The sequence below is a fragment of the Clostridium collagenovorans DSM 3089 genome, from assembly GCF_900130005.1.
In the GTDB taxonomy this organism is placed as follows: domain Bacteria; phylum Bacillota; class Clostridia; order Clostridiales; family Clostridiaceae; genus Clostridium_D; species Clostridium_D collagenovorans.
Window position 1 is genome coordinate 1 of record NZ_FQXP01000010.1, and the last position, 115343, is coordinate 115343.

Below are 115343 nucleotides of genomic sequence, written 5' to 3' on the forward strand. Positions count from 1 at the left end.
AAGGTAACACCCCTTCCCATTCCGAACAGGCAGGTTAAGCTTTACAGCGCTGATGGTACTGCAGGGGAAGCCCTGTGGGAGAGTAAGACATCGCCGGGTAAGCTTGCGGGAATAGCTCAGCTGATAGAGCGCCACCTTGCCAAGGTGGAAGTCGCGGGTTTGAGTCCCGTTTCCCGCTCCAAAGATTATCTAGTCTTAGATAATCTTTTTTATTTTTTTGCAAAGCTTATGATTTATAAGTCTTATTTATGAGTTTTATTCGTAAGTTTAAAGATAGTATAAAAGATACATATTGTAATTAATATAGAAGTTCTTATAGTACTATAAATCACTACTTATTTATAGCTTTCAATAATATCCTTTCAAGAAGATTGTTTTCATTAATATTACATTTTATAGTTCTATAATTTAACTTATAGGGATATTATAGATTACATAATTTTATAAAAACCTTAATTGTATTATAAATTCTGATAATAAACTATTTAAGTATTGAAAAAATCTATTAGAAATACAGTGAATATTGTGATAATCTTGTATAGGCATTATAAAATAATGTCGTAAATTACTAAATATGCTTAATATTTAAATCACGGTTAAAAGTTGAGATTCAATATTGGGGGAGAAATTAATGAAAAAAATATTATCAATGGTAACAGCAGCTATATTATCTACTGCACTTTTAGCAGGATGTGGTACAAGCTCAGCTGAAAGCCTAAAAGAAACTATAACTTTTGCAGGAGCATCTACAATAGCTCCTATTATAGATACAACTTCAGCTAAATTCAAAGAACAATATCCAACTTGGAAAGATGTGGACAAGTCTTTTGAAAATAAAGAAGTATCTGTAGTAGTTAATGCTGGTGGTTCTGGAGAAGGTATAAAAGGAATTGTAGATGGAGTAGCTGACTTTGGATTAGTTTCAAGAGAAGTAACTTCAGATGAAAAAACTAAAATAAAAGATTATAAAGAATATAATTTAGGTGTTGATGCGTTAACTATTTCAGTTAATCCTAAAAACCCTATCTTATCAATAAAGAATGACTTAACAACTGAAGAAATTAAAAAGATTTTCTCAGGAGAATATAAGTTTTGGGATGAAGTAGATAAGAGTTTACCACACAATGAGATAATAGTTGTAACTAGAGACTTAGCTGGTGGTGCACATAAAGTATTCCAAGAAAAAGTAATGGGAAAAGATGAAGTTAAAGCAGACGTTATTCAAGCACCTTCTATGGGAGCTTTAGTTGAAAAAATTATTCAAAATGAGAATGCTATTGGTTACGCGTCTTTTGGTGTTGTAAATCAAAATGAAGGTAAAATAAAACCTTTAAAAGTTGATGGAGTAGAACCTACTAAAGATAATATTTTATCTGGTTCTTATAAAATCGCTCGTCCATTATTAGTTATTAATGATGGTGAACCAACTAAGCAAGAAAAGTACTTTATAGATTATTTAACTTCTGATAAAGGAAAAGCTATAGTTGAAGAATTAGGATTTTTGCCAGCAAAATAATTCTCATTAAATTAAATAGTAACATAAAGTAAAAATAAATTGTTATTTATATAGTTTTCAATAAAAGGTTTTTAAAGAATTTAGCATTAACTTTTATTATTAAATATATTGTTAGATAAATTCTAAATGTAAAAATTAATTGAAACTTATATAGTTAAATTAATAAGTATATTATTAGGCTATTAATCTACTATTTTTAAAATAGTAAGAGAGATAGCCTTTTTTGAAGTTAAATTATTAGTATATATGTTAACTTATATTAGTAGGAATTTAACTATTATTATGATAGTGGTCATATAAGAATTATAATAATAGATTGTTTTATAAATTAAATAAGGAGGGATTTAGGTGAAAAAGAGAAAACAAAGAAAGAATGAAGAATTATTTAAGGCTATCATTTCATTTAATACATTTTTAGCTACTATAACTTTATGTTTTGTAATATTTTTTATATTAAAAGAAAGTATTCCTATTTTTAAAGCTGTATCGGTAAAGGATTTTATTACGGGAACTAAATGGAATCCCCTTAGTAATAGAGCAGATTTTTCTATATTACCAGCGATTTTAGGATCACTATACACTTCATTTATTGCAATTTTGATTTCTGTTCCTTTAGGAATTGGTGCAGCGATTTTCATATGTTTTTATACAAGTGAAAGATTTAGAGAAGCTATTAAATCCATAGTTCAGATAATAATGGGAGTACCTTCAGTAATTTTTGGGTTTATAGGTCTTATGGTTTTGGTTAGCTTCTTTGAAAAGAATTTAAATATGGCTGCAGGAGAATGTGTGCTAGCAGGAGGAATAGTACTTGGAATAATGACTATACCTTGTGTTATTTCTACAGTGGTAGAAACAATGGACAAGGTGCGAGAGGGGTACTCTATATCTTCAACTGTATTAGGCGTATCAAAATCCTATATGATTAAGAATTTAGTTTTACCTGTAAGTAAACATGGTATTTTTTCAGGAATAATTCTTGCATTTAGTAGAGCTATAGGTGAGACTATGGCTGTTATGCTTGTTATAGGTAATTCGGCTATACTTCCGAAATTATTTGGACGTGCTCAAACAATACCCGCTTTAATAGCTTTAGAAATGGGTTCTGCTGAGATTGGAAGTATGCATTATCATGCATTATTTGCATCAGGATTGGTGTTACTAGTTATTTTATTAATAATTAATTTAATTTTTTATTATTTTAAAAGTAAATGGGATTATTAATTTGGAGGTGACTTAAATATTGAGTAAAAAGAAAAAAAATAGTTTTATAACTTTATGGAGTTTTATCTCTTTAGTAATAGTTATTTCTATAATTTTATTTGTTTTTTCATTTATCTTTATAAAGGGTTTTAGGGTTATAAACTTGAACTTTTTAACTAAGAGACCTTCTGGATTTCCTCCAGGAAGTGAGGGGGGGATATATCCTGCTATAATGGGTACTTTGTATCTTGTATTAATATCAGGAGTAGTTGCATCCATATTAGCAATATCTACATCTATATATTGTAGATTTTACTGTACTAGTAAGAGATATAAAGCAATTATATCATTATGTATTCAATGTATTGCAGGAATACCTTCTATTGTATTAGGACTCTTTGGATATTCATTTTTAGTATTAAACTTGAATTTAGGAAAGAGCTTGTTATCGGCTGGGATAACCTTAGGGATTATGATATTTCCTTACATAGAGATACGAATTGAAAAGTTGTTTAATGAAATTCCTAAGGATATGATTGAGGCATCTTATTCTTTAGGTGTAAGTAAATCCTATACAATTTTGAAGATAGTCATTCCTCATAGCTTCAGAGATATAGTATCATCAATTACTATGGCTTGTGGATTCGCAATGGGAGCAACTTCACCAATAATATTAACGGGAGCAGTATTATCAGCACCAATGCCTAAGAGTATTTTATCACCTTTCATGGCGCTTCCATCCCATTTGTATATGCTACTTGGTGAAGGTATATCTGTAGAAAATGCTTATGGGACAACTCTTGTATTATTGGCTATGGTTTTAGTACTTAATATTATATCCTTGGTATTAACTATAGGGAAAAGGTCTGAAGATATAAATATAGAGGAGAGGTAAGAGAGAAGATAAGACTATAGGGATAGAGAAGCAAGGGCAAGGGAGAAGGTAAGCCTATAAGTGTAGAGAAAAGCAAGGGCAAGAGAGAAGATAAGCTTATAAGGGTAGAGAAGCAAGAGCAAGAGAGAAGGTAAGACTATAGGGATAGAGAAGCAAGGGCAAGAGAGAAGATAGGCTTATAAGGGTAGAGAAGCAAGGGCAAGAGAGAAGATAAGACTATAGGGATAGAGAAGCAAGGGCAAGAGAGAAGATAAGCTTATAAGGATAGATAAGCAAGAGAAAGAGGGAAGATAAGCTTATAGATAAGGAAAGAGAAGTAAGAGAGTAGATAGATTTATAAATGTAGAGAAAGAAAAGTAAGGAAATAGAGAAATTTATAAATAGAAGTAATTCATAAGAGATAATTAAAATATTGATGAAAATATATATAGAAAAGTAAGAATACAGCGATTTAAAAGGTGAAAAATAAAAAAGCTTAAGTGAAAGAGTAAAGATAAAATTAAAATGTAAATTATAATTTTGGAGTAGGTTTTAAGGGTAAGTAATTGATGCTATAAACTATATATAAATTTAAATATTAAAAAATGGAGGGTTTAATGAAGGGTATATTTTAGGATGTACTAATTCATTAAAAATGATAGATGGATAATATATTGAATGTGGAAAATTTAAGGGTTAAGTTGGGGAAAAAAGAGGTATTAAAGGGTATTTCTTTGAATATAAAGCCTAATAGTATAGTTGCTATTATTGGACCTTCTGGCTGTGGAAAGTCTACGTTTTTAAAGTGTATTAATGGAATTTTGAATGATAATGTAGAAGCAAAAATAGAGGGGAAAATAGAGTTTCAAGGTAAGGATATAAAGGATTATGATTCTATAGATGACGTAAGAAAAAATATAGGTATGGTATTTCAAAATCCTACGCCTTTTCCAATGAGTATTTATAAGAATATAACTTATGCTATGAAATATTATGGAGAGAATAAAAAAGAAATTTTAGATAAAGTAGTAGAGGAAAAATTAAGAGTTGTAGGTTTATATGAAGAGGTTAGTAAGGAGTTGAATAAGTCAGCTTTAAAGCTTTCAGGTGGACAACAGCAAAGATTATGCATAGCTAGAGCCTTAGCAATAGAGCCTAAAATACTATTGCTTGATGAGCCTTGTTCAGCTTTAGATATAAAGAGTACTATGATAATAGAGGACATGTTAAAAGAGTTATCTAAAGAGTACACCATAATTATAGTTACTCATAACTTAAATCAAGCTAAAAGAATATCAGATAATACAGTGTTTATGCTAGATGGAAATATAGTAGAAGATGATAAAACAGAAAAGATATTTACAGAGCCAAAGGATGATAGAACAAGGGATTATATTAGTGGAATATATGGATAAAACGAAGAATATATATATTTATATTTAAACTTAATATATAATAGTTATAAAAGAAAATTTAGACTAAAGGTATATATATGTTAAGGAGTGGGGAGATGAAGGACGTAGCTAAGTTTAAAAAGGTTACTTTGTCTTATTCTGTTAAGAAAAAGGAAGTAGCTAAGGAGGCTCTTAAAGAGTTTTACGGAAGCGTATTACAAATTGTTTTTGGGCCAGCTTTATTAATTTTAGGGGTAGTATTAAATTTATTTGTAGATTCAGTTAGTAGGTCATTTGGAAATTTTATAGTGTTATTAGGGGTTATTTACATAGTATTACCTATAATTATATTATTATTTAATCTTAGAAAAGTTAAAGACTCAGAAGTAAAAATGGTTTTACATGAGGATAAAATAGTGAGCTTTGATGACAATAATAAGTATGAATTATATTACGGGTTATTGCAGGATGTTAAGTTAGATGATAAGTATATAACCATAGTACCTATAGCAGTGCCTAAAGGAAAACTAAAGGATATATTAATTCCAAGATATAAGATTATAACAAATAATGAAGAGGAATTTGTATCAGTATTAAAGGAAAAGATTGATGAAAAGTTAAGTGAAAGAGCAAAGATAGTTTGTGATTACGATATTTCTAGTGATACTAGAATGAGAACTATTTTAAAATATTCAGCTAGTAAAGATGAAATATTTAATGTTATGAAAAGTGAATATTACGGAAATAAAAAGAATGTGTATTATGCAATTTCATTAATTGTATTATCTTTTATAGTATTTATTCAGATGCAACTTTTAGCGGTTATATTCTTTGCTTTAGCAGCTTTTTATATAGCGCAACCTTATATAGTTTTCAAGAGAAAGCTTAGAGGGGTGGAAAATGTAAATCTTCAATTTGATTTATGTAAAGAGAAGAGAATAGGTGTTTATGGAGAAAATATAAATAAAGAAATGCCATTAAGTTTTATAAAAGTAATAAGTGATGAAGCTGATTTCTTGAAGATTCTAATTGATATCAAGGATGGTGGAATATATTATATTCCAAAAGCTAATATTACTGAGGGGAATGTTGAAGAATTTACAAGTAAGGTAACTAAGATAAAAAAAGAAGGTAAAAGAAAACATAGATTATAAGATGAGTTTTAAATTTATGTTTAATTTATGAAAAGTTTTGAGTTCACATAAAAAAATATGTGTTTAGTAATTTGTATAAATGTATATTTGTGTGAAAATATATTTGTAATATAAGTATGTGAAAATATATTTATATTATAAGGTAGAAATATTTAATATAGAAATAATATAAAATAAGTAGAGCTGTGATAATAAAAAATATTTATTATCACAGCTCTTTTATAATGTATCATGTATTTTATAAATAAATATATATTTAGCTATCTTTATAATTAGCCTTACTTAATAATAAAAATCAGATCTAAATATTAAGAAGACATTTATTGAAATATACATTTTCTTATAAAGTAAGGTCATTAAAGTCCTTTATTAGCTTTAATTTCTTCATCTAAATTACTTAGATATTCGAAACGCTCCATTTTTTCTAAAAGTTCAAGTTCTATTTCGTCCTTTTTCTCAAGAAGCTCTTGTAGCAGCTGGAAATTTGTTGAGGCTGCTGCAATATCTGAATCTATTTTTTCAAGATCATTTTCTAGGGCTTCTATTACACCTTCTATTTGTTCAAACTCTAATTTTTCCTTATAAGAGAATTTTAATTGCTTAGAGTTTTCTTTTTTAGCTGGAGCTTTATTTTCCTTTGGTGCAGATTTAGAGGCAGTTTTAGAATCAGTTGCTTCTTCAGAACTTTGAGATTTTTTAAATTCACAGAAGTCTGAATAATTTCCTGTATGCTCTAGAACCTTTCCATTACCTTCAAAGGAGAATATTCTTTCAGCTATTTTATCAAGGAAGTATCTATCGTGTGATACTGCAATTACTATACCATTAAAGTCTTCGATATAGTCTTCTAAAATAGTAAGAGTTTCTATATCTAAATCATTAGTAGGCTCATCTAGAAGTAATACATTTGGGGAAGCCATTAGGACCTTTAATAAAAATAGTCTTCTTTTTTCTCCACCAGATAATTTATTTATAGGAGTCCACTGAGCTTGTGGTGGAAATAAAAATCTTTCTAGCATTTGAGAAGCAGAAATTTTACTTCCATCAGCAGTTTCTATGAATTCAGCAACCTCACGAATATATTCAATAACTCGTAATTCTTCATTCATTTCACAACTATCCTGTGAGAAATATCCTACTTTAACGGTTTCACCTATTATAATTTCTCCAGAGTCTAGGGTAAGTTTACCAGTTATTAAATTCATTAAAGTAGATTTACCCATTCCGTTAGCACCGATTATACCAATTCTATCATCCTTAGAAAGTGTATAAGAAAAGTTTTCAATTAAGTTTCTATTTCCTAAGGATTTACTGATATTATTAATTTCTATTATTTTGCTACCTAATCGACTATGTGCAGTAGAGATTTCAACTTTCCCAATAGAATCTAAAGGGTTATCATTATTTAGTTGTTCAAATCTGTCTATTCTAGCTTTTTGTTTAGTAGTTCTAGCCTTAGCACCACGTTTTATCCAAGCTAATTCACGGCGAAGAAGGTTTTGTCTTTTTTCTTCACTAGCAGCTTCTATTTGTTCTCTTTCGATTTTTTTATCTAAGAATATACTATAGTTACCAGTGTAGCTAAATAATCTTCCTCTATCTAATTCAATGATTCTATTTGTAACTCTATCTAAGAAATATCTATCGTGAGTTATCATTAATAAAGCACCTTTTCTAGAGTTAAGATAAGTTTCTAGCCAAGTTATACTTTCATTATCCATATGGTTAGTAGGCTCATCTAAAATCAATAAATCACAGGGAGCAATAAGAGCTGTAGCAAGAGCAACTCTCTTCTTTTGACCTCCTGAAAGATTTTTAATTTTTTCATTAAAATTCATAATTCCTAATTTAGTTAAGATGGTTTTAGCAGCGCTTTCTAGACTCCAAGCATCTAATTTATCCATGGAATCACTTAATTTAATGAGTTCTTCATTATATTCAAGATTAGTAGGATATTTCTCTAAGTTATTCATAATAGTTTCATATTTTCTTAGAGTCTTCATTATAGGATTATCACCTTTGAAAATTTGCTCTATAACTGTAATTTCATCATGGAAAATAGGATTTTGAGGTAAATACTCTATTGTAACTCCATTCCCCTTTATGATACTTCCTTGATCTAAGGATTCTATTCCAGCAAGAACTTTTAAAAGTGTAGATTTACCAGTTCCATTAACTCCAATAACACCTATTTTATCCCCTTCATTAATACCAAGCGAGATTTTATCAAAAAGAATTTTTTCGCTGTAGCTTTTACTTATATTTTCAGCAGATAGTAAATTCATTTTTATGTTCCTTTCTATAATTAAATTAATCATAATTTCTTTTATTAAAACTAAAAATATTTTTTAATTTTCTTTGATAATAAAATATGAGTTTATTCTCAAAGAAGCTTTATTAATAATTATAGCTTAAAAATGTTAGAAATGTATATAAAACTCTATATTAATAAGTTTAAAAGTAATATGAGATTTTAAAAAAATATAAAAATGGATATAAAATCGCTAAACTTTGAGTAAATCTTAAAATATAGTATAATAAAATATAGAAAAGATATTTTTATGAAGTACTTATAAAAAGTAAGAACGCCTATGAATTTAAATTTATAATTTCATAGACGTTCTATGGGTTAAGGTGTTTCTAAAATTCTCGTTTTCAAAATTAGTAGTGTTTGCTTATGGTTATCTAAGCTTAACCATTTGGAGGTAAGTCAACGTCTTCCTTTTCATATGGTCTTTCCAAGATGTAATTTTCAAAAATTGTACCCATAACAACCTCACCTCTTTCTTAAAGAGAATTTAGTTACACTATTATTATGGGAAAAATGAAAAATAATATTCTAGGTAATTTGTAGACTATATGGTTTATTTTTCATAACATTTAGGGATACTTACAAATGTAATATATTTTAATAAAAATATTTATAATATTTAAGGTCGCCCTTTATTAGTAAATAAGCATATATAAACTTATAAAGGGAGGAAATTAATTAAAACTTATAAATAACATTAATTAAATTTTATTTATCTTTGGAGTCTTATAGTTAAATAATAATATTTAGTTGAATTATAAGATTAAACTAAGATATTATAGTAAAGCTTTAATATTGCAAAGCATATATGAGATTTTATATTGTTACTTTGAAAATTAATGATAAAATATATGAAGAGAAAGATTTATGACCATAGATAAAAGATAAGAGAGAAAAAAGGTTAAAAGGATTTAAAGGATAGATAAGAAGTAAGAAAGAAAATATGCAAAAGGTTTAAAAGCATAGAAAAGAACTAATAAGGAAAAGAAAATTAGAAAATTTAAAGCATAGAGAAAAAGTAAGATAAAAAGTTAAGATTTATATAAGGATTATAAATGTTAAGTGAGATAGAGACTAAGTAAGTAAGTAAGTAAGTAAGTAAGTAAGTAAGTAGAAAAAATAATAAAATATAGGATGTTTAAAAAGATAAAAATTTTAAAATAGATAGTTAGAATGTGGAGGATTTAAGGTTTATGAAGAGTGTATTTTTAGATACGGAAACTACAGGATTAAGACCTGGTAATATAGTTCAGCTTACATATATTGTAGAGGAAGATAAGCAATTAGTTGGATTTAAGAATTACTTCTTTAAGGTAGAGCATGTAGAACCAGAGGCAGAAAGAGTACATGGATTTAGTAAGGAAAAACTAGAACTTTTATCTGAAGGCTTTGAGTTTGCAGATCTTGCAGAGGAAATACAAGAGGATTTTGAAGGTGCTACATTAATTGCACATAATATTAATTTTGATAAAAAATTTATAGAAGCTGAGTTTAGTAGAATTTTTCAATTAGATGGATCAGAAAAAGAATTTTGTACTATGAAATATTTTTCTAAAATCTTAAAAATTCCTGCAAGAAATGGTGTAGGATATAAAAATCCTAAATTAGAAGAAGTTGTAGATTTTTATGGAATAGATAGAAATAAAATATTAGAGAAGGCTAAACTTCTATTTGGATGCAGTGAAATAAGTTTTCATGATGCAAGATATGATACTGTAGCAATGTATATGTGTTGTTTAAAATCAAAGAACAGAACTCAGATAGACACTATATTTACAGATGAGCCTTTAGATATGTTTAACTAAACTTTTAGGAGAATTAATTAATCTCATACTGGAGTAGAGTTTAGTTATTTAATAAACTGCATTATGATTATATGCAGAAATTTAATTTTAATATATAAACAATAAACTTATTTTATATATGTAGGAGTGTTTCAAAAGTTGAGACATTCCTTTATGTTATTTTATAGAAAAGGATGATTAAATGGGAAAATCGTTATTTATAACAGAAAAACCTTCTGTAGCCAAGGACTTTGCAAAATTACTTAAGGTAAAAGGAAGAAATGGTGATGGATTTATAGAATCTGATAAAGCAATTTTTACTTGGTGTGTAGGTCACCTTGTTTCTATGAGTTATCCAGAGGCTTATGATGAGTCTTTAAAGAAATGGACATTAGATACTCTACCATTTTTACCAAAGGAGTATAAGTACGAGGTAATACCTTCTGTAGCTAAACAATTTAATATAGTAAAATCTTTACTTTTAAGAGAAGACATAGATTCTATATATGTATGTACGGACTCAGGGAGAGAAGGAGAATATATCTATAGACTTGTTGATCAAATGGTTGGAGTACAAGGAAAAAGTAAAAAGAGGGTTTGGATTGACTCGCAAACAGAAGAGGAAATTAAAAGAGGTATAAAGGAAGCTAAGGATTTAGAGTGTTATGATTCTTTATCAGAATCTGCATACCTTAGAGCAAAGGAAGATTATTTAGTTGGTATAAACTTTTCAAGGGTTTTAACTTTACTACATGGTCGTATAGTAAGTAATATATTAAATGAAAAATCTGTTGTAATAGCAGTTGGACGAGTAATGTCCTGTGTTCTAGGTATGATAGTTGAGAGAGAAAGAGAAATACAAAACTTTAATAAGACAGTGTTTTTTAAGGTTTTAGGAGATTTTAAGTTAGATGAGGATAAGGTTTTTCAAGGGCAATGGAAGGCTGTAGAAAGCTCTAAATACTTTGAATCACCTAAATTATATAATGAAACTGGATTTAATAAAAGAGAATACGCAGAGGAGCTAATAAGGTTTTTAATAGAAAATCAAGAGGAACCTAAGGCTGTAGTAGAAGATGTAAGTAGAAAAACAGAAAAAAAATCTGCCCCACTTTTATTTAACTTAGCAGAGCTTCAAAATGAATGTTCTAAAAGATTTAAAATAAATCCAGATCAGACCTTAGCTAATATACAAGGATTATACGAGAAGAAAATGCTGACTTATCCAAGAACAGATGCTAGGGTATTATCAACTGCAGTTGCTAAGGAGATTAATAAAAATTTATTTAAGTTATCTAAATTTAGTAGTGATGAAGAATTGCAAGGATATGCTAAAAATATTTTAGATAATAAGTGGTACAGTGGCTTAGTTAAGAGTAAATATGTTAATGATAGCAAAATCACAGACCACTATGCCATCATTCCAACAGGGGAAGGCTTAGATAATTTTAATGGCTTAAAATCCTTAGAAAAGGAAATTTACCTTTTAGTTCTTAGAAGGTTTTTAGCAATATTCTATCCTCAGGCTAAATATAATACACTATCAATTACAGTTAATATAAAGGATGAAAAATTCTTTACTACAGAAAAGGTATGTGTAGAAAAGGGATATTTAGAAATTCTAAAACCAGATAAAAAGGATAAAGAAGAAAAGGAAAGTACATTCCTTAATAGTATAAAAAAAGGACAAATTTTAAATGTAAGTGACTTAACAATCAAGGAAGGTGAAACATCTCCACCTAAAAGATATACAACAGGTACTATTATATTAGCAATGGAGAATGCAGGTAAACTTATTGAGGACGAAGAGCTTAGAGAACATATAAAGGGTTCAGGTATTGGAACAAGTGCTACAAGAGCTGAAATATTAAAGAAATTAGATAATATAGAATATATACAAGTTAATAATAAAACTCAAATTATAACTCCAAGTTTAAAGGGAGAAATAATTTATGAAGTTTTAAATAACTCAATATCAGGACTTTTAAATCCAAAGCTTACTGCAAGTTGGGAAAAAGGCTTAAAACTTGTAGTAGATAAGGAAATAGAAGGAATTGAGTTTATGAATAAACTTGAAAAATACATAAGCCAAAATGTTGCTAAAGCAGAAGAAAAAAATAATTTTTCTATACCAGATATAGTGAGTAATATTACTGAAAGTAGCAGAGTTGAATTAAATAAAATAAATAATAAGATTCAGAAAAAAATTAAAGGTAATAAAGAAAAAGAAAACTTAGAAAGCATAGGGGTATGTCCTATATGCAAATCTGGAGAAATTATTTGCTATGAAAAGGGCTATGGATGTACTAATTGGAGAGTAGGGTGCAAATTCTTCGTAGGAAAGGTAGCTGGTAAAGTTATAGAAAGACAGCAAGTAGAAAAATTAATTAAAGAAGGATGCACTGATAAGATAAGTGGATTTAAATCTAAAAAAGGCAATGAATTTGAGGCTAAAATAATAATAAAAGATAAAGAGATAAAATTAGATTTTAATTAAAAGTTTGAATATATATCTTATATACTTTGCAATATTAAATCTACATCATCGTAATTTATTGCATATTAATTTTTTTATCCTATAAAATTATGAATGAAGTTTATTTAATGCAATATATATGGTAATAGTATGAATATAAGTATTTAGCTAAAAAATATAATTACTAAAATAAACATAATATATGGTGAAATTTTAAAAATAAATAAGAGAGGTCTTGGTAATTTAAGAGTTGCCAAGACCTCTCTTATTTATGAAAAATTATGAGAAATTATGCATAATTGAATAATTATGATAAAATCCTAAAATTTTTAGTGAAAAAAAGTAACTTTTACTTTATAATTATTTATAAAGTATCAAAATTCAGAAAATTTGGGGGTATCACAATGAAAATTAATCTTATGGATGATGCATTTAAAGGTAGCAATGCATTATTAGTTGGGGTATTTGAAGAGTGTAACTGTGTAGGTTGTTGCGATAAAGCTCAAGGGCTTTTAACACAATTAAAAGAAAGTGGTAGATTCAATGGAAACTACGGGGAAATATACACAGTTAATGGTGTTGGAGAACAACCAAGAGAAGTAATTTTATTAGGCTTAGGTAAAGAAAAAGATTTAAACATTACTAAAGTTCAAAATCTTTTTGGAAAAGCATTTAAGAAGGCACAAGAATTAAAACTTAAGGCTTTAGATATAGCTTCATTTAAGGTTGAAGGATTATGTACATTTAGAATTTTAAAAGCTATGGTTGAAGGTGTTATGTTAGCTAATTATAGCTTTGATACTTACAAAGCTGAAAAAAGCAAATGTACTGTAGAAGAAATAAATATAGATCCAAGTGGATTAGAACTTGATAATGAAAAAGCAGAAAAGGCTTTAAAAGAAGGAATGACTTTAGCAATAAACACAATGTTAGCTAGAGACCTTGTAAATGAGCCATCTAACGTTTTAACTCCTACTGAATTATCAGAAAGAGCTAAAGCTCAAGGGGAAAAATGTGGCTTTGAAGTTGAAGTTTTCGATAAAGAAAAAATAACTGAATTAGGCATGAGAGCATTTTTAGCTGTAGGACAGGCTTCGTATAATGAACCTAAATTTATAGTTATGAGATATGTAGGTGACCCAGGAAACAGAGATGAGATAGTTGGATTTGTAGGTAAAGGATTAACTTTTGATAGTGGTGGATATTCATTAAAACCATCTGCTGGAATGCAAGATATGAAATCTGACATGGCAGGTGCAGCAGCAGTTATAGGTGCAATGTCTTCTATAGCTGAAATGAAATTACAAGTTAACGTTACTGCAGTTGTAGCATCTTGTGAAAATTTAATTTCTGGTGGTGGTTACAAGCCAGGAGATATTATAAAATCTATGGCTGGAAAGACAATAGAAGTTGCAAATACAGACTGTGAAGGAAGATTAACATTAGTAGATGCAATTCACTATATTATAAGCAAAGAAAAGGTAACAAAGGTTCTTGATATAGCTACATTAACAGGAGCTGTTTTAAGTGCTTTAGGAAAAATAACTACTGGAGTATTAGCTAATGACGATGAATTTTATGGTGTTTTAGAATCAGCAGCTAAAAAATCAGGAGAAAAAATTTGGAGATTACCAATCTTTGAAGAATATAAAGAATGTAATCATTCAGATGTTGCAGATTTACACAACCAAGGTGTTGGTGGTGCAGGAACAATTACAGCAGGATTATTCCTAGGTGAATTTGTAGGAAATACACCATGGCTTCACTTAGATATAGCAGGAACAGGATGGGCTAATTCTACAGCTGAATGTCAAAGCAAAGGTGGAACAGGAGTAGGTGTTAGAACACTTTACTATATAGCAAGAAACTTATCACAAAAAAGCTGTGAGACATGTAAATAATTAATTAGGAAACCAACCCATTGCTAGAATTGAGTTTTTAGTAATGGGTTTTATTTCGACAGCTTATATTTATTGATTTTTAATTCCAAAAACAGTATACTCAAGTTATAAAATGAAAAAATAGGAAGGGGAGAGCTAAATGGATATGAATAATATTATCGATTCTCTAAGAGAGGATATCATAAAATCAACTTGTGAAATAGTTAAAATAAAGAGTCTTCTTGATACACCAAAGGAAGGAATGCCTTTTGGTGAAGGAGTAGCTAAGTCACTTGACTATGCAATTAAATTATCAGAGGAATTAGGCTTTAAAGCTGTAAATCTAGATGGATATGTAGCTTATGCAGAGTATGGAGAAGGGGAAGACTATGTTGCTGCCTTAGGACATTTAGATATAGTACCAGAAGGTGATGGATGGAAATACCCACCATATGCAGCAGAAATACACGACGGTAAGATATGGGGTAGAGGAACTACAGATGATAAGGGACCTACTATTGCGGCTTTATATGGCTTAAAAGCTATGAAAGAAGCTGGCCTTAAACCTTCAAAGAAAATAAGAATAATTTTTGGAGCTAGTGAAGAAACTGGCGGACCAGATTTAGAATATTACTTATCAAAGGAAAAACCACCAGTAGCAGCATTTACACCAGATGCTAACTATCCAATAATAAATGGAGAAAAGGGATTAACATCTTTCCATTTAGTAAAAGACTTTAGTAAAAAGTGCTGCTGTGATTATAGAATAAAATCTATTAAAGGTGGTAGTGCAGGAAACATGGTTCCAGATTATTGTGAAGCAATAATTGAAACTAATAAAGCAGAAGTAATAAAAGAAAAATTAAATAAATTTATAGAAGATACAAAATTTGAAATGTCTATGGAAGAAGCAGATAATAAAGTAACAATAAAATCTGTTGGTTTCTCAGCACATGGAAGTACTCCACAGTTAGGAAAGAATGCAATTATGCAATTAATGGCTTTCTTAGGAGAATTAGATTTAGGTTGCTGTGAAATAAAATCATACATTGACTTTATGAATGAGCATATAGGATTTGATTGTTATGGAGAAAAATTCGGTATTTTCTTAGAAGATGAAGTTTCAGGAAAACTTTCTTTTAACTTTGGTAAAATAGATTTAAATGAAGAAAAAGCAGTAGCTACTTTAAATTTAAGATACCCAGTAACATTTAAGTTAGAAGATATGATGACTCCATTTAATAAAACAATAGAAGGAACTGGATTCAGAGTTGAAAACTTTGGTGGACAAGAGCCATTATACTTTGCTCCAGAGCATCCATTAATTAAAACATTACAAAAGGTTTATACTGAACAAACAGGAGAAGAAGCAACTTTAGTTTCAATAGGTGGAGGAACTTATGCTAAGGAAATGCCTAATACAGTTGCTTTTGGACCAATGTTCCCAGGAGATCCTGATGTTGTTCACCAACCAAATGAGTACATTGAAGTAGAAAAACTTATAAAAAATGCTAAGATCTATGGTCATGCATTATATGAGTTAGCAAAATAATAATTAATTTCTTAAGCTTAGGTATTTAAGATTATTTCTATAGAATATATAGAATACTTTAGCGAGTTTAGAGTAATAAATTCTCTAAAGATAGAATTAAAAATAAGTTTAGCATATTAAAATAAAATTTAATATAGCTAGGCTTATTTTTATTGTTTTAAGAATAAAAATAAATTAACTTGAAATGTAAATCTACTTATATATAATAGTATCTATACATATATTTAATAGTTAGCATTTTAAATGAGATTTTTGCTATTTTTATCTGTAATATATTTATAAAAAATATAAAGTTATATACTTTGGGAGATAATAGAAATGGAGATAGTAGATATTAAAATAGGGGAAATAGACTTACCTTTGAGCAAATCATACACTAGGGGTTGTATAGTGGTTAAGGAATCAGAGGAGATTGTAGTAAAGGTTTTTACAGAGTGTGGAGAGGTTGGAGTAGGAAGTGCTGTTGCAACACCTAATATAACAGGTGAGACAAAGGAAAGCATAATTGGAGCTATAAGATATTTAAGACCTTTAATAATAGGACAAAAGGTTGAAAATATAGAAGGAATCATGAAAATAGTAAATAAGGCTCTTATGTTTAATAATAGTGCAAAGGCAGCAATAGATATGGCACTTTATGATTTAATGGGAAAAAGTTTTGGAGTACCATTATACAAGCTATTAGGTGGACATCAAAATAGTATATCAACGAGTATAACTATTAATTTTGCTAGCACAGAAGAAATGGTAAGCAATGCATTAGAAGCAATTATGAAGGGCTATAGTAGTTTGAAATTAAAGGTTGGATACGATGCTGCTACAGATATTGCTAGAATAACTGCTATAAGAAAAGCAATTAGAAAGGGCATAAATTTAAGAATTGATGCTAATCAAGGTTGGAGACCAAAGGAAGCTGTAAAGATTATTAGAACTTTAGAGGATCTTGGTCTTGATATTGAGTTTATAGAGCAACCAGTAAAGGCTTGGGATGTAGAAGGACTTCAATATGTAACTGATCATGTAGCTACAGAGATACTTGCAGATGAATCAGTTTTAGGTCCACCAAGTGCTTTTAAGGTAATCAAAAGTAATGTAGCAGACTTAATAAGTATAAAACTTATGAAATCTGGTGGACTTCATAATGCTATAAAAATATATGATATGGCAGATACTACAGATATTAGAACTATGATGGGATGTATGTTAGAAAGTAAAATAGGAATTACTGCTGCAGCTTCTTTAGCTGTTGCAAAGATAAATATGATCCAAAGTGACTTAGACACTATGTTTACTTATAATAGTGATCATATTATTGGAGGAGCCAATATATCTGGAGATACTATAACTTTACCTGAAAAACCAGGACTAGGTATTGAAGAGGTACTTGGGTTTAAAGAGATTAAAGGATAATTTTGACTTTAAAATTTTATTGGCTTATTATATACTTACTCATAGGAAATGTTTTAGGAAATAAAGTAAAGAAGGTGGAACTTTGGAAAATTTAGAATTTGAAAAAGAATTTCAAGAAAAGCTTGAATTTGAAGTAGAGAAGGAAAAGCTAAAAGAAGTAATTGATATAATAGCTAAAGAAATTTTGAGTTTAGTAGAAAAGAGAAAAGAGTTCACACAATATATTCTTGATTACAGAAAGAAATTCATAGAAGAATATAAGGATGATGAAGATAGATTAATAGAATTCTTTGACCATGAGAGATATGTAAAAGAAGATGCTTATAAAAGTATAGATAGAAAATTAAAAGAGCTTACAATTTTAAAACCTACACCTTACTTTGGAAGGGTTGAGTTTTCAGAAGAAGACTATGGAATAGAAAGAATGTATATAGGAAGATTTGGAGTTGTTCCAGAGGATTCCTTAGACCCAGTTGTAATAGACTGGAGAGCTCCTATAGCTTCATTATTTTATGAAGGCAAACTAGGAGATGTTTCATATAAAGCTCCAGCTGGTGAGGTTGCAGTAAATCTTTTAAATAAAAGACAGTATATCATAAAAAATGAAGAGTTAAAGGGTATGTTTAACTCAGAGGTTGATATAAAAGACGATATACTACAAATGGTTTTAAGTAAAAATGCTGGTGACAAATTAAAAGATATTATAATGACTATCCAAAAGGAACAGGATGATATAATAAGAGATGGTCAATATAAAGTTGTAGTTGTAGATGGAGTAGCAGGTAGTGGAAAAACTACTATAGCTCTTCATAGAGTTGCATATTTACTATATAACCATAGAAAACAATTAGAAGATAAGGTTTTAATTGTTGGACCTAACAAGATATTTATGGAATATATATCAAGTGTTTTACCTACCCTAGGTGAAACAGGAGTTAAGCAAAGTACTTACAAGGAATTAGGTGAGTACATCATAGATGAAGATGTTATGTCTTATAAGGATTATATGGAAGCTATTTTAAATGGTGATGAAGAATTAATAAAGGATATAAGATATAAGACATCTGATTTATTTATAGAAGACTTGGATAAACTTATAAGCAACTTAGAGAAGGGTTACTTTACTTTAGAGGATGTTGTATTTAGAGGGAAATTAGTTGTAGATACTAAGGAACTTAGCGATTTATTTAATGTTCACTATAAGAATATGCCTTTATTTAGAAGAAGCCAAAAGGTTAAGAGAATAATATATTCAAAATTAAAAGATAGAAGAGATGAGCTTGTAAGAGAAATAAATATTAACTTTGAAAAAGAAAAAGATAGTATAGATCCAAGTGAATTAGACCTTCAAATTACAGATTTAGAGTTCAGAAGAAGAAATGATATTAGAGACGTAATTAGTGAATTAATTAGAATAAAAAAATCTTTAACTTTTATAGATAACTCAAGTATAATTGATATATATAATAAATTTAATGAAGATAAAATACTTATGTTAGATGACTTAGCACCTATAATATACTTAAAGGTTAAGTTAGAAGGATATAAGTTAGATGAAGAAGTAAAGCATTTAGTTGTAGACGAGGCTCAAGATCTTTGCAAACTTCAATTAATTGTTTTAAGAGAGATAACAAAGTGTAACTCTATGACCATATTAGGTGATAGAAATCAAAGAATGTTACCAACTGAAGGAGAAATAGCCTTCACTGAGCTTAAGGATATATATCCTGGAACTGAGGTTTCTAACTATGCTCTTAAAACAAGTTATAGAAGTACAAAGGAAATTATGGAATATGCTAATAGTCTTTTAAAAGAAGAAGAGATTATTCCATTAGTTAGAAATGGAGAGCCTGTAGTTGAAAAAGTGGTTTCTTCAGAGGAAACATTAAAGGATTGCTTATTTGATAAGTTAATGAGATTTAGAGAAAAAGGCTATGAAAGCATAGGGATAATAGGAAAAAATCTTGAAGAGTGTAGAAAAATACACGATATGCTTAAGGAGAATATAAACATAAGACTTTTAGAAAATGAAAATATTATTTATAAAAGTGGAATGGTGGTTATTCCTTCTTATTATGCTAAGGGATTAGAATTTGATGCTGTTATAGCAATTGATAAAGATAAGAATGAGAAAGATATACAAGAAGAAAGAAAATTAAGATATGTAATGGCTACAAGAGCTTTACATGAGTTATGTGTATATAAGGTGAATTCTTAAATTTAATTTTAAGATATAAGTGGAGTATAAATTAAATTTTATAAGCACTTATATAAAGAAAAATATAGTTTCTTAATTTATAAAAAATGAGCTGTTGCATGAAAGATTTTTAAATATCATGTGGCAGTTCTTTTTTATATCCATACTTTAAATAAGCACATAATATTACTTTATAATCTTTAAGACAACAGCTTCATTCTATTTATTTAATTTATAAAACTAGGAAGTAACAAGTGAGTAGATATATAAATAGAGTTACTATTTAAAACCTCAGCATGAACTTCATTAATTGTAGCCTTAGGCGAATCATATAACTCAGAAAAATTCTCACACTCTATTTCCTTCTTAAATGGAGTGAAAAAAAGTACAGATTCAGTTAAATTTAAATAATTTTTAGTTTCGTATAGAACTTTGAACTCCAAGGTACCAGATAAAAGTACAGTTTTACCCTTAGAATCTATAGGTTGTAAATTATATAAGTGTACTTTAGGTATTAATTTTAAAATTTTTTTAATAGGATAGTTACGACAAGGTAGCATAAATATTTCATGAACATGAAGATTTATATTAGGATTAACATCGAAAAAGTCACATTCATTTAAGTAATTTAAATAAGGTTCCATAACATTGCTCCTTTAAAAAATTTCTATTAAGTTTTAGATTCTTATTACTATAAGGTCGAAGAAATTATTGTCAAAATACAAATACCTAAATTAATATTAAAATTTAAGAGATATTTTTAAAAAATCTAAAATACAATATAAAGGTGAAGGAAAAAACTTCACCTTTACATAGTATCTCTTAAATTATTAATTAAAGTTGATTACATTTATTTATAACGTAATCAAATAAGTCATTTACTTTATCAAAGTTCATAGAGGGAATAAAATAGCTTTCAAGCTTGTCGTGATTTTCTTTACAATCAGTTAAGATTCCAAGAGCCTTATTAAGGATATAATAGAAATCTTGACTAGCAGCAACTATTTTATATTGACTTTTATCTAGAATTTCTTGGTTCATATAATCACTCATATAGAAATGAGTACCTTCAAACTCTAAGTTAGTTAAGGCATTACTAGTTACTATAGCAGTACTTAACTCTGGAATTACAAGGTGTTCTATTTCTTCAGGAACAAGAGGAGAGTGAAGACTAACTATATCTAAACCTCTCTTTAAAGCTTCTTGAGATAAATATTGTAGAATCTCATTTTTACCAGTACCAGGAGCCCCTTCTAAAACATAAACATCTTTGCAATCAAATATAATATCTTTAATATAAGTTACAATTCCATTAGGGGTAAAACCAGTTGCAAAAAGATGTCTATTTTCACCAGTATGACTTATAGGCATAGGTAATATTTTAGCTTTTAAATCCTCTTGTAATTGATGTACTTTATCCAAATTTATAGCCTTATAATTTAATTCTTTCCAGTCGTCATAAATGGATCTAGCAGCAGAGATATATTTATAAACTCTTGTAAATCCATTACTAATATAATTTTGAGTATCTACTATTTGATCTTTATGGTCTTTTAAAAGCTCTTCATTCCAGCAATCTCCAAAGTTAAGAACTTCATCTACAACCCCAGGAACTACAGGATCAGTTACATGAGGAGCAGTTCCATCTAAAAGAGAAACCTTAAGCTCTTTAATTACAACACCATCTAGAGAATCATTGTCAGAAGAACAATGATGATATTCAACTTCGTAACCTTTTTCTAAATAATATTCTCCAACTTTTTTCATAAATGAAGATTTACCAGTACCTGGGCCACCTTTGATGCAGAAGATTCTATTAGCTTCCTCTACAGGTAAGATATATTTAAAATAATTAAAGAATCCATCTGGTGTATTAGCGCCAGGAAAATAATGTTTTATCTTTTTAGTCAAAATAAATCACACTCCTTTGAGATACTTATACATTATATTCATTTAATGGAAATAAGTTGAATTAAAAATTTCGAATTAACAAAAAAATAAAGCTTATTAATGTTTAATTATATTAAACATTAATAAGCTTATAGTTTTAAAAGTAAAACTAAGATATTCCTAAAAAGTCCCTATCCACAGTAATTATTGCATTATATTCAGGATAGAAATTCTTTAAAGAAGCATTGATTTTTTCAGCAAGTACATCTTCCTCCTGAAAAGATAAATGAATATCTGCATCAACAACTATATCGAAGATTATATTCTTAACATCACCTTCACCAACGATTCTAAAGTCATGCATAGATTTAACCTCAGGGTAGTTTTTAAGAATTTTTAAAGTTAAATCCTGAGCAGCTTGAACTTCCTTACAATCTGTATTAATAGGGTCCATATGAATAACTAAAGTTAAACTAAGCTCCCTAGAAATTTCTCTTTCAGCCCTATCAATAACTTCATGAATCTTAGCAATAGGAGAATTCATAGGAACTTCAGCATGTATTGTAGCAATACATCTTCCAGGACCATAATTGTGAATAATTAAATCATGAACCCCACCTATATATTCATAACTAAACATTTTACTCTTAATAGCTTCAACTAATTCTGGTTCAGGAGCTTCACCTAAAAGAGGATCTAAAGTTTCCTTAATTAAATTGAAACCAGAATATATAATAAATAAAGCAACAGCAATACCTATATAACCATCAATCGGAAAAGTAATCCAATTAGAAAGTAAAAGAGATAAAGCAACAACGCTAGAAGTAATAACATCAGCAAAAGCATCAGTAGATGCAGCCTTAAGTGCTTGAGAATTAATTTTTTCCCCTAAGAAAACATTAAATTTACCCATCCATATCTTAGTAAAGATAGATAAAACAAGTAGAGAAAAAATTATAATATTAAAAGCTATAGGTTTAGGATCAGTAATCCTACTAAAAGAGCTTTTAACAAATTGAATACCCACAAGCAACACAAGGAAAGAAACAATAAGCGCTGAAATATACTCAATTCTTCCGTGTCCAAAAGGATGTTCCTTATCAGGTGGTTTTGAAGATAATTTAAATCCTAGGATAGTAATTAGGGAAGAAGCCGAATCAGAGAAATTATTAAAGGCATCCGCAGTAACAGCAATACTACCAGAAATAATCCCCACAGAAAGCTTCACTATAAATAAAATAAGATTTAGAATTAGTCCCATTACTCCACCCAAATATCCATAGGAGTTTCTAACAGACCTATCCGTCACATTATCATAGTCTTTAACAAACTTAGTGACTAAAAAATTAGATAACAAAAAATATCACCTACTTATAAAAATATTAAGTTAAAAATCAATATATATATTATAAGGCTTATACAGGGAAATGTATACGTAGTAAAAGTATGTAAAAATAAATAATATAAGTAATTGGATAAGTGGCAAATATATGTTAAAGAACAATATATTATTAAAAACTAAATTAACATATGGAAATTATTTAGATATTAATGTAAAATTATAGATAGAATATTTTGAAACTTGGAGAGTTATAATGACTAAATATGAATTGTTTTATAAGTCAATTGATAAATTATATAATGAAGTTTATAAAAATATAAATAGAGAGTATATTGATGTATTCTTATGTGGTGGAGTAAGCACTAATAATAAGTGTATTAGAGATATAGTCAGAGAAAAAATGGAGAAAAATAACATAAGAGTATTATATCCAGAAGATATGTTTATGGATACATTAGCTAAGAATAGAGATAAAGATTTATTAAGTTTGGAAAAGTTTTTAGCAGAGAATAGTGATATTATTTGTGTACTTCCAGAAAGTGCAGGTTCATTTGTTGAGCTAGGAGCTTTCACTAATAATAATCAAACTCTAGAGAAGCTTTTTGTTATGATAAATAAAAAATATGAAAAAGATAAAAGTTTTATAATTATGGGACCGGTAAAATATATTATAAACAAGAAAGGAAAGGAAAGGATTGTTTTTTATAAGGGTGATGAGCTTGATAAGGTTGTAAAAAAAATAGGAGAGGAATTTAAGAAATTTATAAAAGAAAACGGAAAACAAGATATAGCTATTAATACAATAATAGGTGAATATAATTTTATCCCATTATTACTATATTTTATAAAAAGAGTTTCGTTAAGGGACTTGGAGGACATTATTACTGAGATGTATACTAGAAATAATATAAATATGAAACAGTTTAAATTAATTTTAGGGGCTTCAATTAAATTATTATATAGACATAAATTAATTAATAAGCATATAATTTATGGAACAATATCATTAACTCATAAGGGTAATGACTATATTAAAGGTATTTTGAGAAATTTACCTATAAATGAATCAAATAAGTTGTTTGATTATATTAGATATGGTATAATTTTGTCTGAGTTAAATGGGAACACCCCTTTAGAAAGCACTATGTTGTAACAAAAATAGTACTAGTTATTTGCATAGTCGAAGATGATTCGTCTTCATAAGTATATAGCAAAATATAATTTAAATTAAATCGATTAATTCATTCACAGCTGTGAATAACTTAAACGATTTAATCTAAAAAGATTTATGGTAAAGGGGTGTTAACAATTAAAAATTTAAAGTATAGCAATTCCATGATTCTTGAAACATTAGGATTACCTAAGATTTATGATATTGAATCATTCTCTACAGAAATTGGACTAAGTCCTAAAATATTATATTTATTATCTCAAAAACAATATTTGTTTTATCAAAATAAGCAGATTCCTAAAAAAGATGGAAGTAGTAGACAGATTAGTATTCCTAGTACTTCGTTAAAATTAGTCCAAAAATGGATTAAAATAAAAATGTTGGATAAATTACCGTTATCAGATTTTTCAATGGCATTTAGAAAAGGCAAAAGTTATGGAATTAAAAAAAATGCAGAATTACATAAATATGATTCTTATATATTGAAAATTGATTTGAAGGATTTTTTTCATAGTATTAATAAAACAAAGGTATTTTATTTGTTTAAAGGGGTAGGGTACAATAATTTAATAGCTAATATTCTTACTAATATATGTACATATGAAGATAGGGTTCCACAAGGAGCAATCACTTCTCCAGTGATATCTAATTTAATATGCAAAAAATTAGATTATAGATTAAGTGGAGTTGCAAGTAAAAGGGGAATTTCTTACACAAGGTATGCAGATGATATGTATTTTTCATGTGATGATGAAATTTTATTAAGAAAGGCACAGAATATTATATATAAAATAATTAAGGAGGACGATTTTATAATCAATAATAAAAAGATTAAATTTATGAGTCCACACTCTAAAAAATTTGTTACTGGATTAATAATTAATGATACTAAAGTTCTTGTTCCAAAAGAAATGAAAAGAAAAGTACGAAGCATGCTTCATCATGCTATAGCAACAGGGGATTATAACAATATTGACTCTATTAAAGGATATATTTCATTTATTTCCAGTATAGAAAAGGATTATAGAATTAAAATAGAAAAGTATTGTGAAGAACTAATAGATAAAAAGCAATACAGAGTTTCTAATGATCTTGTAGATAAGTATAATAATAATAATTTTTTAAAAACTAAAAGTATGGAGTACATACAGGATACAGAATTTAATGAGTATGAAGAGTTAATATTTTAAGTTTAAGTATAAAAAGTTATCTTTATTATATAAGGAGATTTAGGTTTATTAAACTGTTATGGTTAAATATAATTAATATTGCAAAATTAATAGGTTTGACTAATGATAGTATAATTTTAAAGAGGTTTATTTTGTAATGGGGAATAGTAGTTGAGAATATAGTAAGTGAATTACAAGTATCATATAGCTTTTCACACTAGAGTATAGAAGATAAATTGTTTATGGAAAGATAAAGCTAGATGTTGGAATAATGTTAAGAAAGCTTTGTAAACATAAAGTCGTAGAAATAATAGAAGCTAATCCTTGTAAGGGTGACATAAATATGCTTGTAAGCATACCACCAAAGCTTAGTGTTTCTCAGTTTATGGGATATATTAATGGGAAGAGTTTATTAATGATTTTTGATAGAAATGCAAATTTAAAATACAAATATGTAAATAGATAGTTTAGGTGTAAGGGATATTATGTTGATACAGTGAGTAGAAATAAAAAGGAAATTGAGGAGCATATAAAAAATACAAGAAGATACATAATAGGAATAGATAAGCTCAAAATAATATATTTACGCGTTTTATTGGAAATCCTGATTTTATTTTAGAATGAACCGTATCACAAGTAATATTAGAAAGTTAAATTACGAATAGAAAATTTGAAAGCATGGGAATATGCAAATACAAGAAAAGTATATCTAAGAATTGCAAACAGTCAAAATTTATCTAGAACACTAACAAATGACTACATAAAAGAATAAGGGTTCATAACATTAATCGAAAGTTATTCAAGATTTAGGTAATTCTATTGAACCACCGTGTACCGAAGGGTACGCACGGTGGTGTTAGAAGCCGATAGATAAAATAATTATATATCTCATATTAGATTAATTATTTAGGTGCACTATAAAGGTTTGCTTTGCCAGGAACATCTTCAAAGATAAAACCAAATTTTTGTTGTGACCAAACTAAAAAGTTTCCGTTACTCTGACCACATTCAGGACAATGTAGAGAAGAACTATCATGTTTATCTTTATGCCATGAACACAATATGAAATGAAGTCCACAAGATAGGCATTTAGCTTTTTTCTGTGTAAATGTGGCTGTAGTATTAATCAAGGTTTCTAAAAGGTGAATCCCTTTAACTGAAATGTTAATTTGATTCTTATTAACTTCTATATATCCTTTTGATAATAGTTCGATTATAGACATTGGGTATTGACCCTCAGATTTTTCTTGAGAAACTATATGTTGAGTTCCAATAACTATAACCTGGAAAGAATTATTATGGAAACTATTTACCAATATTGGAGATTGTTCGCTCAGTGATGTGGTCAAGATGTACATAGCCTCATTACTCAAAGGCTCTTCAAGAGTCTTCTTCTTGAGTGATTCTACTAAAGTAGAAGAAATCATTTCTATTTCATTTCTTGTTAACGGTTTAAAAGCGGGAAGTTTGCCATTAATGACCATGTCATAAACAGTATCTCTTGACTTTTTTAGTTCTAAACTAGTAAATTTTCTAGTCATGTTAGTGATTGTATGAATGCTAGCATGACAATCAATACAAATAGGAATAAGATTGTCAATATCATCTGTACCTCCATCATTTTTTTCAATAATATGATGAACTTGAATTTTTAAGGGTAAGAAGTTTCTACATACACAACAGTGTCGAGCACTTTTGGATAGAACTTCTGCTACAATATTATCTGGAATTGCCATATATAATACACCTGTCCTTTTTAAAAATAATAAGAATTAAATATATTATATCATAATTATATATAATTTGGTCAATATATCCAAAGCGTTTCGAGCTATGCAGATTAAGTGAAATATATATTTGCTAACATTTATAAATATATAATATAGTAGTGAGTTATAGAATATAATAAGCAAAATTATGTAGCTTGATTTTTAAATAAAAGAATGTTCATTAATATAACATTGTTATATTATGATTTTTATGAAATACAAAGAAAATATTAATGAGAGATACTGATTAAATAAAAATCACTATGTAACTATAGTCTATTTATGATTTTATAGTTACATATTTTTATAAAAATATAAAAATAATAAATGGATGATTAAAAAGATTAATCCTAAGAAAATCAGAAAAAATCGTAGATTTCATGTGTCTAATCTTCATGGAATACTTAACTTTTAAGTTAAAATGCAATTATTGATCATAAGAAAAATATAGAAGATAAAACCGAAGCACTCACGTAAATTTTGATCAAGAATTAAAACTACAATGAAAAGGAACAAAATAGAATAAGTATAACACAAAGAAAATTCCAATTTATAGAAATGATTATTAAAATTTGTTTGTGTTTATTTTTTTATAAAGGTTTAATATACTATAAGTAAGAATAAAATCTATCACTTTGGTATTTTTATTTATCCTAGTGAGTGTAAATAAGAAAAGCTTAGTGCTGGTAACACTAAGCCATCCTTAGAACAAAAGCAGATAAAATAAATCTATGATTTATATTTAGTCGCTTTCACAGTGTGGTTATTTTGTTTTAGGGCTATTGGATTAGATTTATATTTAAATTATGAATCTTAAAAAAAGTGCTAATCTTTGTGGGATGGGGCACTTTTTTCTTTGCTTTTAACTGCTATGATGAAGTATCACTTATGGTTTTAGAAAGATAAAATATAAGCTAATCAAACAGGAGACATATAAGTTATAAAATAAAGAATATGAATATTTATAAGAAAATAATGTTAAATAATTCAGGAATATGTCAATAAAACACTTGAGATATAAGAAAGATATGGTAAAATGAGATTAAAATTAAATAGGCAAACTTAGAGAAATTTAAGGACGCAAAGCTAAAGGGGCTAAGGTTTTAAGAACTATGCCAGCCAGTTGCCGGAGATATTAAATCTTTGTAGTATACTAATATGCTTATATTGCTATACTTATATTTCTATGCAAACTTTAGCTATTCTTAATTTAAGGGTAGCTTTTTTAGTTGCTTTATAGATTATATAGTTTTATGAGTAGGTAAACTTCTATTATGACTAATATTGATGGACTTGCATTTAAAAAATAGGAGGAGAAAGACATATGAAAAGAAACTTTGTAAAAGCAGTAGCTATTAGTTTGATGATTTCAGGGATTACATCATCGGTAGCTAATGCAAGCACTATTATTGATTACAGTGAGGTGAATTCTACTGGGGATAAGAGCTCTATAGAGGCTAAGACTTTGATTAACTCATATTTTGCATTTGAAAATATATGGGGTGGATCAGCTTTAAAATTAGAGTTTGACAATAGCACAATGAAAATAAATGCTGTAAGTCAATCAGGGAATTTTGGAAACTCAAATGATAACTTCACAGTTAAAGTAATTGATAGAAACACTAAGGAAGCAATTATAAATGAAACTGCAGATAGTAAATATGTAGGAGATTTCGTAAAGAAAATTAATGGTAAGGACTTTAAGTATGGGGATATAATATGCCTTAATATAGCTTCAGCTTCAGGATTAAAGAGTCCTACATTATTCACACAGGATAAATCAGTAGGAACAAATTGTGTGGATAAGTTGCAATACTTTGAAATAAGAGAATATGGAATTGTAGATTATATACCAGATACAAAGGTGTCGCCTTTAAAGATATTAGGTGCTGGTATAGTAAAGCAAACTACTCTTACGGGAGTTACAGCTCCAAAGGTTAATATAAAAGTTGTGGTTGAAGGAAGAGAGTTTAAGACAGTATCTAATGATAATGGTGAGTTTAGTGTAGATATAGAAAGCAATGAAGGTTTTACTACTTATACTAAAATAGAAATTAATACTGGGGAAATTAAGGTTGATGTTTATCCAGAGGTATTAAACCAAAAGAATTTAAAACAAGAAACTAATACGGGGTATAGCTATATACTAAATGCTGATTTAGAGACATTAACAACTCCTTTTGATGGAAATATATTATACGGAAGAAGTTTATTAAGTGAAGAAGGTAAGAAAGCGTGGGACTTAGCTTATAAATCATTATTGAAATATGATAACACAGAAAATAAGTATCCAAGAGATTCTGCTGGGAATGTTGAATTTTATATGGATTATGAGTCTCATGGAATCACAATATCAGAAGAGGAAGCTCAATATATACAAAAGTATTTATTTAGAAATGATCCAAGAATGTTTTTATTAAAGGACTGGGGTGCAAAACCAGTTTATAAGAATGGAGTAGTAATAGGGCAAAAGTTTTATATAGGAAATGGATCACAAAACGGAGATGAGTATAAGCAGTGGCTTTTACAAACTGAAGAAGCTGTTTCATATATATTAAGTAAAGTAACTCCAGATATGAATCTTTATCAAATAATAAAGACTGTACAATCAGAGTTTGAGCATATGGTTAGTTATAAAAATGTAGATTTATGTGGTGATATGAGAGGTACTTTTATAACTAAAGAGGCTATATGTGGTGGCTATGCAAAGGGATTTGAATATTTACTTTTAAGATTAGGTATAGAAAATGCATATGTAAATGGACATGCAGGTGGGCCTCATGCATGGAATAATATAAATCTTTATGGTAATTGGTATGTAGCTGATAGTACTTGGGGCGGAAAGAACTGGTACTTAAGAGGATATGAAGATAGTAAAAATCATGCTCCATATGATACATATCATGTTATGCCTAAAATAGCTGCGGATAGTATTCCTTGGAATTTAGGAGATAGAGGACAAAGTATAGCAGAGTTAACTGGTGTTGTTAATTATGAAAACAACAATGATGGAAAAGTTAAAATTACCTATGAAGATAAAAATAATTTAAATAAAACAATGCATATAAACACAAGCTTAAATGGGTACAAGCCTATTGAAATGACTAGAGATAAAAATGGTCTTTGGAATGCAACTATTTCTTATGATAATAGCACTGAGGATACTTTTGATTTTTATTTCACAGTAGATGAAAAATTTAATACACTTGGGAATGTAAAAGCAAATAATTTAACAGTTAAGTCCTTTGAAAAGGGAATGAAGAATATAGTTTTATCTAAATTAAATGCAACTGTGGATGATTTAAAAGAATTAATAAATAAATGTAATTTTACAAAAGAGGATTACACAAAGACAAGTTTTGAAAATTACAAAAGGGTTTTAGATTATGCAGTAAAACTTTCTAGTGATGAAAATGCTTCAAGAGTTGCGATAGCATTAACATATAAAGAGCTTAAAGAGTCTATAAATAGTTTAATAAAAACAAATAAAATAGAATTTAAGGGATATAACAATGAGGTGTTCTTAAAACTAAGTTTTGATACTGAGAATAAGAGGTTTATTGCAGAATCAAATGGTAAGATGGTACACCCATATCAATACTCAAGAATTTATGTAAAGGTACAGCACTTTGATAAAAAGGGAAATTTGAAAAATGAGTACTCAGTAAGAGCTGATGATACAGCTGATAAGATGGCAGAGGCTTTAAATAAGGGAACTTATGTTGAGGGGGATTACCTAAAACTTAGCCACCTTGAGCAAAATGGAAGACTTGCTATAAATGGATATGTAGAGAGTTCACCTAAGGATTTAAGTACAGGTGCTTTAGGAGTTGATTTATCAAATTCATTTTTCTATCTTCTTGGAGAAAATTTAAAATACTCAAATGAGCAATTAGATTTATCAGCAGATAAGACAGAATTAATTAATAAGATAAATGAAATGAAGATAATAACACATGAAAACTATACAAAGACAAGCTATTCTAATTTAAAAGCAGAGATAAAGAGAGCTGAAGCTTTAGTAAATTCAACTAATGTTTTAGAAGAGGAAATTATTAAAGCTATTGAAGATTTAAATTTAGCAAAAGAGAGTTTAAGAGAATTAAATGAAATTATATTTAAAGGATATAACAATAATGAGTTTTTAAAATTATCCTTTGATAGTGAAAATAAGATTTTTAAAGCTCTATCTAATGGTGAAGTTGCCAATAGATATATAGGTGGAAAATATATAGAATTAATTCATTGTGATAAAAAAGGAAATGAAAAAGGAAAATATTCTATAAGAGGTACTGAAACAGCTGATAATTTAGTTGCGGCTTTAAATAATTTATCTTATGGTGATGGAGATTATTTAAAGTTATATCATGCAGAAAAGAATGGAAGATTAGTAGTGAAGGGGTATGTAGAAAATGTACCATTTGATTTAAGTAATGGTGTAAGAGATTTAGATTTAAGTACATCTTTATTTTATTTAAATGGAGAGAATTTTAAATACTCAAGTGAACAATTAGATTTATCAGCAGATAAAACAAAGCTAATAGAAAAGATAAAGGAAGCTAAAAAGTTTTTAAAAGAAGAATATACTAAGACATCCTATGATAACTTACAAATTACTATAAAAAAAGCAGAAGAAGTGGTAAATAGTAAAAATGTATTGGAAGAGGAAATAGCTAAAGAACTAGAGATTATAGAAAGTTCTATTATAAACTTAAGAGAAGTTAATAATATAGAATTTAAGGGCTATAACAATGAGGTGTTCTTAAAGCTAAGTTTTGATACTGAGAGTAAGAAATTTATTGCAGAATCAAATGGTAAGATGGTACATCCATATCAATACTCAAGGGTTTATGTAAAGATACAACATTTTGATAAAGATGGAAACTTGAAAAATGAGTATTCAGTAAGAGCCGATGATACAGCTGATAAAATGGCAGAGGCTTTAAATAAAGGAACTTATGTTGAGGGGGATTACCTAAAGCTTAGTCACCTTGAGCAAAATGGAAGACTTGTTATAAATGGATATGTAGAGAATTCACCTAAGGATTTAAGCACAGGTGCTTTAGGAGTTGATTTAGCAAATTCATTCTTCTATCTTGTTGGAGAAAATTTAAAGTACTCAAATTAAGGTTATAGTTAAGAGAAAATTTTTATAAAATAATATAATGCTTTCAAAATAAATTTATATTTACTTACTACATTTATTAAAGTTGTAGTAAGTAAATATTCTTTAATAAAATAGAAGAAAGTTAAAAAAGAAAGAAAATTAATATTTATAAGAAATTAATGTTAAAAAAATCAGAAATATGTAAAAAAAGTACTTGTAATATAATAAATATGTGGTAAAATAGGTTTATAACTAAATAGGCAAACTTAGAGAAATTTAAGGACGCAAAGCCAAAGGGGCTACAGTTTTTAGAACTACGCCAGCCAGTTGCCGGAGATATTAAATCTTTGTAGTATACTTGTAATTTATATTTCTATGCAAACTTTAGCTACTCTTAATTTAAGGGTAGCTTTTTTAAATGGGTTTATAGAATAGATAGTTTATAAGTAAGAGAAATTTTTAATTAAGATTAATATTGATGGGTATATATTAAAAATAGTGTTGACTTGGATTCTAAGATTAGAGCTTCACTATAAAACGATGAAGATAAATAAATTATAACAAACTATAGGAAAAATGCGCAGTGTTTTAGGTGCGTAAAATAAGTTGCGAGAGATTAAAAAAATAACTTAAGATGAAGATAATTTAACGAAAGAATTAATGTAAACGAAAGTTTAGATTGAAGCGAGTTTGTTGAAATGACAACAAAAACCAATTAACAGTTGAGTCCTTTGTGAAGGGCATGAATAACAATGGTCTTGATAAGATAGATATAATAACGAATGACCTAAATAATTAATAACCGAAAGTAATTAAAGCACTTGTATAAGTGCTTTCTTTTTTTATATAAATATGAGCTTTAAAGAGTATAAAATAAAATTACAATACATAATAAAACTTTTAATTACTTAAATGATTTAAATTTAGCTTATAAAACTAATTAATAATTTAGAAGATTACAAAAAAACTCTATAATATGGTAAACTATTAAGAGACCAATTAATTAGTTGAAAGGGGATAAACTATGAGCAATGAATTAAAATTTGCACAAGAGTTAGTTGACTTTTTATATGATAGTCCAACAGCTTTTCATGCAGTGAAAAATGCTAAAGACGTATTAAATGAAGCAGGATTCCAGGAGTTAAAGGAATGTGATAAGTGGGAACTAGAAAAGGGCGGTAAGTATTATGTATCTAAAAATAGTTCAGCTTTAACAGCTTTTATAGTGGGAACTGGTGAAATAGAGGAGCAAGGTTTTAAAATAGTAGGAGCACACACAGATTCTCCAGGATTTAGAGTTAAGCCTAATCCTGAAATGATAGTTGAGGGTAACTATGTAAGATTAAATACTGAATCTTACGGCGGTCCTATTTTAAATACTTGGATGGATAGACCTTTAGCTATTGCTGGAAGAGTAATGTTAAAGTCAGAGGATATTTTTAATCCTGTAACAAGATTAGTTAATATAAATAAACCAATACTTATAATACCTAATATTGCTATACACATGCAAAGAGATTTAAATAAGGGCATGGAACTTAATAAGCAAAAGGATATGTTACCTTTATTAGGTTTAGTTAATGATGAATTAGAAAAAGGCAATTATTTAATAAAAGCAATTGCTAAGGAATTAAGAGTAGAAGCATCAGAAATTATAGATTTTGATTTATTCTTATATGAATATGAAAAGGGTTTAATTATGGGCTTAAATAAAGAATTTATTTCTGCTTCAAGATTAGATGACCTTCAAATGGTTCATGCTGGAATAGGGGCTTTAAAGAAAGCTAAGGCTTCAAAGGCTACAAGTGTTATGGTTTGCTTTGACAATGAAGAGATCGGAAGCTCAACTAAGCAAGGTGCAGACTCTCAAATGCTTTCAAATGTGTTAGAAAGAATTGTACTTAGTTTAGGAAAAGGAAGAGATGAATTCCTTAGATCTTTAGCTAAATCATTCATGATATCAGCTGATAATGCACATGCAGTGCATCCATCTGCTCCAGAGAAGCATGATCCTACTAATAGACCGATGATAAACAAAGGTACTGTAATAAAGGTAAATGCAGACCAAAGTTATACAACTGATTCACATTCAGATGCTATATTTGAAAGATTATGTGAAAAGGCTGAAGTACCTGTACAAAAGTTTGTTAATCGTTCTGACGTAAGAGGGGGTTCTACAATAGGACCTATATCATCAACTCATTTAGATATTGCTTCTGTGGATATAGGAAATCCAACTTTTGCTATGCACTCAATAAGAGAGTTAGCTGGAGTTAAGGATCACATGGATGTATATAAAATATTCTTAGAATTATTTAATATATAAGATTTTAAAAAGAATATACGGTTTTTAAAAAGAGATTTATCGCTAAATTATGGTGGTAAATCTCTTTTTTTACGAAAAAATAAGGAAATCATACATAAAATATAAAAAATAACTAATAAATTTAAGTAAATTGGTAAACAATAACTTGAGAAACGAAAAAATACGAAGGGGTGATGGCAATGTATTTCTATGCATATTTGTTTATAGCTGTAGCAGTAATTCTATTAATTATGGCTCTTATTAATAGATTTATGAACAATGAGAAAACAGATTACTTATTTGAAGACATTATATTTGAAGAAGTAAATATTGACGGAATAGAAAAGCATGCTGAGAATATTTCAATAGGTAAAGATAAAGAGAGTGTAAGCAATTGTAGAAAACAATTAATCACTAATTTGGATAAGAGCTTTGAAGTTATAACAAATGCACATAGCTTTTTTGAAAATAAGACTAATAAAAGAGAAGTTATTATAGCAGCTGAATGGTTATTAGATAATTATTATCTTATACAAAAGGAGTATAAAGATATTAAGTACAATATGCCCAAAGCTTATTATAAAACCCTTCCAGTAATAAATGATGGAAAAATGAAGGGGTATCCTAGGGTATATAATATAGCCTTAGAGATGGTTATGCACACTGATAGTAATGTAGATGGTGATATAATCAATAAATTTATTTCAGCTTACCAAAATAATAAGATTTTAAGTAGTGGTGAGTTATGGGCGTTGCCATTAATGATTAAAATGGCCTTAATTCAAAACTTAAGTAACATATGTGAAAAGATGCTACTTATACAAAAGCAAAGAGATAAGGGTGAAAAGATAGCAGAGAGAATAATTAATGCTATAAATGAAAACAAACTTCAAGAAGAATTAAAAAAAATAAAAGAATTAAATATAGATTATAAAAGTTATTTTACTGAAAGACTTTTTAAAGTGTTAAAAAATAATGGAATAGAGAATGTAGAAGTTCATGATTTTATAAATGAAGCCTTAGAAAGTAATGATAAAAATCTTGATGAAATGATTAAAGAGGAACATAAATCAGAATCCCTAATTCAAATATCTATAGGAAATTCTATTAACTCTTTAAGAAGAGTAGAAGCCTTAAATTGGCGTAGTTGCTTTGAAAAGTTAAGTGCAGTAGAAGCAGTTTTAAGAAGAGATCCTAGAGGAATTTATGGAAAAATGGATTTTGAATCTAGGGATTATTATAGGCATAGTATTGAGAAGTTATCTAAAACTTTGAAATGTAGTGAAGAGTATTTAACAGAAATGGCTTTAGAATTAGCAAAGAAAGCTAAGGATATAAAGTCAAAGGAATACTTGAAGCACATAGGATATTACATAATTGATGAAGGAAAAAAAGATTTAATTGATGAGGTTAAAAATGAGAACAGTAAAATTAAATATACTATTCCTCTAATTGAAAGAAAACCCTTTGCTTTATATCTTCTTTTAATTTTAGGAGGTACAGCATTATCAATAGTTGCTTTTTTAAGTTTAAGTTATATAAACGATTATTATTTAAAACCATGGAAATATGTATTGGCTACAATTGTTTTACTTGTTCCATGTAGTGAAGTTATTATTTCTATATTGAATTGGAGTATAACTCATAGACTTCAACCTAGATTTGTACCTAAGATGGATTTTACTAAGGGCATAAGTAAAGAATCTTCAACTATAGTTGTAATTCCTACTTTAATTACTGATATATCAGGAATTATAGAGTTGGTAAAAAGACTAGAGATTTATTATCTTAGTAATGATGATAAGAATTTAAGTTTTGCTATTTTAGGAGATTTAATAGATAGCGAAAGTAAAAATAATCAAAATGACAGAGATTTAATTAATGCAACTTTAGATTTTATAGAAAAACTTAATAAGAAGTATTTCTTTAATGAAGAAAAGAAGTTTTATTTCCTTTGCAGAGAAAGAAAATATAACGAAAAAGAAGGTTACTATTTAGGTTGGGAAAGAAAAAGAGGTAAATTATTAGAGTTTAATAGATTACTTAGAAATCAAGGTAATACCACTTTTAATGTTATAAGTTCTGATATAGCTAAGTTAAAGGAAGCTAAATACATTATAACTTTAGATACAGATACAGAATTACCTAGAGACTGTGGTAAGAAACTAGTTGGGGCAATGTCTCATATATTAAATACCCCTCATAAGTCACCTAAGACTAATAAAATAGTTAGAGGATATGGACTTATGCAACCAAGAATAGGTATTAATATTTTAAGTTCTAACAAAACTCATTTTTCAAAGATATTTTCAGGGGAAACAGGTATAGATACATATACAACTGCTGTTTCTGATGTTTATCAAGATTTATTTGGAGAAGGTATTTTTACTGGTAAGGGTATATATGATATTGATACATTCCAAGATATGTTAGATTATAATATTCCTGAAAATACAGTGCTAAGTCACGATTTACTAGAGGGCTCATATGTTAGATGTGCCTTAGTTAGTGATGTAGAACTTATAGATGATTACCCAGCTTATTACAGTTCAAGTTGCAAGAGATTACATAGATGGGTAAGGGGAGATTGGCAACTGCTACCCTGGTTATTTAAAAAGAGCCCTATTAATGGTTTATCTAAATTTAAAATTTTAGATAATTTAAGAAGAAGTTTATTGTCAATAAGCATAATAGCTTTAGTTGTATTAGGCACTTTAGAAATACTACCAGATGGAACAGACAAATGGTTCTTAGCAGCAATTCTTGCTGTTGCAGCACCTATTGTTTTTGATGTATCTGAGGTGGCTGTAACTCCGATAAAGGGAATTAGTTTATCAGGAAAGGTAAAAAGTCAAAGGATATTATGGCAACAAGTATTTTTGATATTTGCCTTTATACCTTATAATGCATATTTGATGCTTACAGCTATACTTAAAACTTTATATAGACTTATTATAACGAGACGAAATATGTTAGAATGGCAGACATCTGCTCATGTTGAGAGATCTGTTGGTAGAGGATTATTTGATTTTATTATTCAAATGGCACCGGGAAGTATAATAGCTGCTATAATCGGAGTACTAGCATTTAACAGGTCTGTATATACTGGAATTTTTATGTTACCAACAGTGGCTGTTTGGTTTATAAGCCCAGTTATTGCTTACATAATAAGTAAGGAAATATATGTTCCTAAAATGAAGGTAAAGGAAGAAAAACAAGTTGTTTTAAGAAGAGTAGCTAGAGAAACCTGGGGTTACTTTAGAGACTTTGTAAATGAAAAAAATAATTGGTTAGGACCTGATAACTATCAAGAAGATCCATTAAAAGGGGTTGCGCATAGAACCTCCCCTACTAATATGGGTATGGCACTAACTTCTAATGTTGTTGCAAAGGATTTAGGTTACATAAGTTTTCTTCAGTTGATTAGCAGAGTAAAAAATACTATGGATTCTATGGAAAGTTTAGAAAAGTTCCATGGGCATTTTTACAACTGGTATGATACTTTAAACAAAATGCCTTTATATCCTAGATTTGTTTCTACAGTTGATAGTGGTAACTTAGTAGGGTATTTATGGCTTATGGAAAGAAGTATAAAAGAATACATGGAAGATCCTATAATAGATTGCAATTTAATGAAAGGATTAAAGGATACTTTAAATTTAGCTATTACAGAAATAAAAGCAATAGAAGATGAAAATCCTTATAAAATACAGTTGAATCTTGAGGAATTAAAGGATATTAACTTAGCAAAATGGGTTGATATTTTAAATGAAATTTTAAGAGAGAATAATGAAATTGATTTAAATAATGAAGAATTATTCTGGAATAGGACCTTGAGAGAAGATGTTATGGGATATTTAGATGAGATTAATGAATTATTTCCTTGGTTACCTTTAATATTGGATAATCCTAAGATTAATAATAAATTGGAAGATATGATTTTAAAGATACCTTTCCATACAAAGGTAAGGGAATTAGCAAAAGAAATAGAAGGATTATATAGGCATATAGAAAAGCATAAAAATACCTATAAGGAAGAATCCTGTATTGATTTACTTAAGGCTGTTGAATTAAGTAGTAAGAGAATAAGAGAGTTATACTGTACAATTGAAAATTTACAAGAAAGTATAGATAAAATGGCTGAGGAAACTGATTTTTCTGTATTATATTCGAAGAGTAGAGAATTATTTTCTATAGGATATGATATGGAAGCTGATAAGTTGGTTGATAGTTATTATGATTTACTTGCATCTGAGTCAAGACAGGCAAGTTTTGTAGCTATTGCAAAGGGTGATGTGGAGCAAAGACACTGGTTTAAATTAGGAAGAGCTATGACTTATGTATCTGGTAATAAGAGTTTAGTTTCTTGGAGTGGTACTATGTTTGAGTATTTTATGCCACTGTTAATAATGAAATCTTACCCAGAGACAATCTTAGATGAAACCCATTTAAATGTCATAGGCGCTCAGAAAAAATATTGTTTTCATAGAAAGGTACCCTTTGGAATATCTGAATCAGCTTATTATAACTTTGATGTGGATAAAAACTATCAGTATAAGGCTTTCGGAGTTCCTGGTATTGGGCTTAAGAGAGGGTTAGTGGATGAACTTGTAGTATCACCATATTCAACTATGTTATCTCTACAAAAGGATTTTAAGGGATCTTATGATAATTTATTAAGGTTGATTAAAGAAGGCTTAGAAGGTAGATATGGTTTATACGAGGCAGTGGATTATACTAAATCTAGAATTAAGAAAACAAGCAAAAAAGAAGTTATAAAATGCTTTATGATTCACCATGAGGGTATGAGTCTTATGGCATTAGATAATGTGCTTGAAAAAAATATATTACAAGAAAGATTCCATAGTATTCCTAGAGTAAAGGCAACAGAATTATTATTACAAGAAAAAATGCCTCAAAAGGTGGTTTATGATAAAGAGCTAACTTTACTTAAAGAGGATATTGAGGAGTTTAAGACTCCAATTATACCTAGAAGATTTAAAGCTAACATTACATCACAACCAGAAACTCAATTATTATCAAATGGAAGTTATTCCTTGATGATTTCTAATGGTGGAAGTGGTTGGGGTAAAAAAGATGATCTGCATTTATATAGATGGAGAGAAGACAAAACCCTTGATAATTATGGTATGTACATTTATATAAAGGATGTTGATGAAAATAATTATTTTAGTAACACCTATGAACCAGTAAAAAAATTCAATGATACTTATGAAGTTAAATTTTCATTAGAAAAAGCTATCTTTAGAAAGCTAGAGGATGAATTATTAGTTACTACGGAAATAACTGTATCTGGTGAAGAGGATTTAGAAATAAGAAGACTTTCATTATATAACAAAGGTAAGAAAGATAAAAACTTAGAAATAATGAGTTATTGTGAAGTTGTATTAGATGGCTATGATGGAGACTTAGTTCATCCTGCCTTTGGTAATTTATTTATAACCACTGAGTATGTAGAAGAGCCTCAATGTATTTTAGCCACTAGAAGACCAAGAGCTAAGGGTAAGACTCAAAACTGGATGATGCAAAAGCTATCTGTTAAGGGTGATGAGTCTACAGAATTAGAATATGAAACTAGTAGAGTGAATTTTATAGGAAGAAATAGAACTTTACAAAATCCTGTGGCTATGGAAAAATCACTAGATAATACTGAAGGAGTTGTTTTAGACCCTATAATAAGTTTGAAAAAGAAAGTTACTGTAAAGCCAGGAGAAACTATAAAGATGAGCTTTATAACGGCTATCTCAGAAAGTAGAGATAAGGTACTTGAAATTGCTACTAAATATGATGAGTCCCACAATATAAACAGAGTATTTCAATCTGCTTATAATGAGGCATTATCAGAACTTAAGTATTTAGGCATAAAATTTCAACAAGCAAACCTTTATCAGTCTATGGCATCACGTATAATCTTTTTAAATAATCAAATGAGGGAAAGAAAAGATTATATAAAAAATATAAGCAAAGGGCAAAATGCTTTATGGTCTTATGGAATATCTGGAGATTTGCCTATTGTTTTATTAATAGTGAGAGAAGAAAAACATATTGAAGATTTAAAACAAATTTTACTAGCTCATGAATATTGGAGTAGTAAAGGTCTTAGAGTTGATTTAGTAGTTATAAATTTAGAGGGATCAAATTACTATGAGCCAGTTCAAGGCAACATAATGGATGCTATTTATATGAGTGCTTTAAGAGAAAAGCAAAACAAACCAGGTGGTGTATTTGTATATAACAAAGCATCTATGAATGAAGAGGATGTGGAGTTACTTAAAGCATTAGCTAAATTGGTCTTAGATCCTGACAAAGGCTCTGTATTAACTCAAGGAATAGAAGAAAAAAGTGAAGGTGAGGACTTTGAGTTTAGGGAAAAAATAATTTCTAAAGTTACTTGTAAGGGTGAAGAAAATAATATAGAGATTCCGGAATTGAAATATTTTAATGGATATGGTGGTTATGACTTAAAAAATAATGAGTACGTAATAAATTTATATAATAATTTATCGACACCAGCTCCATGGATAAATATTATTTCTAATGGTGACTTTGGTTTTCATGTTTCAGAAAGTGGTGCTTCTTATACTTGGGCTAAAAATAGTAGAGAGTTTAAAATCACAACTTGGAACAATGACTGGGTAAGTGATACTCCTTCAGAAGTATTTTACATAAGAGATAATGATAATTCAGAGGTGTTTACAATAACTAAGTCCCCTATTAATAATGGTGGTCAGTATGTTGTTAAACATGGATTTGGATACTCAATATTTGAGCATAAACAAAATGATATTTATGGAAAGATGACTATGTTCTCTTCTATGAATAAAAATATTAAGTTCTGTAAGATTAACTTGAAAAATACTTGCGATAAAGAAAAAAATTTAACTTTGAGTTATTATGCACATATGGTTTTAGGGGTAGTTCCTCAACATGATGCAGCTCACATATATAGTGATGTAAGTGGAAAGAAAAAGTATATTTATAGCAGAAATCCATATAGCATGCACTTTAATAAATACTATAGCTACTTAAAGCTTATAGGAATTGAAGGCGAAAGTTTCACTGGAGATAGAAGTGAGTTCATAGGAAGAGGAAAATCTTTAAGTAATCCTAGTGCATTAAGTAAAGAAAAATTATCTAATACCTTGGGTGCAGGAATTGATCCTTGTTTAGCTACTATGGGTAATATAAAACTTAAACCTAATGAAGAAAAAGAATTAGTAGTTTTATTTGGGGTAGGTGAAGAACTTAAGGAAATAGATAAAGAAATAAGTGAATATAGTAGCATTGAAAAAGTAGATAATGAATTTAAAGAATCTAAGGATTATTTTAAAAAGTTACTTACTCATATAGAAATAAAAACTCCAGATGAGTCCATGAATTTACTTGTTAATGGATGGTTAATGTATCAAACCTTAGTATGTAGAATATGGGCAAGAACGGGATTTTATCAATCTGGTGGGGCTTATGGATTTAGAGATCAGTTACAAGACTCTATGTCACTAACTTATTTAAATCCTACACTTACAAGAAATCAAATACTATATAGTGCATCAAGGCAATTTATAGAAGGTGATGTACAGCACTGGTGGCATCCTGGAGTAGATAGTGGAATAAGAACTAGATTTTCAGATGATTTATTATGGCTACCTTTTGTAACTATAGATTATATAAAAAATACAGGAGATTATAGTATTTTAGATGAAGAGGTATCTTATCTTGAGGATGATCCTTTAAGAGAGGGTGAAGATGAAAGATATAATATCGCTAGAGTTTCAAAGCAAAAGGGTACTATATATGAACATTGCATAAAATCTATTGAGAGAGGACTTAACTTCGGAGAGCACAATATACCTTTAATGGGAAGTGGAGACTGGAATGATGGTATGAGTACAGTTGGAAACAAAGGCAGAGGAGAAAGTGTGTGGTTAGGCTGGTTTATATATAGCATTTTAAATGATTTTAAAGAAGTATGTGAGTATAAAAAGGATAAAAAGAGAAAAAATTACTACTCCGAAATGCAAGAGTTCATAAGAGAAAATCTTGAGAAAAATGCATGGGATGGAAAATGGTATAGAAGAGCTTACTTTGATGATGGAACTCCACTAGGTTCTCATTTAAATGAAGAGTGTAAAATAGATTCATTATCTCAATCATGGTCCATAATATCTGGAGCAGGAGATAAGGAAAGAAGAGAAATAGCAATGGATTCCTTAGAAAAATATTTAGTTAAAAAAGATAAGGGATTAATAATGTTACTTACTCCACCATTTTACAAATCTGATTTAGAGCCTGGTTACATAAAAGGTTACGTTCCAGGTGTTAGGGAAAATGGAGGCCAATACACTCATGCGGCTACATGGGTAATACTTGCATTAACTAAACTTGGAAGAGGAGAAGAAGCGGTAGAATTATTTGACTTAATAAATCCTATAAATCACTCAAAAACTAAGGAACAGTGTGATATATATAAAACTGAACCTTACGTAATGTCAGCTGATGTATATGCAGAAGAACCTTATGTAGGAAGAGGTGGATGGAGCTGGTATACAGGAACTTCAGGATGGATGTATAGAGTTGCCATAGAGGGAATACTAGGATTAAAGCTTAAAGAAGGCAAAGGATTTACTATTGCTCCATGTATTCCAAAAGAGTGGGATGGATATGAAATTAAATATACTAAAGATAAAACCATATACAACATAAAAGTTAAGGTAACAGGACATAAAGAAATAAGAGTAAATGGTGAAGTACTAAAAGATAGCTTTATAAGATTTAGTAATGAAAAAGAAGTAAGAATAGATGTAACAATCTAAAAAAGTAAAGCTTTAGAAATTAAAAATGAATAAAGTTTTTTGAAATGAAAATACTAAGTGACATAAAGGATTTTAAATTTCAAAAACATATTTGGCTAGCTTAAGGGTAAATAAGGTGTCTTTATCAAGTATTCAATCTATAAAAATCATTATAATTATAAAAAAGTTATAAAGTTAACAAAAAAATTATAAGATTGTTTATATGAAAATAATGGATTGGTATCTTATATATTACTGTTTAGTTAGCCTTTTTTTGAGGAAAATTAAAGAATGAAATAAAAAATACCAAAATTTATAAATAGAATTTTAAAATTAGAATAATTATTTTTAAAACAAATGAATTTAATTAAAATTCAAAATACGATAAATATTGATTTTTTTCTACAAAATATGATATTATTTATTAGGATTTTAAATAAGTAAATGAATAATTAAATAATTGTAACGATAAAAAGAATATTAATTATATTAACATGATAAAGTGTTGAAGTAAATATATTTAATAGAATTAAAAATAAGTCTTAAAATTTGAAAAATATAATTAATACAAAATAATACAAAAATTAATGAGTTGATAAATATCTATTATACTTGTAATTGATATTTAACATAAATAAATTATTAACAACTAAGGAGGATAATCATGGAGAGCAAGAAATTATCACATACTGCTTATGGTGGGATAAAAGGCGAAGATTACATGCCATTTGTACCTACTAATGTAGCTATGCCAGAAGTAAGCATGGTATCTATAGGATTAGGTATATTATTTGCATGTGTATTTGCAGCTGCCAACGTATACTTAGGATTACAAGTTGGTATGACAATAGCGGCAGGTATTCCAGCGTCTATACTTGGAGCAGGATTATTAAAGAAAGTATTTAGAAGAAACAATATTTTAGAAGCAAATATGATTCAAGCTGTTGCAGCTATGGGTGAATCTATAGCCGGTGGTATTATTTATACACTTCCTGCAATTATTATTTGGGGAATGCAGTTAAAACTTTCTACTATTGTAATATGTACTGCATTAGGTGGATTATTAGGACTAGTATTTGTTATTCCATTTAGAAAATATTTAATAGTTGAACAACACGGTGAATTAATATTCCCAGAAGGTATGGCAGCATCAGAAGTACTTGTTACAGGTATGGAAGGTGGAAGCGGCCTAAAAACTGTTATAATGGGTATGGGTGGAGGAGCTGTATTTAAGTTCTTATCTGCTGGATTAGGAATCTGGGCAGAATCTCCACAATGGATTATAAAACCTTTAGAATCAACAATCTTTGGTATTGATGCTATGGCATCACTTGCCGGTGTTGGTTTCATAGTTGGTTTAGAAGTTGCGATCTTTATGTTTGGTGGAGCATTAGTTGCATGGTTTGGACTAATTCCACTTATAAAATACATGGGTTCAGCTTTAACTGAGCCATTATTCCCAGCTACTAAATTAATAGCAGACATGGGAGCTAGAGAAATCTGGAGTAACTACATAAGATACATTGGTGCTGGTGCGGTTGCTGCAGGTGGATTTATTAGTTTAGGTAGATCATTACCGACAATTATTAAATCATTCAGAACTGCTTTACAAGGTTTAGGTGGTTCTGCGGGTGAAGCTGCAGCAACAAAGAGAACTGAAGTTGATACTCCATTAACTTGGGTATTAGCAGCTGCAGTATTTGTATTTGTAATTGCTTGGTTATTACCAGGATTAAAATTAGGTGTAGTTGGAGCATTATTAGCGGTATTATTCTCATTCTTCTTCGCAGTTGTTTCTGCAAGAATGGCAGGTATCATAGGTGTATCTAACAACCCAGTATCAGGTATGACAATAGCTGCCTTATTATTTATCACAGGTGTTTTAAAAATTATGGGAACTCCTACTGATAAAGGTATGATGACTGCTATCTTAGCTGGTGGTATAGCTTGTATAGCTATTTCAGTTGCAGGTGGTGTATCTCAAAGTTTAAAAACAACTTATATCATTGGTGGTACTCCAAAGAAAGTTGAGTGGGGTATGTATGCAGGATTAGTTGTAGCATCATTTGTTGCAGGTGGTGTATTATTAATGTTAAATAATACATATGGAATAGGGACTGAAGCAATAGCAGCACCTCAAGCTACACTTATGTCAATGGTTGTTGAGGGTGTTATGACAGCTCAATTACCTTGGACACTAGTTATAGTTGGAGCTGTAATAGGAATATTCTGTGCTTTAGCTGGTCTTCCAATTTTACCAGTTGCTCTTGGATTATACTTACCAATCAACTTAAGTGCTGCAGTATTAACTGGTGCTTTAGTAAGAAGACTTGTAGATATGAAATTCAAGAAAAACGAAGAACAAGGAAAGATCCAAACAGAAAGAGGTATCTTACTTTCATCTGGTCTTGTTGCCGGGGATGCTTTAATGGGGATAGTAATTGCAATCTTAACTACTATAACTATTGGTGGTACATCTTTAGCTGAAAAAATAGCTATAGGACCAAAATTATTCCCAGCTATTTCTTCAAATGCTTGGATAGCTTTAGCAGCATTTGTAGCTTTAGCAGCAAGTATTTACTTCTTCTCAACTAAAGTTGAAGAAAAAGTAGAAGATAAAAAATAGATATTTTTAAAGAGGGTTTGAGTTTAACTTAGCCCTCTTTTGTAAATAATTTAAAGATTAAGAATGGAGAATAGATTTAGTTCTATTCTTTATTCTTAATTTTTAATAGAATGAGGTGTAGAATATGAGTAAGGAAAAAAAAGAAAATAAGCAAGATAATTTTTTATTATATGTACCTTATAGAAAACATGATGAATGGGAAGTTAAAAAAGGTTTTGTGTATTTAATATTTCATCATGACAAAGCTGTTGAGAGATTTATGAGATGGCTTATAAAGAAGCCTTCAGTTAGTGATATGAAATTTGATAGATTAGGAAGTTGTGTTTGGACTAATATGGATGGAAAAAATACAGTTTATGAGATTGGACAGATATTACTTCAGCTTCCTGAACTTAAGAAGGAGTATGCTAATATAACAGAAGAAGATTATATTGATGGATGTCATCCCATTTATTCTAGATTAATAATGTACTTAAGATTTTTAAATAAAAAGGGATGGGCTCGTTTTAAACTTAAGGATGTAAATGTGGAATTTGATAATTAAAAAATATAAAAAGCTGTTACACAAATGAAGTTAAAAGTAGCATATAAATATAATTATTTATATGTTAAATTTAAAATTTTAGTGAAACAGCTTTTTAGTTTATATACTACATAATATTGAAATTAGGTTACTTCACTATAACTTCTTTTGAATTTACTTTAAAGTTATATTTAAATAAGTAGCCTTTATTAGAACTTATGTCATTAATAAATATAACTACTTATAAATTAAAGTTTAGAGTACTAATTGAATGTTGTATATAAGTAAGAGCATTATTGTTTTATTAAATATGTATATAATTATTCTGGTTTTATAGATTCTAAATGCTTTGTAATAAGTAGAGCAGTATCTTCTATGGCTCTATCTGTTACATCTATAGTCTTGCAACGTAAACGTTTAAAGATGTTATCAGCGTATTCTAGTTCTTCTAATATTCTACCTTCGTCTGCATAGGTATTTTTGCTTAAAGCAACAGTATACTTATCTAATCTGTGTTTTCTTATTTTAATAAGTTCTAAAGGATTTATAGTTAAAGCAATAACTCTTTTTCTATCAATTTCAAATAATTCTTCTGGCACAGGTGCCTCTGGAATTAAAGGAATATTTAATGCTTTGATACCTTTATTAGCTAAGCATAAACAAATTGGAGTTTTAGAGGTCCTTGATAATCCTATAAGTACAACATCAGCATGTTTAATTCCGCTATGATCCTTACTATCATCATATTGTATAGCAAACTCCATAGCTTCAATCATTTTAAAGTAGTTTTCATCTACTTTCCATACAGCCCCAGGATTATAATCAGGCATTGTCTTTAAGAGAGAAGAAGCTACACTTATAACGGGTCCTAAAACATTGCTTATAGCTATGTTTTTTTCCACGCAACGTTGAGTTAAGAACTCTCTAACCTTTGGAAGTATTATAGTTGATACTATCATAATAGGGTTAGAAGTATTATTTAAATCTAGAGAATTGATGAAGGAATCCACAGCATCTAATGTTGTAAGATAAGAAACTCTCTTTACAATAACATCATGATGAAATTGTTGAGCAGAGGCACGAGCAACTAATTCAGCTGTTTCTCCGATTGAATCTGACACGGCATATATAGTTAACATAATAAACACCAACCTTAAAGTATATTTAAAATGGACAATAGAAAACTATTGTCCATAAAATTCAGTTAGAAAATTTTAAATTTCCTTACTATTTAATTATATTAGCCATGTATATAAAACTCAATAAAAAGTTGGTTAGTTAAAAGTTATCTGTGCTTTTTAGATGGATTAGCATCCTTAGTATAATTATCTCTATTAGAGTCATAAGTATAGTCAAATTCAGCATTAACTATATTATTACAAACTATAGGGTCTGTAGCTGGGTCAGGCATATTTGGTGTAGTAAAAGTATTCATATTAGGATTTTTGATTTTATCTCTAGTAGTTTTTTGATTTTTACTCATGTATATCACTCCTTATAAATTTATAAGATTAGTATTCCACTAAAATATAAAAACATAACTATTAAGAGTAATAACTTATTGTCAATAAAGTATAATATTAAGCTAAAAGACATAATATAAGGTTAAGTTTTAAAAGAAAAAAGTAAAGTATAAATAATGCTTTCAAAATACCTTTGAGGTGTTGACAAAACACAGTTTTAGGAATAAGATAGTTATAAAATATAAGAAATAAATATGGTATTTAAAATCTGTGAAGAAAAGTAAGTAAGTTTAAAAACAGACTTTCAGCGAACTGCAAAGGGTGTGAGTGCAGTAGTTATGCTTAAATTGAATGGGTTTCTGAGATTGAGGATGAAATTATAGTAGTTTTTCACGTAGGCTCTACGTTATAAGAGCAAGATATGATAAGTATCTATTGAGAGGAAGTTTTTAACTTCTGAAAATTAGGTGGTACCGCGTTAATTACGCCCTATGATTATTAAAGAATCATAGGGCTTTTATATTATAAAAAAATATGAAATACATTTATTAATTAAAAATAAAATTTTAAGAATTTAAAATGACTATAATATATAGCTTAATTTGAAAAGAAGGGATGATAGAAATGGAAGAAAATAAGAAAGTAATATTTAGTGGTATACAGCCATCAGGAGATTTAACTTTAGGAAACTATTTAGGAGCATTAAAAAACTGGGTTAAACTTCAAGAACAATATGAATGTTATTTTTGCGTAGTAGATTTACATGCTATAACAGTTAAACAAGAACCTAAAGATTTAAGAAAGAGAACTTTAGAATTATTAGCTATTTATATAGCTACAGGTATAGATCCAGAAAAAAATACTTTATTTATACAATCACATGTGCCAGCACATAGTGAATGTGCATGGTTATTAACATGTTCATCATATATGGGTGAATTAGGTAGAATGACTCAATATAAAGATAAGTCTAAGAAGGCAGGAGACAATATAGGGGCAGGCTTATTCACTTATCCTGTATTGATGGCAGCAGATATATTATTATATCAAACTGACTTAGTTCCAGTTGGAAAGGATCAAACTCAACACTTAGAACTTGCTAGAGATTTAGCTGATAGATTTAACAAGGTATATAGCCCAACCTTTAAGGTTCCAGATGGATATATACCAGAGGCTGGGGCTAAGATTATGAGCTTACAAGATCCAGCTAGAAAGATGTCTAAATCAGATGATAATCCAAATAGCTATATCTTAATGATGGATGACCCAGATACTATAAGAAGAAAAGTAAATAGAGCAGTTACAGATAGTTTAGGAGTAGTTAAGTACTGTGATGAGCAACCAGGAGTTAAAAACCTTATGACTATTTTAGGGTGTATTACAGGTATGACTAAGGAAGAAATAGAAGCTAAATATGAAGGTAAAGGGTATTCAGAGTTTAAGTCTGATGTAGCAGAAGCTATAGTTAAGGAACTTGAACCAATTCAAAATAGAGTTAATGACTTATTGGTAAATAAAAAAGAGTTAGAAGAGATATATACTAGAGGTGCAGAAAAGGCTGAGTATGTTTCAAGAAAAACTTTAAGAAAAATGCAAAAGAAAATAGGATTTATTCCTAGATAATTTTATAAGTTAATATTAAAAAAGTAAAACTTAAAAATTAGGCTTAGGTAGAAACCTTGATTTATAGATTTATAATTGAATGGTATACCTAAGCTTTTAATTTTATATTAGATATAGTTAAGGTATTATGGAGAGAGGTTTTCAACTCTTTCATAATAAATATAAAAGAATTTATTTTAATATAGAGGTACTTAGTTACAAGATATAACATGAGTATTTATTACATAAATGAAATTAAAAAGATTTGAAGGAAAATTATTTTAATAATTATTGTTACATTGAAAAACATACGAAAAATTGATATAATATAATCCTTGATTAAAAACAGATGGAGGCTAAAATCATGACAACTAGGATTGCAATACTAGGTGGACCAAGATGTGGGAAAACAACACTTATGCAACAATTATATGTAGATATGAAGGTGAAAGGGTTAGATGTTGGATGTGAACCAGAATATTCTACTCTTTATTTAAAAGAGAAAGGTATGATTGAAAGTATATCAGAGCAATATGGTATATATCTTGGACAATCCATGCTAGAGGAATCTTTAAGCGTTCATGACTATGCTGTTACTGACTATGCAACCTTTATACCTTATGTTTATGGTAGATTTATGTTGGGTAGCAAAGAAAGAAGCAAAAAGGAAATTGAGATTTTAAAAGATTTATATAAATTAGCCTTAAGGGATATATCTAAATATGATTACATTTTTTATGTTGGTAGAGAATTTGGATATGAACAAGATGGCATAAGATGGCAAAATGAACAACTGGCAATAGCAATAGACGAAGCTATAAAACAGTTTTTAGATGCAGAACATATAAAGTACATAGAATTAAATGGTGACACCAAGGAAAGAGCTAATACAGCTATGGAGATTATGTCTCTATAGTATTATATATGAATTGCCAAAATGCTAATTAAGTAATTAATAATAAAAACCCATGAGTTAACTCGTGGGTTTTTATTATTAATAAGGATTACTTATTTACATAAGGATTTATGTGAACCATACAATGTTTTACATCAGAGTTTTCTTCAACTAAGTTATGGACCTTTTGTGCTATATCATGTCCGGACTTGACGGGGATATCTGAATCTACGGAGATTTCTATATCTACATAGATTTTATTAGCGTGAAGTCTTGTTTTAAGCGTATCTATTTTTTTTACACCTTCAATAGATTTCACTTTATCCTCTATTTCAGAAACAATCTCTTCATTAGCAGACTGATCTATGACTTGAGCAATGCTTTGTTTTGCTATATCATAGCCTACCTTTAATATTAAAATACTTATTATTAAAGCAACTAATGAATCTAAGATTGGAAAACCTAATCTTGCACCTATAATTCCTATTAAAGCACCTATAGAAGAAAGTGAGTCTGAACGATGATGCCAAGCATCTGCTTTTAAGGAAGAACTATTTATAATCTTTGCATATTTCATTGTGTAATGATACATCCATTCTTTAGTGATTATAGATATGATTGCACCTAATATAGCTAAAGAACCTGGTACTATATAGTTTCCAGCTAAAATATTTCTAACTCCAGAAACGCCTATTCCTATACCTACTGCTAAGAGCATAAGACTTAAGAATAAGGAGGATAAACTTTCGATTTTTTCGTGACCATATGGATGCTCCTTATCTTCAGGTTTATGAGAAAGCTTTAGTCCTATTATAACGCCTATTGTACTTACTACATCAGAAAAAGAGTGGACTCCATCTGCAAGCATTGCATTACTTCTTGAAACAAATCCTATTAATATTTTTATGAAGGATAAAATAGCATTACCGATGATGGTTATTTTACTAACTTTAACCCCAATTTCCAGTCTGTCTTCCATGGAATAATCCTCCTCTTATTATCAATTGAGTTTTAAAAAATAAAACTATACTAGTTATAGTACTATAAAAAATGAGAAATGTTAAGGGTTTTTGGAAAATAAGTTTAATGGATTTGATTATCAATTGAAAATGATATGAAGGTTTAATTGGGAATAAAAATGTTTTTCAATTGGAAAAAAATTCACTTGAATATGAAAATCAAAATAGTAATTAAATGAGCTTTTAATATATAATTTTTTAAATATAATATGTAGAAAAATATTTAACTTTATAAAAACTTGTGGATAAGTTGACAGAGGGAAACAATATAGTTAAAATCAAAAGTGGTGTAATAGCAGATTTTAAGGATATAATAAAATATAAGGTATTTATTGAGTATTTATGTTTTAAATTAAGTATGTTAGTTTACACTTTATAGTATATGCAAAAATATAATATAAAGTTTCTATATATTATATTAAATTGAGTTAGGAGAATACCAATGTAAATTAAACTTAAACTTTATATATTAATCAAATGAATTAATAAGGTATAAGAAATGTTTTAAATTATATTAAGTAGAAGTTTAAAGCATAACTTATTACTTGAATAAAGGAAAATAAGATTTATATAAGCTATATAGAAAAGGAGAAAATTAAGTGGAAGAGTTAATAAATAAGATTAAAAAGAGAAGAACCTTTGCTATAATATCTCACCCCGATGCTGGTAAGACTACTTTAACAGAGAAGTTCTTATTATACGGAGGAGCTATTAGAGAAGCTGGTTCTGTTAAATCAAGAAAGGCTGCTAAGCATGCTGTTTCAGACTGGATGGAGATAGAAAAGCAAAGAGGTATCTCTGTTACATCTTCAGTTATGCAGTTTAATTATGATGGGTTCTGTGTAAACATTCTAGATACACCAGGACACCAAGACTTCAGTGAGGATACTTATAGAACACTTATTGCTGCAGATAGTGCAGTAATGGTAGTTGATGGAGCAAAGGGTGTTGAGGCACAAACAAGAAAGTTATTCCACGTTTGTAGTATGAGAGAAATACCTATCTTTACCTTAATAAATAAGTTAGATAGAGAAATTAGAGATCCTTTCGAACTTATGGAGGATATTGAAAATGAATTAGGTATTAAATCTTATCCAATGAACTGGCCAATTGGATGTGGTAGAGAATTTAAAGGTGTTTATAACAGAGAAAATAAAGAGATTCAATTATTTAATGGTGGAAACCATGGACAATCACAAGTTGAGAATATTGTGGTAAAACTTGATGATCCTAAAGCAGAAGACATTTTAGGAGAATCTTACTATAATAAACTTTTAGAAGATATAGAACTTCTTGATATAGCTGGAGATGAGTTTGATTTTGATAAAGTTGTAAACGGACAAATGACTCCAGTATTCTTTGGAAGTGCTATAACTAACTTTGGTATAGAACCATTTTTAAATGACTTCTTAAAGTTAACATTACCTCCATCACCTAGAAATAGTGATATAGGGGAAATTGATATTTACGAAGAGCCATTTTCAGCCTTTGTATTTAAAATTCAAGCTAATATGAATAAGGCACATAGAGATAGAATAGCCTTTATGAGAATTTGTTCAGGTAAGTTTGAAAAAGGCTTAGAAGTTAACCACGTTCAAGGGGGAGATAAGATTAGATTAACTCAACCTCAACAATTCTTAGCACAAGATAGAGAAATAATAGAAGAGGCTTATGCAGGAGATATTATAGGGGTATTCGATCCAGGTATTTTCAGTATAGGAGATACATTATGCAAGAATCCTAAGAAATTTAAATTTGAGGGTATACCAAGCTTTGCTCCTGAGCATTTTGCTAGAGTTAAACCTGTAGATACAATGAAGAGAAAGCAATTCATTAAAGGTATAACTCAAATATCTCAAGAGGGTGCTATACAGGTATTTAAGCTACCTTTCATGGGTGTAGAGGAAATTATAGTTGGAGTTGTTGGTGTACTTCAATTTGAAGTTTTAGAGTACAGACTTAAGAATGAGTATAATGTTGATATCAAAATGGAGAGACAGGGTTATACTAATATAAGATGGATTGAAGAGTCACCTATGGCTGTTGATAAGTTAAACTTAACAAGCGATACTAAGTTAGTTAAGGATTTAAGAGACAGAGATATTTTATTATTCCATAATGAGTGGGGAATAAGCTGGGCTTTAGATCATAATAAAGGATTAGTATTATCTAATATAGGAAAAGTTTAAAAAAGAAAAAATTTAAAAAAGCTAAGAGAGAATAGATAAAACTAAAAAAGAGGTAAGATAACAATCTTTAATTTTGATTTTTATCATGTATTTTTGTTTTTTAGTTTTAATGGGACTGTAGCATAAAAGTTTAATAATGATATATAATAAAGTATTTCTTATGAAATATTATATATATTATTATTATATTCTTTATTGTTATAGTCCCATTTTTATTGAGTATTAATTTAAAATATAATTAATAATTAAATTGTATAATTTAAATTAGTTACATATTCTTAGTTTTAACTCTTATGGTATCAACAATAAGTAAAAGTAATGTTCCTATAAGCAACACATTAAATACATGTATGCTACTATTGAACATTAACATTATTAAGATGCTCATAGTAATTAAACCTAATATAAGTCTAATCATAAGTGTTCTACCCTCCTAGAGTCCATATTCAGACTGCCAAATCCACAAAAAATGAATTTTTAGTAGTTTAATCCTTTGTGTTTAATTTTCTTTGTAAAATATTCAATCTAGTTTATTGTTCCCAATAAACTTATTTTTATTTATTTTATTAACTTGTAATTGAAAGACGTAAATATTGTATAATAATATTAAGATGGAAATAATCATACAATGGAGAAGTGATTATGAATATAAATAAAGTGAAAAATTTATTAAAGAAAGAAGAAAGTACTAAATTAGATTTTAAATTAACCATAGATTTATCCTTAGAAAGTGGTAAGAAGGAATTTGCTAAGGATGTAGCAGCTATTGCAAATGCAAGAGGTGGAAGAGGATATTTAGTAATAGGTGTACAAGATAAAAGTAAAAATATAATAGGAATAGATCCTAATAATTATGGAGAAGAAAAAATTCAACAAATAATAAGTTCAAGAATAGATCCACCTGTACCAATATCCTTGGATTTTGTTCAAATAGAAGGAAAATATATTGCAGTAATAACAATATATGATGGTAGGCAAAAGCCATATCAAATAAGAGAGAATGGAGCTTTTGTAATAAGAAGAGGCTCTACTACAGATTTCATGAGACGTGTTGAAGTTGCAAATTATCTAACAGAAAGTTTTAATTTAGATGTAGAATTAGTTCCAGTAGTAAGAAGTAATATAGATCATATAAATAAGGATTTAGTTAAAGATTATATAAAGAAAAAAGGTATATATTTTAGTGAAAATGATTTTAATGAACTTATGGAGAATATAGGTATAGTAACTAGAGAAAAGGAAAGTGGAAAGTATATTGCAACCTTAGGTGGTTTATTAGTATTTTGCCAAGATAATAGCATATATCTTCCACATAATATGGTGAAAATAGTAAATAAGATTAATAAGGAATATAAAGAGAATTTCATTGTGCAAGGTGATATAATTTCTATTATTGAAAAGAGTATGGAAATAATAGATGAAGTAATAGGAGATAATTTACTAATATCCAATGCAATTAATGAAGCTATAAAAAATGCAGTGTTATATAGAGATTATACGATTTTTGATAAATGCATAGAGGTTGAAATAAGTAAAAAGGGAATAATTATAACTAGTCCAGGAGCAATGATGACTGAAAAATATAACAATTCCGTAAGTATAAGAAGAAACATGTGGATATATGAAAAAATTATAGTTATGGAAAGTACTAGATATGTTAAAAAGTATAGTGGATTTGAGACTATGAAAAAGAACTTAAAACCAAAGGGAAGAGTTAGATTTATAAATTCTTTATCAGAAAACTGCTTTAAGGTTATATTTCCACCTATTAATAAAACAAAATAAGGAAATTTTCAATAAAAAATTAAAATTATAAAGTTATTTAATGTAGTATAAAAGGTTTTTATCAAGGATATTTATACAAATTTTAAGTTATAAATATTTATAATTTAGAATAATATATATTAATAAGAAAATGGAATATAGAATCGTAAAATTAATTGAATATCTTATCCAGAACTATATTTTTCTAAAGTTTTATAATATTTTCAAGGGGGAAGCTCTAATGATATATTTAAATTGCGGGGTAAAAGGATCAGGTAAAACAAAAATCTTGATTGATTTAGCTAATGAAAAACTTAGGGATGCAAAAGGAAATTTAGTGTTTATAGACTCTAATCATGAAATTGCAAGGGCGCTAAATAGAGATATTAGATTTATAGCTTTAAATGAGTTTAATGTAGATAACTTATCTAAGATGAATGGTTTAATCAGTGGAATTATAGCTAAAGACTATGATGTTGAGAGCATTTTTGTAGATGGACTTTTAAAAAACACTTCGGAGAGCTTAGAAGACTCTAATCAATTTTTTAATGATTTAGAAAAAATAAGTGATGAATTTGATGTTGATATGTATATTAATATCAGCTCGCATAAAGATTTAGTTCCGGATTTCTTGAGAAAATACAATTTTATTTAGGGTAACTTTCAAAACAATTAATATATAAGGGAGTCTGTATAAAAAATATACAGACCCCCTTTTCACTTTTATGCTTTTAAGTGTTAAAATAGAATTGCAAAATAATGAATAAATGTTAAAATAGTATGTAGTACAAAATGGAGGTGGCATAGATGTCAAACGTTTACGATATTTTAACAGAGCGTGGATACATAAAACAAACTACTCATGAAGAGCTAAAAGATATTTTAGGTAAAGAGAAAGTTACCTTTTATATAGGATTTGATCCAACAGCTGATAGTTTACATGTTGGACACTTTATTGCAATGATGTTCATGGCTCACATGCAGAGAGCTGGACATAGACCAATAGCACTTGTTGGTGGTGGAACTGCAATGATAGGTGACCCATCAGGAAGAACAGATATGAGAAAAATGCTAACTAAAGAAGATATAGAACATAATGTTAGTTGCATAAAAAAACAATTAGAAAGATTAATTGATTTTAGTGAGGATAAAGCTATACTTGTAAATAATGCAGATTGGTTATTAGACCTTAATTATGTAGAATTTATAAGAGATATAGGATGTCACTTCTCAGTTAATAGAATGTTAACTGCAGAGTGCTTTAAGCAAAGATTAGAAAAAGGATTATCATTCTTAGAGTTTAACTATATGCTTATGCAAGGATATGACTTCTTAGTTTTAAATCAAAAATATGGATGTACAGTACAATTAGGTGGAGATGACCAATGGTCTAACATGATTGCTGGTATGGATTTAATAAGAAGAAAAGAATCAAAACCTGCTTTTGCTATGACATGTTCTTTACTTACTAACAGTGAAGGAAAGAAAATGGGTAAAACAGCTAATGGAGCTCTATGGTTAGATCCAAGCAAGACTTCTCCATATGAGTTCTATCAATACTGGAGAAACATTGCTGATGCTGATGTTGAAAAATGCTTAAGATTACTTACATTTATTCCAATGGATGAAGTAAGAAGACTTGCAGCTTTAGAAGGCTCTCAAATCAACGATGCTAAAAAGATATTAGCCTTTGAAGTAACTAAGCTTATACATGGTGAAGAGGAAGCTCAAAAGGCTGCTGAAGCATCACAAGCTTTATTTGGTTCAGGAAGCGATATGGCTAATGTTCCAACAGTAACTATAACTAAGGATATGGTTAATACTTCATTACTTGATATATTATTAAAAACTGAAATTATACCATCTAAGAAAGAGGGTAGAAGATTAATAGAGCAAGGTGGATTATATGTAAACGATGAAAAAATTACAGATCCTAATGCACTTTTAGCTGAAGCTCAATTAGTAGATGGAGCTTTAGTTAAAAAAGGTAAAAAGAAATTCTATAGAGTTGTAGCAGAATAATTTTAAATGACACTTGTCACTAAGGGATAAGTGTCATTTTTTATGCCTGTATTTATTAAGTAAATTAGAAGAAAAAATCAAAATACACTTGAGATTATTTATTGAAAAATACATATATAGAATTTTTTTATTTCTACTATGAATAAAACTATGATAAAATTATTGAGAAGAAAGTAATATAAACTAGAAGAAATAAAGGTGATGAAATGTCGTTATGGGCAATATCAGATTTACATTTAGCTTTGAATGCCAATAAGCCAATGGATATCTTTGGTGATAATTGGTTTAGGCATGAGGAAAAGATAAAAGAAAGTTGGCTTGAAAATATTAAAGAAGAAGATACTGTCTTAATAGCAGGTGATATATCTTGGACTATGAAAATAGAAGATGGGTTAGAAGATTTAGAATGGATTAATAAACTACCAGGAAAAAAGATTTTTGTAAAGGGAAATCATGATTATTGGTGGAGTAGTATAAATAAGCTAAATAAATTATATGAAAATATGAATTTTATTCAAAATACTTTTTATAGCTATGAAGATTATGCTATTTGTGGTACTAGAGGGTGGATTTGTCCAGGATCTAGTAACTTTAATACTCATGATGAAAAGATATATAAAAGAGAATTAATAAGACTAAGATTATCTTTAGGTGCGGCTATGAAGGCTGGATATACTAAAATTATAGTAATGTTACATTATCCCCCTATTAATGAGAAGTTTAAGTGTGAGGAGATAATAGAAGTTTTAAAGGAATATCCTGTTGAGAAGGTTATATACGGACATTTACATGGACCTTCTTTAAAAACATGTTTTGATGGTGAGTATGAAGGCATAGAATTTATAATGACCTCTTGTGATTATTTGCAATTTAAACCTGTAAAAATATTATAATATTTAGTTGAAAGGGATTATTAAAATTAAGCATATAAAAGATAAATAGATTATTTAGAGGCAAGTTTAAGTAATAGTTCTTATGGGTAAATTAAAGGAGTTCTAACTACACTTATGGTTATTTAATAAACTTAAGAGGAGTTGCAGAAGTAGATAATTCCTTTGAAGTTATATATTAAGAACATGTAATATAATTTTCAATTTATGGATTTAGGGTATAGTATATATATGCACATTAAATATGTAAAGGGTGGTAAGAAGTATGGCTATTAAAGAATGGAAAACCTTTCTAATGCCCTACGAACAAGCCGTAGAAGAGTTAAAGGTTAAATTTAGAAGTATAAGAAAAGAATGTAGAAGAAATAATGAATATTCTCCAATTGAATTTGTTACTGGGAGAGTAAAAGAAATATCAAGTGTTTTAGAGAAAGCTAATAAGTTTCATATTCCTATTGATAGAATAGAGTATGAAATGGAAGATATAGCAGGACTTAGAGTCATGTGTCAATTCGTAGATGATATAGAAAAAGTTGTAGACATAATGAGAAAAAGAAAAGACATGACTATTATATATGAAAAGGACTATGTTACTAATGTTAAGAATAGTGGATATAGAAGTTATCATGTAATAATAAAATATCCTGTGTATATGGCTGATGGGGAAAAGGAAATTTTAGCTGAATTTCAAATAAGAACATTAGCTATGAACTTTTGGGCAACAGTTGAACACTCATTAAATTATAAATATAAGCATGCTATACCAGAGCATGTAAAGGAAAAGCTTAAAAGTGCCGCAGATGCTGCTTTTAAGTTAGATCAAGATATGAGAGAAATTAAGGATGAAATTAAGGATGCTCAAAAACTCTTTGAAGTAAAATCAAACTTAATTTCAGACATTATGTATAATATAACTGAATTAGGTTCCTTGGGGAAGCATGGGGAGGTTGCAAGGTATAGAGAGCAACTTAGCATGTTGCTTGAAGAGGGGGATGTAATCCAACTAAATGAGTTATTAGAAAACACGGAAAAGACAATACAAATGTATAAGTAGAATAAGATAAAAGATACAGAACATAATGAGCTCTCTTTATGGAAAATAGTTAATTAATATAACTAGTTCTATAAGGAGAGCTTGTTTGCATTTTTATGCTTAAAAATATATTTTTATTATCTAAATATGATTAGTTAGTACTTCTTCACGAAACTCTAAGGGACTTTTATTTGAGAATTTCTTAAATACAGTACTGTAATAACTTTGGTTATTAAAACCTACCTCTAAAGAAATATCCATTAAACTTAAATTAGAATTTTCAAGAAGTTGCTTACTTTTATCAACTCTATATTTATTTAAATAATTTACAAAGGTAAATCCGGTTTCTTTTTTAAACAAACTACAAAAATAACTTTTATTAATACCTAAATCCTTACACAGTGAATCTATACTTATATTTTCAGAATAGTTTTTTTCAATGTAATCTAAAGATTTTACTACGTATAAAGAATATTTTACATGTCCATATTTTTCATTTAGATTTTCACTAATTATAAACATAAGTAACTTTTCTATGTATTTCATAGAAGTAGGACTTTTAAATGGAATAAAGGGTGAAGAGGTATCTACAAAGCCTGTCTTAAAAGGCCCTATGAGAAAACTCATGTTTAAATTTATAGTCTTAGATGATTTTATACATAAAAAATTAAGGTTCTTTTTAAAATTTAAAATACATGAAGAGCAATTTATTAAATTGTTTTTCATATCATTAATTAAATTTAAATTCTTGAACATATCTTCATAAGAATAATTGTAGCCATAACTATGAAGCAGTTCGAAATCATAGTCAAAGATACATATAGGTAAATTACAACAATCAAAAAAGTTTTTAGCAACACATTCCACGTCAAACATAAATAAATCCTTTCTTTTAACTCAATATAATTAAAAAAAGCTAAATATACATAAAGAAAAATAAAAAAAATCGTGATAATATACAATTGTAGAAATGAAAATGAGAATTAATATCATATGATTATTATATCTCTTAATTTAAATATGTCAAATAAGATTTTATAAAAATGGGGGGGAGCATCAATGCTTAAAAATAATTTGAAGATAGCAACGGCTATTGCTTTGGCAACAACTATAATATGGGGAAATACTGCAAGTATAGTTATGGCAGATGTAGCAAGTCCAAATGAAAATAATACTGTGATTTCAAAAAGTGTAAAACAAGAAATTAATGATGGAATTTATAAAGTGAAAAATAAAACTGCTTATATTCAACCTGGTAATGAGACTGGTGAGAGTATGGCTAGAAATGCATTGAATGAAGTTACTGAAGTAGAAGTTAAAGAGGGTAAGACATTTCTTACTTTGAGTTTTAATAAAGATTTATATCAATTTATGAAGAATATAAGAGCTAGTGTAGATGGAAAACAATTAGAGGTTGTAGAAGATAAAGAAAATAAATCTATTAAGGTTGAGGTACCATCTATTGAATCTAAATTACTTGTAGAAATGAACATAGTTATTATGGGAAGAGATGTTCATTTCTATATGACTAATGATATGAGTACTTTAGAAACTATTAATGAAGCACCTGTTATTGATGTTGCTGAAATAACAACTAAAGTAGGGGGAAATACAGATATATTAACTAATATAAAAGCAATGGATAAAGAAGATGGAGAATTATCAGTTAAAATTTTAGAAAATAATGTTCCTGTTAAGAATAATTTATTTGATAAAGCAGGAGAGTATACAATAAAGTTTTCTGCAGAAGACTCTAAGGGACTTGTCACAATTAAAACTGTAAAGGTTAAAGTTAATGAAAAAGAAATTATAGAAGAAAGTGAAAAGATTAAAGATGGAAGTTATTCTATAAAAAATAGTGTTTCATATGTTGGACAAGGTAATGCTTCTATAGGAAATGATATGGCTAGAAAAGCTTTAGAGGAAAAAAGTTTTTTAGATGTTAAAAATGGCGAAACAAGAGTTACTTTAAAATTCACAGCAGAACAATATCAGTTTATAGGAGATATAAAGATATCTGTAGATGGTAATGAGGTTTTAGTTGAAAGAAATGATGCTGAGAGATCAGTGAAGTTTAAAGTTCCATCTATAGACTCAGAAATAGTTGTAAGTACTTTTGTAACAATGATGAATAGGGAAGTTAGTTTTAAAACTACTTTACTAAGTGATACATTAGAAGCAATTACTAATGGAAATGATGGTAATACTGATAATAATCAAGGTGGAAGCAATAATTCAGGAGGTACTGCTACTGGAGATAATAATGGACAAAACAATAATGAACAAAGCAACAATGGTGGTAATTCAAACACTAATGTAACTACTCCTAATAAAGAAGTAGTTAAAGGAAAACTTTATACAATTGAAAATAAGGTTACTCATGAAAGTCAAACAGGTGTTGATATGGCTAGAAAATATTTGAATAAAGTTTCTGACATAAAAGAGGTAAATGGTAAGACTTATGTTACTCTTACTTTTACTGGTGTAGATTTCATGAAGGATTATCAAATATACGTAAATGGTAATAAGGTTGCTTATACTGTTGTATCTAAGAATTCAACAGAAATAAAACTTAAATTCGAAATACCGAATGTAGATGCTAAGATTAAAGTTAAAACTTATGTGGTGCCTATGTCTAGAGAAGTTGAATTTGGAGTTGAACTTTTAAAGGATACACTTAAGTTTGTAAAGGAATATAAAGTTGATGAGCTACCAAAGACAGGTTCACCAATAAGTGGTGGATTAATGGCTCAAATGGGAACTATGATGCTTGGAGCCTCAGCTTTATTATCAAGAAGAAAAAAATAAAATTAATATAAGAAAAGAGGCAAAAGTTTATTTAAATTAATCTTTTGCCCCTTTTAAACTTATGTAATGGAGAAGAAGGAAAATGAAAAATAAAAAAAATGTAATTGATATAAATAAAATTTTATTAAGTATTTTATTTTTGCTTTCTGTTATTTTTGGAAACAGAACCTTAGCAATGGCAGAAGAAAATAAAAAACTAGAAAGTGGCATATATGAAGTTAAAAATGATGTATATCATGAATCGGAAGTTGGTATGTCCATGGCTAGAAGCTATTTAGATTCTATTATGAAATTAGAAGTTAGAGAAAAGGAAATTTATTGTATTATAGGTTTTTCTGGTACTGAATATATGGAGAATTTTAGAGTAGAAGTTGATGATAAAGAAGTAAAAAGTGAAAAGCTTGAAGAGGATTTAGAGGCTCACACTGTAAAACTTAAGTTTTTATTAGATGATATAAGTTCTAAGATTGATACGAAAATATATGTTGGACCAATGGGAAGAGATGTTGAATTTACAGTTATACCTAAAATGGATACTTTGAAATTAATTGAAAAAATAGAAATTCCCAAAGAAGAAAAGAAAGAAGAAGAGAAAAGAGAAGATACTAAAGAAGTTATTGAAGATTCAAGAGAAGATAATAATAAAGGAAATAAAAAGGTAATTACTTTTGTAGGAATAGGACTTGCTGTAGTAATTATTTTAGGAGTAATCATAAAAGGAGTTTTAAGCAAAAAATAATGAAGAAGAATATAGCGAGGGTATTTTTAGTAATAGGACTTATTCTTATAGCAGCTTCTTTAATTTTTAAATTTAATAGTAAAACTGAAGAATATAAAAGTAAAAAAGAATTTAAGGAAAGAATAAAGAAGTTTGAGGAAAATAAAGAGGGAGAGGAAGATATTAAACTTTCTAATTCTCAACTAGCACTTATAGATATTCCCAGTTTGAAAATAAGCTCTGTAATATCAGATGGGGTAGAAGATGAGGTTATTAAATATTATGTTGGACATTTTAAAGAAACTGCATACCTTGGACAAAATGGGAACTTTTGCGTTGCAGGTCATAGCAGCAATATTTATAGCGAAGTATTTAATAATTTAGAAGATATAAATTTAGGAGACAGTATTGAAATTAGGACTATAAGTCAAAAATATATTTATAAGGTTTCAGATAAATTTAAAGTAAGCCCTAAGGATGTACAAGTTTTAGAGCAAGATATATCTAAGAAGGAAATGACTATAGTTACTTGTACTAAGGATGGATCTGAAAGATTTATAGTAAAGGCTAATTTACAAGAATAGGAGAAGGTTATGAAAATAAAATCATATATAGCTATAGTTATAACCTTAATAATAAGTGTTATAGCTACTGGTTGTGGAAGCACCTCTAATAGTACTGAAGAAGGTGGAAAAGAAAAAGATTCAAGGGTAGTTACTACTTCAGTAGCAGTTACGGAAATAGTTGATGCCTTAGGAGTTAAAATGATTGGGGTACCCACAAGTAACTATAAGTTACCAGAAGGCACAGTAGATGCAAAACAAGTAGGGAATCCAATGAACCCAGATTTAGAAATAATTAAATCCTTAAAGCCAAGTGTAGTAATATCTGTTGATACTTTAGGTAAGGATTATGAAAATATGTTTATACAAAATAATATTCCTAGTGAGTTTGTAAGCTTAACAAGTTTACAGGGCTTAAAAGACAGCATAACTAATTTAGGAAAATTATTAAATAGGGAAAAAGAATCAGAAAAGATATTATTAGATATAAGTGAAAAGGAAAAAAGTATTTCGGAACGTTCAAGTAATCATGATAAGAAAGATATTTTAATTATTTTTGCAGCGCCAGGTAGTATGATGCTTGCTACAGAAAAATCTTATATAGGTGATTTAGTAAATATAGTTGGTGCAAATAATGTGGTTAAGGATAATAAACTTCCATTTGCTACATACAGCAGAGAGGAGATAAGTAAACTTAATCCAGATGCAATATTAGTTATGACTCATGCAAAGCCTGAGGAATCAGAAAAAATGGTTAGGGATAAGTTAGAAAAGGATGCAGAGTGGAAGGATATGAAGGCTGTTAAGGAAAATAGGATAACATATCTTGATAGTCAGTATTTTGGAATGAGTGCAAATTTAAAAGTAATGGAATCTCTGGACAAACTATGCGATATAATTTATGGTAACGAGGTAAAAAATGAGGGCAATTAATAATAGAAAAAAGCAGATATACATTGCTTGCAGCATTGTACTGCTTATAGTTTTAATATTAGTTTCTTTGAAGTTAGGGAGTATAGATGTAGGAGTTAAAGAACTTATATATGGTATATTTTTTAATAATTCTTCAGAGAATGTTGAAATAATAAAAAGTCTTAGGCTTCCGAGAGTTATAGTTGCTGTATTAGTTGGAATGAATCTTTCTATATCAGGGGTATTGTTACAGGCTGTAATAAGAAATCCTCTAGCAGATCCATCTATTACGGGAATTTCTTCTGGAGCTTCTTTGGTTTGTGTAGCTATTATGTCATTTTGGCCTGAGTTTATGAAGACAATGCCTATATTTGGATTTTTAGGAGCATCTGCATCTTGTAGTATAGTATATTTTCTATCATATAAAAGAGAATTATCACCTATGAGAATAGTATTAGCGGGTGCTGCTATGAATGCAATGCTTGGAGGGTTGTCCTCTATGATTACTATTTCAGGTGGTCCAGGAGCTGCTTCAATCCAAAGATGGATAAGTGGTAGTTTAGCTACTACTTCATGGATAGATGTAAAAATATTAGTACCCTATTCTTTAATAGGATTAATACTTGCTATAACCTTAAGCAAGGTATGTAATGTTATAGTTTTGGGAAGTAAAAATGCTAAAAGCTTAGGACTAAATTGGGATATACAAATAATACTTATTACAATGGTTGCAGTATTTTTAGCGGGAATATCAACTTCAGTGGCAGGAATAATATCCTTTGTAGGTTTGGTAGTTCCTCATATATGTAGATTAGTAATTGGCTCGGATCATAAATATTTGATACCCTTTAGTGGAATAGTTGGAGGAATATTTTTAATAGCAGCTGATACAATAGGGAGAATTGTTATAAGGCCTTATGAAGCACCAGTGGGTATAGTTATGGCTATTTTAGGTGCACCATTCTTTTTATATATTTTAAGAAGGAGTGAGATTTAATGATAAAGGCTGAAAGAATAAGTTTTTCCTATGAAAAGAACAAAGAATTAATACAGGATTTAAGTATAGAAATTGAAGAGGGTAAAATAACCACTATAATTGGGCCTAATGGTAGTGGAAAATCTACATTGCTTTCATTATTATGTGGTTTAAATAAGGTAACTAGTGGGGAGATATACATTGGTAATGTGAGTATAACTAAGTTTAGTTATAAACAATTATCACAGAAGATATCAACAGTTCACCAACAAAATTCTGTTCCTTCAGATATAACTGTGGAAAAACTTGTTAGTTATGGGAGGATACCTCATAAAAAGCTTTTTAAAGGTAAGGCAGAAGAAGATAATGAGATAATAGATTGGGCTATAAGGAATACAGGGCTTGAGAAATTAAAGACTTCAAATGTCATGGGATTATCGGGAGGGGAGAGGCAAAGAGCATTTATTGCTATGGCATTATCTCAAAAACCTAAGATACTTTTTTTAGATGAGCCCACAACTTACTTAGATATGTATCATCAAATAGAAATTTTAGAACTTATAAAGAAATTAAATCATGAAAATAACCTTACAGTAGTTATGATACTGCATGATATTAACCAAGCCATAAAATATAGTCACAATATGGTGGTTATGAAAAGTGGAAATATAATTAAAAATGGAGAATCAGCAAAAATAATAACTGAGGAACTAATAAGGTCAGTATATAAGGTTGATGGAAAAATAAATGAATATAATGAAAAATTAAGATATTTTATACCTAGTAAATGTATTGATTTTTAATGAAAATATGATTTTATTCAATAACTAAATTTATCAATGTGTTAAAAAGATAGAAAAATACAGGGTACAATAAAAAATATAAAATATATAAGACAATAAAAAATATAAAAGAAAAAATGTAACAAAGTTCTACAAAAATCATAGTATGGTGTTATAGATAGTTAATGAGTTAACTTTCTATGACATCATTTTTTATTAAAAAGATTATTAGGGGGAATTTATAATGGCTGAATATTTAAGTGGTAGTGCTAATTTACAAGAAGATCCATCAGGTAACGGTACTTTAGTTACAGCAACAATTGCAAAAGGATCAGTAACAATAGATAATACAAAAGATTTTGTAATAGCAACAAAATTGGTAATAACAGATGGTGGAACTGATAAAGTATACACTATAGTTCAAAACTTTCCTAAAGCTCAAGCTTCAGACACAAGTTTTGTTTTAACAAAAGCATTTTCTCCAACTATAGATGCTACAACTGTTAAATCAACAGAAGCTTATATAGTAACTAATGCAACTCAAACTCCATAATTACTAAAGTTGGGTTTGGGGAATTTATCCTCAAACCCTCTATTTAAAAAATTAATATAAGATATGGAAATTGTGGTGATGTAAATGGCAGAATTCATAGAAGGTAAAGCTATATTAAAGAATAATGTAGATACTGGATCAATATTTGAAGTTACGGTTTGGTTGTCACCAAAATCAGTTATTATTCATGGAATGGCTCATGATATATCTGTAAATGTAACGATTACTCATGAAAATGGTGTGAAAGATAAATATTTTGTATTGGATTCTTATAGTGGGAAACATGGAGATGTATTTAAAAGTGGAAAGGTATATACCATTCCAGTGGCACCGCCTGTAAAGGCTAGTGATAAGATATTAGTTAAGGCGTATTTTGCATATAAATTAACAACTAAACCTAAATAAAAATAAGTTTAATAATGTAAGTATGGGGTGAGAGGATGTCCTTAACAGATGTTTATGCAAGTAAAAGTATAACTATTTCTGATAGGTTTCCAAATGAAAATGTAAATAGTGAAGAAGTTTTTATAGGCAATATAAATAAATTTCGATATATAACTTATCTGTATTTTGATTTGTCATCATTAGAGAAGTTATGTAAGATATCATCTTCTAAATTAGTATTATTTAAATCTAGAACTGAAGAATATTGTTATGATAATTATATGAGAGATAAGGAATATGGTATATATGTATTGAAGGAGTATTTTAGTAGTTTGACTAATTATAATAATATGCCTCAATATGATTGTACTCACGAAATAAAGTTTATTCCTAATACTAATAAAATATATACAGAAATAGATATAAGCAAAATTGTTAAATTGTGGCAAGAAGGGATTTTAAGTAATAAAGGATTGATGTTGACTGGTAACACATGGAGTTCTAAGCCCTTGATATATGGATCATCAAAAAATAAGGATATAACGTTAAAGCCTTTTTTAAGAGTAAATTACTCAACAGATGATATATTTCCTTCACAAGTAGAATTAGAGTGCAAGTATGAAATATTTCCTAGTGTTAATGAGGAGTCATAAAATTAGAATTTCTAAGAAAGTGAAAGTGAAGTTTATTATGTGTAAAATTTATAATATGTAAGTTAACTACTATATAATGAAAATAATATTATATAGTAGTTTTATTTGTTTTAAATACACCAAAGTTAATAATAACCTTTTAATATTATATCTTTCTAATAGCAATTGACCTTATTTCACAATAGAGCACATGAAAAAACAATGAAGATTTTTTTTATTGAAATATATATGAAGAGTTTAAATTTCTTACAAAGGGCTAAAGATAATTATTACGGAAAACGTAAGTTGCTTATATAAAAATGAGGTTTAGTATATTAATATGTGTAGATGGATTAAACTTTTAAATTTGTATTCAAAGTTTATAGAAATTATAGAATATAAGGTGAAATTTTGTTAAAGTTAAGTTGATATATTAAAATTTAAGTTACATGAATTTATTTATAAGGTGCGTGATGGTAATGAGAAAAATAGTTATTAGTATTGCAGGCTATGGAGTAGTTGGTAAAGAGTTTCTAAGGTTAATTAAGGAAAAGAAAGAGGATATAAAAAATAAATATAATTTAGAACTTGTTATAGGAAAAATAATAGGTAGTAAATGCGCTATTTTTAGTGACGAAGGTATTGATGTTGAAGAGTTACTGAAGTTATCATTAGGAAGTATGGGTTTAAAGGAGTATTGTTGTATTAAAAATATAAATTTTAGTAGTAATTGTGAGCTAATTGGAGATATATTTGTAGACTGTACACCTACTAATTTAGAAAGTGGGGAGCCAGCTTTAAGTTACATATATGAAGCAATAGAAAAGAATATGGATTTATTTTTAGCTTCTAAGGGGGCTTTAGTAAAGAATTATAAAAGCATAAATGAAAAGGTTAAAGAAAAGAATTTAAATATAAAATTTAGTGGAGCTACAGCGGCTGCTTTACCTACTTTAGATATAGGACAAATATGTCTTCCCTTAACTACTATAAAGGAGATAAAGGGTATACTGAATGGGACAAGTAACTTTATTTTAACTTCTATGATTAAAAATAAAATGGGCTATGAAGAAACTTTAAAATTAGCTTTTAATAAGGGGATATGTGAAAAGAATAATAATTTAGATGTTAGTGGATTTGATACTGCTTGTAAGATGGTTTTAATAGTAAATAATATTTTAGGGAAGGAAGTAACCTTAGATGATGTAGAAATTCAAGGTATTGAGAATGTTACTAATGAGGATATAAAGAAGGCTATAGAAAATGATTCTGTTATAAAGCTCCTTGGAGAATGTGAAGTTAATGATAATAAAGTTAAATTAAAGGTTTCACCTAAATATATAAGTAATACAGAGCAATTAGCAAAGGTTGACTATAATAATAAAGCTATAGTATTTAATACAGAGGAAGCTGGAGAAATATTTTGTTCAGGGGGTGCATCTAATCCAAGAGCGGCTGCATATTCTATTTTAAAAGATATACTTAACGCATATTAGAAAATAAAAATTATAAAATTTTAAAAAAGTGTAATAATCTTTCCTGAAGATAAATATTATCTTATATAAGGTTAATTTAAAATAAATTATTTTACTTGGAGGATAATAAAATGAGCGTAAAGATATTACAAAAATATATAGCAATATGTAAGGGGTTAGGTATAGAAGCAACTGTAGAAGGATTAAAAAAAATAAAAGATTTATTATAGATTATTAAAGAAGTTAACTATATTAGAATATACTTAATATACAAAAACTATAGAAGTATATAATTCCTTAGTAAAAAATTGAATTATATAACCCTATAGTTTTTTTGTTTTACATATGGAAATATAAGACCTAATTATACAAAGTGTTATTTAGATTAGACTTATAGAGGGTATAATTAAATTTTAAATATACAAATGGGTTTATTTAAAATATATACTTTTAAGTAAAAATATGAAAAATGAGAATGTATAATTTTTATTAAAATAATTATACATAAATATACTGGGTATTTTATTAACATTTTGAGATTTGGTACATATAGTATTAGGGTAAACCAACATTTTAGGAGGATAAGGAAATATGAGTATGCCAGTAATTGTACCAAGTACTACCAAAAGAAGTCAAGCAATATCAGATATTATAGAGTCAGTTGCTTTAGAAGAAACAGGTCTTTCCCATATATTAAATGCAGAAGGTGAAAAAATTCAACATGTAGTTAAGACACCAGGTGTAACTAAGAACGATTTATTAAATGTAAATAGTTCAGTACAATGCATGATAGGTGCAGTAACAAAATTAGAAATGATTTTAGGAATGAAATTAGAATTATTAGCAGGAGGACCTTGTTCTTGTTCAAGTAGCACAAGACCAGAAGAAACAACAGGTGGAACAACAACACCATAATAATGTATCTTTAAGTAATATATAGTTCATTTACAGTTAAAGTTAATATAATATGAAAATTATTGCTTGAATATAGATTTGTTAATAAGACTATATGATTTTAGTGGTATTAGTAGATTTATAATTAAAGTTTATAAGTCTTAAGTTACAGTGGTTTTAGAAAAATAATGTTTACTATACATTTAATAGTAGCATAATTTAAATAAATACATCCTTCTTATTAAGCAGGATGTATTTTGTCGTTGTTTTACATAGTGGATGTAATTGCTTTACTTTCATGTATCATATCTATAAAGTACTTATGAAAACTTAAATCCTTTGTCAATTCAGGATGGAAAGAAGTTACAAGCATATTTTTCTCCACACAAGCTATTATATTATCATTTAATGATGCTAAAACTTTTACATTCTTGCCAATAGATTTTATATAAGGGGCTCTTATAAAAACAAGTGGAATAGGTTTAAGAGAAACTTCCTTAATATCTAAATCTATTAAAAAGCTATCTAATTGACTACCATAGCCGTTTCTAACAACATCAATATCCATAACAGAGAAGTGTGTTTTAGAATCATTACTTATATTTTTACTTAAAAGAATCATACCAGCACAGGTTCCCCATACAGGTAAGCCTTTTTCTATAAGTTTTTTTATTGGATTAAGTAAATCAAAGTCTCTTAAAAGTTTTCCTATGGCGGTGCTTTCACCACCAGGTATTATAAGCCCATTTATTTTTTCTAAATCTTCCTTATATTTTACGCATATACCTGTTATATTAGGTAATTTATTAAGCATGTTCATATGCTCTTTTACTGCACCTTGTATACCTAAGACACCAACAGTTATCATAAGAACTACCAGCCTCTCTTAGAGAATAGATTATTTTCTGATAGCTCACGAATATCTATTCCATCCATAGCTAGTCCTAAATCTTCTGATACCTCAGCTATAACCTTAGGATCATTGAAATAAGTTGTAGTTTTTACTATGGCAGCAGCTCTTTTTTCAGGATTTGCAGATTTGAATATTCCAGAACCAACAAACACACCATCACTACCAAGTTGCATCATTAGTGCAGCATCAGCAGGAGTAGCAATACCACCAGCAGAGAAATTTACTACAGGTAATTTACCATTTTCTTTAACGTATTTAATTAAATCATAAGGTGCACCCATTTCTTTAGCAACGGTCATAAGTTCTTCATTTGGAGTATTTTGAAGTTTTCTTATTTCACTGAATATAGTTCTGTTATGTCTTACAGCTTCAACAACATTACCTGTTCCAGCTTCTCCCTTAGTTCTAATCATAGAGGCGCCTTCACCTATTCTTCTTAAAGCCTCGCCTAAGTTTTTAGCACCGCATACAAAAGGAACATTAAATTTATCTTTCATTATATGGAAAGATTCATCAGCAGGTGTTAAAACTTCACTTTCATCTATATAATCAATTCCTAGTGACTCTAATATTTGAGCTTCTACAATATGTCCAATTCTAACCTTAGCCATTACAGGAATAGAAACAGCCGCCTGAATTTCTTTTATCATTTTAGGATCAGACATTCTAGCTACGCCACCTTGCTTTCTTATGTCAGATGGAACTCTTTCAAGTGCCATTACAGCTACAGCACCAGCTTTTTCAGCAATTTCAGCTTCTTTAGGATTAACAACATCCATAATTACTCCACCCTTAAGCATTTGAGCAAGATTTTTATTTAATTCATATCTGTTATTCATAATATTTAACTCCTTTACAATTTAAAGTATTTAATATAATGTAATTGTATTGATACAATTTTTAGTATAATAAGGTAAATTCAAATGTATTATGGCATTGTATTTATATAAGGTCAATAAAAAAATGGGGGATTAAGAATAAAATGGAAAGTGTTACGATACAGTTTGATAAAGAGAGTTCAATACCTATGTATATACAACTATCTAAACATATAGGTATGCTTATAAAAGAAGGAAAGTATAATGAAAATGAAAAACTTCCAACAATTAGGAAGTTAGCAGCTTCAATAAATGTAAATAATGTAACAGTTGTAAATGCATATAAGAATTTAGAACGTAAGGGATATATTAAATCTATGGTGGGTAGTGGATATTATGTTACCTATAAAGAACATGATGTAATAACTACTTCAGAAGAAGAGGATGATAGCTTTTTAGAGTACGATAATATAAATTTAATGAGTAAAGGACAACTTAAAGTATGTAAAAATACAATAAATTTTGCTTCAGCCAATCCAGATCCAAGCCAATTCCCAGTAGAAGATTTTAAAAGAGCAATAAATGAGGTATTAGATAGGGATAAGGGATTAGCTTTTGGATATCAAGAAAGTAAGGGATATAAACCATTAAGATCTTCTTTTACACAGTTTTTAAAGAAATATATGGATGTAGAAGTGGCACCAGAGGATTTGCAGATTGTGTCAGGAGCTCAGCAAGGAATAGATATAATAAGTAAGGCATTAATTAATCCAGAAGATTATGTAATTACAGAGAATCCAACCTACACAGGAGCTCTTTCTGTATTTAAGGGGAGAGGAGCCAATATAATAGGAGTAGATGTTAATATAAGAGGAATAAATTTAAGTGACTTAGAAAGAAAAATAGTGACTTATAATCCTAAATTAATATATGTCATGACTAAGTTTCAGAATCCAACTACAATAAGTTATTCTCAGGATACACTAGAAAAACTTTTAGATTTAGCAAATAAATATAATGTGTATATTGTGGAAGATGACTCTTTATCAGGATTAAATTATATGCAAGAAGATAATAAAATAAATTTAAAAGCCTTGGATAAAAATAATAAAGTAATATACGTTAAGAGTTTCTCTAAGTTACTTATGCCAGGATTACGTATAGGATTTATAGCTTACCCACCTGAAATGCAAGAGCAAATAATAAAGGCGAAACATAGCACTGATATATCATCCTCAGGTCTTATACAAAGAGCAATGCAATTATACTTAGATAATGGTAATTTAGAAAAGCATGTGGAGTTTATGAAGAAAATTTTTAAGAAAAAATATGATTGTATGAATACAGAATTAAAGGCTCTTAGAAAATATGGTGTTAATTTCATAGCACCACGAGGAGGATTACACTTTTGGATTAAGTTACCTAAAGGAGTTAATGCCTTAGAATTATATAGTAGATGCAGTCAGCGAGATGTACTTATAGTTCCTTGTAATATATTTTATGTTAATCCTTTAGGAGCTGCTAATAACACCATAAGATTGAGTTTTGCAGCAGTAGATGAAGAGGGTATTATAAAGGGATTAAATATACTAAAAAAGGAGCTAATTTACTTATTAAAGTGTGATAATGAATACAGTGAAGTTCATGAGGAAGCAACCTTATCTCCTATGATTTAAAGCGGATATTAAATAATTTAATATGACTAGGATATATATCTTTTCAATAAAAAATATTAATTATAGTTATCCAATAAGTTTAATTATAATAATAAATAAAGAAAATTAAATTCAACTATTTTATAAATTTATAGATAAAATTAAACTTATAAGATTTATTAAAGTTTATATAACAAAAAGACTGTAATATAAAGAGGTTTAATATATAAGCAGTGTTAGGTTTGTTAACATAGCTTTTCATTAAAACCTTTAGTAGTACAGCCTTTTATTTTTAAGAGGAAATATTATTTACAATAATATTTCCTTTGCATTAATTGTTAAATTAGAAAGTATAAGTTAGAAATATATTTTATAAATTTTACAATGCAACTAGTTTGCAACTATATTTACAAGACGTCCTTTTATAACGATAACTTTTCTTACTGTTTTATCTTCTAAAGCAGTTACGATTTCAGAAGTATTTAAAGCAGCTTCTTTTATTTCATCTTCACCTAAACCAGAAGCTACATTAATTCTAGCTTTGATTTTACCGTTTATTTGAATAGCTATTTCTACTTCATCTTTAACTAAAGCTTTTTTATCAAACTCTGGCCAAGCCTCATTGAATACTGAAAAATTCATTCCTAATGCTTCCCATTTTTCTTCAGCAAAGTGAGGTGCAAATGGAGCTAAAAGCTTAACAAAGTCTACTAAAGTTTCTTTTAAGAAGCTTAAGTTTTTAACTGATTCAGTAGAGTATTTGCTTAAAGCATTTAAGAATTCCATCATTCTAGCAATAGCTGTGTTGAACTGAAGGATTTCTGTATCAGCAGTAACGGCTTTAATAGTAGAGTGTCTCCAGAAGTTTAGCTCTTTCTCAGCTTTATCCATAGTAGTTTTATTGTTTTCACCCTTATTAATTTCATCAATGAAACCATCAAGGTATCTTTCGATTCTATCTACAAATCTACCTATAGATTTTATACCATCATCACTCCAAGCTCCACCTTCTGTATAACCAAATCCAAACATTAGATACATTCTAAATACATCGGCACCATAAAGTGAAATGTATTCATCAGGAGAAATTGTATTACCTTTAGATTTACTCATTTTTAATCCATCAGGTCCTAAAATTAATCCTTGGTGTGTAAGAGATTTAAATGGCTCATCAAAGTTTACATAGCCCATATCTCTTAAAGCTTTAGTTATAAATCTAGCATATAATAAGTGCATACAAGCATGTTCAGGTCCACCAACATACTTATCCACAGGAAGTAATTCGTTGATTAAATCAGTGTCAAATGCTTTTTCACTATTTTTGTTATCAGGGTATCTTAAGTAATACCAAGAAGAACAAACGAAAGTATCTAAAGTATCAGCTTCTCTGTGAGCAGGACCACCACATACAGGACAAGTTGTTTTTAAGAAATCTTCACATTTTCCAAGTGGAGATTTTCCATCAGGTGCAAACTCTACATCATATGGTAATTCCACAGGAAGTTGATTTTCAGGTACTGGTACAATTCCACACTTATCACAATGAATCATTGGAATTGGAGCACCCCAATATCTTTGTCTAGAAACTAACCAGTCTCTTAGTCTATAGTTAGTTTTAGATGAACCAGCTTTTATTTCTTCCAATTTATTAACTATAGCTTTCTTTCCTTGTCTTGCTGTAATTCCATCAAATTCACCACTGTTTACAAGGTTACCAGAACCAGTGTGAGGAAGTTCTTCACAACCATCTATAACTTTTTCAATTGGAAGGTCATATTTAGTTGCAAAAGCAAAATCTCTTTCGTCATGTGCAGGAACAGCCATAACAGCTCCAGTTCCGTAAGTGTTTAATACATAATCACCAACCCAAATAGGAACTTTTCTTCCGTTTATAGGGTTGATAGCATAAGAACCAGTGAAAATTCCTGTCTTTTCTCTTGTTATAGACTGTCTTTCTATATCAGATTGTTTCTTAGCCTCTTCTTTATAATTCTCTACAGCTTCTTTATTATCCTCTGTAGTTAATGTATCAACTAATTCATTTTCAGGAGCTAAAACTACATAAGTAACTCCGAATAAAGTATCAGGTCTTGTAGTAAATACGCTGAAATCTAAATCAGAATTATCAACTTTAAAAGTTACTTCAGCACCAGTAGATTTACCAATCCAATGCTTTTGCATAGCCTTAGTTTTTTCAGGCCAATCTAATTCATCTATTTTAGTAAGTAACTCCTCTGCATAATCAGTTATTTTTAAGAACCATTGAGTAAGATCCTTTTTAGTAACTTCTGTAGAACATCTTTCACAAAGTCCATCTACAACTTGCTCATTTGCAAGAACTGTATTACAACTAGGGCACCAGTTTACTGGAGCTTTTTTTCTGTATGCAAGACCTTTTTCATAAAGTTTTAAGAATAACCATTGAGTCCATTTATAGTAGGTAGGATCACAAGTTACTAATTCGTTATCCCAGTTGAACATAGCGCCCATAGCTTTTAATTGTTCTTCCATTTTAACTATATTTCTTTCAGTTGAATCCTTTGGATGAACTCCTGTTTTAATAGCAAAGTTCTCTGCAGGTAAACCAAAGGCATCGAATCCCATAGGTTGGAATACATTAAATCCTCTCATTCTCTTGAATCTAGCCCAAGAATCTACTGGACCATAGTTAAACCAGTGACCAGCATGTAATTGATTACCAGAAGGGTAAGAGAACATTTCAAGTACATAAAGTTTTTCACCTTCTTTGTTTTTATCAAACTTATAAAGGCCAGTTTCTTCCCATTTATTTTGCCATTTTTTATCGATATCAGTATTGTATTTAGACATAGTCCTTCCTCCTTTATAATTATTATCTTAGTCTTAAATCAAAACCGAAATAATTCAAGTTTCTTTTACATAAAAATTTAATATTCATCAGAAAGGTATGTTAATTAAAATATAAAAGAAAATAAAAAAAGCCCTCGTCACATAAAAGAGACGAAAGCTATATTTCCGCGGTACCACTCTAATTAGAATTTCTATAAGTTTAAAGAAATTCTCACTTTACAATTTAACGATTCACACCGTATCTACTTCTAATAGATAAGCTCCTAGACAAGTTCACATTTAAGTATTACTATGTTACAGCAACCCATAGCTCTCTAAAAATACAGTCAATATTACTACTTCTATTCAAAGCTTTTAAATATTAAATTTTATATAATAAATCATTATTGATAATTATAAATTAAAGATATCATAGTGTCAAGAAGTCTTATATTTATTATTTTTATACATAACTAAATAATTATTTAAAATATAAAAAAATGATATTTAACTTATTGAAAGTAAAGAAGTATAATTTTTTCGAGGCCTTATGGTTATACTAATTTTGTTAAGTGAGGTATAAGATTATGTCAAAAACATATAAAAATAAAATTTTAAATATATTACCAGGATTGGCGGTATGTGTGATAATAGCTATTATAGGATCAATTATAGGAAAGTTTATTCCAAGTCTTGGAGCAGCTACATTTTGTATTATTATAGGTATGATTGTTGGTAACACTTTTTGTAATAAAAAATCCTATGCAGCTGGAGCTAAGTTTTCAGAAAGTGATTTACTTGCCTATTCAATAGTATTAATGGGAGGAACCTTAAAAATAGAAGAAGTTTTTTCTATTGGAGGAAATGGTATTTTATTTATTGTGGTTCAAATGGCTATTACAATAGTATGTGCTTGCTATATAGGAAGATTTCTTAAGTTTTCAAGAGATTTTTCTTATTTAATGGCGGCAGGGAATGCAGTATGTGGATCTTCTGCTATTGCAGCTACAGCTCCTGCAATTAAGGCTAAAGAAGAAGATGTAGGAATTTCTATAACTATGGTTAATCTTACAGGAACATTTTTAATGTTTATTTTACCTGCCCTTGCAGAAAAACTTTATGGAGGGGCTACACTTCAAAGTTCAGCGATGCTAGGAGGAGTATTACAGTCTGTAGGTCAAGTTATAGGAGCTGCAACCTTTATGACTCCTGAGGTAGTAGAGTTATCAGCTATTTTTAAAATAGTAAGAATTATATTTATAGTATTTGTAGTTTTGATACTTGGAGAGTTAAGTGTTAGACATAAAAATGAAAAAGTAGAGAAAGCACATAAAGAAAAGAAGAAGAAAAAAGCTAAAATTTCTATTCCATGGTTTATTATAGGATTTTTCATTTTATGTTTAATAAATAGTATGGGATTTATTCCACAAGGATTATCAGATTTATTTCATACTATTAGTGGTAAGTTTGAAATAATAGCTTTAGCAGGTATAGGTATGAGGGTTAAGTTCTCTGAACTTGTTAAGCAAGGACCTAAGGCTTCAATATTTGCATTATCTATAGCTGTAGTTCAAGTGACATCAGTTGTTGTATTAATAAATATACTTCTATAAAAATGGGATAAATATTAAAAGGGGAGATTGTTTTGTCAATTTACCCTTTTAATATATGCTTATTTTTGTTAAAATTAGTTTGTTAATAATTAAAATTTATTAATAGGTTTTTTACGAACAATAAGAATTTAAAATATGTCATATAGATGTTGCATTAAATAAAATTCATTCATATTTTATACGATAAAAAAATTTAATATGTAAAAAATTACGATAATGTAGATTTAATATTGCAAAGTATATATTAATAAATAAAATAAATTTATAAAATTTAAGTTATATAGAGATTTACTTTATATTTAGATAGATTTATATTATATTTAGAATTAAACTTAAATATAATATAAATTATTTATTGAAATAGGTATTTTTACATATAAATATCTTTATAAAGGATAAATTATATGTAAAATAAGTTAAAATGCGTAGAAAATTTTAGTTTTGAGAAAATATAAATAGATTTATTCATATTTTAAATATATAATCAAAGGATAAATGATTTGAGGAGGGATATTATGCCACAATTAATAATGAAATCAGTTGAAATTGAAAAAGTTTGCACAATAAGCAAAGAAATGATAGATGAGTTAGAAACTTTACTAGAGTGTCCTAGAAATTACTTTACAATAGAGTGTGTAAATTCTACATATGTTATGGATGGAAAAGTTGTTAAGTCATACCCTATCATAGAGGTTGCTTTATTTGATAGAGGCCAAGAGACTCAAGATGAAATAGCTAAAATTATAACTAAACATTTAAATAATGTTGGATATAAAGATGTGGATATAATATTTACAGCTTTAGATACAAATAAATACTATGAAAATGGAGAACATTTTTAGTTTTTCATAGCAAATAACTAGTTACTTAATATAATGAAGAATATAAAGAAATAATTATGATGAGAAAGGAAGGGTGTATATGAGTTTCTATATTTATAACACAATGAGTAGAGACAAAGATGAATTTGAATCAAATAAACCAGGAAAAGTTGGTTTATATACTTGTGGTCCTACTGTTTACAACTATGCTCATATAGGAAACCTAAGAACATATATATTTGAAGATACTTTAAAAAAATCTTTGGAATATGTTGGATATAAGGTTAAACATGTAATGAACATTACAGATGTAGGTCACCTTCAATCAGATAGTGATGAAGGCGAAGACAAAATGGCTTTAGGTGCTGAACGTGAAAAGAAAACAGTTTGGGAAATAGCAAAGTATTATGAGGACGCTTTCTTTAATGATTGTAAAAAATTAAATATAGCTAGACCTACTGTTGTATGTAGAGCAACTGAGCATATTGAAGATATGATTAAGTTTATACAGAAGCTAGAAGAAAGAGGATTTACTTATCAAGCTAATGGAAATGTATATTTTGAGATAGATAAATTTGAGGACTACACAAAACTTGCTAACTTATCTATAGATGAATTAGAAGCAGGTAGTAGAATAGAAGTAGACCCTAATAAAAAGAATCCTTTAGATTTCGTACTATGGTTTACTAATTCTAAGTTTGCAAATCAAATTATGCAATGGGACTCACCATGGGGTAGAGGATTCCCAGGATGGCATTTAGAGTGTTCTGCTATGTCAATGAAGTATTTAGGTGAGTATATAGATATTCACTGTGGAGGAATGGATCACGTTTCAGTTCACCATACAAATGAGATAGCTCAATCTGAAGGGGCTATAGGACATAAATGGGTTAACTATTGGATGCATGGAGAATTCCTTGTTTTAGATGGTGGTAAAATGTCTAAATCAAGTGGAGATTTCTTAACTGTAACTAGATTAGAAGAAGAGGGATTTGATGCTTTAGATTATAGATACTTCTGCTTACAATCTAGATATAGAAAACAATTAGTATTCAGCTTTAAGAGCTTAAAGGACGCTGAAAATTCTTATAGAAGATTAAAAGAAAAAGTAGCTATTATTAAATCTTCTATTGAAGCTGATCATAGCATTGACGCTGATAAGATTAAAGCATATGATGATAAGTTCATAAAAGAAATAACTGATGATTTAAATATGGCTAATGCTTTAACTGTATTATCAGAGGTTATAAAATCTAAGGATTTAAATAATGCTGAGAAGTTTGAACTTATCAAGAAGTTTGATAAGGTTTTATCCTTAGACTTAGAAAAGGCTGAATTACCAAAGGTAGAAGTGAATGTAGATGAGGATTTAGTAAATAGATTAATAGTTGAAAGAAATGAAGCTAGAGCTAGTAAGAATTGGGCAAGAGCTGATGAAATAAGAAAAGAGCTTTCAGATATGAATGTAGAATTACTAGATTCTAAAGACGGAACTACTTGGAAGGTAAAATAAAGTAAAAAAATATTTTGTGCCTTAATAAAAAATATCATAAAAATATAAAATCCTAATACATATAGAATATAGTGTATTAGGATTTTTTTTATTTTAAGCTTGGGGGGATAGCCATGGAGAATGTTTTAGTTAAGGTATTTGAAAGAGAAGAGAAGGCTTGTAGATTAAAAAATTCAGAGTTTTTACCAGGAGTAGTTTATGGAAGAGAAATTCAATCTAAAAAGGTGAAGGTAAATAAAAAAGAGATATTTGCTTGTTTACTTGAGAATGGTGAAAGAGCATTAGTTAATTTGCTAATTGATGGAGTAGAAAGCTTGGCGCTTATAAGAAGTGTTGGGAGAAATCCAGGGGATGGTACAATTATTCATATTGATTTTCAAGTAGTGGATGAGGAGGATGTAATTACAAGAAAGGTACCAATAAGCTATGTAGGTAAGAAGATGCTTAAATCTAAGGGCTTATACCTTCAAAAATGTCACACTACAGTAGAAGTAGAAGGTATGGTTAAACGTATACCTGAAAGATTTATAGTTGATTTAAGTAGCAGAAATTTAGGAGAAAACATAACAGTTAAGAGTTTAAACTTAGGTGAAGGATTAAAGGCGATTACTGCCATTGATAAAGCCTTAGCAGTGGTAAGTAGATTATAACGTAATATTTAACTTAATATAACTTGTAGGTTAAAGGTATAACCGATAATTTCATTATCATATGCTTAAACTACAAGTTATTTTTATGTATAAGACTTAAAGGGTTAAATACATACTTTCTAATTTATTTTTTGTGGTGTACAATATAATGGTTAAGAAATCTCTGTTTATGCTTAAGGGCTAATAATTAAGTCAATAATATAAAATAGTGATTTCTAACTTGCTTAATTGAGAGTATAGAATAAATTACTTGGAGGATTATTTATGTTTAAATGTTCAATATGTAAATTAAAAGGATGCTACACAGGTGAAAAAGATAAGTTACCAAAAGTTTGTCCTACTAGAATGGAAGAAAAGCAAGAGAGAATTTTAGCTTTATATGAGGAAGAGGAAAATAAAAAAATAGCTTATAATGCAGCTGTAGTAGAAGCCAAGGGGTACTGTGTAAAGACTAGGTTAGAAGAAACTATAGAATTCTTTAAGAAGTGTGGATTTAAAAAAATAGGGTTAGCATTTTGTGTAGGTTTAGGAAAAGAAGCAGAAAAGTTAACTGAGGTTTTAAAATTTCATGATTTCGAGGTTGTTTCAGTTATATGTAAAAATGGAGCTATCCCTAAAAGTGCAATTGGATTGAAACCAGATGAACAAGTTAATCCGGATAAAGAAGAAATAATGTGTAATCCAATAGGGCAAGCAATGTTCTTAAATGAAAATAAAACAGAGTATAATATATTGCTTGGACTTTGTGTGGGACATGATTCATTAGTTATAAAGTACTCTGAAGCGCCAATAACTGTTTTTGCTGTAAAGGATAGAGTCTTAGCTCATAATCCATTAGCATGTATATATAATGCAGATGGATATTATAAAAACAAGTTATTTAAAAAGTAATTTATAGTGTTTTAAAAAAGTGATTTTATTATAAGTAGTTAGATGTAAATACATAAGCTTTTTAGTATAAAGATGTAGATATAAATTAAATAGGATATTTGTTTTTTAGAATTAAGCTTATCTTTATTGAGAAGCATAAAATAATCTTATGGATAGTTATAGAACTAAAAATATAGGATAAAGGATAGTTGGAGTAATTGGAGCAGCTATCCTTTATCCTATATTAAGGTAAATAAAGATATAATTTTCTTTATAGTATTATAAATATGTTTTGATAAATTTTTAGTTTAGCATAACTAAAAAGAATTTTAAAATACCTATATAAAACTTCATAGTTAAGGGTAATAAACTAAATTATAATTTAAAAATAATTATTTCATTTTCCTTAGTTTAGGTAAAATATTCTTATTAGAATATGCAACAAATAATGTCATTATATAGTCAAAGGCTAAGAATCCAACTTGAGCTAATATAATTAATAAGTAAATTGGAAGTACTGAGCTTACAAGCTTTGTGAATAAGGTTGTATAAATAAAGTACATTATACCAAAGGAAAGGTTAAAAAATAAAAACTTCAGTATAAGTTCAATCACTGGTTTATTTATCTTCTCTACAAAATACTTAACAACTCCATATAAGCCAAAGAAAAACCCATAGAACATAACTATTGATTTGTCTGGTATTAAGAAAAATGCTATACATGTAACAGCTAAATAAATTATAATTCCAGTACTTATATTGGTTAACATTACTCCAAGAGGTATAAGACATGAAGCAATACCTAAGAAGAATATAGTATTTACAGGAATAATAGTACTAAGGTAAAGTGAAACAATGCTTAGTGCAGTTAAAATAGCACCATAAGCCATTAAGGAAGCAGAATTTTTTGAATTAGTCATATAAAATAAGGAACCTCCTTTTTAAGTAAATATATTAAAATATATATTTACAATTAGTAATTAATAAGTAGTAATTAATATTAAGGACTTTTAAGATTATACTTAAAAGTCCTTAATTATTAAAAATAAAATTTATTAGCAACAACTGATTAAATCGCCACCCATACATTCACAGATTGTATCTGCACACCATAATTGAGTACAGCAGTCACACATATCAGCATCTCTGCTATTACGATTATAGTAGTTATTTCTATAGTTGTTATTTTGCATTGTAAGTTGATTAAATGTATTTCTATATTCTAAGTTATTAGGGTTCATATTATAAGCTGTTGTTATATATGTTTTAGCATTATCATACCAACCTTTTCTTAAGAATATAAGGCCCATTAAATAATTCCATTCAGCATCTCTAGTAGGCATATTATTTAATTTTTGTTGAGCAGCATTTAAATTATTACTGTTTATATCAGTTCTTATAGCTTGATAATTTACACCACCATAAGAGCCGTTAAACCCTTGATTTTTATTGTTTTGATAATTATTATTGTATCCATTAGAATTTCCAGTATAATTACCTTGTTTATAACCTGCATTTTGGTTATAGTTAGAGTTTTGTTGACCATATCCAGATTTCTGTTGATTATAACCAGAGTTTTGGTTATAAGAGCTATTTTGATTATCAGAAAGATGTTTCATAAGATAATCATAAGCTTCATTGATTTCAGCCATTTTATCTTCAGCTAAATCTCTTAAAGGATTATTATCATATTGATCAGGATGATATTGTTTAGCTAATTTTTTATAGGCAGCTCTAACTTCATCCTTAGAAGAGCCTTTTCTTATTTCAAGAACCTCATATGGATCTCTCATTACTTTCACTCCTTTTAAATACTTTATCTATTTTTTGCATAAGACCAAAATGTAGAATATTATCTAATATATCTATATTTTTTATAAGTGGTAAGTTTTTTAAGCACTGAAAGGCTGCATTACCACAACTTATTAAAGAAAACTCAATTCTTTGTTCCACAATAGAGGAAAACTCTTTAAAAGCAAGTTTATTTTTATTTAAACTTGAATTAATAGCATTAAATTTAGACTTTTCCATATCCTTTTCTAAATCATCATAGGCGTCTATAATATATATCCATTTTCCAAGATTATATCCAAGCCAGTAAAGCTCTTGTTCAAAGGTTTCACCTTTATAATAAGAACTTATTAAAAAGCCAGTTAAATCAGCAAAGGGATGTGAAAGTTCATCAAGACTTAAATTATCGGGTGAGCTTTCAAGCTTTTGTAATTCAAAAAGCTTTTCTTTTACTCCGCACTTAATAAAGTCTAAATCTTTATCACTTTTTGTTATATATTTATCTAGGACCTTTGAACCAATTTTACTTTTTAAATCCCTATCATCTTGCACATCATCTAATAGTTTATAATATGCTAATAGAACATTACAAAATGCACTATAATTAAGAGCTTCATTATTAATTATAGTTAATTTTTTGTTTAAGGGATGAACCATGCAAATTTCTTTGTGAAAGGTATTTTTACTTTCAGAAAATGAATCAAGCAAAATAGCTAAAAAGGTCATGTCAAAATTAAGGGCAAATCTAGGGATATTACCAAAGTTACGCTTTATAGCTTTGCAAAGTCCACAATAATATGCCTTGAATTTTTCATAGTCTTTAACTTTAAGCTCCATTTTACATGGAGTAACATATCCAAACATTATAGTCCTTTCAGAACGCCTTTATCTTCAAGCAGTTCATATATTGTTTTTGAAGTTGTATCTTTTAAAGAATAACCTAAAAGTTCAACAACTTCTTTTAATTCTTCCTCGTCAGAAGTTTCAATTTCAATGTATGGGAAAGGACAGAATTTTGGGTCATTTATATCTATTTCTATTAAAGTATTTTTATATTTATAACTTTCCCTATATTTTCTTATACTTTGAACTAAAGTTAGTCCTAAAGCATAAAAAATGTTTTTGCCTTCCTCTGAATCTTGTATTATTGTTTCATTTTCTTCCATAACTTTATAAATTTCTTGGCTTATAAGTTTCTTTACAGTCATATAATAAATATTTTTATTATTAATCATGTCCTCAACTTCTCTTATCCTAGCATATCCATTTTTCCTTAATAGGCAACCGTCTTTAAAGTCAAAAATATTATTTATTTGATTTTCCTTTTTTACTAGGGTTGCATTTAATGAAGTAAGTTTATTCCTTATATCATCTATATCAATATCAATGATTCGAGTCTCTAATTCTTTCATTTTTATTATATCCTCCTAATCAAATTAAATCTTAGTAAGATATTATTAGTTATTTACTATAGTTTAATTTATGTATTATTAAAGAAATTAAAGTTATGTTGTAAAATATAAAATGTCTTTAATATATAGCTTAAATAAAATAAGATATAAATTAAGACTTATTTATATTATAGTAATTATGTATATTAAATCAATAATATAACCACATTATTTAAATATATCAAATAAATATTATATCATATAGTTTAAGATATTTTTTAGATTCACAAAATAATTGTATCATATAATTAAGTCAATGAAAATTGATTTTACATATAAAGTAATATATCATTAATATATGAGATTTGAAAAGAGAGAAGGAGAGTCAGTGTGGAATATATAAAAGAACTTAATATAATTGAAGGGGTAATCCATGTATTGGATAATTCCTCTGATGAACCATTATTAAATCAATTTGCTTTAGAATTAAATGAAGAAATATATGCTTTTTTGCTTAAACACATTCAAAAGTGTTTAAACGACGAAGAGTTAAGATATGCTGTATTCACAGAAGGTAGAAATATAGTTAAAGAAGTAGTTTATGAATATTTAAGTGGACATAGTAATCTTTTAGATGCATCTAAGGAACTAGCAAGACAAATGTTTATGATTATGAAGTCAAAAGGAAGTATACCTTCTTGTGATTTAGTTACAGTTTCTATATCTACAGAATATGGTCCTATGCTTGCAATTTTTAAAATGGATTATGTAAAGAATTATATACATAATATAGAGTTTGTTGATAACAAGTTAGGAATTAATATAATACCTCAATTAACGGGGCTTCCAAGTAGTGGGCAGAAGATACAAAAGTGTGCTATTATTAAGACTTTCAAGCCGGAGAATGATTTTGACTTAATGGTATTAGATAAGCAAAAGAAAAGTAAAGAAAATGAAGAGTATGGAGCTAATTATTTTATAGATAATTACTTAGGTTGCGAAATTATAAGTAATGAAAGAGATATGACAAAGGGGTTTTTACAAGCAACAGAACAATGGACTAGAAATAATTTAGCTGATAATGCTGATAAAGCTGAAAAGATTAGGAGAATTGCAAAGCAAAAATTACAAGAAGAAGATAATATTGATATAAAGGATTTTGCTCAAGAGGTTTTTGGTGAAAATGAAGAAGTAACAAAGGATTTCTTAGAGTTTACTGAAATAAGTGGAGTAACTGAAAAAGTAGACATAGATAAGGAATGGGTAGATAAAAAGCTTAAAAGAGTAAGATTAAAAATTGATGGAGATATAGATTTATATTTAAGCAATGAAGCATATCACGATTTTGAAAGGTTTGAGATTAAAAGAAATGGTGATGGAAGTATAAATATAATACTTAAGCACATTAGAAATTATATAGAAAAATAATATAAGGGCTGTTGCAATAATAAATTTAAACATGACATATTGTATTTAAAATTAATTTTAAATACAATATGTCATGAGATTTATACTTATTGCTACAGCCCTTTAACTTTTTTAAAATTAAAGTGTATTTTCAGAACCTAATACATCAGAAATTTTATCTTCTACTAATTTAGTGATATTTTCTCTAGCAAAACCTAAGTATTTTCTTGGGTCGAATACTTCTGGAGAATCACCAAATATTTTTCTTATTGAACCTGTCATAGCTAATCTTATATCTGTATCCATATTTATTTTACATACAGCCATAGAAGAAGCTTTTCTTAACATTTCAGTAGGTACACCCTTGGCACCTTTCATAGCACCACCATAATTATTACACATTTCAACATATACTGGATCAACAGCAGAAGCACCGTGTAAAACTATTGGGAAGTTATGAATTCCTTCAGCTTCTAATTTTTCAGTTATTTTTTCTAATCTATCGAAGTCTAATTTAGCTTCGCCAGCAAATTTATAAGCACCGTGACTTGTACCTATAGCTATAGCTAAAGAGTCAACACCAGTTCTTTTTATAAATTCTACTGCTTCATCAGGATCAGTATAAGTAGCATCAGCACTCTTAACTTTAACCTCATCTTCAACACCAGCAAGTTTACCAAGTTCAGCTTCAACTACAACTCCTCTAGCGTGAGCGTATTCAACAACTTGTTTAGTAACCTCTATATTTTTTTCAAAGTCAAAATGAGATCCATCTATCATTACAGATGTGAAACCAGCATCTATACAAGTTTTGCAAGTTTCGAAGTCAGCACCGTGATCTAAGTGAAGTGCTATATCAATTCCAGTGTCGCAGATAGCTGCTTCTACTAATTTTACAAGGTAAGGAATTTTCATATATTTCATTGCGCTTGAAGATACTTGTAATATAACAGGAGATTTTTTAGCTTTTGAACCATCTGCAATAGCTTGAACGATTTCCATATTATTAATATTAAAAGCACCTATAGCGTATCCGCCTTTATAAGCTTTTTCAAACATATCCTTAGTTGTTACTAATGCCATAATAATACCACCTTTCACTCGTTGGAACGAATTTATCCCGCTGGGACATTTCTAATATACTTATATTATAAGATAAATTTGAGTATATTTCTAGAATTTTATTTAAAAGTATCGAAAAATTAATAATTTTACAACTAATATAACTAATAATTTTATCGATTTTTATTTATATATATTTTGCAAAAATAAGATTATCTTAATAATGTATCTTAGAACAAATTTAACTTTTATAAGAATTATATAAAGATAATAAGAATATATTTAATGCAATAGTATATATAGATACACAATAAGTAAAAAGAGTTATACTAAATAGCCTTTTTAAAAATAGTGCTATACTAATTATAATATATTATAATTTTTAATTAAAGTAATAGAACAAAAAAATATAAAAAATTTAAAGAAGATTTTCTAAAGTGAACTTTTGAAAGTCTTCTATATGCTTAATTCTATGTTTAACTACATTAATAAGTGCCATGCTATCTGTAAGATCCTGCGTTTTAATGCATTGAGAGCAATTAATTATATCATCGCTTATAATATCTAATTCTATATCATTGGTATAAACTGATAAGAATTTAGAATAGTACTCCCATTTCTCAGATAAATTTATGGATTCTAAAAAGGCAGCACTCCATTCCTCAGCATCAACTAAATGTTCTATATCAGTAGAAAGCTCATTTAATTCCTTGCAAATGGATTTGCAATGCAGACTGCAAAAAAATATTAATATAGCCATAGCCAAAAAAAGCATTGTAGATGTTATAATATTTTTCAAATTCATCGCCTCTTTCTATAATTATTTAGTTTGACAATAAAAGTCACCATTGCTATCTAAGATAGCTAAATACACGTCCTTAGGTTTAGTCACATTATTTCTTTTTAGTTGACCGGCTAACCATTCTAAATCTTTATTTATAAGATTTAAATTAAAGGTATTTATTTTTCCGTCTAATATTAATGTTATTGGCAATGAATCTTGGGTTGTAGGAATTTTTAAATCTTCCTTTGTGGCGAAGGTTAAATTAGTTTTAGGAATAATTGATAACTGTCCACTAGTTTCTAAAATTGCATATTCAATTTCCTTTATGTTATAAAAGTTTTTTAATCTTAATTCTTCTAATAAATCATTTATATTTATACGTTCTTCCTTCAAAGCATCCATATCTATTCTTCCGTGTTCAATAATTATTGTAGGTTTTCCACTCAAGAGTTCTCTTGCTTTTTCGCTCTTTAGTTGAGCTGTAGATGAGAGAATTTGAAGTATAACCAACACAATCATAGGAATAGCACTGAAAGCTAGGGGAATTCTGTTATCTTGCATAGGCATAGCTGCTAAGTCTGAAATCATAACAGTAATTACGATTTCGAAGGGTTGTAATTGTCCAATTTGACGTTTTCCCATTAACCTTATTACAACTAATGCCATAAAATATAAAATAACAGTTCTAACTATTAAAATAGTCATCTTCATCACCGCCCATATTTTATAAATTTATGTATTTTAATATAACCTAAAATATAATTTATATAAGTGTTTATATAAATTTTACTAGGGAATAGTAGAAAATATTTATTATTATCGGTTTAATTAATTTGTCTATTAAGATAATATAGAAATATAGGGATTGAGAATTCTTAAATTATGAAAAACTTAGGGTGGTGACAGAAAGGACAGGAGGTAGCAAATGTTTAAAATTAAGTTAAAAAATCATAATTCTTTAGAAATGAATGTGGGATCAATATTAAATGATATTTTAATAGAGAGTAAATTAAATGATACAGTAGAATTACCAATTATACTTGGAGAAATTAATGATGATATTTTAGAATTAAGTGAAAAAGTAGAGTGTAGTGGAGAATTTAAACCTATAGATATAAGTTATGATATAGGAAAAAGAGCATATATAAGAACCTTACTATTTGTATTAATAAAAGCTACTTTAGATATATTTCCAAAGGCACGCATAACAATAGAGCATTCAATAAGTAAAGGTATATTTGGTGAGATAAAAAAGGATATTACCTTAAGTGCTGATGATTTAAATGCAATAAAGAATAGAATGAAGACAATTATAGAGGAAGATATAATTATAGAGAAATTAGAAGTATCTACAAAAGAGGCTATTGAAATATTTTCACAATATAATATGCTTGATAAAGTAAAATTACTTGAAAGTTTAAAAATAGATAGGGTAAAATTATATAGGTTAGATGGAAGATATGATTACTTTTATGGGCCAATGGCATATTCATCGGGAGTACTAAAATCATTTGATTTAATAAAATATGAATCAGGATTTTTACTTAGATATCCAACGGATGGTAAAAGTTTAAATATTCCTAAATTGAACCACTATCCAAAGTTAAATAGGATTTTTAAAGAAGCAGAAGAATGGGGAAATATAATGGAGATTCCAGATGTAGGTTCTCTAAATAAACTAGTAGAAGAAAGTAAAATTGCAGATATGATTAGGGTAAATGAGGGGTTGCAAGAAAAGAAAATTGCATATATAGCTGATAAAATTTGTAGTAATAAGGATGTGCAACTAGTATTCATAGCTGGTCCTTCATCTTCAGGCAAAACTACATTTACTAAAAGATTGGCAATACAGTTAATGGCAAATGGAAAGAAACCAGTTCAAATTTCTATGGATAACTATTTTGTAGATAGAGAAGTTACACCTTTAGACGAAAATGGTCAAAGAGATTTTGAATCTATTTATGCCATAGATATAGAGTTATTTAATAATCAATTAACTCAATTGATTAAGGGTGAGAATATAGAAATGCCAACTTATGATTTTATTTTAGGAACAAGAGTTTGGAAGGGAGAAACACTGCAGTTAGAGAAGAATGGAATAATTCTTATAGAAGGAATTCATGGATTAAATGAATGTTTAAGCAAAGATATATCTCAAAATCAAAAGTTTAAAATATATATAAGTTGTTTAACACAATTGAATATAGATGATCATAATAGAATTTCTACTACAGATGTGAGAACTGTAAGAAGAATAGTAAGAGACAGTATAACTAGAGGATATAATGCGGAAAGAACTTTAACTATGTGGCCTTCTGTTAGAAGAGGAGAAGAAAAGAATATTTTTGTATTCCAAGAAGAAGCAGATGTCATGTTTAACTCTAATTTAATATATGAACTTTGCGTTTTAAAGAAATATGCTTTAAAGGAGTTGGACATAATAACAAAAGAAAGTCCTGTATATTATGAAGCTAAAAGATTAAAGAGTTTTTTACACTTCTTTGAAGATGTAGATGAAAAGTTAGTACCTGATGATTCTTTATTAAGAGAATTCATAGGTGGAAGTTATTTCTATGAAGATTAAATTTTCAACAAAATACAACAAAAAATGTTTTTAAAAATATAAAAAAGAAGGTATAATGTAATTGGATTAGAAAAAGATTTACGAGAATTTAATATATTATTATATATTTCGCATAAAAATGATTTAAAAAGTCGAAATATAATATTTAGTGATAATATTTTAAATGAAATCTATTTTAGGTTTATTTAAGTAAACTAAAGAGGCGAAGGGAGAAATATAGGTTATGATATTCGCAAATAAAGGAAAAGAGTTAGTTGAAATATGTAATAGAGAAAATATCTCAATAGCAGAATATTGTATAAGATATGAGATGGAAAATTCTGATTTAAGTAGAGAAGAAGTTATAGAAGCTATGAAGAAGAATTTAGATGTAATGAAGGATTCTGCAAACTTTGCTATAAACAACGATGTTAAATCAGTAAGTGGATTAATTGGTGGAGATGCTAAAAAAATTAAAAAGTATGCGGATAATAATAAAAGCTTAAGCGGAGAAGTTATGATTAAAGCTATGGCTCGTGCTTCTTCAAGTTCAGAAGTTAATGCAGCTATGGGAAGAATAGTAGCTGCACCAACAGCTGGTTCTTGTGGTATTTTACCTTCAGTAATCATAACTGCTGGTGAGCAATTAAACTCATCAGATGAGGAAATGGTAAAAGGGTTATTTACAGCGGCAGGTGTAGGAAATATAATTGCACAAAATGCTACTTTAGCTGGAGCAGCTGGAGGATGTCAGGCTGAGTGTGGTTCAGCAGCTGCAATGGGAGCAGCGGCTGCAGTTGAAATGATGGGTGGTACACCAGATATGGCCTTACATGCAGCTTCAATAGTATTTAAAAATATATTAGGATTAGTATGCGATCCAATAGCTGGTTTAGTTGAAGTTCCTTGTGCTAAGAGAAATATAGCAGGAGCTGTAAGTGCTTTAACTACTGCAGATTTAGCTATGGCAGGTGTTAAGAGTGTAATTCCTTTTGACGAAGTTGTAGATGCTATGTATAGAGTTGGAAAACAACTTCCAAGTGAATTAAGAGAAACTGCAAAGGGTGGTTTAGCAATTACACCTACAGGTTTAAAGTTAGAAGAACAAATTATGGGAAGAAAATGTGGTAAATAATGGGGTTTTATTTAATAACACACTATAATTAAATAGTTAAAGAGAACAAAGAAGAAGGTTACTTTAAAATAATATTTTAAAGTAACCTTCTATATTTTAATAATCAGTGTGATAATAATTGCTTAGAACTCTATTTATTTATACATAAAAAGATGGTGAAATTTACTTTATTTTTATAAATGACAATAAATCTTTTATTTTTGATGAATCAAAATTTTTTAAATTTAATTTTGATAAATCAATTTTTGATAAATCAACTTTATCTTCTAGTCCTTTTAAAAGAGTAGTAGTGTCTGCACCTTCACAGTTTATTAATAAAAGTAAAAGTAAAATCCATATCCATGAGCATGTGTTATTATCAGGATCAGGTGTTGGATTATTAATATCAAGATTTAAAAATAGTGCTAAAAAAATGAAGATAAAACTAAAATCAAAAGAAATAGATATATTATTATTAGCTACATCGTTGAAATTAGTAGCTGGATTGCCTATATTCTCTAATACGGATAATATTTGAGAAGTTTCATTTTCATTACTTACCTGACCTTGCCCTTGACCTTGCCCTTGACCTTGTTCATTGTCAGAAAATTGCCCTTGACCTTGCCCTTGTCCTTGACCTTGTTCATTGTTAGATAATTGTCCTTGTCCTTGTCCTTGTCCTTGTCCTTGATGTGATTCTAAAATTGCAGCTTGAACTTGTTTTAATTCTTGAAGTTGAAGATTTAAATCATTTTGGATTTGAAGTTGTTCGTTTAACTGTTGATTTATTTGTTGTTGAATTTGTTTTAATTCAGCAACAACCTCTAATAAACCATAATACATATTTCCTATATTGTAATAGCACATTTCACCATGTTTATTTTCGCTCATTAATGTCATCTCCTAAAATTTTTATAAGAAGGTTAACTTCTTAATAATATACTATTCATATATAGATAATAAGTTACAAGAAAAACAAAAAAACGACTTTGAGCTATTTAAAAATAATAGAAATTAATCTTATTAAGTAAAAATATAGTTTAAAAAGTAAAAATATGGCTTAAAAAGTAAAAAAATAATAAAATGTATTATTAAGTATAAATATGAAGTTATTAATGATATTAAATAAAAAGAGTTAAGTAACAGAAATCAACCTATGGAATAAAATGTTAGTGTAAAAATAATTTTGGAGGAAATGATGAACTTAAAACTTAAGGATTCACAAACACTAAAAAATTTACTAAAGACTTTTACAGGGGAGTCAAGGGCTAGAAATAAGTATACATTATATGCTGAAGTAGCGAGAAAAGAAGGATATGAGGATATAGCTGCTATTTTTAAGGAAACAGCTCATAATGAACTTGCACATGCTAGAGAGGTATTTAATAAGTATTTAAAGATAAATGGAACTACTTTAGAAAATTTAAAAGATGCTGCAGCGGGAGAAAGTGCAGAGTATAAAAAGATTTATAAGGAGTTTGAAGAGGTAGCAAGACAAGAAGGGTTTAATGAAATAGCTGATTTTTATAAGGAATTAAGAGAAGTTGAAGAAAATCATGAAGAGAGATTTTCAGATTTAGCAGATAAAATGGAAAAGGGAATGATTTTTAAAAGTGATAACCCTATAAAATGGCAGTGTATGAATTGTGGATATATACATGAGGGAAAAGAAGCTCCTTTAGTATGTCCATTATGTAAATATCCTATTTCATATTTTAAGCCATATCGTACAGTATGTAGGGGTGAGTAGTATGTTTATAAGATATCCAGAGTCATTACTAGAAGAGTTATATAGAAGTCCAGAGAAGAAGAAGTGTAAATCTTCAGAATACTATGAAGAGGATTTTGTTATAGAAGAAAAGCACCATAAAGATAAAACTTATATAAAAGAAGAATTCAAAGAAAAGAAATACGATAAGGAAGAATGTACAAGTAAAAAGCACGATAAAAAGATTATAGAAGCAAAGAAAGATGATAAAAAGAAAGAATGTACTAAGGATAATAAAAAGAAAGCTATGGATAAAAATACAAGTAGTAAAATAGAAATAAATGAACTTTTAGATATTATAGACGAAGAATTCATTAAAGAGGCAACTAAAAAATAATGTCTAATATATTTCAAGTAGCGCTATATTCTTTTTGCATGATTCCTCTTGCTTTTTTTCTAGGAAAAAATACTGAAAAAATATCAGATTATATTGGTGAAAAACAAGGTGGATTGTTAAGTGCTACCATAGGGAATTTACCGGAGTTGATTATGGGGCTTTGGTCTTTGAAATATGGAATGATTGCTATGGCGAAGGCTTCTGTCATAGGAAGTATATTATGTAATATGCTTTTAGGTGTGGGAATAGCTGTAATCTATGGTGGAATAAAATATGGTGAACAAAACTTTAATAAGAATATAGCAAGAACTAATTTCCAAATGCTTGTATTATCCTTAAGCGCTATGATTGTGTTAGCAACTCTAGATGTATATGATAAGCTTTCAGTAAATATAAGTAAGAGTATATGCTTAGAAGTATCTATTGTATTGATGGTTATTTATATATTAGGTCTAATATTTTCCCTATTCACTCATAAGAGAATTTTTGAAACCTCAGAGGAGATAAAAAGTAAAAAAGAAAAGGACAAAGATTTTATATATATAGTAATAAAGTTAATTGTCTTAACTATTTTATTGAATTTTATCGCTGAAAAATTAGTATTCAATTTAAATATTTTTAGCGAGACTTATAATATTTCTGAAGAGTTTTTAGGAATAGTTTTAATACCATTATTAGGAAATATGGGTGAAATAGCATCATCTATAATTAGTGCTGCTAATAATAAAATAAATCTAAGTATAGAGACGTCGATAGGGTCTTGTATACAGATGTCTATGTTTGTGTTACCTATAATGATAATTGCTGCTTCAGTTATGGGAATAGGCATGAATATGATTTATTCAGGATTTGAAGTAATTATGACGGTAATTGCTGTAATAATGTCTTATATAGTGTTTCAGGATGGTAAGACTTATTGGTTTGAGGGTGCTATTTTATTGAGTATATATATAATAATAACTTTAGCATATTACTATATTGCTTAGTAAACCTTAAAATTTCTTTGAGAAATTTTAAGGAATAATTAAAATGAGAAGTATTATCTTATGGATATAAGGTAATATTTCTCTATTTTTTTAATATAATATTTATGATAACGGTCAAAGGAAGTGATAAGTTGACGTATAGAAAAGTTATTGAAACTTGTTATTGTGATATAAATAATTTAAGTGACTTACTTGGAAAACTTGTTGGTTCATATACTGCATTGGTTGGAGCTGCTGGTGAGTTAAATAAAATTGCATTGAGTAGCAAAAGTGAGATTAATAGAACTTTAGATAGAGTAGAAGATCTAGGGTATGTTATAGACGAAGCAATAAAAGCTCTAGATTGTAGTGTATGTAATTATGGGACTTATTGCAAGGTTAAATCTGGAACTATGAAACCTCATATAGTAGAAAAGCATGTGTCAACTGAAATTCATAGAGATTTTATTTCAGAGTAGAAATAAAAAATATCTTTTAAATTAATTTGCTTAATCTTATATTTTTTTGTTTTATGGATAAAATAAATTTGAGGTGATGCAAATGTATGTAAAGGATATTATGACTATAAATGTTGTAAGTGCCAATCCTGAGAGTACTGTAGAGTCTGTAGCAGATTTAATGAAAAACCACCATATAGGAATGGTTCCAATCTGTGATGATAATAATAAAGTAATAGGTGTGATCACAGATAGAGATATAGTTTTAAGAAGTGTATCACAGGGGGAAGAATGTAAAAATCAAAGGGTAAGAGAAATTATGACATCTAATCCTACACTTATAAGTAGAGAGATAGATATAAATGAAGCAGCTGATATAATGGGAAGAAAACAAATAAGACGTTTACCTGTTATTGATGATAGCGGACTTATAGGGATAATTTCTTTAGGAGATGTATCCCAAGAGTTAGAACATAAAGATACAGCAGGAGAAGCATTAAGTAATATCTCTAGTTATAGTTCTTCGGAAAATTAATAAACAAATTTAAATAATCCATGGATATCCATGGATTATTTTATTTGTTTATTTAAATATTTCAAATTATATATTATAATATTGAGGTATAAGAGAAAGTATAGTAATAAATTTACTATACTTTCAATAATTTTTTAGTATAAAATTATGTATTTATAAATGAGAAAAAAGGAATATTAAGTTTAGATTAAAGTTAACTATAGTATGGGTGTAAAAACTTAAAGAAGGTGTTAAGGGGGAATTTATAATGAAAAAGGTTAAATTTATTTATAATCCCTATTCAGGTGAAAATGCAATATTATCACAGTTAGATAAGGTTATAAAAGTTCATCAAAAGTATGGGTATACTGTAATACCGTTTAGAATATCTTATGAATATGATGTTCAAGACGCTTTTAAGGATATTCATAATAATTATGAATATATTTTAGTTGCAGGTGGAGATGGAACAGTTGATAAAATTTTAAATATAATGATGACATTGAATATCAAGAAGCCATTAGCTATTATACCAACTGGTACAGCAAATGATTTTAGTAAACTTATGAATTTAGGTGATGATGTAGAAGAAATTTGTGAAAAGATTTTAACCAGTAAACCTAAAAGAGTAGATGTAGGAAAAATAAATGATAAATATTTTATTAATGTAGCAAGCACAGGACTATTTACTGATATATCTCAAAAAACTGATGTTAATTTAAAAAATACTATGGGTAAATTAGCTTATTACCTAAAGGGTATAGAGTCATTGCCTAATTTTAGAAGACTTAAGGTGGAGGTTGATTCTAAAGAATTACAATATGAAGGCTATATGTATCTAATGCTTGTTTTCAATGGTAAAACAGCTGGGAATTTTAAATTAGGATATAAGTCAGAAATAGATGATGGTCTTTTAGATGTAATAATAATAAAAGCTGGACATATGAAGGATATAATATCAATATTCTTTAATATTCTAAAAGGTGAGCATTTAGAGGGTGTACCAGGAGTTCTTTATTTTAAAACTAAAAAACTAAAAATAGAATGTGAAGAGGATATAGTTACTGATATAGATGGAGAAAGAGGACCAGATTTTCCTGTTACTATAGAATGTATGCCTAAGGCTCTTAAGCTTTTAGGATTTTAATTAATAAAATTAATTAAAAGAATAAGTAATAATCTAAGCAAAATTTTAATAATTATAAGTAACATTAATTTAAATGGAGTTGAAGTATGAAGTCTTATTTATATTTAGGTTACTTAATAAGTATGTTTTTAATAACGTATATAAGTATTATATATACTAAAAAGTATGCCCCTAATAAAATAAAGGTAATTTATATATGCTTATTTTCGCTAATCTTTATAAGAAATGCAGTTTTATTTTACACGTATCTAAGTAATAATCTAACTAACTTATATTTAGCAAAGGGCATAATATATTTTAATTTGTTATGTTTCCCAATAGCAGGTATAATGAGCTTCTATATTTTCTTAAGGGATAATAAGTTTAATTTTAATAACATTTTAGGAGTTATAGGTATACTGTTTATTTCTTATATTGTTAATGTTTACTTAAATGAAGCAAATATTAATTTAATAGATTCTTTAGGATACATATTTGTTTCAAGCAATATTAAGTTTATTAAAATATTTACCCTAGTACTATATGGAAGCATAATGCTTATAAGCTTAAGAATATTTAGTGGAAAAGCTTCTAATAAATTTGGTGGTACTTTAATTGTTATATCCTCTATAACAACTATAATATGTAATTATCTTTTTTATGGTAATGATGCTATGATTATAACTACATACTTAAGTGAAGTACTTTGGGTAATGACGTTGTTTTATAGTTTAATAAGATTTAAAAAAAGTCATTAAAATAAAAGTTGCTGCATAACAAAACTGTTATACAGCAACCTTTTTATTTTCTTCTACTTTTTTGCTTAGAAGATTTGTTTTTAGAGTTTTTATTATATGTATTCTTAGAATCTTTTTTATTTATATCAGTATTTGTAGGCTTCTTTTTAGAAGATTTTTTATTATCAAAGTTACCTTTAGGTCTATGTTCAGGTATCAAACAATTCTTGCCATGACCTATTAAATCTTCACGGCCTGCAGTTATTAAGGCTTCTTTTACTAAAGCATGGTTTTTAGGATCTCTATATTGAAGTAGAGCTCTTTGAAGATTTTTTTCATGCTGCTTTGTAGGAGTATATACTTTTTCCTTAGTTATAGGATTTATACCAGTGTAATATATAGTTGTAGAAAGACTTCCTGGTGTAGGATAAAAGTCTTGTACTTGCTCTGGATTATATCCCATATCTCTAATATACTCAGCCAATTCTATTGCTGCATGTAAATCACTACCAGGATGACTTGACATAAGATAAGGAACTAAATATTGCTTCATATTTAACTTATCATTTATATCAAAGTATTTTTTTGAAAATCTATCATATACTTCCCTCGTAGGTTTACCCATTTGAGCTAAAACTTTATCGCTTATGTGTTCAGGAGCTACTTTTAATTGACCACTTATATGATGTTTACAAAGCTCTTCAAAGAATTTTGTGTTTTTATCATATATAAGATAGTCATATCTAATACCAGAACGAATAAATACTTTTTTCACTCCAGGAAGTTTTCTAACTTTCTTTAATAGATTTAAGTATTCACTATGATCTACTATTAGATTTTTACAAGGGGTAGGATGCATGCATTGTTTATGTTTACACACTCCAACCTTTTCTTGCACTTTACATGCTTTACTTCTAAAGTTAGCAGTAGGTCCGCCAACATCATGTATATATCCTTTAAAGTCATCTAAAGTAGTTAAAAGCTTAGCTTCATTTAAAATTGAGTTTTCACTTCTCTTCTGTATGACTCTTCCTTGATGGAAGGTTAAAGCACAAAATGAACAAGAACCGTAGCATCCTCTATGACTTGTAATAGAATATTTAACCTCTTTTATAGCTGGAATACCACCATCCTTTTCATAAACAGGATGATAAGTTCTAGTATAAGGTAAATTATAAACCCTATCCATTGCCTCATCACTTAGTGGAAATTGAGGAGGATTTTGAATTATGTATCTACTATCATGAGGCTGGACTATAATCTTTCCTCTAAGAGCATCTTGCTCTTGAGATTGCACCTTAAAGCTTTCTGCATATAAAAGTTTATCACTTATAACCTCTTCATAAGAAGGTGAAACTACATAATCAGAAATATCATCTAAGGAGTTACTTGTATATACAGTACCTCTTACATTTTTTATTTCTTTAATATCCATTCCATAGGACATTAAGTTGGCTATTTCAATTACAGGTTTTTCACCCATGCCGTAAATCAATAAGTCAGCTTTAGAGTCTAATAAGATACTTTTTCTAACTTTATCGCTCCAATAGTCATAATGGGCAAAACGTCTTAAACTAGCCTCTATTCCACCTATAATAATAGGAATATCTTTAAAAGCTTCTCTAATTTTATTGCAATATATTAATACTGCCCTGTCAGGTCTATAGCCACTTTTACCACCAGGAGAATAGAAGTCATCACTTCTTTTCTTTCTAGCTGCAGTATAGTGGTTTACCATTGAATCTATGTTACCAGAGTTGACTAAAAATCCATATTTAGGTCTTCCAAGTTTCTTGAAATCATTTGTATCTTTCCAATTTGGTTGAGCAATAATACCTACTGTAAATCCTTCACTTTCAAGAAGTCTCCCTATTATGGCAGTTCCAAATGAAGGATGATCAACATATGCATCACCAGTAACTATTATAAAATCAAGTTGATCAATACCGGATTTTTTTAAGTCTTCTTTGCAAATAGGTAAAAACTTTTTTGCTATATTCATAAAAATTCCTCCGAAAGAACTTAAAAATAAGTATGGTTAATTGCGTTTAGTTTTAATATTAACACAATAGATATAAAATATAAAGCACTATGTGGTTATGAGGAGAATCATAGTATATTTAAGCTATAGGTTTTAATGTGAGTAGATGATTAAGGGAGGGCTCTACTTTTATATGTATTTTTAAAAGTCTATAATAAGCTTAAATGGTTATAATTAAAAGTATGTGAAGAGTTATAATAAACAAAGTGGACATATTATTATCATAAAAAATAAAAAGTAGAGGAATATATAAGGTTTAGGAATATAATGGAATTGATGGCTTTTTAGAATAATATACAAAGTTTGAATTATACACTTTTGAAAAGTTAAAAAGTTCAGAAAATATTAGCAAGCTTAAGAAAAGAGGAGAAAATATATAGATAAATTAAAAAGATGGTCTAAATTTATCTAAAATCAAATTTTTTTGACATTAATTCCTTTTATCATTGCTGAAAATATAATATAATATTAAGTATGAGATAATTTTTTTATTAAGGGGGGATTAAACCTATGGAATCAGGGCCTCATAGTAGGAGCTATAAAATTAAAAATAAAATATTGAGCATCTTATAATAGAGGAGATGTATATCAAGTAACTAAGTTTTATAAATATAATTTAAGGTAAAAGTTATATTTATAAAGCTTATATACTGATATATTGAAGTAATACTGTAAAGTTTAGGCTATGTAATAAGGATTTATTTGCACAGTTTAAATTTAATTTAGTATTATTAAACTCCTCTATAGTAAGAGGGGGAGGATTAATATGACTAAATTAACTACTTTCTTTTTAAATAAGATTTATAACAGAAAGGTCTATGATGAATTCGATGAGTGCATAGGAACAATTTATGATATCTATGTAACAACTAAGGAAGGTTATCCTAGAGTAATAGGTTATAGAATAAAGAAAGATAGAGAAATTATGGATTATGAGTTTAGGTCCATAGACTTTTGTGAAGAAAACCAAAAGATATGGATACAGGTAAGAGGTGTAAAAGAAATCATCCCAAGAAATTACTCTTATCTTTTAATTAAGGATTTACTGAAGAAAAAGATTGTTGACGTTAATGGTAAAAAGGTAGTTAGAGTTGATGATATACGTATGGCTAAGATACTGGGAGAAATTAGAGTTTTAGCTGTAGATTCAGGTGTATTAGCTATATCTAGAAGATATAGAATAGATAAGTTTGTAAAGGGGATTTACAAACTTATGGGTAAAAAGTTTACTGATAGTATAGTTTTGTGGGAAAGTGTTGAATCCCTAGAGCAAGATAAAGAAAGTTTAAAACTGAATGTATCTTACGAGAGATTATCTAAGTTTAAACCTGCGGATATAGCTGATATATTAGAGGAATTAGAAGCTGAATATAGAAATAAAATCTTTGAAAGCTTAGATTTAGAATTAGCGTCAGAAACCTTAGAAGAATTAGATTCAGATATAAGAATAGCTATATTAGAAACAATAAGTGAAAATAAGGTTATGGAAATATTAGATACTATGCCTAATGATGAAGTAGCTGATATTTTAGAGGAAATGGATAAAGAAAATGCTGAAAGATTGCTTCATAGCTTAGAAAAAGAAGATGCTGATGAAGTAAAAAGACTTATGAACTATGATGATGATTTAGTAGGTAGTATTATGAATAAAGATTTTATTGCATTTAATACTAATATAACAGTAGGTGAACTTTTAGAACTAATAAGAGAAACTAAGCCTGATGATGAAGTAACTTATTATAGTTATTTTGTTGATGATGAAGAGAAGCTTCAAGGGGTAATATCATTAACAGAGTTAGTTTTAGCAAAGCCTGAGAGTAGAATAAAGGATATTATGGATTTAGATGTTATTAGTGTTAAAGATACTGATAAAATAAATAAATCCTTTGAACTTATATTGAAATATAATTATTTATCTTTACCTGTTACAGATGTAAATGATAAGTTGTGTGGAGTAGTAATAATTAATGATATTATAGAGGAAGTTTTGCCACACTCATTTAAGAAAAAAATAAGTTAAAATCAAAAAGTTAGGTATATATTATTATATCTAACTTTTTTTATTAACTATTCAGTAGAATAACATATGTATCATAACTTTACAGTTAAATAAAAATATAATATAATACATAAAAAGAGAATTGACAGAAAATTTTAACATTGCTTAAAGGGATTCAAAGGGGGGAACCTTTCATATGAAGGATGACTATGATGAGTTATTCAGGATTTTATATGATAGGTATTATGATGGTATTTACAGATATATATTTGCCAATGTAAAGAATAAGTGGAACGCAGAGGATATTGTATCAGTAGTATTTACGAAGCTTTATATCAATAGAGAAAAGATTACAGATATAGAGGGAAGTAAAAATTGGATTTATAGAATAGCTAGAAATGCTATAATAGACTATTACAGAGCCAACAATAAAGTTATACCTATAAATTATATTTTAGATAGTAGCAACTTTGAAGAAGGTTATGATAATATCTTAATCCAAGAAGAGTTTGAAGAGGTTTTTAAAATAATAGATGAATTACCTAATGAAACGAAAAACTTCTTAAAACTAAGATATTTTGAAGGATTAAAGTTTAGGGAAATTTCTGAGGCTACTAATACTTCGGAGAGTACTGTGAAAACCACTGTGAGCAGAGCTATCAAAAGGGTGAAAAAAATCTACGAAAATAATTCAGTAGAGGATGAGATGTCACTTTAATATTGCAAATATAACATTAACCGAGTAAATACTAAGGTCTCTATATTAATACCTAGATATTGTATGTTTCGAAGAGTAAACACAAAGAAGAAAAGCAGGAATTATAAAAGCTACATAAATAATTTATGTAGCTTTTCTTTTAGATATTATTTTTCACAAGAGTATTTAACTATTAAGTCTAAAGTAGCTAATACTGAATCCATGTGAGTTCTTTCATAAGCATGAGAAGCATATATTCCGGCACCTATTAAAGCAGTTCTAATATCCCAACCAGCTCTTAATGCAGAAGATGCATCTGAACCGTAGTGAGGATATATATCAACTTTGTATCCTATATTATGAGTTTTACAAAGCTCAACAAGTGTTCTTCTTAATTCATAATCGTATGGACCAGAAGAGTCCTTAGCGCAGATACAAACATCATACTCAGTTGAGTTTTGATCTAATCCTGGACAACCCATATCAACAGCTATAAATTCCTTTGTATTAACTGGTATAGCAGCTGAAGAACCATGTCCTACTTCTTCATAGTTACTAAAGAAAAAGTTAGTTGTATAAGGTAACTCAGTTTTGTTTTCAACAAAGTATCTTATTGCAGATAATAATATACCAACACTAGCTTTATCATCTAAGTGTCTAGATTTAATAAATCCACTTTCAGTTATTGTAGTTCTAGAGTCAAAAGATATAAAGTCTCCAACTTCAATTCCTAGCTTTTCTACGTCTTCTGCTGAGAAAACTTTTTCATCTATTACTATTTCCATGTTTTCAGCACTTCTTTTTAATGATTCACAATCAGAGCTGATGTGAACAGAAGGTTTGATTGTTTGGATAGTCGCAGAATAAGTTTTACCAGATGCGGTATGAATAATACAGTTTTCTCCTTCAACAGATGTCATCATGTATCCGCCAACAGGTGCTAAACCTAAAGTTCCACTTGATTTAACACTTTTAACCATACCACCTAAAGTATCAACGTGAGCTGAAAATGTTCTTTGATATTCATCATTAGCACCTTTTATAGTAGCTATAAGAGCGCCTTTATTTGTTTTAGTATATTGAACATTTAAGTTTTTAAGCTCATTTTCTATATAGTTTATAGCCTTAGCAGTAAACCCTGTTGGACTTGGTGTAGTAAGGATGTCTTTAAGATAGCCTTTTAATGCTTCAATATTATAATTCACTGTAATACCCCCTAAAGTTTCGAAAATTTTGAATACTACTAAATTGTAGCATAATTATAAGTAGATTTCATCATATCTTTATTGAAGTAGAGTAATTATTTAAAACTATAAGTTTAAATTAACTATAATAGTTGGAATAAAATAAGCCTGAAGACTCTATATATAGTTATAGATAGTTTTAAGTATATATAAATGAAGTTACATAATTTAGATAGGAAAAAAATCTTAATAAGCAAAAAGAGTGGGGGATATATGAGAAAGAAGGTAGCTATAATAGGAGCTTTAGTTTTTTGTGCAGCACTAATAGAGTTTTCTTGTAGTTTTTGGAATGTAAGTGATAAAATTTATCCAGGAGTATTTGTGGAGAACATAGATCTTAGTTATTTAACAAAAGAAGAGGCTAAACAAAAGATAGAAGAGACTTATTTAGTTGATCAAAAAAATAGAAGTATTACAACTGAGATAAATGACAATGAATTTGAAATAAGTTTTAGTGATTTAGGGGTACAGTATAATACTGATGAAATAATAGCAAAATCTTTTGCTGAAGGACGAGATAAAAATATTTTCAAATCTTATATAAGGTTAAAAAAGAAAAGTATAGATGAGTTTAAGTTATCCTTTAATTTAGATGAGGAGGCTTTTAAGCAGTATATAGATAATATTAAGTGTAAGGCTTGTAGATGTAGCGAAGATGCAAAAATTGAAATAAATAATGGGGATATTAAGGTATATAGTGAAGTTATAGGATTAGAGTTAGAAGAAGATAAATTAAGAGAAGATATAATTAATAAGCTCATGGAGGATCATGGAAAAGATAATATATTAGTTGTAGGAGAGATTAAGGAGATTATTCCTAGGATATTAGAAAAAGATCTGAAGAGTATAGATTCTGTAATTTCATCCTATGAAACAAGTTTGTATAACTCCGGTGAGTCTAGAAATAAAAACATAGAGATAAGTACAAAGGCTGTAAATGGAACTCTTGTAATGCCTGGAGATGAGTTTAGCTTTAATAAAATAGTAGGAGCTAGGACAAGTAATAAAGGCTATGAAAATGCTAAGGTAATAGTTAATGATAAGTACCAAGATGATGTTGGAGGGGGAGTATGTCAGGTATCATCTACACTACATAATGCTATTATTAGAACAGATATAAATCCTACGGAGAGGCATGGACATAGTAAGTTGGTAAGTTATGTTGATAAAGGCTATGATGCAACAGTTTCTTATGGATATCTTGATTATAAGTTTATTAATACTCTTCCATATCCAATTTATATAGAGGGAAATGTAAAAAGCAATTTAGTATATTTTAAAATATATTCAGCTAAGTCTATAAACTCAAGGCGTTATGAAATAAGAACGGTAAATGAAAAGTTGCTTAAACCACATAGAATAATTCAAGAGGATGGAACTAAGGGGATAGGTTATACAGAAATAAAACAACAGGGTGAGGCAGGCTGGAGTGCTGATATTTATAGGTATATTTATGAGGAAGGTGAACTTGTAGATAAAAAGCTTATATATAATGTAAACATAAAACCTAAAGACGAGATAGTAATAATAGGTGTTAAAAAATAAAGAAAGTATAAATACCTCTAATAGTATAGTTTAGAGGTATTTATACTTTTTATAAAATAACTATTAAATTAAGATTTAAGGGCATAAAAAACTTATTGTTTTTAGTTTAGAAGTAATAAGGTACGAAATTGCAACAGCAGTTATTAGTGTTATTACTTCCACAATTATTATTGTTATTGCTCATAGAGTACCATAAAAGGAATAATACTACTATGAATAAAATAAAGTCATTACTATGATTGTTGTTATTGCAGCAAGTTCTTCTTATCTTTTTAACTGGTTTAGGTGGTGGAGTACAACAATCACATTTAGTATTTTCTATATCAGTCTCACAGTTTTTAAAGAATAAATCTTCGCCACAATCTTCTATAATAGTTGTGTTTGAATTAGGTGAGTTGAAAGTTGTATCAGCAAAGAATTCTTCCTCTGTAAATGAAGAAGTAGAATCATTTGATGAATTTTCACTAGTGTAATTAAACTTAGCTAAAAACTCTTCTTCATAGTTTCTTGAGTCTTCTAATGAAGAGAAGTTATCTTCAAATATTTCAACATCTTCAGTAGTGTCATTAATTTGATTAGCATAATCATTAAAGAATTTTGTTTCAAAGTTTTCATCGGTATTGGTATTTTCTAATATTTCATCATTACTTGAAGTGTTTGAAGTAGATAATTTTTCTCCTACGTAGTCTTTGAAATCATCTTCAACAAAGTCAAGTGAAGAATTAGAAACTCCAATGTTAGTTTCGGTTTCGCTATAAGAGTCATTATAAAAGTCTCCATGTTCAGGAGATTTATAGTTTGGATCACAAGGTGCAATTACTTCAGGTTCAGTATTGATGTTAGAAGAACTTACTATTTCTTCTTCATTAGAAATGTTATCTACAGTAGAAGATGTGTTATAAGTTACATTAGAAGTAATATCTTCATTCATATTCTCGAAGATAAATTCATCATAATTAAAATCTTTATCTTCGTCACTATTAGAAGAGTTTGTATCTAATTCAATATTTGAATCTTCTATAACTACATTTTCTTCAGGTAGATTTTCTTGTTGTGAACCTTCATTGGACTCATAGGAATTAGTATAATAGAATCCTTTGAAGTATTCATCACCTTTAGCGAAGTTTTCTAAAAACTCTCCATAGCTCCAAAGAGGACTTGAATGTCCACAGTCATTAGTTACAAAGTTTGAGTCTAACTCACCATCTGCATTTGTTGCATTATAAATAACAGGGTCATTGTTACTAATTTCTCCATCCTCAGAGTGATCCATTACAATTTGAGAATCCTCTATAACAAAGTTACTTTCTTCAAGAGAAGTTAGATCTTCATTTATATTTTTACCTTCGCTATCTGTTAAAACTTCAGTATTTATTGAATCCATATCTTTAGTATTAGTTGATTCGGTATAAGTTAAATCATCATTAGATATATCTTTAGTATTAAAGCTTTCATCTTGATGAGAACCATCATCAATGGTGAAAATACAATCATATGAAGATGCACCGTTGTTTTGTATTACAAAGGTATTGTTTTTTCCTTTAACAGCCATAATGTTTTCCTCCTAGTTTATTTATGAAAGGTAATAATTTAGGGTATAACTCTTCAGTATAAAATAAATCATAGAAATTGATCTATACTTCCAAAATATGAAAATTTGATTTACTTTGACACAAATATGTTTAATTAAATAAAAATGGATAAAATAAAATTACCACCATTCACTACTTTGTGAATGGTGGTAAAAAACTATAGGAAATTTATATGATAACTAGTATTATAGGGCAGTTAATCCTAAATATTTAGCTATCTTTTTAGACATACTCGGTGGAGTATAAAGAGTATGCTAGTTAGCAAGTTTTAATTAAGCTATTCTTAAGTTAGCTTGAGCTATAAGTTGAGTAGCAACTAATTCAACTAAATCTACGACTCTTGCAGAATATCCCCACTCATTATCATACCAAGCTGCAACTTTAACCATGTTTTTTTCTATAACTATAGTAGAAAGTGCATCAACTATAGTAGAACGGTCATCACCTTTATAGTCAACAGAAACTAAAGGTAATTCGCAGTATCCAAGAATACCTTTCATTTCGTTTTCAGAAGCTGCTTTGAAAGCTGAATTAACTTCTTCAGCTGTAACATCTTTACTTAACTCACAAACTAAATCAGTAATTGATACTGTTGGAGTAGGAACTCTTAAAGCGAATCCATTTAACTTACCTTTTAATTGAGGTAAAACTTTAGCAACAGCTTTAGCTGCACCAGTTGAAGTTGGAACTATTGATTCGCAAGCAGCTCTTGCTCTTCTTAAATCTTTATGTGATTTATCTAAAATGTTTTGATCGTTTGTATAAGAGTGTATTGTTGTCATAAGACCTTTAACAATACCGAATTTTTCATCTAATACTTTTGCAACAGGAGCAAGACAGTTAGTTGTACAAGAAGCATTTGAAATTAAAGAATGCTTAGCTACATCTAAATCGCCATCGTTAACACCCATAACAACAGTTATATCTTCATTTTTAGCAGGTGCAGTTATTATAACCTTTTTTGCACCAGCTTCTATATGCATTAATAAATCTTCACGTTCTTTAAATTTACCAGTTGATTCTATTACAACGTCTACACCTAATTCTCCCCATGGAATATCCTTTGGAGAAGCGCATCTAGTAACCTTTATTTCTTTTCCGTTTACAGTAAGAGCATTTTCAGTTGCTTGTACATCTCCTCTAAAAGTTCCGAAACAAGAGTCATATTTAAATAAGTGAGCTAGGCTAGCACTTTCACCTCTAGCGTTAATAGCAACTATCTCAAAATTACTATTAGGATTTTCACTCATTATTCTTAATACAGTTCTTCCGATTCTTCCAAAGCCATTTAAACCTACTTTAATACTCATATTAGTACCCCCGATTATTAATTTATATATTTAATGCTATATAATATGTTATAAAACAATTATGTGCTACATTTAAAGTTTAATTAGTATAACATATTTATATAATATATAAGCTTATATGTCAATAACCAATAATTAAATTATCGGTTGTTTTTTTTGAATATGAGAAATTATATTGGAATTTCAAGTTATAGCTCTTGAATACTACATAAGGTTTTTATAAAGTCTATACATTCTAAGGTTTTAATATGAGAGTCAATAGTATATCTAAATTAGATTTATAAATAATCTGATTTAGATATATTAGAATTTATTATTATGTAATTTAATGTATTTTGTATTAATTATCATGTGGAAATTTACTTAGTAATAGTTTAAAATGAGTAAGATTATATAGGATAAGAAAGATTTTTATGTTTCCTATAGAGTATTTATTACAAATTAAACATTGATGAATGAGTATGCTATAGTTAAAGTCCAAATAATAAGAACTAACTCAATTATAATTAAAAATAATCAGTATTAAAGTTATAATAAAAAGATAACTCTGCAATATGTGTTAATACAAGGTAAATAAACTATTAAAAAATTATGTTTACAGTGTGTTTATCAATAATATACTTAAAATCTATTAGTAAAAACAACTTTAATTATGATAAAATAAGTAGTAAGTTATTTTTAAATAAGGGAAGTGGTTTTGTGGGACATAGTTATTTTAACTTTCAAGGTGAGCTTGGACAAGAAATCTTTGTTAATCAATGGACTCCCGAAGAAGGAGTAGAACTAAGAGGGGCAATCCAAATAGCTCATGGAGCATCAGAACATTCGTATAGATATAATGAAATAGCTCAGTATTTAAATCAATTCGGATATATTGTTTATGCAAATGATCATAGAGGACATGGTAAAACTGCTACGTCAGAAAAAGAATTAGGATTTTTTGATTATGAAGATGGATGGTTTAAGGTTGTAGAGGACATGCATAGTTTAAATGAAATAATAAAAAGCAATCATGAGGAACTTCCAATATTTCTAATGGGACACAGTATGGGTTCATTCTTAACAAGGACCTATATAACTTTATATGGTAAGGAACTTAATGGTGCTATAATATCAGGGACAGGTCAACAACCTAAAATTGCAATTCATACAGGAAAGATTATAGGAAAATTTGAAGTAAATAGAGTTGGAGTTAATAAGGTAAGTAAGCTTATGCAAAACTTAACTTTTGGTGGATTTAATAAAAAGTTCCGTCCAAATAAAACGGACTTTGATTGGTTAACTAGAGATGAAAAAGAAGTAGATAAATTTATTAAAGATAAAAGATGTGGTCAAGATTTTACTTCAGGTTGCATTTTAGACTTACTTAATGGTTTAAGTTACTTAAGAGATGAGAAGAATATGAATAGAATCCCTAAAGAATTACCTATATTTATTTTTTCTGGTGATAAAGATCCAGTAGGTGATATGGGCAAGGGAGTAAAAAAGCTTCGTAAGCAATATGAAGACTTAGGTATAAAAGATATTCAATTTAAATTATATCCTGAAGGTAGACATGAAATGTTAAATGAAATAAATAAGCAAGAGGTATATGAAGATATAAGATCATGGTTAGATAGACACTTGTAAATTAAGATTAATTAAGGATATAATTTTAAAAGTCATAATTACATTAAAATTAAATGTTATTATTTTTAATTAGCAATTATTCATACATAGCATAATATGGCATAGATTTTAATGTGAAGATAAATTTATATAATACAATGGCAGTAAATAGACATACTAGTTTAGGAGGATTTTAATCTATGGAGAATTTGAATATAGTATTATTTCAACCTGAAATTCCACAAAATACAGGTAACATAGGAAGAACTTGTGTACTTACTAATAGTAAATTACATTTAATAAAACCTTTAGGGTTTAGTTTGGATGAAAAACAACTAAAAAGAGCGGGCTTAGATTATTGGCCAGAATTAAATTTAGAAATACATGAGTCCTTTGAAGAGTTTAGAGAGAAATATAAAGATGGGAATTTTTACTTTTGTACTACTAAAGGAGCTAAGAATCATTCGGATGCTAAGTTCCAAAAGGGCGATTTCTTAATATTTGGAAGAGAATCTTCGGGTTTACCACAGGAAGTTAGAGATGTAAACCCAGAGGGATGCATAAGAGTACCAATGGTAAATACTACAACGAGATCATTAAATCTTTCAAATACAGTATCTATAATAGCTTATGAGGCTTTAAGACAAATTGGTTACCCAGAGATGAAATAGGAGGAATGAAGGTGGATAAGATAAAGATAATTACAGATAGTACCTGTGATTTACCTAAAGAAGTTGTTGAGAAGTATGATATAGAAGTTATACCTCTTATAGTTAATATAAATGGGGAAAGTTATTATGATGGAGTAAATCTAGTATTTCCAGAACTAGTTCAAAAGATGGAATTCTCTGATGAGTTCCCGACAACGTCACAAATAAATCCTCAAAGATTTATGGAACACTATAAACCTTACTTAGAGCAAGGATATAAGATATTATCAATACATCTTTCCTCTAAAATGAGTGGTACATATCAATCATCATGTATTGCTAAAGAAACACTTGAAACAGAAGACATAGTTACTATTGATAGTTTGAATGTTACAGCAGGCTTAGGAATATTAGTTTTAAAGGCTGCTATGTTAAAAGAAAAGGGCTTATCTATTGAAGAAATAGAATGTAAGATAAAACAAGCTATACCACATGTTAAAAGTTCACTAGTATTTGGATCTTTAGAGAACTTAGTTAAAGGTGGAAGATTATCAAGAACAACAGCTGCAATAGGAAACCTTTTGGGTATAAAGCTTATAATGGAAGTAAATGACGGTGAAATGAAGGTTAGGGAAAAGGTAAGAGGAACTAAGAAGGCAGTTAAAAATGCCTTTAGTTATATGAAAGAAAAAGGTATAAATAAGGAAGATCCTGTATTATTTGAGAAGACAGGTGATAAGGAACTAGAAGAGTTAGTGCGTAATAATATAAAAGATATATGTGAAAATTACGTAGAAGTTAATGTAGGATGTGTTGTAGGGGTTCACTCAGGACCTACTGCGTCTGGGGTGTTTTTTATCGAAGATTATTAAAAAATGGCTATCATAAATGATATTTCTGACATTGTTAAAATATTATTAAAGTTTTCCTATATAACTTATAGAAAATTATAATAAATAAATTTTTAAAAACTATAGAAATTTTGCGACAATTATTATATAATAAGTTTGTCGGCAGGGAAGAAAAGCTTGAATACAAAGTTTAGAGAAAAACCTGCTAAATAATAAAACTTAAAAAAGAAAAAAATGGATGAAGTTTTCGAGAGATGATTTACCGAAAAATATTGTTAATCTGAAAATTAAAGGGTTAATAATTAAACAGGTAAATAGCCGAAGGAATAAGGAAAGTCTTAGCCGATGTATCCGAACATCTCAGGCAAAAGTATCGAAAATGGACATAACTCTGGAAAGCTAAAATAGAGCACCGACGGAGCAAATCTCTCAGGTACCAAGACAGAGTATAGGGCTAATTATTAATTATTATTTATTTACTAATTAATTAAAAGTTTACCTATGCTCTGTCTTTATTAATGTAAAGCGATAGGAGAGAAGGACAATGATTGAACCATTATTTATAGTAACAAACAATCCATTATCACTAGAAAAGTTCAAAGGCGAATTTGAAGTGGAATTTATAGATGGAGAAGTAAGCGAAGTATATAAGGTTATCAGAGACAAAATTCATATGGGACATAAGTTACTAACTCATCCACTAATGAGTAGTATAAAACCTAATGAAACTCCTTATAGAACTGTTTGTCTTTCGGTAAAAAAAATTCAAGGGGTTGACCTAGACTCATTGAGTTTGATAGAAAATAGTATAATGACATTAGATAAGTTTTTGAATATTTCACCATTACCGAAGTATTCAGAGGACATAATGTATGATTTTCAAGTTATAGATCATGATTTAATACATCATGCTTTAAATTAAAGGAGGATTTTACCATGTCAAAGATTTTTGATACTATTATCATTGGTGGAGGTCCAGCAGGTTTATCAGCAGGTTTATATGCAGCTAGATCTAAGATGGATACATTAATAATTGAAAGAGCTAAGTTTGGCGGACAAGCTACAACTACAGACGAGTTAGAGAACTATCCAGGATCAATCGAAGATTGTACAGGTACTACTTTAAGTGAAAGAATGAGAAAACAAGCTGAAGAGTTTGGAGTAAATTTCACTAAAGATACAGTTACTAAAGTTGAATTAGAAGGTGACGTTAAAACAGTTATCTGTAACAACGAAACTTACCAAGCTAAGACAATCATCATTGCAACAGGTGCTACTCCAAGATTAGGTGGTTTCAAGAACGAAATCGAACTAAGAGGAAAAGGTGTATCTTACTGTGCAACATGTGATGCTGACTTCTTTACAGAGTTAGATATCGCTGTAATCGGTGGTGGAGACTCAGCTATAACTGAAGCTATATACTTAAGTAAATTTGGTGAAACTGTAACAGTTATCTACAGAAAAGGTAAAGAAAACTTAAGAGCAGCTAAATCATTATTAGAAAAAGCATTCAATAATCCAAAAATCAACTTCGTATTTGATACAGTAGTTGAAGAAGCTATCGACAACGATGGAATCTTAGGTGGATTAATGGTTAAAAACACTAAGACAGGTGAAGTTAGTAAATTAGCTGTTGATGGATGTTTCGTATTCGTTGGTTACAACCCAATTTCTGAATTATTCAGAGGTACAGTTAACATGACTGAAAGAGGAGACATAATCACAGACGAAAACATGAAAACTAATATACCAGGTGTATTTGCAGCAGGTGACGTTAGAGAAAAAACTTTAAGACAAGTTATCACTGCAGCAGCTGATGGTGCTATAGCAGCAACTCAAGCTGAACACTACATCGAAAATCATAAATAATTTTAAAAAAATACGACTATATATTTAAAATTGTTGAAACATTTAGAATTATAGTTTAAAATTACAGAGAATGTTTAATAATATTGGAGTATTTAGAATAGTTAGACATTCAAAAATTGATGGAGGTCAGAAATATGTTAGAATTAAACAAAGAAAATTGGGAACAAGAAGTTACTAATGAAACTGCTAAACCAGTATTCGTAGATTTCTGGGGAGACAAATGTGAAATCTGTAAGCAATTAATGCCAGGTGTTCACGGATTAGAAGAAAAATATGCAGATAAAATCAAATTTGCTAGCTTAAACACAAGTGGATGCAGAAGACTTGCTATAGGGCAAAAAGTTTTAGGCTTACCAACTATGAAAATATACAAAAATGGTGAGTGTATTGAAACAATTACTGCTGACAAAATCAGCAACTTAGATGATATCGAAGGATTCATCAAAGCTTACTACGAAACATTATAATTAAAATTCAAAGTGGTATTTTGTGGATAAGGTATCCATAGTGGGTACCTTACTACATGAATATATATGTAAGACGTGTGCTTTCAATATTTCTAGGAGGTGAATTTAATGCGTCTTGAAGTAGGTAAAATTTTTATAAAAGATCTTCAATTTGGTGCAGAAACAAAAGTAGAAAATGGTGTTCTTTATGTTAATAAGGAAGAATTATTAAATGAAATCGGTGGTGACGAAAGAGTTGCTAGTATCGATTTCGAAATCGCTAGACCAGGTGAGTCAGTGAGAATAATTCCAGTTAAAGACGTAATTGAACCAAGAGTTAAAGTAGAAGGAAAGGGTGGAATATTCCCTGGATTCATCAGCAAAGTTGAAACAGTAGGTTCAGGAAGAACTCATGTTTTAAAAGGTGCTGCAGTTGTTACAACTGGTAAAATCGTTGGTTTCCAAGAAGGTATAGTTGATATGTGTGGAGAAGGTGCTAAATTTACACCATTCTCAAAAACAAACAACTTAGTAATTGTAGCTGAGCCTAAAGAAGGAATCGATCAGCACAATCACGAAGAAGCTATTAGAACAATTGGTTTTAAAGCTGCAACTTACTTAGGAAAAGCTGGATTAAATGTTGAACCTGATGAGGTAAAAACTTACGAGACTTTACCAATATTCGAACAAGCAAAATTATATCCAGAATTACCAAAAGTAGTTTATGTTTACATGTTACAAAGCCAAGGATTACTACACGATACATATGTATACGGTGTTGATGCTAAGAAAATCATCCCAACATTTATGTATCCAACAGAAGTATTTGATGGTGCTATAGTAAGTGGTAACTGTGTATCAGCTTGTGATAAGAACCCAAGTTATGTTCACATGAACCACCCAATTATCGAAGAGTTATACGAAAGACATGGTAAAGACTACAACTTTATGGGAGTAATCTTAACTAACGAGAACGTATTCCTTGCTGATAAAGAAAGATCATCTAACTGGGTAGCTAAAATGGTTGAATTCTTAGGTGCTGACGCTGCTATAGTTTCAGAAGAAGGATTCGGTAACCCAGATGCTGACTTAGTTATGAACTGTAACAAAATCACTGATAAAGGTGTTAAGACTGTATTATTAACTGATGAGTACGCTGGACAAGACGGATGTTCTCAATCATTAGCTGACTCTACACCAAAAGGTGACGCTGTTGTAACAAACGGTAATGCTAACGAAGTAATCGTACTTCCAGTAATGGATAAAGTTATAGGACATCCAGAAGCTGCTAAAATTATCGCTGGTGCTAACAACGAAAGTTTAAGACCAGACGGATCAATCGAAGCTGAAATTCAAGTTATCACTGGAGCTACTAGTGAAGTTGGATTCAACTACTTAACAGCTAGAGGATTCTAATTTAATTACTTAATAAAAGAATTTACTTGATATAAATATATTTCAAAGGAGATGTAGTCAAATGTTAAAAGATAAGAAAGTTATCGCTATCGGCGACAGAGACGGTATACCAGGACCAGCTATCGAAGCTTGTGTTAAATCAGCAGGAGCAGAAGTAATATTCGCATCTACAGAATGTTTCGTCTGAACAGCTGCAGGTGCTATGGATCTGGAGATCCAAAACAGAGTTAAAGAATTAACTGAAAAACACGGTGCAGAAAATGTAGTAGTAATCGTTGGTGGAGCAGAGGCTGAAGCTTCTGGATTATCAGCTGAAACAGTAGCAGCAGGAGACCCAACATTTGCAGGTCCTCTAGC

Annotated in this window: 89 protein-coding genes, 1 tRNA gene, 1 rRNA gene, 1 pseudogene, 3 riboswitches and 2 other annotated features (1 of these 97 running past the window's edge); of the genes and pseudogenes, 67 read left to right on the forward strand and 25 right to left on the reverse strand. The window is 28.6% G+C overall.

The window, feature by feature from the left end:
- From rrf to BUA48_RS12020, 7 genes are all read left to right on the forward strand, one after another.
- A 5S ribosomal RNA gene (gene rrf / locus BUA48_RS11990) occupies positions 1–99 on the forward strand; the annotation flags it as partial.
- Positions 100–105: 6 nt separating this feature from the next.
- Positions 106–181: transfer RNA gene (locus BUA48_RS11995), tRNA-Gly, on the forward strand.
- 450 nt (positions 182–631) lie between these two features.
- A complete protein-coding gene (locus BUA48_RS12000; RefSeq protein WP_072832309.1) occupies positions 632–1516 on the forward strand; it encodes a phosphate ABC transporter substrate-binding protein in 885 nt (294 codons plus the stop codon).
- Between the two features lie 348 nt (positions 1517–1864).
- Positions 1865–2740, forward strand: coding sequence for a phosphate ABC transporter permease subunit PstC (pstC, locus tag BUA48_RS12005; protein WP_072832310.1), 876 nt, complete (start codon positions 1865–1867; stop codon positions 2738–2740).
- A gap of 19 nt (positions 2741–2759) precedes the next feature.
- The gene (gene pstA / locus BUA48_RS12010) at positions 2760–3614 is read left to right on the forward strand and encodes a phosphate ABC transporter permease PstA (RefSeq protein WP_072832311.1); all 855 of its coding nucleotides are present in this window, start codon (positions 2760–2762) and stop codon (positions 3612–3614) included.
- A gap of 641 nt (positions 3615–4255) precedes the next feature.
- On the forward strand, positions 4256–5008 hold the full coding sequence (pstB, locus tag BUA48_RS12015; RefSeq protein ID WP_072832312.1) for a phosphate ABC transporter ATP-binding protein PstB: 753 nt from the start codon (positions 4256–4258) through the stop codon (positions 5006–5008).
- Between the two features lie 95 nt (positions 5009–5103).
- The gene (locus tag BUA48_RS12020; RefSeq protein WP_072832313.1) at positions 5104–6141 is read left to right on the forward strand and encodes a hypothetical protein; all 1038 of its coding nucleotides are present in this window, start codon (positions 5104–5106) and stop codon (positions 6139–6141) included.
- A 356-nt stretch (positions 6142–6497) separates the two neighbouring features.
- Here the strand turns inward: BUA48_RS12020 and BUA48_RS12025 are convergent, their stop codons facing one another.
- Entirely contained in the window at positions 6498–8426 is a 1929-nt protein-coding gene (locus tag BUA48_RS12025) for an ABC-F family ATP-binding cassette domain-containing protein (RefSeq protein WP_072832314.1), read from the reverse strand.
- Between the two features lie 1219 nt (positions 8427–9645).
- Between BUA48_RS12025 and BUA48_RS12030 the strand changes: the two genes are divergently transcribed.
- From BUA48_RS12030 to BUA48_RS12055, 6 genes are all read left to right on the forward strand, one after another.
- Complete coding sequence (locus BUA48_RS12030; protein WP_072832315.1) at positions 9646–10257, forward strand: 3'-5' exonuclease; 612 nt, start codon at positions 9646–9648, stop codon at positions 10255–10257.
- A 181-nt stretch (positions 10258–10438) separates the two neighbouring features.
- Entirely contained in the window at positions 10439–12733 is a 2295-nt protein-coding gene (locus tag BUA48_RS12035; RefSeq protein WP_072832316.1) for a type IA DNA topoisomerase, read from the forward strand.
- A gap of 383 nt (positions 12734–13116) precedes the next feature.
- On the forward strand, positions 13117–14613 hold the full coding sequence (locus BUA48_RS12040; protein WP_072832317.1) for a leucyl aminopeptidase: 1497 nt from the start codon (positions 13117–13119) through the stop codon (positions 14611–14613).
- 139 nt (positions 14614–14752) lie between these two features.
- Positions 14753–16144: a dipeptidase PepV gene (pepV, locus tag BUA48_RS12045; RefSeq protein ID WP_072832318.1), complete on the forward strand. Its 1392-nt coding sequence runs from the start codon at positions 14753–14755 to the stop codon at positions 16142–16144.
- 318 nt (positions 16145–16462) lie between these two features.
- On the forward strand, positions 16463–17554 hold the full coding sequence (locus BUA48_RS12050; RefSeq protein WP_072832319.1) for a mandelate racemase/muconate lactonizing enzyme family protein: 1092 nt from the start codon (positions 16463–16465) through the stop codon (positions 17552–17554).
- An 82-nt stretch (positions 17555–17636) separates the two neighbouring features.
- Positions 17637–19772: a HelD family protein gene (locus BUA48_RS12055; RefSeq protein WP_072832320.1), complete on the forward strand. Its 2136-nt coding sequence runs from the start codon at positions 17637–17639 to the stop codon at positions 19770–19772.
- 206 nt (positions 19773–19978) lie between these two features.
- On the opposite strand, the gene BUA48_RS12060 is transcribed toward BUA48_RS12055, so the two are convergent.
- The 3 genes from BUA48_RS12060 to BUA48_RS12070 all read right to left on the reverse strand — a co-directional run bounded on the left by BUA48_RS12060 (position 19979) and on the right by BUA48_RS12070 (position 22998).
- Entirely contained in the window at positions 19979–20395 is a 417-nt protein-coding gene (locus tag BUA48_RS12060) for a DUF3794 domain-containing protein (RefSeq protein WP_072832321.1), read from the reverse strand.
- Between the two features lie 190 nt (positions 20396–20585).
- Positions 20586–21662 carry a PRK06851 family protein gene (locus tag BUA48_RS12065; RefSeq protein WP_072832322.1) on the reverse strand — a complete coding sequence of 359 codons (1077 nt, stop codon included), beginning with the start codon at positions 21660–21662 and terminating at the stop codon, positions 20586–20588.
- A 148-nt stretch (positions 21663–21810) separates the two neighbouring features.
- Positions 21811–22998 carry a cation diffusion facilitator family transporter gene (locus BUA48_RS12070; RefSeq protein ID WP_072832323.1) on the reverse strand — a complete coding sequence of 396 codons (1188 nt, stop codon included), beginning with the start codon at positions 22996–22998 and terminating at the stop codon, positions 21811–21813.
- 238 nt (positions 22999–23236) lie between these two features.
- Here BUA48_RS12070 and BUA48_RS12075 point away from each other — a divergent pair, with 238 nt between their 5' ends.
- The 3 genes and pseudogenes from BUA48_RS12075 (at position 23237) to tnpA (ending at position 25942) form a co-directional block, all read left to right on the forward strand.
- Positions 23237–24136, forward strand: a complete 900-nt coding sequence (locus BUA48_RS12075) for a retron St85 family effector protein (RefSeq protein ID WP_072832324.1) — start codon at positions 23237–23239, stop codon at positions 24134–24136.
- A 146-nt stretch (positions 24137–24282) separates the two neighbouring features.
- On the forward strand, positions 24283–25344 hold the full coding sequence (locus BUA48_RS12080) for a retron St85 family RNA-directed DNA polymerase (protein WP_143147720.1): 1062 nt from the start codon (positions 24283–24285) through the stop codon (positions 25342–25344).
- A 165-nt stretch (positions 25345–25509) separates the two neighbouring features.
- Positions 25510–25942, forward strand: a pseudogene (gene tnpA / locus BUA48_RS12085) (IS200/IS605 family transposase).
- A gap of 283 nt (positions 25943–26225) precedes the next feature.
- On the opposite strand, the gene BUA48_RS12090 reads toward tnpA, so the two are convergent.
- Positions 26226–27059, reverse strand: coding sequence for an HNH endonuclease (locus BUA48_RS12090; protein WP_072832326.1), 834 nt, complete (start codon positions 27057–27059; stop codon positions 26226–26228).
- Positions 27060–28137: 1078 nt separating this feature from the next.
- A riboswitch (cyclic di-GMP riboswitch) is annotated at positions 28138–28223 on the forward strand.
- A gap of 193 nt (positions 28224–28416) precedes the next feature.
- Here BUA48_RS12090 and BUA48_RS12095 point away from each other — a divergent pair.
- From BUA48_RS12095 to BUA48_RS12115, 5 genes are all read left to right on the forward strand, one after another.
- Positions 28417–32220: a putative mucin/carbohydrate-binding domain-containing protein gene (locus tag BUA48_RS12095; protein ID WP_072832327.1), complete on the forward strand. Its 3804-nt coding sequence runs from the start codon at positions 28417–28419 to the stop codon at positions 32218–32220.
- A 228-nt stretch (positions 32221–32448) separates the two neighbouring features.
- Positions 32449–32534, forward strand: a riboswitch (cyclic di-GMP riboswitch).
- Between the two features lie 689 nt (positions 32535–33223).
- A complete protein-coding gene (locus tag BUA48_RS12100; RefSeq protein WP_072832328.1) occupies positions 33224–34525 on the forward strand; it encodes a M18 family aminopeptidase in 1302 nt (433 codons plus the stop codon).
- A gap of 179 nt (positions 34526–34704) precedes the next feature.
- Complete coding sequence (locus tag BUA48_RS12105) at positions 34705–43338, forward strand: glycoside hydrolase family 94 protein (RefSeq protein ID WP_072832329.1); 8634 nt, start codon at positions 34705–34707, stop codon at positions 43336–43338.
- Between the two features lie 643 nt (positions 43339–43981).
- Complete coding sequence (locus BUA48_RS12110) at positions 43982–45943, forward strand: OPT family oligopeptide transporter (RefSeq protein WP_072832330.1); 1962 nt, start codon at positions 43982–43984, stop codon at positions 45941–45943.
- A gap of 124 nt (positions 45944–46067) precedes the next feature.
- Positions 46068–46487, forward strand: coding sequence for a hypothetical protein (locus tag BUA48_RS12115; protein ID WP_072832331.1), 420 nt, complete (start codon positions 46068–46070; stop codon positions 46485–46487).
- Positions 46488–46786: 299 nt separating this feature from the next.
- Here the strand turns inward: BUA48_RS12115 and BUA48_RS12120 are convergent, their stop codons facing one another.
- Both BUA48_RS12120 and BUA48_RS12125 read right to left on the reverse strand, forming a co-directional pair.
- Positions 46787–47605: a pyruvate, water dikinase regulatory protein gene (locus tag BUA48_RS12120; RefSeq protein WP_072832332.1), complete on the reverse strand. Its 819-nt coding sequence runs from the start codon at positions 47603–47605 to the stop codon at positions 46787–46789.
- Between the two features lie 146 nt (positions 47606–47751).
- A complete protein-coding gene (locus tag BUA48_RS12125; RefSeq protein WP_072832333.1) occupies positions 47752–47949 on the reverse strand; it encodes a hypothetical protein in 198 nt (65 codons plus the stop codon).
- 241 nt (positions 47950–48190) lie between these two features.
- Positions 48191–48424 (forward strand) — a binding site (T-box leader).
- Positions 48425–48553: 129 nt separating this feature from the next.
- Between BUA48_RS12125 and trpS the strand changes: the two genes are divergently transcribed.
- Positions 48554–49552: a tryptophan--tRNA ligase gene (trpS, locus tag BUA48_RS12130; protein WP_072832334.1), complete on the forward strand. Its 999-nt coding sequence runs from the start codon at positions 48554–48556 to the stop codon at positions 49550–49552.
- 343 nt (positions 49553–49895) lie between these two features.
- A complete protein-coding gene (locus tag BUA48_RS12135) occupies positions 49896–50447 on the forward strand; it encodes an ATP/GTP-binding protein (RefSeq protein ID WP_072832335.1) in 552 nt (183 codons plus the stop codon).
- An 88-nt stretch (positions 50448–50535) separates the two neighbouring features.
- Here the strand turns inward: BUA48_RS12135 and BUA48_RS12140 are convergent, their stop codons facing one another.
- Positions 50536–51405, reverse strand: a complete 870-nt coding sequence (locus BUA48_RS12140) for a cation diffusion facilitator family transporter (protein WP_072832336.1) — start codon at positions 51403–51405, stop codon at positions 50536–50538.
- A 639-nt stretch (positions 51406–52044) separates the two neighbouring features.
- On the opposite strand from BUA48_RS12140, the gene BUA48_RS12145 reads away from it, so the two are divergent.
- Complete coding sequence (locus tag BUA48_RS12145; protein ID WP_072832337.1) at positions 52045–53634, forward strand: peptide chain release factor 3; 1590 nt, start codon at positions 52045–52047, stop codon at positions 53632–53634.
- Between the two features lie 268 nt (positions 53635–53902).
- Here the strand turns inward: BUA48_RS12145 and BUA48_RS15645 are convergent, their stop codons facing one another.
- Positions 53903–54052 carry a hypothetical protein gene (locus BUA48_RS15645; RefSeq protein WP_178138983.1) on the reverse strand — a complete coding sequence of 50 codons (150 nt, stop codon included), beginning with the start codon at positions 54050–54052 and terminating at the stop codon, positions 53903–53905.
- Between the two features lie 224 nt (positions 54053–54276).
- Here BUA48_RS15645 and BUA48_RS12150 point away from each other — a divergent pair, with 224 nt between their 5' ends.
- The 5 genes from BUA48_RS12150 to yjbM all read left to right on the forward strand — a co-directional run bounded on the left by BUA48_RS12150 (position 54277) and on the right by yjbM (position 59364).
- Entirely contained in the window at positions 54277–55419 is a 1143-nt protein-coding gene (locus tag BUA48_RS12150; RefSeq protein ID WP_072832338.1) for an RNA-binding domain-containing protein, read from the forward strand.
- Positions 55420–55639: 220 nt separating this feature from the next.
- On the forward strand, positions 55640–56053 hold the full coding sequence (locus BUA48_RS12155; protein ID WP_072832339.1) for a hypothetical protein: 414 nt from the start codon (positions 55640–55642) through the stop codon (positions 56051–56053).
- Positions 56054–56205: 152 nt separating this feature from the next.
- Entirely contained in the window at positions 56206–57420 is a 1215-nt protein-coding gene (gene tyrS, locus BUA48_RS12160; RefSeq protein ID WP_072832340.1) for a tyrosine--tRNA ligase, read from the forward strand.
- A gap of 206 nt (positions 57421–57626) precedes the next feature.
- The gene (locus tag BUA48_RS12165) at positions 57627–58313 is read left to right on the forward strand and encodes a metallophosphoesterase (protein WP_072832341.1); all 687 of its coding nucleotides are present in this window, start codon (positions 57627–57629) and stop codon (positions 58311–58313) included.
- A gap of 262 nt (positions 58314–58575) precedes the next feature.
- Positions 58576–59364 (forward strand): GTP diphosphokinase, encoded by a 789-nt coding sequence (gene yjbM, locus BUA48_RS12170; RefSeq protein WP_072832342.1) that lies wholly within the window; start codon positions 58576–58578, stop codon positions 59362–59364.
- A 120-nt stretch (positions 59365–59484) separates the two neighbouring features.
- Here yjbM and BUA48_RS12175 read toward each other — a convergent pair whose 3' ends face one another.
- Entirely contained in the window at positions 59485–60219 is a 735-nt protein-coding gene (locus BUA48_RS12175) for a helix-turn-helix transcriptional regulator (protein WP_072832343.1), read from the reverse strand.
- Positions 60220–60402: 183 nt separating this feature from the next.
- Here BUA48_RS12175 and BUA48_RS12180 point away from each other — a divergent pair, with 183 nt between their 5' ends.
- The 11 genes from BUA48_RS12180 to BUA48_RS12230 all read left to right on the forward strand — a co-directional run bounded on the left by BUA48_RS12180 (position 60403) and on the right by BUA48_RS12230 (position 70061).
- Positions 60403–62151, forward strand: coding sequence for an NEAT domain-containing protein (locus BUA48_RS12180; protein ID WP_072832344.1), 1749 nt, complete (start codon positions 60403–60405; stop codon positions 62149–62151).
- Positions 62152–62233: 82 nt separating this feature from the next.
- Positions 62234–62890, forward strand: coding sequence for an NEAT domain-containing protein (locus BUA48_RS12185; protein WP_072832345.1), 657 nt, complete (start codon positions 62234–62236; stop codon positions 62888–62890).
- The gene (locus tag BUA48_RS12190) at positions 62890–63453 is read left to right on the forward strand and encodes a class D sortase (RefSeq protein WP_072832346.1); all 564 of its coding nucleotides are present in this window, start codon (positions 62890–62892) and stop codon (positions 63451–63453) included. The genes BUA48_RS12185 and BUA48_RS12190 overlap by 1 nt, the downstream gene beginning before the upstream one ends.
- Before the next feature lie 9 nt (positions 63454–63462).
- The gene (gene isdE, locus BUA48_RS12195) at positions 63463–64365 is read left to right on the forward strand and encodes a heme ABC transporter substrate-binding protein IsdE (RefSeq protein WP_072832347.1); all 903 of its coding nucleotides are present in this window, start codon (positions 63463–63465) and stop codon (positions 64363–64365) included.
- Positions 64352–65341 carry a FecCD family ABC transporter permease gene (locus BUA48_RS12200; protein WP_072832348.1) on the forward strand — a complete coding sequence of 330 codons (990 nt, stop codon included), beginning with the start codon at positions 64352–64354 and terminating at the stop codon, positions 65339–65341. Before isdE ends, BUA48_RS12200 begins: the two co-directional genes overlap by 14 nt.
- The gene (locus BUA48_RS12205; RefSeq protein ID WP_072832349.1) at positions 65341–66123 is read left to right on the forward strand and encodes an ABC transporter ATP-binding protein; all 783 of its coding nucleotides are present in this window, start codon (positions 65341–65343) and stop codon (positions 66121–66123) included. Before BUA48_RS12200 ends, BUA48_RS12205 begins: the two co-directional genes overlap by 1 nt.
- A gap of 223 nt (positions 66124–66346) precedes the next feature.
- Positions 66347–66655 (forward strand): hypothetical protein, encoded by a 309-nt coding sequence (locus BUA48_RS12210; RefSeq protein WP_072832350.1) that lies wholly within the window; start codon positions 66347–66349, stop codon positions 66653–66655.
- 84 nt (positions 66656–66739) lie between these two features.
- Positions 66740–67060 (forward strand): hypothetical protein, encoded by a 321-nt coding sequence (locus BUA48_RS12215; protein WP_072832351.1) that lies wholly within the window; start codon positions 66740–66742, stop codon positions 67058–67060.
- A 35-nt stretch (positions 67061–67095) separates the two neighbouring features.
- Positions 67096–67692, forward strand: coding sequence for a DNRLRE domain-containing protein (locus BUA48_RS12220; protein WP_072832352.1), 597 nt, complete (start codon positions 67096–67098; stop codon positions 67690–67692).
- Between the two features lie 458 nt (positions 67693–68150).
- Positions 68151–69167, forward strand: coding sequence for a homoserine dehydrogenase (locus BUA48_RS12225; protein ID WP_072832353.1), 1017 nt, complete (start codon positions 68151–68153; stop codon positions 69165–69167).
- A 570-nt stretch (positions 69168–69737) separates the two neighbouring features.
- Positions 69738–70061 (forward strand): alpha-helical endospore appendage domain-containing protein, encoded by a 324-nt coding sequence (locus BUA48_RS12230; RefSeq protein ID WP_072832354.1) that lies wholly within the window; start codon positions 69738–69740, stop codon positions 70059–70061.
- A 247-nt stretch (positions 70062–70308) separates the two neighbouring features.
- Here the strand turns inward: BUA48_RS12230 and pdxT are convergent, their stop codons facing one another.
- Together pdxT and pdxS are read right to left on the reverse strand one after the other, a co-directional pair.
- Positions 70309–70908: a pyridoxal 5'-phosphate synthase glutaminase subunit PdxT gene (gene pdxT, locus BUA48_RS12235; RefSeq protein ID WP_072832355.1), complete on the reverse strand. Its 600-nt coding sequence runs from the start codon at positions 70906–70908 to the stop codon at positions 70309–70311.
- Positions 70909–70913: 5 nt separating this feature from the next.
- Positions 70914–71792 (reverse strand): pyridoxal 5'-phosphate synthase lyase subunit PdxS, encoded by an 879-nt coding sequence (gene pdxS / locus BUA48_RS12240; RefSeq protein WP_072832356.1) that lies wholly within the window; start codon positions 71790–71792, stop codon positions 70914–70916.
- A gap of 143 nt (positions 71793–71935) precedes the next feature.
- Between pdxS and pdxR the strand changes: the two genes are divergently transcribed.
- Positions 71936–73447: a MocR-like pyridoxine biosynthesis transcription factor PdxR gene (pdxR, locus tag BUA48_RS12245; RefSeq protein ID WP_072832357.1), complete on the forward strand. Its 1512-nt coding sequence runs from the start codon at positions 71936–71938 to the stop codon at positions 73445–73447.
- 369 nt (positions 73448–73816) lie between these two features.
- Here pdxR and leuS read toward each other — a convergent pair whose 3' ends face one another.
- A complete protein-coding gene (gene leuS, locus BUA48_RS12250; protein ID WP_072832358.1) occupies positions 73817–76255 on the reverse strand; it encodes a leucine--tRNA ligase in 2439 nt (812 codons plus the stop codon).
- Positions 76256–76398: 143 nt separating this feature from the next.
- Positions 76399–76613: a binding site (T-box leader), on the reverse strand.
- A 208-nt stretch (positions 76614–76821) separates the two neighbouring features.
- On the opposite strand from leuS, the gene BUA48_RS12255 reads away from it, so the two are divergent.
- From BUA48_RS12255 to BUA48_RS12275, 5 genes are all read left to right on the forward strand, one after another.
- On the forward strand, positions 76822–77847 hold the full coding sequence (locus tag BUA48_RS12255) for a YeiH family protein (RefSeq protein WP_072832359.1): 1026 nt from the start codon (positions 76822–76824) through the stop codon (positions 77845–77847).
- A gap of 515 nt (positions 77848–78362) precedes the next feature.
- Positions 78363–78689: a DUF1904 domain-containing protein gene (locus BUA48_RS12260; RefSeq protein ID WP_072832360.1), complete on the forward strand. Its 327-nt coding sequence runs from the start codon at positions 78363–78365 to the stop codon at positions 78687–78689.
- A 79-nt stretch (positions 78690–78768) separates the two neighbouring features.
- Positions 78769–80181, forward strand: a complete 1413-nt coding sequence (gene cysS, locus BUA48_RS12265; RefSeq protein WP_072832361.1) for a cysteine--tRNA ligase — start codon at positions 78769–78771, stop codon at positions 80179–80181.
- Between the two features lie 113 nt (positions 80182–80294).
- Positions 80295–80831, forward strand: coding sequence for a 50S ribosomal protein L25 (locus tag BUA48_RS12270; RefSeq protein WP_072832362.1), 537 nt, complete (start codon positions 80295–80297; stop codon positions 80829–80831).
- 264 nt (positions 80832–81095) lie between these two features.
- Positions 81096–81722 carry a DUF1847 domain-containing protein gene (locus tag BUA48_RS12275; RefSeq protein ID WP_072832363.1) on the forward strand — a complete coding sequence of 209 codons (627 nt, stop codon included), beginning with the start codon at positions 81096–81098 and terminating at the stop codon, positions 81720–81722.
- A gap of 371 nt (positions 81723–82093) precedes the next feature.
- On the opposite strand, the gene BUA48_RS12280 is transcribed toward BUA48_RS12275, so the two are convergent.
- The 4 genes from BUA48_RS12280 to BUA48_RS12295 all read right to left on the reverse strand — a co-directional run bounded on the left by BUA48_RS12280 (position 82094) and on the right by BUA48_RS12295 (position 84904).
- Entirely contained in the window at positions 82094–82621 is a 528-nt protein-coding gene (locus BUA48_RS12280) for a hypothetical protein (protein ID WP_072832364.1), read from the reverse strand.
- A 135-nt stretch (positions 82622–82756) separates the two neighbouring features.
- Positions 82757–83494, reverse strand: coding sequence for a J domain-containing protein (locus BUA48_RS12285; protein ID WP_072832365.1), 738 nt, complete (start codon positions 83492–83494; stop codon positions 82757–82759).
- Positions 83478–84356, reverse strand: a complete 879-nt coding sequence (locus BUA48_RS12290) for a DUF5685 family protein (protein ID WP_072832366.1) — start codon at positions 84354–84356, stop codon at positions 83478–83480. Before BUA48_RS12290 ends, BUA48_RS12285 begins: the two co-directional genes overlap by 17 nt.
- Positions 84356–84904 carry a class IV adenylate cyclase gene (locus BUA48_RS12295; RefSeq protein ID WP_072832367.1) on the reverse strand — a complete coding sequence of 183 codons (549 nt, stop codon included), beginning with the start codon at positions 84902–84904 and terminating at the stop codon, positions 84356–84358. The genes BUA48_RS12290 and BUA48_RS12295 overlap by 1 nt, the downstream gene beginning before the upstream one ends.
- Before the next feature lie 369 nt (positions 84905–85273).
- Between BUA48_RS12295 and BUA48_RS12300 the strand changes: the two genes are divergently transcribed.
- Positions 85274–86311 (forward strand): nucleoid-associated protein, encoded by a 1038-nt coding sequence (locus BUA48_RS12300; RefSeq protein ID WP_072832368.1) that lies wholly within the window; start codon positions 85274–85276, stop codon positions 86309–86311.
- A gap of 117 nt (positions 86312–86428) precedes the next feature.
- Here BUA48_RS12300 and fba read toward each other — a convergent pair whose 3' ends face one another.
- The 3 genes from fba to BUA48_RS12315 form a co-directional block, all read right to left on the reverse strand.
- Positions 86429–87373 carry a class II fructose-1,6-bisphosphate aldolase gene (fba, locus tag BUA48_RS12305; protein ID WP_072832369.1) on the reverse strand — a complete coding sequence of 315 codons (945 nt, stop codon included), beginning with the start codon at positions 87371–87373 and terminating at the stop codon, positions 86429–86431.
- Between the two features lie 397 nt (positions 87374–87770).
- Positions 87771–88151 carry a DUF4363 family protein gene (locus BUA48_RS12310; protein ID WP_072832370.1) on the reverse strand — a complete coding sequence of 127 codons (381 nt, stop codon included), beginning with the start codon at positions 88149–88151 and terminating at the stop codon, positions 87771–87773.
- 21 nt (positions 88152–88172) lie between these two features.
- Positions 88173–88841: a YetF domain-containing protein gene (locus tag BUA48_RS12315; RefSeq protein WP_072832371.1), complete on the reverse strand. Its 669-nt coding sequence runs from the start codon at positions 88839–88841 to the stop codon at positions 88173–88175.
- Between the two features lie 220 nt (positions 88842–89061).
- Here BUA48_RS12315 and BUA48_RS12320 point away from each other — a divergent pair, with 220 nt between their 5' ends.
- Positions 89062–90720, forward strand: coding sequence for a nucleoside kinase (locus BUA48_RS12320; protein ID WP_072832372.1), 1659 nt, complete (start codon positions 89062–89064; stop codon positions 90718–90720).
- A 223-nt stretch (positions 90721–90943) separates the two neighbouring features.
- Entirely contained in the window at positions 90944–91834 is an 891-nt protein-coding gene (gene sdaAA, locus BUA48_RS12325) for an L-serine ammonia-lyase, iron-sulfur-dependent, subunit alpha (RefSeq protein WP_423231113.1), read from the forward strand.
- 162 nt (positions 91835–91996) lie between these two features.
- On the opposite strand, the gene BUA48_RS12330 is transcribed toward sdaAA, so the two are convergent.
- A complete protein-coding gene (locus tag BUA48_RS12330) occupies positions 91997–92704 on the reverse strand; it encodes a hypothetical protein (RefSeq protein WP_072832373.1) in 708 nt (235 codons plus the stop codon).
- A gap of 304 nt (positions 92705–93008) precedes the next feature.
- Here BUA48_RS12330 and rbr point away from each other — a divergent pair, with 304 nt between their 5' ends.
- From rbr to BUA48_RS15410, 7 genes are all read left to right on the forward strand, one after another.
- Entirely contained in the window at positions 93009–93563 is a 555-nt protein-coding gene (gene rbr, locus BUA48_RS12335) for a rubrerythrin (RefSeq protein ID WP_242944348.1), read from the forward strand.
- A gap of 1 nt (position 93564) precedes the next feature.
- Positions 93565–93918, forward strand: coding sequence for a hypothetical protein (locus tag BUA48_RS15300; protein WP_084666305.1), 354 nt, complete (start codon positions 93565–93567; stop codon positions 93916–93918).
- Positions 93918–94904 carry a calcium/proton exchanger gene (cax, locus tag BUA48_RS12345; RefSeq protein WP_072832376.1) on the forward strand — a complete coding sequence of 329 codons (987 nt, stop codon included), beginning with the start codon at positions 93918–93920 and terminating at the stop codon, positions 94902–94904. Before BUA48_RS15300 ends, cax begins: the two co-directional genes overlap by 1 nt.
- Before the next feature lie 131 nt (positions 94905–95035).
- Positions 95036–95362 (forward strand): hypothetical protein, encoded by a 327-nt coding sequence (locus BUA48_RS12350; RefSeq protein WP_084666307.1) that lies wholly within the window; start codon positions 95036–95038, stop codon positions 95360–95362.
- Positions 95363–95444: 82 nt separating this feature from the next.
- Positions 95445–95876, forward strand: coding sequence for a CBS domain-containing protein (locus BUA48_RS12355; RefSeq protein WP_072832378.1), 432 nt, complete (start codon positions 95445–95447; stop codon positions 95874–95876).
- A 247-nt stretch (positions 95877–96123) separates the two neighbouring features.
- Complete coding sequence (locus BUA48_RS12360; protein ID WP_072832379.1) at positions 96124–97002, forward strand: YegS/Rv2252/BmrU family lipid kinase; 879 nt, start codon at positions 96124–96126, stop codon at positions 97000–97002.
- Between the two features lie 329 nt (positions 97003–97331).
- Entirely contained in the window at positions 97332–97739 is a 408-nt protein-coding gene (locus tag BUA48_RS15410) for a hypothetical protein (protein ID WP_143147722.1), read from the forward strand.
- 43 nt (positions 97740–97782) lie between these two features.
- Here the strand turns inward: BUA48_RS15410 and BUA48_RS12370 are convergent, their stop codons facing one another.
- A complete protein-coding gene (locus BUA48_RS12370; RefSeq protein ID WP_072832381.1) occupies positions 97783–99720 on the reverse strand; it encodes a YgiQ family radical SAM protein in 1938 nt (645 codons plus the stop codon).
- Positions 99721–100525: 805 nt separating this feature from the next.
- Between BUA48_RS12370 and BUA48_RS12375 the strand changes: the two genes are divergently transcribed.
- Both BUA48_RS12375 and BUA48_RS12380 read left to right on the forward strand, forming a co-directional pair.
- A complete protein-coding gene (locus BUA48_RS12375) occupies positions 100526–101779 on the forward strand; it encodes a magnesium transporter (RefSeq protein WP_072832382.1) in 1254 nt (417 codons plus the stop codon).
- A gap of 175 nt (positions 101780–101954) precedes the next feature.
- The gene (locus BUA48_RS12380) at positions 101955–102476 is read left to right on the forward strand and encodes an RNA polymerase sigma factor (protein WP_072832383.1); all 522 of its coding nucleotides are present in this window, start codon (positions 101955–101957) and stop codon (positions 102474–102476) included.
- 146 nt (positions 102477–102622) lie between these two features.
- Here BUA48_RS12380 and BUA48_RS12385 read toward each other — a convergent pair whose 3' ends face one another.
- Positions 102623–103660, reverse strand: coding sequence for a M42 family metallopeptidase (locus tag BUA48_RS12385; protein ID WP_072832384.1), 1038 nt, complete (start codon positions 103658–103660; stop codon positions 102623–102625).
- A 252-nt stretch (positions 103661–103912) separates the two neighbouring features.
- On the opposite strand from BUA48_RS12385, the gene BUA48_RS12390 reads away from it, so the two are divergent.
- Positions 103913–105244: a VanW family protein gene (locus BUA48_RS12390; protein WP_072832385.1), complete on the forward strand. Its 1332-nt coding sequence runs from the start codon at positions 103913–103915 to the stop codon at positions 105242–105244.
- Between the two features lie 106 nt (positions 105245–105350).
- On the opposite strand, the gene BUA48_RS12395 is transcribed toward BUA48_RS12390, so the two are convergent.
- Together BUA48_RS12395 and gap are read right to left on the reverse strand one after the other, a co-directional pair.
- Positions 105351–106796, reverse strand: coding sequence for a hypothetical protein (locus BUA48_RS12395; RefSeq protein WP_072832386.1), 1446 nt, complete (start codon positions 106794–106796; stop codon positions 105351–105353).
- Positions 106797–107108: 312 nt separating this feature from the next.
- A complete protein-coding gene (gene gap, locus BUA48_RS12400; RefSeq protein WP_072832387.1) occupies positions 107109–108146 on the reverse strand; it encodes a type I glyceraldehyde-3-phosphate dehydrogenase in 1038 nt (345 codons plus the stop codon).
- 699 nt (positions 108147–108845) lie between these two features.
- Between gap and BUA48_RS12405 the strand changes: the two genes are divergently transcribed.
- The 8 genes from BUA48_RS12405 to grdA all read left to right on the forward strand — a co-directional run.
- On the forward strand, positions 108846–109775 hold the full coding sequence (locus BUA48_RS12405; protein ID WP_072832388.1) for an alpha/beta hydrolase: 930 nt from the start codon (positions 108846–108848) through the stop codon (positions 109773–109775).
- A 179-nt stretch (positions 109776–109954) separates the two neighbouring features.
- Positions 109955–110425, forward strand: a complete 471-nt coding sequence (gene trmL, locus BUA48_RS12410) for a tRNA (uridine(34)/cytosine(34)/5-carboxymethylaminomethyluridine(34)-2'-O)-methyltransferase TrmL (protein WP_072832389.1) — start codon at positions 109955–109957, stop codon at positions 110423–110425.
- 11 nt (positions 110426–110436) lie between these two features.
- Entirely contained in the window at positions 110437–111276 is an 840-nt protein-coding gene (locus BUA48_RS12415; protein ID WP_072832390.1) for a DegV family protein, read from the forward strand.
- 360 nt (positions 111277–111636) lie between these two features.
- Positions 111637–111710: riboswitch (glycine riboswitch) on the forward strand.
- An 89-nt stretch (positions 111711–111799) separates the two neighbouring features.
- The gene (locus tag BUA48_RS12420; protein WP_072832391.1) at positions 111800–112177 is read left to right on the forward strand and encodes a GrdX family protein; all 378 of its coding nucleotides are present in this window, start codon (positions 111800–111802) and stop codon (positions 112175–112177) included.
- Between the two features lie 14 nt (positions 112178–112191).
- Entirely contained in the window at positions 112192–113124 is a 933-nt protein-coding gene (gene trxB, locus BUA48_RS12425; protein ID WP_072832392.1) for a thioredoxin-disulfide reductase, read from the forward strand.
- A 134-nt stretch (positions 113125–113258) separates the two neighbouring features.
- Complete coding sequence (locus BUA48_RS12430; RefSeq protein WP_072832393.1) at positions 113259–113591, forward strand: thioredoxin family protein; 333 nt, start codon at positions 113259–113261, stop codon at positions 113589–113591.
- 108 nt (positions 113592–113699) lie between these two features.
- Positions 113700–114986: a glycine/sarcosine/betaine reductase component B subunit gene (locus tag BUA48_RS12435; RefSeq protein ID WP_072832394.1), complete on the forward strand. Its 1287-nt coding sequence runs from the start codon at positions 113700–113702 to the stop codon at positions 114984–114986.
- Positions 114987–115047: 61 nt separating this feature from the next.
- Positions 115048–115343: the 5' portion of a glycine/sarcosine/betaine reductase complex selenoprotein A gene (grdA, locus tag BUA48_RS12445; RefSeq protein WP_084666313.1), read on the forward strand. The gene runs 175 nt beyond the window's last position; 296 of the gene's 471 nt are visible here — the first part of the coding sequence; its start codon is at positions 115048–115050; its stop codon lies off the right edge, out of view.

Coding starts and splice junctions, on each gene's coding strand:
- BUA48_RS12255 (WP_072832359.1), top strand. CDS start 76,822: ATGTCAAAAACATATAAAAATAAAATTTTAAATATATTACCAGGATTG.
- BUA48_RS12210 (WP_072832350.1), top strand. CDS start 66,347: ATGGCTGAATATTTAAGTGGTAGTGCTAATTTACAAGAAGATCCATCA.
- rbr (WP_242944348.1), top strand. CDS start 93,009: ATGATGAACTTAAAACTTAAGGATTCACAAACACTAAAAAATTTACTA.
- BUA48_RS12430 (WP_072832393.1), top strand. CDS start 113,259: ATGTTAGAATTAAACAAAGAAAATTGGGAACAAGAAGTTACTAATGAA.
- BUA48_RS12155 (WP_072832339.1), top strand. CDS start 55,640: ATGATATATTTAAATTGCGGGGTAAAAGGATCAGGTAAAACAAAAATC.
- leuS (WP_072832358.1), bottom strand. CDS start 76,255: ATGTCTAAATACAATACTGATATCGATAAAAAATGGCAAAATAAATGG.
- BUA48_RS12220 (WP_072832352.1), top strand. CDS start 67,096: ATGTCCTTAACAGATGTTTATGCAAGTAAAAGTATAACTATTTCTGAT.
- BUA48_RS12020 (WP_072832313.1), top strand. CDS start 5,104: ATGAAGGACGTAGCTAAGTTTAAAAAGGTTACTTTGTCTTATTCTGTT.
- BUA48_RS12140 (WP_072832336.1), bottom strand. CDS start 51,405: ATGGAAGACAGACTGGAAATTGGGGTTAAAGTTAGTAAAATAACCATC.
- trmL (WP_072832389.1), top strand. CDS start 109,955: ATGGAGAATTTGAATATAGTATTATTTCAACCTGAAATTCCACAAAAT.
- BUA48_RS12320 (WP_072832372.1), top strand. CDS start 89,062: ATGTTTAAAATTAAGTTAAAAAATCATAATTCTTTAGAAATGAATGTG.
- BUA48_RS12090 (WP_072832326.1), bottom strand. CDS start 27,059: ATGGCAATTCCAGATAATATTGTAGCAGAAGTTCTATCCAAAAGTGCT.
- BUA48_RS12290 (WP_072832366.1), bottom strand. CDS start 84,356: ATGTTTGGATATGTTACTCCATGTAAAATGGAGCTTAAAGTTAAAGAC.
- tyrS (WP_072832340.1), top strand. CDS start 56,206: ATGTCAAACGTTTACGATATTTTAACAGAGCGTGGATACATAAAACAA.
- sdaAA (WP_423231113.1), top strand. CDS start 90,944: ATGATATTCGCAAATAAAGGAAAAGAGTTAGTTGAAATATGTAATAGA.
- BUA48_RS12355 (WP_072832378.1), top strand. CDS start 95,445: ATGTATGTAAAGGATATTATGACTATAAATGTTGTAAGTGCCAATCCT.
- BUA48_RS15410 (WP_143147722.1), top strand. CDS start 97,332: ATGAGCTTCTATATTTTCTTAAGGGATAATAAGTTTAATTTTAATAAC.
- BUA48_RS12025 (WP_072832314.1), bottom strand. CDS start 8,426: ATGAATTTACTATCTGCTGAAAATATAAGTAAAAGCTACAGCGAAAAA.
- cax (WP_072832376.1), top strand. CDS start 93,918: ATGTCTAATATATTTCAAGTAGCGCTATATTCTTTTTGCATGATTCCT.
- BUA48_RS12100 (WP_072832328.1), top strand. CDS start 33,224: ATGAGCAATGAATTAAAATTTGCACAAGAGTTAGTTGACTTTTTATAT.
- yjbM (WP_072832342.1), top strand. CDS start 58,576: ATGGCTATTAAAGAATGGAAAACCTTTCTAATGCCCTACGAACAAGCC.
- BUA48_RS12115 (WP_072832331.1), top strand. CDS start 46,068: ATGAGTAAGGAAAAAAAAGAAAATAAGCAAGATAATTTTTTATTATAT.
- BUA48_RS12050 (WP_072832319.1), top strand. CDS start 16,463: ATGGAGATAGTAGATATTAAAATAGGGGAAATAGACTTACCTTTGAGC.
- pdxT (WP_072832355.1), bottom strand. CDS start 70,908: ATGATAACTGTTGGTGTCTTAGGTATACAAGGTGCAGTAAAAGAGCAT.
- pepV (WP_072832318.1), top strand. CDS start 14,753: ATGGATATGAATAATATTATCGATTCTCTAAGAGAGGATATCATAAAA.
- BUA48_RS12370 (WP_072832381.1), bottom strand. CDS start 99,720: ATGAATATAGCAAAAAAGTTTTTACCTATTTGCAAAGAAGACTTAAAA.
- BUA48_RS12135 (WP_072832335.1), top strand. CDS start 49,896: ATGACAACTAGGATTGCAATACTAGGTGGACCAAGATGTGGGAAAACA.
- BUA48_RS12035 (WP_072832316.1), top strand. CDS start 10,439: ATGGGAAAATCGTTATTTATAACAGAAAAACCTTCTGTAGCCAAGGAC.
- cysS (WP_072832361.1), top strand. CDS start 78,769: ATGAGTTTCTATATTTATAACACAATGAGTAGAGACAAAGATGAATTT.
- BUA48_RS12380 (WP_072832383.1), top strand. CDS start 101,955: ATGAAGGATGACTATGATGAGTTATTCAGGATTTTATATGATAGGTAT.
- BUA48_RS12395 (WP_072832386.1), bottom strand. CDS start 106,796: ATGGCTGTTAAAGGAAAAAACAATACCTTTGTAATACAAAACAACGGT.
- BUA48_RS12105 (WP_072832329.1), top strand. CDS start 34,705: ATGTATTTCTATGCATATTTGTTTATAGCTGTAGCAGTAATTCTATTA.
- BUA48_RS12205 (WP_072832349.1), top strand. CDS start 65,341: ATGATAAAGGCTGAAAGAATAAGTTTTTCCTATGAAAAGAACAAAGAA.
- isdE (WP_072832347.1), top strand. CDS start 63,463: ATGAAAATAAAATCATATATAGCTATAGTTATAACCTTAATAATAAGT.
- BUA48_RS12125 (WP_072832333.1), bottom strand. CDS start 47,949: ATGAGTAAAAATCAAAAAACTACTAGAGATAAAATCAAAAATCCTAAT.
- BUA48_RS12040 (WP_072832317.1), top strand. CDS start 13,117: ATGAAAATTAATCTTATGGATGATGCATTTAAAGGTAGCAATGCATTA.
- BUA48_RS12435 (WP_072832394.1), top strand. CDS start 113,700: ATGCGTCTTGAAGTAGGTAAAATTTTTATAAAAGATCTTCAATTTGGT.
- BUA48_RS12295 (WP_072832367.1), bottom strand. CDS start 84,904: ATGAAAGAATTAGAGACTCGAATCATTGATATTGATATAGATGATATA.
- gap (WP_072832387.1), bottom strand. CDS start 108,146: ATGAGTATTAAAGTAGGTTTAAATGGCTTTGGAAGAATCGGAAGAACT.
- BUA48_RS12275 (WP_072832363.1), top strand. CDS start 81,096: ATGTTTAAATGTTCAATATGTAAATTAAAAGGATGCTACACAGGTGAA.
- BUA48_RS12095 (WP_072832327.1), top strand. CDS start 28,417: ATGAAAAGAAACTTTGTAAAAGCAGTAGCTATTAGTTTGATGATTTCA.
- BUA48_RS12150 (WP_072832338.1), top strand. CDS start 54,277: ATGAATATAAATAAAGTGAAAAATTTATTAAAGAAAGAAGAAAGTACT.
- trxB (WP_072832392.1), top strand. CDS start 112,192: ATGTCAAAGATTTTTGATACTATTATCATTGGTGGAGGTCCAGCAGGT.
- BUA48_RS12280 (WP_072832364.1), bottom strand. CDS start 82,621: ATGACTAATTCAAAAAATTCTGCTTCCTTAATGGCTTATGGTGCTATT.
- BUA48_RS12190 (WP_072832346.1), top strand. CDS start 62,890: ATGAAGAAGAATATAGCGAGGGTATTTTTAGTAATAGGACTTATTCTT.
- BUA48_RS12285 (WP_072832365.1), bottom strand. CDS start 83,494: ATGAGAGATCCATATGAGGTTCTTGAAATAAGAAAAGGCTCTTCTAAG.
- BUA48_RS12180 (WP_072832344.1), top strand. CDS start 60,403: ATGCTTAAAAATAATTTGAAGATAGCAACGGCTATTGCTTTGGCAACA.
- BUA48_RS12165 (WP_072832341.1), top strand. CDS start 57,627: ATGTCGTTATGGGCAATATCAGATTTACATTTAGCTTTGAATGCCAAT.
- BUA48_RS12315 (WP_072832371.1), bottom strand. CDS start 88,841: ATGACTATTTTAATAGTTAGAACTGTTATTTTATATTTTATGGCATTA.
- BUA48_RS12390 (WP_072832385.1), top strand. CDS start 103,913: ATGAGAAAGAAGGTAGCTATAATAGGAGCTTTAGTTTTTTGTGCAGCA.
- pdxR (WP_072832357.1), top strand. CDS start 71,936: ATGGAAAGTGTTACGATACAGTTTGATAAAGAGAGTTCAATACCTATG.
- BUA48_RS12215 (WP_072832351.1), top strand. CDS start 66,740: ATGGCAGAATTCATAGAAGGTAAAGCTATATTAAAGAATAATGTAGAT.
- BUA48_RS15300 (WP_084666305.1), top strand. CDS start 93,565: ATGTTTATAAGATATCCAGAGTCATTACTAGAAGAGTTATATAGAAGT.
- BUA48_RS12230 (WP_072832354.1), top strand. CDS start 69,738: ATGAGTATGCCAGTAATTGTACCAAGTACTACCAAAAGAAGTCAAGCA.
- BUA48_RS15645 (WP_178138983.1), bottom strand. CDS start 54,052: ATGATTAGACTTATATTAGGTTTAATTACTATGAGCATCTTAATAATG.
- BUA48_RS12200 (WP_072832348.1), top strand. CDS start 64,352: ATGAGGGCAATTAATAATAGAAAAAAGCAGATATACATTGCTTGCAGC.
- BUA48_RS12000 (WP_072832309.1), top strand. CDS start 632: ATGAAAAAAATATTATCAATGGTAACAGCAGCTATATTATCTACTGCA.
- BUA48_RS12075 (WP_072832324.1), top strand. CDS start 23,237: ATGACTAAATATGAATTGTTTTATAAGTCAATTGATAAATTATATAAT.
- BUA48_RS12225 (WP_072832353.1), top strand. CDS start 68,151: ATGAGAAAAATAGTTATTAGTATTGCAGGCTATGGAGTAGTTGGTAAA.
- BUA48_RS12260 (WP_072832360.1), top strand. CDS start 78,363: ATGCCACAATTAATAATGAAATCAGTTGAAATTGAAAAAGTTTGCACA.
- BUA48_RS12375 (WP_072832382.1), top strand. CDS start 100,526: ATGACTAAATTAACTACTTTCTTTTTAAATAAGATTTATAACAGAAAG.
- BUA48_RS12330 (WP_072832373.1), bottom strand. CDS start 92,704: ATGAGCGAAAATAAACATGGTGAAATGTGCTATTACAATATAGGAAAT.
- BUA48_RS12360 (WP_072832379.1), top strand. CDS start 96,124: ATGAAAAAGGTTAAATTTATTTATAATCCCTATTCAGGTGAAAATGCA.
- BUA48_RS12420 (WP_072832391.1), top strand. CDS start 111,800: ATGATTGAACCATTATTTATAGTAACAAACAATCCATTATCACTAGAA.
- pstB (WP_072832312.1), top strand. CDS start 4,256: ATGGATAATATATTGAATGTGGAAAATTTAAGGGTTAAGTTGGGGAAA.
- trpS (WP_072832334.1), top strand. CDS start 48,554: ATGGAAGAAAATAAGAAAGTAATATTTAGTGGTATACAGCCATCAGGA.
- BUA48_RS12030 (WP_072832315.1), top strand. CDS start 9,646: ATGAAGAGTGTATTTTTAGATACGGAAACTACAGGATTAAGACCTGGT.
- BUA48_RS12270 (WP_072832362.1), top strand. CDS start 80,295: ATGGAGAATGTTTTAGTTAAGGTATTTGAAAGAGAAGAGAAGGCTTGT.
- BUA48_RS12185 (WP_072832345.1), top strand. CDS start 62,234: ATGAAAAATAAAAAAAATGTAATTGATATAAATAAAATTTTATTAAGT.
- BUA48_RS12060 (WP_072832321.1), bottom strand. CDS start 20,395: ATGGAACCTTATTTAAATTACTTAAATGAATGTGACTTTTTCGATGTT.
- BUA48_RS12175 (WP_072832343.1), bottom strand. CDS start 60,219: ATGTTTGACGTGGAATGTGTTGCTAAAAACTTTTTTGATTGTTGTAAT.
- BUA48_RS12110 (WP_072832330.1), top strand. CDS start 43,982: ATGGAGAGCAAGAAATTATCACATACTGCTTATGGTGGGATAAAAGGC.
- fba (WP_072832369.1), bottom strand. CDS start 87,373: ATGGCATTAGTAACAACTAAGGATATGTTTGAAAAAGCTTATAAAGGC.
- BUA48_RS12120 (WP_072832332.1), bottom strand. CDS start 47,605: ATGTTAACTATATATGCCGTGTCAGATTCAATCGGAGAAACAGCTGAA.
- pdxS (WP_072832356.1), bottom strand. CDS start 71,792: ATGAATAACAGATATGAATTAAATAAAAATCTTGCTCAAATGCTTAAG.